This window comes from Arthrobacter sp. PvP103 (assembly GCF_017833075.1).
In the GTDB taxonomy this organism is placed as follows: Bacteria; Actinomycetota; Actinomycetes; order Actinomycetales; family Micrococcaceae; genus Arthrobacter.
This window is the reverse complement of the sequence record NZ_JAFIBQ010000001.1, coordinates 3,142,080-3,256,606: the sequence shown is the minus strand read 5'-3', so window position 1 is coordinate 3,256,606 and position 114,527 is coordinate 3,142,080. Positions and strand designations below refer to the sequence as shown.

Below are 114,527 nucleotides of genomic sequence, written 5' to 3'. Positions count from 1 at the left end.
AACCCGTGCATTGCCGGGCCTCTCCCACGTCCACGCCGATAAATTGGAGCCATTGTGAGCGACAGCAGCATCACTATCCCCGCCAACCTCCTGCCCAAGGACGGACGGTTCGGCGCCGGGCCTTCAAAGATACGCCCCGAGCAGATCGAGGCCCTGTCTGCCGCCTCCGCCACGCTTCTTGGCACCTCGCACCGCCAGGCTCCGGTCAAGAACCTCGTAGGGTCCGTCCGCAACGGCCTGAGCGAGTTCTTCCGCGCGCCGGACGGCTACGAAGTCATCCTCGGAGTGGGCGGCTCCACCGCGTTCTGGGATGTCGCGGCGTTCGGGCTGGTGGACAGCAAGGCCCAGCACCTTTCCTTTGGCGAGTTCGGTTCCAAGTTCGCCTCCGCCACCAACAAGGCTCCGTTCCTGGACGCATCCTCCATCCTCAAGGCCGAGCCTGGTACGCGGCCCGTAGCCCAGGCGGAAGCCGGCATTGACGTTTACGCCTGGCCCCAGAATGAGACGTCCACAGGTGTCGCTGCCCCCGTCACGCGGGTTGCCGGGGCGGATGAAGGATCGCTGGTCCTGATCGATGCCACCTCCGCTGCCGGCGGCTTGGACGTCGATGTGTCGGAGGCTGACGTGTACTACTTCGCACCGCAGAAAAACTTCGCGTCCGACGGCGGCCTGTGGCTGGGCCTCTTCTCCCCCGCCGCCCTGGAGCGCGCTGCACGGATCAAGGCAAGCGGCCGGTGGATCCCCGACTTCCTGGACCTGCAGACTGCCATCGACAACTCCCGGCTCAACCAGACCTACAACACCCCGGCGCTGGCCACCCTGGTCACCCTGGACGCACAGGTGCAGTGGCTGAACGCCAGCGGCGGCCTCGACTTTGCCGCGGCCCGAACCGCCGACTCGGCCGGACGCATCTACTCCTGGGCAGAGACCTCCGAATACGCCACGCCGTTCGTTGCCAAGGCCGAAGACCGTTCAAACGTGATCGCCACGATCGACTTCGACGATTCAATCGACGCTGCGGCCATCGCAAAGGTTCTCCGCTCCAACGGGATTGTGGACACGGAGCCGTACCGCAAGCTGGGACGCAACCAGCTGCGCATCGCCACCTTCGTGGCGATCGACCCGGACGACGTCTCCGCTCTCCTGTCCAGCATCGACTACGTTGTGGGAGAACTGCGCAAGTAAGGAACCAGCCAGCGCAGGCGCGTTAGCGTTCGACGGCGTCGTCCGGGTTTTGCTCCCGGACGGCGCCTTCGTCTTTGCGCACGCTTCTTTCAGCTTCGCCGTCGTGGTCGGGCCCGGCGGACACCAGCCGGAAATAGCGCAGTCCCCGGGCGCGGCGGTTGAATCCGAGCCTCAGCTGCTTGGCCCGGACAATCCACACCATGCCGATCACCGCGGCCAGCAGCCCGGATGCCGCCGCCACGGACATGGACCAGCGGGGGCCGGCAACATTGGCCACCCATCCCACCAGCGGAGCGCCGACGGGTGTGCCGCCCATGAAGATCGCCATGTAGAGGGCCATCACCCGGCCGCGCATCACAGGGTCCGTAGTGGTCTGCACGTAACCATTGGCGCTGGTCATCATGGTTATGGCAAAAAGGCCTACCGGCACCAGGGCCACGCCGAACCAGAAGTAGTTCGGCGCCAGGGCCGCCAGCCCCGACGTGACCCCGAAGGCGCCGGCTGCCCCGAAAATGATCCGGAGCCTGGGCTTGGACCGCCCGGCGGACAACAGTGCCCCCGCCACGGAGCCGATGGCCATGATGGAGTTCATCAATCCGAAGGCACTGGCATCCAGCCCGAATTCCGTGCCCACCATGGCCGCGATGAACAGGACGAAGTTGAGCCCGAGGGTGCCCACGATGAAGACGGCCACAAGCACCACCACGATGTCCGGGCGGAACCGCACATAGCGCAGCCCTTCGCGGATCCGTCCCTTGCCGGGAGCCGCCCGCGGAAGGACTCGCAGAGAGGAAGCGGGTATCTTCCACAGGCTGAACAGGAGTGCCAGGAACGTCACAGTGTTGATCAGGAACACCCAGCCCGGCCCCACTGCCACCGTAAGCACGCCGGCCACCGCGGGTCCAATCATCCTGGCCACGTTGAAGGATGCGCTGTTGAGTGCCACCGCATTGGGCAGGTAGTCGTCCCGCACCAGTTCCGAGACGAACGTCTGCCTGACAGGAGCATCGAGGGCGGACACAAGGCCCAGCAGAAGGGCAAAGGCGTAGACGTGCCACAGCTGGCCGGCGCCCAGGACCACCAGGAGCCCCAGTCCCGTGCTCAGCAGCGCCATGGCGGACTGGGTCGTCACCAGGAGGTGGCGGCGGTTAAAGCGGTCAGCCACCAGCCCGGCCACGGGTGCGAGGAACAGTTGCGGCCCCAGTTGCAGTGCCATGGTGATACCCATGGCCCCGGCGTCGTGGTCTGTCAGGTGGTCAAAGACCAGCCAGTCCTGGGCCGTGCGCTGCATCCAGGTCCCGATGTTGGAAATCAGGGCGCCCACAAACCAAAGGCGGTAGTTGAGGATATGCAGGGACTTGAAGGTGGACATCATCGCCGGCCTCCGAGATCCTCAGTCCCCCACGGTTCCAACTGGCTAGTCGGCCTCGCGGTCGGAGCCGGGCTCTTCCTCCGGTGCCTCGCTGACGTCGCCGTTAGCATCGGCATGCTCGTCGAAGTCCGCATCGTCAACCCCGCCTGCGTCCAAAACGGCCGGGACGGCGTCCACGGTCTCGGCGTCCAGTTCATCGTCCTGGGCGTCCTCCGGGCGCACCCGTTCAGCCCACGGCACCCACTCGGGCGCCAGGACGGAGTCCTCCGAAGGCAGCAGGCCAAGTTCGTTCACCGTGATGACCTTGGACCGGGAATTGCGCGTGATCACGGCGTACCATTGCCACCCCTGATACCCGGCGAGCCGGGACTCGAAGAGATGCGTGACAATACGGTCCCCTTCGCTCTTTGCGCCCAGGTGCTGACCGATCTGCTCGGCCGGGGCGATGCCCTCTACCGCAGCCCGGGCAAAGTCCACAGCCGCAGCGAGCACCGCATCCGGTTTCCCGGTGCGCCACACGGGAACGCCGGCACGGGGCTTTGAAGCCGGCTTGGGGGTGCTCTGGTCAGGTTGGGAAGTCATGGGGAGGCCTAAGCGTCCAGCTCGTCGGCAACCTTACGGAGGGCGGCGGCGATCGCCTTGGCCTTGTTGCCTTCCGGGTACTTTCCGGCGGACAGCGTTCCGGACAGGTTGTCCAGCACGGTCACCAGGTCCTGGACGAGGGGCGCCAGGTCCTTGGCGCTGGGACGCTTGGCCTTGGCAATGGACGGTGTCTTGTCCAGCACGCGAAGGCCGAGGGCCTGGGCTCCCTTGCGGCCGTCAGCCACGCCGAACTCCACGCGGGTGCCGGCCTTGAGTTCCGTTACGCCCTCGGGCAGTGCGGATTTGGGCAGGAATACTTCCTGGCCGTCCTCACCTGCGAGGAATCCGAAGCCTTTTTCCTTGTCATACCACTTGACCTTGCCGGTAGGCACGTAATCAACCTTCTTCGTTCTGGACTTCCTGTGACACGGCCGGCGGCCACCGCATCCGCATTGATATGCGGGTTCAGGGTATGACTGCCTGGACCATGTTGGTCTGTATCTTCAAGGTTATCCTGCCGGAGCCCGGTTTCCCGCTTTGCGGCACGGGCACAGCCGGGCTGTTAGCGTTACTTCCATGACACCCTCCCGCTACCGGCGGCCACTGATGATAGTTGCGGCGGTTTTTGCCATCCTTTCGCTGGCTGCCGTGGGCGCCGTCATGGCCATTGCCTTTGCCGGCAGCGCCGCCCCCGTGTGGGTAACTACATTGGCCCTGTATGGCCTGCCGCTGGCTTTCCTCCTCATGATCGTCCTGGTGATCGACGGCGTTGCCGCCCGCCGCCGGGCAGGAAAGTCCGGCGGGCGGTAACGTTGGACTGATGTCCCTTATTCGCGCGCTCAGCAAGGAACTGGAGGCACGCAGCGACGACTCGTTGCGGGCCTTGTTCTCCGCGCGGCCGGACCTGGTCTCACCGAACGTTCCGGACTTCGCGGCCCTCGCGGCCCGGGCCAGCGCGAGGGTGAGCGTGCAACGGGCCCTGGAGCGGCTGAACCGGCCGCAGATGCAGGTATTGGAGACCCTCCACCTCTGCACGAATACGGACACTGCCCACAGCGCCTCGGCAGCGGGACTCAAGAAAGTCATCCACGGTGCGTCGCTGTCCGCCATCGAACGAATTTTGCAGTCTTTGGAAGAACTGGCCCTTGTGCACCGCGCAGAGCCGCCGCACGGCGCCGCCGTGCCCGCCGGTCCCCGCCAGCGTTTCTACCTTCCGGTGGGAAGCCTCCGTGACGTCGTGGGGATCTACCCGGCAGGACTGGGCAGGAGCTATACGGAACTTGTACGGCTGCAGCCGGCTTTCGCCCAGCGGGTGGTGCAGCTTGTGGCCGAACTGCACCACAGCGGAGCCGCCATCCATCCCGCCACGACCCCCATGGAAGCGGCCCTGTCGCTGCAGCACTGGACGGCCACGCCGGAGGCCCTGCAACAGATCCTCGCCACCGCCCCGGACCGCACCACCGCTCTCCTTGCCCGTTTCGGGAACTGGGCCATGGGGGCCGTACCCCAAGCGCAACGGCGGGCGTCGGTGCTCAACGAAGGGTCCGACGTCGGCCCCGTGGACTGGCTCCTCGCAAGGGGCCTGCTGGTGCCGCTGGACGCCGCCCACGTGGAATTGCCGCACAGCGTGGGGATCGCCCTCCGCGGCGGCGCCGTGATCGAGGACTTCACGCTGACTCCCCCGGCACCCAGGCTTGGACAGACCACCGCGGCGCTGCGGCGCAATGCCGCCTTGGGTGCGATCGCCGAAACCCTCCGCCTGACAGGCGAACTCCTGTACGCCGTGCGCGAGCAGCCCCTCGTGACGTTGCGGAGCGGCGGCGTCGGCGTCCGTGAGATGAAGCGGCTGTCCGACTCGCTCCGGATCGATCTGCACCGCGCCGGACTGCTCGTTGAACTCTGCGCCCTGGCCGGACTGCTCCGGCTGGACGTTGACAGCTCCGCCTGGGTGCAGCCGGAACAACTGGAGTGGCTGACCCTGCCACGGCAGGAACAGTGGCTCTGGCTCGTGAATGCCTGGCTGGCCAGCGAGCGCGCCCCGTCGCTGGTGGGCCAGCCTGCCGCGGGTCCCGGTGCGGGGCCGGCTCCGCACCGGGCAGCAGCCGGCACCACCATCAACGCACTATCCGCCGAAGCCCAGCGGCCGGACGCGCCCGTGGTCCGGAAGCGCATCCTGGAGATCCTGAACGAACTGACGCTTGAAGCCGAGGAAGCGGACGGCAAAGCGCCGGTACTGGACGCCGCGGCGGTACTCCAGCGGGCCGAATGGACCCAGCCCAGGATGGCCAGACGCTTCAGTTCGCTGATCCGGGGCGTCCTGGCCGAGGCGGAAATGCTGGGCCTCATCGGCTCGGGCGCGCTCAGCCAGCTGGGTTCCGCCATTGCCGCGGAACGGCCCGATGAGGCGCTGGACATCCTCGGAGAGCATCTGCCGGCCGCCCTTAACCACGTCCTGCTGCAGGCTGACCTCACCGCTGTGGCGCCGGGCTACCTGGCGCCGGAGTTGAGCGAGAAGCTCCTCGTGATGGCCGATGCCGAAGGCCAGGGCCCTGCCACCATCTACCGGTTCTCCGTGGCATCCATCCGCCGCGCCCTTGACGCCGGCCATGACGCCGCCACCCTGTTGGGTTTCCTGCGCGAACACTCGGCCACTGCCGTACCGCAGCCGCTCGAATACCTGGTGGAGGACACCGCTGCACGGCACGGCAGACTGCGGGTGGGGGTGGCCTCCAGCTTCATCCAGAGCGACGACGAGGATGCCCTGCTGGAACTGGTCAAGGAATCCAGCGCGTCGGGGCTGGGCCTGGTCCGCATCGCCCCCACGGTCCTCATCTCCCACGCGCCCCCGAAGGAAACCGCGCAGGTATTGCGTGCGCTGGGATTGTCACCGGCAGTCGAGGAACCGCAGTCAACGCTGATCCGGCTGCGCCGGACCACAGCCGTTCCAGGCAGCGGACGTCCCGTGTACAGCGCGCCACGTACGGCGCCGGCGGAGGCCGACGTCGACGCCCAGCTGGCGATCCTCCGCAGCCAGCGGACCCCGCCCGGTTCGGACGGCAACGGAAGCCGCCGCCCGCCGTCGGCCGTAACCGGCGAGGAAGCAACCCAGCTCGGGCTCGAAACCCTGCAAAAGGCCATCCGCCTCCGGCAGGCAGTGGTGATGAACGTTGTGGACAGCCAGGGGAATTCCAGCAGGGAAACGGTTGTTCCGGTATCTGTGAGCGGCGGACGGGTCAGGGTCTTCGACCCGGCCCGCGAAACCGAACGCGTGCTCTCCATCCACCGGATCATCGACATTGAGGCTGAAGAGGAATTCCAGCAGTGACCAGCACCCCACAGACCTGCGGCACGATGGCTTGGACGCCGTGACCGACGGGCCCCTGATCGTCCAGAGCGACAAGACAATCCTGCTCGAAGTGGACCATGAGCAGGCAACAGAAGCCAGGCACGCCATCGCTGCTTTCGCGGAACTGGAGCGGGCGCCGGAACACGTGCACAGCTACCGGCTTACTCCGCTGGGCCTCTGGAACGCCCGCGCGGCAGGGCTGGACGCGGAACGCGTTCTGGACACCCTGTTGAAGTATTCGCGCTTTCCCGTGCCGCATTCCCTGCTGATCGATATCGAAGAGACGATGTCCCGGTACGGCAGGCTGCGGCTGGAAAAGGACCCCCAGCATGGGCTGGTGATGCGGACCAGCGACTACCCGGTGCTTGAAGAAGTGTCCCGCGCCAAAAAAATCCAGCCGTTGCTGGGGCCTCGGATCGACGGCGAGACCGTGGTGGTCCATTCCTCGCAGCGGGGACAGCTTAAGCAGCTGCTCCTGAAGATCGGCTGGCCCGCCGAAGACCTGGCCGGCTACGTGGACGGGACGCCGCACCCCATCATGCTCAACGAATCCGGCTGGAAGCTCCGGCCGTACCAGAAACTGGCCACGGAGAACTTCTGGGCAGGCGGCAGCGGCGTCGTCGTACTCCCCTGCGGTGCGGGCAAAACGCTGGTGGGCGCAGCGGCCATGGCCACGAGCTCCACCACGACGCTGATCCTGGTGACCAACACCGTGTCCGCCCGGCAGTGGAAGGACGAACTGGTCAAACGGACCTCGCTGACGGCGGACGAAATCGGCGAGTACTCAGGATCGGTCAAGGAAGTCCGCCCGGTCACCATCGCAACGTACCAGGTCCTGACGACGAAACGCGGCGGGCTCTACCCCCACCTGGAACTGGTGGACGGCCACGACTGGGGCCTGATCATCTACGACGAGGTCCACCTCCTGCCGGCACCCATCTTCCGGATGACGGCGGACCTGCAGGCCCGGCGTCGGCTGGGGCTGACGGCCACGCTGGTGCGCGAGGACGGCCGCGAAGGCGAAGTCTTCAGCCTGATCGGCCCCAAGCGCTATGACGCCCCCTGGAAGGACATCGAGGCCCAGGGCTACATCGCGCCCGCGGACTGCGTGGAAGTGAGGGTGGACCTCCCACACGACGAACGTGTCGCCTACGCGATGGCCGAGGACGCGGACAAATACCGGCTGTGCGCCACCTCCGAGACGAAGACCGCCGTGGTGGAACAGCTCGTGGAGCAACACCGGGGTGAGCAGCTCCTGGTCATCGGCCAGTACATTGACCAACTGGACGAGCTGGGTGAGCGGCTCCAGGCCCCCGTCATCAAAGGTGACACGTCAGTGAAGGAACGCCAGAAGCTGTTCGCGGCATTCCGGATTGGCGAGGTGCAGACCCTGGTGGTTTCAAAGGTGGCCAACTTCTCCATTGACCTTCCGGAGGCTTCGGTGGCCATCCAGGTGTCCGGCTCGTTCGGTTCCCGGCAGGAGGAAGCCCAGCGCCTGGGCCGCCTGCTGCGCCCCAAGCAGGACGGCCGCGCGGCACGGTTCTACTCACTGGTGGCCCGGGACACCCTCGACCAGGACTTCGCGGCAAAGCGCCAGCGGTTCCTGGCAGAGCAGGGTTACGCCTACCGGATCATGGACGCCAAAGACGTGGGACGGAATCCCACGGCCACCTGATCCCCCGGCGGCTCCGCGACGGGCGGTCAGCTAACCCCCCATGAACCGTCCCGTTCCGTGGTTCCGGTCCGCGGATCAAGCTGCGGCGCCTGGTACGCAAGCTCCCCGCCGCTGCGCCCCCCGAAGGGACGCCCGTGGTCAGCGAATTCCTCGCGGAAATATGCCAGGCACCACTGCCCCATCTGTATCCGCGCGCCCGTGCGAAGGACCGACTCACCGGTTGACGAGACGCTGCCTGCGACCTTTCCGTGCGGCACCAGTACGTACTCGTCGTCAGCGTTGTGGACAATTTCCGCGTGGAGGCCGTCCAGCCCGGCAAGCTGGACGTCCGAAGACGCGTCGCTGCCTATCCGCACGATCTCCCTGCTCAGCGTAAATTCGCGCGGCACCTGACCGTTCCAGGTGGCCGAGTCCTGCACAAAAATGAGCCGTGGCCTTCCGCTCCCCCTTGTGTGGTGGGTGGTGGTGACGCGGCGGACGATGCTCCGCCTGACAGTCGGCATCAACGGCAGCGGTGTCTGGGGCGGCAGCAGCGAGAATGCCCGCGCCGAGCGTCGTCCACGCTTCATGAGCGGCGCCAAGGCACCGAGCTTTCCCAGCTTGATATGGGGCGAGCGCGTGATGAGCCGCTGCGATGCCGGGCTGGTGACCGCGCCGAGGCTCACAATGTGTCCGTCCGGACCGTCGACCACCACGGTGAGCCCGCGGTCCGCCAGGGTCTGGGCCAAAGGGCGGACGTCATCGAGCGACGGCATGCCGCTGGAACCGAACGATTCCAGCCCGTCCACGGCGATTCGTACTTCGCTGCCGCTTGCCCCGGCCGTTCCCCGCGTTACCGTTCCGGACTCATCGGTGAACGAGAAGTCCAGATCCATGTCGAGGCGGAATCCGTTCACGTCCCGCTCAGCTCCGGTTCTCGTCTGACCCCGTGGCGTCTTTGTCGCTGGTGGTTACCCGAAGGCTGCCGTTGAGCTTCCAGGTAGCGCGCGGGGCGTCCGGGCCGATGTCACGCGGAACCTCCACGGTCATGTCGATGAAGTTGTAGTTGATCGCAGCGCCCTTCCCCGTCAGGTAGGACCACATCTCCTCAGCCAGGTCTGCCCAGTCGCGGATGCTGCGGTCGGCTGTACGGGTACTCTCAGGCGCGTTTACTTCCGTCATGGTGGAAAATCCCCTTCATTGGGTGCCGCATGAACGTTTCGTGCCGAATCCTGGTGGACTCAGTGGCCTCACTCTAGTACTGGCCGGTAGCAGTGGAAACCCTTGGCAGCACGAACGAATTTGCCGCGAAAAGGGTTCCCGCACCCGCTGCTTACGCATGGCCGCAGGGCTGCCGCAGCCAATGCTGGCAAGGCCCTTGAGCAGAATGGTGAAGTGACGCCGCGCCTCGTAGGGAGATCCACCCACGGGACACTCAACATTCATTCAGAAAACTCCCAGATTCTGGGAGCATCATGGGAGGTATGAAAAAGAACGGTCCCGAAGCCAAGCTGCTCGTCGTAGATGATGAACCAAACATCCGCGAGTTGCTCTCCACCTCCTTGAGGTTCGCGGGCTTCGAGGTTGTCTCGGCCGGCAACGGACGCGACGCCCTCGCCGCCGCCGAGCTCCACGCCCCCGACCTTGCCGTCCTGGACGTCATGCTGCCGGACATGGACGGGTTTACGGTGACCCGCCGGCTGCGTGCCTCCGGCAAGCACTTCCCCGTCCTCTTCCTCACGGCGAAGGATGATACCGAGGACAAAGTCACCGGACTCACCGTAGGCGGCGACGACTATGTCACGAAGCCCTTCAGCCTGGACGAGGTAGTGGCCAGGATCCGCGCCGTACTCCGCCGCACCCAGCCCCTGATTGACGACGACGCCGTGATCCGCGTAGACGACCTCGAGCTCGACGACGACGCCCACGAGGTGCGCCGGGGCGGCACCGTGATCGAGCTTTCGCCGACCGAATTCAAGCTTCTCCGCTACCTGATGCTGAACCCGAACCGGGTGCTGTCCAAGTCCCAGATCCTGGACCATGTCTGGGAATACGACTTCAACGGCGACGCGTCCATCGTGGAGTCCTACATTTCGTACCTGCGTCGCAAGGTGGACATCGACCCCGATGCGCCGGCCCTGATCCAGACCAAGCGCGGGGTGGGCTACGTACTGCGGACAGCCGAGAAGCGCTAACCTTGCTGCACCGTTGGAAGTCGGCTTCACTGCGTTCCCAGCTGGTGGCCATCATGATGGCACTTATGCTGGTGGCGCTCGCCGTGACCGGTTCCGGCACCCTGACACTCCTGCACAGTTACCTGCAGGGACAGGTTGATGACAAGCTCAAGGTCGCCGTCAATTCGGTGAAACAGCAGCAGTCCTTCAGCCAGCTGCTCCAGCAGAATCCGAACATCCCCACGGATTACTCCCTGATGCTCCTGCGCCAGGACCAGGATGCGTTTCCCTTCGGCGGCAGCAAGGACTCGCACCCGGACATCGACAGCCTGTCCCCCGCCGAAGCCAACAGGCTGGATCTGGCCCCCTTCCAGGTCAGGGGTACGGACGGGCGCAACTGGCGCGTCGTGGCGCTGCCGGTCCTGGACGGCAACCAGCGAAATGCGGTCGTCATCATCGGCCTGCCCCTGGCCCCCGTGGACTCGGTCGTGGAGCATGCGTCACTTGTGGTGATCGGCGTGGGCTTCCTGACCCTGGTGCTGGCCTTCTTCATTGCCACCTGGACGGTCTCCAGGTCCTTCCGGCCGCTTGCGCGTGTGGAGAGGACCGCCGCTGCCATTGCCGCGGGTGATCTCTCCCGCCGAGTGGACGTGGAGAATCCTGCCACGGAGGTGGGCCGGCTTGGTGGCTCCCTCAATGCCATGCTGAGCCATATTGAGTCCGCCTTCGCGGCCAGGATGGCGTCGGAAGAGCGCATGCGCCGCTTCGCCGCTGACGCTTCGCATGAACTCCGCACCCCGCTGGTGACAATCCGCGGTTTCTCGGAGCTCTACCGCCAGGGTGCGTTGACGAAGGAAGAGGACGTGGCCACCGCAATGGGTCGGATTGAGAGCGAGGCCAAGCGGATGGGCTCCATGGTGGAGGATCTCCTGCTCCTCGCCAGGCTGGATGAGCAGCGCCCCCTCCAGCAGAAGCCTGTGGATCTGCTGCTCCTCGCTAATGACGCCGTGGTGGACACCCAGGCCAGCGACCGGGACCGGACCATTTCGCTGACAGGTCTCGACGGCGGACCGCCGTCTCCTGCACCGGTACTGGGCGATGAGGCAAAGCTGCGCCAGGTGGTGGGCAACCTGGTGGGCAACGCCCTCCGCTACACCCCGGCCGGGACACCCGTTGAGCTCGCGGTAGGGGTCCGGACTGACGATGCCGGCCGGCGGTCCTCCGTCATCGAGGTGCGCGACCATGGTGCCGGGATCCCGGAGGACGAAGCATCCCGGATCTTTGAGCGTTTCTATCGCGCGGACACCTCGCGGACCCGCGAAACCGGCGGCAGTGGCCTTGGTCTGGCCATCGTTGCTGCCATTGTCGGGTCGCATTCAGGCTCTGTCCAGGTGGTTCCGACCGACGGCGGCGGCGCCACCATGGTGGTGAGCCTCCCGTTCCAGGACGAGGCGGCCGGCTACGCCCACAGTGAGCCCGACGGCGGCGACGGCGGCGAAGTTGTCCACATATAGCCAGCAGCTGTAGCGGGGTTTTCTCTGCGCTTCCTAGGCTCGACGTAGCGGTCCGAACACCCGGCCGCCCGCAAGCTTGAAGAAGGCTTTCGAACAGCGTCGAAGGGCAATACCAATGAGCATCATCTCTGTTGATACCGAACTGCTCCAGCTCAAATCCGCCAACGTCAAAGCTACGGTTGACCGTATCAGCACGGACGTCCAGGCGATGAAGAGGGGTCTGGATGAGCTGCAGGGCACATGGCGCGGATCGGCGGCCACCAACTTCCAAGGACTGATCACCGAGTGGACCATCACGCAGGGGAAAGTGGAGGCCGCCCTCGCGTCCATCAACACGGCCCTCGCCTCGGCGGCCGCCACTTATGCCCAGGCAGAGCAGGGTAATACGCAGCGGTTCAGCTGACCTGGACTACGCTTCCGGTGTTCCCTGGTGGAAGCGCAGGCGCCAGCGTTTTCCGTCGAGGACCCAGAGTGAACTACGGAGCGAGGATCCTTCCCGGCCCTTGCTGCGGTAGGTCAGAAGGACCGCTTCAGCGCCGATCCGCTCGGCGCCGATCATCTCCAGTTCGGCTGCACCGCCAGGGTTCTCCTCGAGCGACATCATCATTGAATCCCGTGTCCACAGCCTGCCGGAACTGCCGATTTCCGTAAACTCCGGGTGAAGCAGCACGCCGGTCCGTCCGATGTCGGCGCGGGTATCCGGGCTAAGCAGCTCCCGTTCCAGTGCTTCAACAACGGCCTCGGGAGTTGCTTCCCGCCCGGTTGGAGCCGCGAACGGATCTGTCTCCAGCTCACTGAAAAGATCCGGCTCGGCAAAGTGATCAGGCCGGTTGCTGCTGCCCGGCGCCGGGGAATCCCGCACCGCCGGCGCGTTGGCGGCGGGGGCTGCAGAGGCGCCGTCGCCGCGGACGAAACCCGGCCCGGACCGCACGGCAATGCCCTGCTGATAGGCGGTCGCAGCAGCCCGCGCACGGTCGTCGGCGGCCTCATTCAGATCGTGTCCGGCGTGGCCACGGACCCACTCGAAGCGGTATTTGCGTCCGCTCAGCGCCTGGTCGATTTCCCGCAGGATCTCCACGTTCAAGACTGGCTTGCCATCGGCCTTGCGCCAGCCCTTGCGTTTCCAGCCGGGCATCCACTTGGTGACCGAGTTGATGACATATTGGCTGTCGCACAGAATATGCAGCTCCTCCCCGGGAAGGTGTGCAGTGCAACGGAAGAGATCCAGCACGGCCATCAGCTCACCCTGGTTATTGGTGCCGTGCGGCCAGCCGCCGGCCCGCCAGCAGTCGTCATTCACGTACCAGGCCCATCCGGCCGGACCGGGATTTCCTAAAGCCGAACCGTCGGCTGCTGCAGTAATCGTCACCGCACTATCCTGCCAGACCGGCCCGACATTGTGGTTTCCAGCCGTCCACCGCCCTCCCGGAAAACGCTTACCATCAATCGTTGACAGGCTCAGATTGTGCGTGCAAGAATCAGAACTCCCCGTTCAGAAAGCGTTTTCTCAATGGCTGTTCGGCATTCAGCGCCCCCCGCGGCGCGGACATCGCAGTTTCAAACAATTCCACGGCTGTACACAGGAAGGCGTATCAATGAAGATCTCGTCCGGAAGCAGGTTTCGACTCAGGATTGGAGCCACCGCCGCTGCCCTCGCGATGCTGGTCACGGGCTGCGGCGCGTCAACAGGTTCCGGCGGCGACAAGGAAGTCACACTGCGCTTTGCCTGGTGGGGCAACGAGTACCTCAACGCCCAGACCCAAAAGGTGATCGACGCGTTCGAGGCCGAACACCCCAACATCAAGATCAAAGCGGCCCCTGGGGAATGGAGCGGATACTGGGACAAGCTGGCCACCACCACCGCCGCCAATGATGCACCGGACGTGATCCAGATGGATCAGAAATACATTGCCGAATACGGTGGCCGCGGAGCCCTCCTTGACCTGGCCAAGCAAGACGGCATCGACCTGTCGAAAATGGACAAGGAACAGCTCGCCTCCGGCCAGTACGACAATGCCCAGTACGGACTCAGCACAGGCAAGAACGCCTACGTGGTCATGGCGAACACCAAGGTGTTCGAGGCGGCCAACGTTCCGCTTCCCGACGACGCCACCTGGACCTGGGATGACTTCAACGAAATCGCCACGAAGCTCACAAAGGCGGGAGGGGGTACAAACTTCGGGGCTGCATACGGCAGCAACGAAGCCGACCTCATCATCTGGCTTCGTCAGCACGGCGAAAACCTGTACTCACCGGACGGCAAGCTGGCCTTCAACGCCGGGACTGCGGCGTCGTTTTGGGAACGCCTGAAAAAGCAACGAGATTCCCAGGCAAGCCCGCCGGCCACCGTCGCTACGGAGGACGCAGGCGCCGGTTTGGAAGAGAGCCTGTTCGGGACCAATAGGATCGGCATGGCGTGGTGGTGGACCAATCAGCTCGGATCCCTGGAGACCACCACGGGAAGCAGCATCAAGATGCTCCGCGCACCGAGCACGGACGGAAAAGCGGCTGACAACGGCATGTACTACAAGCCCTCAATGTTCTGGTCCGCCTCTTCGAGGTCCAAGAACCCGGAGGCAGCGGCAACATTCATCAACTACCTGGCAAACAGCCCGGAGGCTGGATCGATCCTGATGACCGACCGCGGGGTCCCTGCCAACTCTGAAGTTCTGGCGGTCATTACGCCGAAGCTGAAGACGGCGGACTCGACGGTGGTCGGCTTCCTCCAGGACATCAAACCTGAGATGGCTGAGGCGCCCCCTGTACCGCCGGTCGGGTCGGGCAGCGTGCAGAATGTCATCAAGCGGTACACCGACGAAGTCCTCTATGACCGTAAGTCACCTTCAGCGGCCGCTGAGGAGTTCAAGAAGGAAGTCGAGGGGATGCTGGCCTCAGCCCGCAAATGATCCACCACCGGCTCGTCACCTCCCAGTAAAAGCAAAGTGCGGCTCCCTCGAAGCGAGGGAGCCGCACTTTGCTTATGCGTCAGGCGCGTCGGGAGGTTAGAAACCGCCCATGCCGCCCATACCGCCCATGTCGTCGCCGCCACCCATGGCCGGAGCGTTCTTCTCCGGCTTGTCGGCCACGACGGCCTCGGTGGTGAGGAACAGACCCGCGATGGAAGCAGCGTTCTGCAGGGCAGAGCGCGTTACCTTGACGGGGTCGTTGATGCCGGCAGCCAGCAGGTCAACGTACTGTCCGGTTGCGGCGTTCAGGCCATGACCTGCAGGCAGGCCACGGACCTTGTCTACAACAACGCCCGGCTCGAGGCCGGCGTTGAATGCAATCTGCTTCAGCGGCGCGTCAATGGCAACGCGGACGATGTTGGCGCCCGTTGCTTCATCGCCTTCGAGCTGCAGGTTGGCGAATGCCTTGGCGCCGGCCTGGATCAGGGCCACGCCACCACCGGCAACGATGCCTTCTTCAACGGCAGCCTTCGCGTTGCGGACAGCGTCCTCAATGCGGTGCTTGCGTTCCTTGAGCTCAACTTCGGTAGCGGCACCGGCCTTGATGACTGCAACGCCGCCGGCCAGCTTGGCCAGGCGCTCCTGCAGCTTCTCGCGGTCGTAGTCGGAATCGGAGTTCTCGATCTCGGAACGGATCTGGGAAACGCGGCCGGCGATCTGGTCGGCGTCGCCTGCACCCTCGACGATGGTGGTCTCATCCTTGGTGACAACGACCTTGCGTGCCTTGCCCAGGAGTTCGAGGCCGGCGGTCTCAAGCTTGAGGCCGACTTCCTCGGAGATGACCTGGCCACCGGTGAGGATGGCGATGTCGGCGAGCTGAGCCTTGCGGCGGTCGCCGAAGCCCGGAGCCTTGACGGCGACGGACTTGAAGGTGCCACGGATCTTGTTGACGATCAGGGTGGCCAGGGCTTCGCCCTCGATGTCTTCGGCAATGATCAGCAGCGGCTTGTTGGACTGCATGACCTTTTCGAGGACAGCAACCAGTTCCTTGACGTTGGAGATCTTGGAGTTGACGATCAGGATGTACGGGTCTTCGAGGACCGTCTCCTGGCGCTCAGCGTCGGTGACGAAGTAAGCGGAGATGTAGCCCTTGTCGAAGCGCATGCCTTCGGTCAGTTCAAGCTCGAGTCCGAAGGTGTTGGACTCCTCGACGGTGATAACACCTTCCTTGCCGACCTTGTCCAACGCCTCTGCGATCAGCGCGCCGATTTCGTCGTCACCGGCGGAAATCGATGCCGTAGCGGCGATCTCTTCCTTGGTTTCGATTTCCTTGGCGGACGCCAGCAGTTCGGCGGTGACGGCTTCAACAGCCTTCTCGATGCCGCGCTTCAGGGACAGCGGATCAGCACCGGCCGCGACGTTGCGCAGGCCTTCCTTGACCAGGGCCTGTGCGAGCACGGTTGCCGTGGTGGTGCCGTCGCCAGCGACGTCGTCCGTCTTCTTGGCAACTTCCTTGACCAGCTCGGCGCCGATCTTCTCGTAGGGATCGTCCAGCTCGATCTCCTTGGCGATGGAAACACCATCGTTGGTGATCGTGGGGGCGCCCCACTTCTTTTCGAGGACAACGTTGCGTCCACGCGGGCCGAGGGTGACCTTGACGGCGTCGGCGAGGATGTTCAGGCCCCGCTCAAGACCGCGGCGTGCCTCTTCATCAAATGCAATGATCTTGGCCATAACGGCAGTAGTCCTTTCGGGACAGTCGTTAAGAATGAACCTTCACTGCGGTGCCCGCGACGGACGATCCTTCACCGACGGCCTCTGTATGCCGCGCGGATGGGATCTCACCCCAGCAAGGTATTTCTTTCGCTCCTGGTCCTTCCCGCTCTCTCCGCAGCCGGCCGGAACCGGGCGTTGATTTAGCAGTCAGTCCGTGGGAGTGCTAAGTCAATAATTAGCACTCCCCCGGGGAGAGTGCAAGCAGAGATTGCGCTGAAAGGCCCTCCTGCGGCCCGCACTACGCTAGGAGCGATCAGCGGCCGGGCCGGGCGGCAGTTTCGCTTCCACTCATCCGCGGGGTGTTATCCGCGGCGTACGTGAACACCATGTAGTTGGCGGTAGTGACGTCCCCGTTGAAATCAAAGCCGATGGGCCCGGACTCGCCGTCGTAATCCGCCGGCTTACCGGCCTTAATGGCATCCCCGCATTCTTTGTAGCTCCTGCAGGGTTCAACCGCTTCCGCGCCGTGCTGCCCGGAAACCGCGATCAGCTTCGCCGCGATGGATGATCCGGCGTCGTCCTGGGCAGCGGCCGCGGCGATGGCGGCCAGGTTCGCGGCGTCGTAAGTCTCCGCTGCGAACGTCATGTCCTTGAGCCCGGGATCAACTGCTACTAGTTCCCCTTGGAAGTGCGCCGAAGGGAAGACGCCCGGCAGGATCCCGCGCGCACCATCAAGCGCTTTGGACCCGAGGGCGGAGCCGTACTGGTTGATGGCGCCGTCGCTGAGAATCAGCTTGCTGCCTGCCACGCCCGCGTTGTTGAGCTCCGCGATTGCGCCCTGGGCTCCGGCCCGAGCCACGAGAATGACCGAATCCGGACCCGCTGCCTTGACGGCAGCCGCCGTCTTTTGTGCCTGGCCGGCAGTGAAAGCGGCCTCCGCCACCGTTCCAAGGCCGGCGGCTTTCGCTGCCGCGGCAACGGCCACAGAGACGTCCTTGCCGTACATCCCGTCCTCGTGGACGATCGCTATTGTCCGGGCGCCGCTGTCCTTGGCCAGTTTCACCAGCACGGGCGCTTGGGCCGTGTCGGCCGCCGACGTGCGGAAGTAGTATCCGCCGCTCCTGTAATGCGTGAGGCCGTGCGCGGTATTCGCCGGAGAGATGATGGCCACTCTGGCCCGCGACAGGACATCAATTGCCCCGGGGGCGCGGCTCGAGTCAGTGGGACCTATGACGACATCCGCCCCGGCCGCTACCAGGTCCTTGGCCTGCGAGGTGGTGTCCTCGCTGATATTTTCAGGCAGCAGTTGCACCGGCCGCCCTTTGTGGCCCCCGGCGGCGTTGATCTCCTGGACCGCCAGCTTGGCCGCGGCGAGTTGCGAGGCGTTGAGGAAGGACTGCTTTCCCGTGTTGTCCAGCAGCAGGCCTATCCGCAGGATGCCATCGCCACCGGCGTCGACGGCATCAACACGAGCGTTTCCGGTCTGGCCGGAGCAGCCGGCCAGCACGAGCGCCGTTCCCGCTGCAAGAACCGCTGCTGCTGCGAACCGCGGCCGCGCGGGGCCAAACCGGTCGGCGCCGAACCGGGCGGGGCTGTCTGTGCCATGCATTGCCGCGGTGGGTGGCATCAGGCCGTCCGGACGTTCTCTGCCTGGGGACCCTTCTCGCCTTCGCCTACCTCGAACTGCACCCGTTGCCCCTCGTCCAGAGCCCGGTAGCCTTCCCCCTCGATGGCCGACCAGTGGACGAAGACATCGTCTCCGGAGTCGTCAACGGTGATGAAGCCATAGCCTTTTTCGGCGTTGAACCATTTAACGGTTCCCAATGCCATGTTGCCCACACTTTCCGGTTGCTCTGTGTCCGGCCCACGTCACTGTGCGCCGTCGGGACGGTCCGCGTTGAGACGCGGCATCCGGAATCACTTTAGCCATTGCCGTTTGCCGGGGGCAGGACCCGGCCCTGCGAGCCCCTAATAGTTATTCAGGCGTAACCGAAATTCCCTACTGGAAGCCGGGCCCGAGAACCACAACCACCGGCAACTGGAACTCGGCAGAGTCCACCAGCGACGTGATGTTCAGGAGCTCCCCCAGTGCCTCGGCATTGGCTTTCTGCAATGCCCCGCTGTAGTAGATCACGGAGGACTGTTGCGGCATTCCGCCCCAGTTGCCCACCGGTCCCAGCGTCCAGCCGTCACCGGCGACGGTGCTGCTCACGCGGCCGGCAAGTCCCGCGGTGGTGGTCCCGTTGTAGACAGCCACGGCCTGGCTCTTGTCAACAGCCGGTGCATCGGCGGAAGGTACCGCGGAGGGAGAGCTGCTGGCAGCAGGCGTCTCGCTGGCGGAAGGAGCCGCGCCCGGCTCGGAACCGGCCTCAGCGCTCGGAGACGAGGTGCCTTGCGGAACCTCAGCGGAGGGGGAGGCCGAGGGGCTGACCAGTGCGGACCCTGCCGCCATCAGCGGGCTGCCGGCAGGAGCAAATCCCAGCTTGGGAAGGAACAGGAAGGCGACCAGGCCGATGGCCAGCGCCGCCACACCGACGGTCAGGATTGCTCCCAGCCGGCGCCGGGGAGCCTCGGAGGCGACCCTGTGGACACCCTGTCGCGAGGAGGTCTCAGGGACCCTGTCGAATTCATCCCGAGCATATTTGGTCATGATAAAACGATGTCCTCGTTGGTTCTTGCTGATTGCCCGGCCCCGACGTCTAAGCGTCAGAGCCCAATCGGCGCGCCGTGCGTGCCCGTTGGCGTGACGTACGTAGTCTACGCAATCTCTTCACGAGCATGGGGTCCTGGGCCAGGGCGTCCTCGGTGTCAATCAGCGTGTTGAGGATCTGGTAGTAGTGGGTGGCTGAGAGGTCGAACAGCTCACGAATGGCTTGTTCCTTTGCCCCTGCGTACTTCCACCACTGCCGTTCGAGGGCCAGCATCTGCTTGTCCCGCTCGCTCAGCCGTGAGCCCGGCTGCGGAGCCGGCATAGGGTCTGCTCCGGACACGGTTTCGCTGCCGGTGTCCGCAAGTGACAGGTCATCGCGCACTGGTTCGGCCACGGCAAAATCCTCCACTTGATCCGGTCAAAGTCTCCTTTCCATGGTACGGGCGAATAACACGCATGTCATTTACGCCGTATGACGTGACGGCGGGGAGGCGGGTAACGCAAGGTACGCCCGCCACCACAGACTTTTGCCGGCGTCCGGCCGGGCGCCGTGGGCCCGCCAGCGTCTTGGAGTACAACACTGCGAGAATGGACCCGTGTTTGATTCTGAAGCCTTATTCGAGCTGGAGCCTGCCGTTGAGGGTGCTGACTTTGCCGAGATGGCACGAGTGCCGCTGGACCGCCTTATGGCTGCAGACTGGGCTGCGGCGCTGGCTCCCGTGGAGGCGGAGTTGCGGAGCGTCCTGGAGTACCTTGCTGCTGAAGTGGCGGCCGGGCACCAGGTGCTGCCGTCGCCGTCGAACGTTTTGCGCGCATTTCAACAGCCGCTGGCCGGGGTCAAAGTCCTCATCGTCGGCCAGGACCCCTACCCGACCCCGGGCCATCCGATCGGATTGTCCTTCGCGGTGGAAGGGCACACCAGGCCCATTCCGCGCAGCCTCGCGAACATCTACAAGGAACTCGAATCCGACCTCGGCCTTCCGGCCCGCGTCCACGGGGACCTCACGCGCTGGGCGGACCAGGGCGTCCTCCTCCTGAACCGCGTCCTTACGGTCCGGGCCGGGGCAGCTGGATCCCACCGGGGCAAAGGCTGGGAACCGATTACGACGGCGGCAATTGCCGCCGTCGCCGGCCGCCGCGCTGCAGACGGGACGGCAGCGCCCCTCGTGGCGGTGCTGTGGGGCAAGGATGCCGAGGGCGTCCGCCCGTTGCTTGGAGACACTCCGGTCCTCGCCAGCGCCCACCCCAGCCCGTTGTCGGCCGCCCGCGGATTTTTTGGGTCGAGGCCGTTCAGCAGGGCAAACGAACTCCTCCGGGCCCAGGGTTCGGAGCCCGTTGACTGGGAACTTCCCCCGGTTCCTTAGCCTAGGCTTACTTTCATGACTTCCCTTCCTGCTGCTACATCTGCCAGCCGAAAATCGCGCCCCCAGACGAACCTCACGGTCCTCCGGCGCGAGGAACTCTCGCCGCACATGGTGCGGATCGTGGCCGGCGGCGAAGGCTTTGCCAGCTATGTGAACAACGACTACATAGACCGATACGTGAAGATTGCCTTCCCGCAGCCCGGCGTCGAATACCCGCTCCCCCTCGACCTTTGGGCCATCCGGGAAAGCCTCCCACGCGAGCAGTGGCCGTACACCCGGACGTACACCGTCCGCTGGGTGGATGAAGAGGCCCGCGAGCTGGCCATCGATTTCGTGATTCACGGTGACGAGGGCCTGGCGGGCCCATGGGCGGCGAAAGCCCGGGCCGGCGACAGCCTGGTCTTCACAGGCCCGGGCGGCGGCTACAACCCCGATCCCGCGGCCGACTGGCACCTTTTCGCCGGCGATGAGGCCGCCCTGCCTGCCATTGCCGCCGCCATCGAGTCGCTGCCGCCGGAAGCCCGGGGAATTGCGTTCCTGGAGGTGGACAGCGACGCCGAAATCCAGCCCATCCAGGCCCCTGCCGGACTGCAGATCCACTGGCTGCCGCGCAACGGTGCCCCTGCAGGCAGCAGCGATCTCCTGGTCGGCGCCGTACGGAATGCCGAGTGGCCTGGCGGCCGGGTGCAGGTCTTCGCCCACGGTGAGCGCGGCTACATGAAGTCCCTCCGCGAGGTCCTCTACCGTGAGCGCGGCCTGGAGCGCGCGCAGGTGTCGTTGTCCGGCTACTGGGCCAAGGGCCGGGTGGAGGACGACTTCCAGGCCGAAAAGAAGCTCCCCATCGGGCAGATCTAAGAGGTCCGGATCCGGCAGGTCCGCATCCGGCTGCTCGTGGCCTGCTAGCGCCGCCGGGCGCGGCGGCGTTCGTTGCTGGCCAGGCTCCGGGTGAGCGGACGGGCCAGGGTGTCGCCGAGGACGATGCCGGCCGCCACTCCCAACACGATCGCACCGGCATTCAGCATGCCCCCGGCACCCATCAGGATCTCCGACTCTTCAATGGTCAAGACATACATGGAGCGGAATATAGTGAGGCCGGGCAGGAGGATCAGGGCCGCGGGAACAGCCACCACTAGCTGGGGGGCGCCCATCTTCAAGGCAACCACCCTGGCCAGGAGGCCTATGACCACCGCGGCGACGGCCGGGGAAAACCTTGAACCCATGCCGATCAGGTCCGCGCCGAGCAGCACAAGATGTCCTACTACGCCCACCGCCGCGGTGGGAAGGAGGAGCTTCCAGGCGGTCTGTTCCGTGATGCCAATGGCTACTACCGCTACGGCCACCAAAATGATGAGCGCCCACAACGGATACGCCGGCGGGAATGTTTCCGTGACGTCGATTTCCTCCATGCCCATCTTCGAGCCCAGCACGAAAGCGACGGAGATGCCGGACACCAGCGCACCGAAGGTCAGCATGGTGGACAGGAACCGGCCCGCCGCCGTGACGGGGAAGCCGTTGATAGCGTCCTGCACCGACGACACAAGCCGGCCCGTGGGCAGGAGCAGCAGGATGCCGCCCACCACGACGATGGCGGGCGCGATTTGGATGCCCACCGGACTGCCGAACCGCCACAGCAGCAGGGCGATAAACGTCACCAGGAATGCGCATGATGCCGTGGCGAAGAAGTCCGGAACCCGCCAGCGGCTCAACTGCCGGGCTAGCAGGCTCACCAGGATGTTCGAGCCGAATGCGACCGCCGAAGCGCCGGGGCCCCCGCCCAGTACGCCTACGAAAACTGCGGCGAACACCGCGAAGGCCACAGTGACCATCCAGCGCGGAAACGGCTTGGAGCTGCGGATAATTTCGTCCAGCCTGCGGACTGCCTCATCCCGGCCAACGCCGCCGGCCACAATGTCCGTCACCAGCTGGTGCACCTGTGCCAGGCCCGCATAGTTGTTTGTCCAGGACCGCACCACCCTGAGCAGGGAAATGGGGGTCTGGTCCTTGGGTGCGTAGTTGATGGCAACCGACTGGTTGGTGATGTCCACTTCGATGTGCTTCAGGCCCAAGGCCGCCGTGATCGCGATGATGCTGGTTTCCACTTCCAGGGCACCGGCGCCGTATCGGAACATGGACTCGGCGAGGTGGAGCGCAAAGTCGATGGTCTTCCGCGCGGAAGTGTCCACTCCCCCCACTTGGATCATGGGGTTGGCGTAGGGGCTGCCGGCGAGCCGGTCCACAATGCTCATGGGTGCGGTGGGCGGGTTTTCGCCTTGCACCAGCCTGCGAAGCATGCGCTTGGCCGCTGCGTTCTGCCGTACCTGGGATGCGGTGAGAGGTTGGGTCGGGGGCAGCGCCGCCGTGGGCGGCCTGCGGCGACCGTCGGGTGCTTTGGTCATTGCGGCCTCCTCAAGGGCTTCACAAGGGTATCTAGTAGAACTGCTGGCCTGTTCGCCTGGTGTATAGCTGGCGTGCCACACGTTCGCCGGCGGCCATCCAGGCCTTGTATTTCAGCGGGTCGAGCACCTGGTCGTAGCAGCCTACGAAGTCGGTGACCGTCTTGCTGAAGCTGGTCTTGAACAACCCCAGCCCGTGGAACGGGTTGGAAGTGTCCTTGAGTTTGTCGCTCGGAGGGGTGCCGCAGAAGTCATATTCCGTGCAGCCGAGTTCCTTGACCTGGTTGATGGCCGTCCACTGGACCAGGTGGGAGTCGCCGTACTGGGTGCGCTTTTGGAGCGAGCCGCCGTCCTTGTAGGTCCCCTTCCGGCCGTAGTTGATCACGAAGGCACCCACGGACGGAACGCCGTTCTCGTAGACGAACAGGAGCCGGCCCTGCCCGCGCTTGATGAAGTTGGTCCAGAACTGCCGGTAGTACTCGTACTCCCTGACCCTGACCTGCGACTTCGCTTCCACCGTGGTGGTCATGAGCGAATACATGGACCGGAAGTTCTCCTCCGTGGGATCGACGTTGTGGACTTCCACGCCCTCCCGGATGGCCCGGCGGACAGCGTTGCGTCCCCTGGAGTGCAGGTTCCGCAGCAACTGGTTCTCCTCCGGCGCGATGTCCAGCAGCGCAGTGGAGTCATTGGGCTGCAGGTTGTGCGTCTTCACCAGGCCCGCGCCCTCGAGCACCCGCTTTGCGTCCTCGGAAAGGACGATGTCCGGCTCGATCTTGATGGCAAAGACGCCCAGCTTTGCTCGCTTCACGAACTCCGCGTTCGCGGCGGCGATGCCCGGGATATCCTCAACCGCCGCCACGTCCGGCCCCTTGATGAGGTACCACAGCTTGCCCAGCACAGGAAAGGACTTCTGCAGCACCAGGTTGTAGCTCGTGTAGTCCGCGGTTTCGTAGACCAGGTGGAGGGGTTGCCAGCCAAAGTGTTGTTTGACCTCGGCGAACGCCTCGGACTGAAGCAGGTTTCCGCCGTTCGGGTTCGCGATGACATGGTTGTCCCAGTTGGCGACCTCCTCGGCGGAGGCAAAGCGGGCGGTGAATTCTCGCAAGTGCGCGGTGTCCAATCTTTGCGGTCGGTGCTTCGGCTGCATGCCGGGCATGCAAGCCACAAGTCTATCGGCCCTCCCTAGGAGGACGTTGACCCTAGGAGCACGTTATCCGGCTGGCTCCCTCGCGGCGTCCGGGTTCAGAGCCGGATCTGCTCCATGGACTTGAGCCGCACGGCCAGGGGCTCCTTGCCCAGGGCACGCTGGCTCTTGGCCAGCCGGTCCGCGTTTTCCAGCCGGGACAGGCTCAGCCCGGTCAATTCGGCGATCCGGGCCACAGGAACCTGAAAGGTGCGGAAGGGACCCAGCGGCGGCGGTTCATCGGCCAGGAGCCGTTCCCGGATAGCCTTCTTGAGCTCCACCTTCCCCAACAGCGGGGACTGGTCCAGCAGGAATCCGGCAGCAGCGAGTTTTCCGTCCATGGTCCAGGCCGCGATCTTCCAGAACATCCGGGGTATCTGCACTCCCCGGTAGGGCAGGTCGTCGTCCTCCAGGACCGGCCCCGTGAACACACTCAGCTTGGCGTCATTGAGGTCCGCGTGGCTGAGCACATGGTCTTCCAGCCCCACCCACAGTTCTTTGCCCTGGTTGAAGTCGTCTACCTGTGGCGCGGCATTGGTAAACGAGAAGGTGTCCTGGTTGGCTGCCTTGGCCGTCGCCTCATCGCCCCACACCGGATCCAGCCGCCGCACCAGGTGTCCCCGGTCAAAGGCGTTGTTCTTGTAGACTTCCGGACCCGCCTGCTGCTCCTTCGGGACCCGGGCATCGAAGTGCCAGGTTCCCTCACGGGCCAACGGCACCAGTTCGCGTCCGTGAATATTTACGCCGACGACGGCGGCCAGCTTCCGCGCCGTACGCAGCCGGACGGAAAAGTGTGTGTAGTCAAGCAAAACGGTTGCTGCCGCCGGACTGGGCAGCTCAAGGCGTGCCCGCAGAAAGTCCCGGTCATATCCCCCAGTCATAGCTCCATAGTGGCACTCCAGCCTCAGGGTGAACAGAGCATGCGAACAGTGGCTGGCGGGCAGCGATCGCGACCAGCCGTGAAGGACTCATGTGCCAGTGGCCGAGTGCTGGATCGACTTGACTCAACATGCCGTACTCGCGAGGGTTGAACTATGAAGGCACCGCACGAACAGGCCATGGCGGGCCCCGCTGACGGCGCCCGTCCCGGCAGCCGCAGCACGGGTGCGCAACTGCTCGGCCTGGCTGTATTCCTGGGAGCCTCCGCGCTGGTCGCCTGGCTGGGTGCTTTCGCCACGCTGGGCAACGTGGACGGCTGGTACGCCACAGCGGACAAAGCCCCGTGGTCCCCGCCGAACTGGGTCTTCGGTCCGGTCTGGACCATGCTGTACACAGCCATGGCAGTCGCCGCGTGGCTCGTCTGGCGGCACGGCGGACAGCGCACCGTCCCCGCCTTGAGGGCGTACGGGATCCAGTTGGGCTTGAACCTGCTGTGGACGCCGGTGTTCTTCGGCCTTTACCCGGTGATGGGCACGGCGTCGCTCTGGCTGGGGCTTGCGATCATCATTTCCCTGATCATCGCCGTCACCTTCACCGTCCTGCGTTTCGGCCCTATCAGCCGGGCAGCCGGCCTGCTGCTGTTGCCCTACGTTTCTTGGCTGGTTTTCGCCAGCAGCCTGAACTGGTGGGCGGCTTTGCACAACTAGGTCTCGACAGGCCCGCCAACGGGCTAGGGAGTCAGCATTCGACGACGTTGACGGCGAGGCCGCCCATGGCGGTTTCCTTGTACTTGGAGGACATGTCCCTGCCGGTCTCGCGCATGGTCACGATCACCTCGTCCAGGGACACCCGGTGCGTGCCGTCGCCCCAGAGCGCCATCTTCGCGGCATTGATGGCCTTCGCCGCCGCGATCGCGTTCCGCTCGATACAGGGGATCTGCACCAGCCCGCCGATCGGATCACACGTCAGCCCCAGGTTGTGCTCCATCGCGATCTCCGCCGCGTTCTCCACCTGCTGCGGCGTCCCGCCCATCACCTCGGCCAGGCCCGCAGCGGCCATCGACGACGCCGACCCCACCTCACCCTGGCAGCCCACCTCCGCCCCCGAAATGGACGCCTGTTCCTTATAGAGCACCCCGACCGCACCGGCAGCGAGCAGGAACTTCACCACCACATCATCCCGGTCCTCCCGGCTGGCCCGGTCCATGCCCGGCGCGAAATGCAACGCGTAATACAACACCGCCGGGATGATCCCGGCCGCCCCGTTCGTCGGCGCCGTGACCACCCTGCCGCCGGACGCGTTCTCCTCGTTCACCGCCAACGCGATCAGGTTCACCCACTCCTGCCAGTACTTCGGATCCCGGTACTCCGGGTCCTGGCCCCGGTTCTCCTTCAGCAAACGCTCGTGCCAGTCCGGCGCACGACGGCGGACCTTCAGCCCGCCGGGCAGCAGCCCCTCACGCTTCAGGGACACCGCCACGCACTCCTCCATCACCGAGTAAATGTGCAGCAACCCCTCCCGGATCTCCGCCTCGGACCGGGAGGCGCGTTCGTTGACGAACATGATCTCCCCAATGGACAGGCCCTTGGACTGGCACCGGCCCAGCAGCTCCGCCGCAGTCCGGAACGGCAGCGGCAACTCCTTCTTCGACTCCTCCAACTCCTGCTGCGCCGCGTCCTCCTCGCCCTCACGGACAATAAACCCCCCGCCCACCGAGAAGAACGTCGCCGCATGCAGCACCTCCCCGCCAGCATCCGTGACAGTGAAAGTCATCCCGTTCGTGTGCCGCGGCAGGATGGTCAACGGCCGCAACACCATATCCTTCACCCCGTACGGCAGGACCACCCCGGCACCATCAACAGCACCGGCCAGCCGCAGCATCCCGGACTCCGCGATCGCCGCCAGCCGCTCCTCCACCTCGGCCGGGAGGATCTTCTCCGGATGGAACCCCTCCAGCCCCAGCAGGATCGCCGTCATCGTCCCGTGACCGTGCCCCGTCGCGGCGAGCGAACCATACAAATCCACCCGCAGCCCGGCCACCCTCTCCAGGGCACCGGAAGCCTTCAGCTCCCCGGCGAACACCGCCGCAGCCCGCATCGGACCCACCGTATGCGAACTCGAAGGCCCAATCCCGATGGAAAAAAGATCAAAGACACCAACGGCCATGGTCGGTTCCTAACTAGGTGTAGCTGTGGTCCGGCAGATGGTCCTGCCGGATGGCGGTGCAACCGCCGGTGGGCGGTCGCACTGCCGGATGCACGACGACGGGCGGCAGCTTGTGGCGGCCGCCCGCGTCGTGATCTCTACTTCTGTAATACGTGCTCTAGCCGAGGTTGGCAACCGAGGGGTAGAGCGGGTGGGCGGCGGCGAGGGCATCCACCCGGGAGCGCAGGACGGAGAGGTCCGCGCCGGCGTCGGCGATTAGCGCCTCAGCGATGATATCCGCAACCTCGGCGAAGGCGGCTTCGCCGAAACCGCGGGTGGCGAGGGCCGGGGTGCCGATACGCAGACCCGAGGTGACCATCGGCGGCCTCGGGTCGAACGGCACGGCGTTGCGGTTGACGGTGATGTCGATTTCCGCGAGGCGGTCCTCGGCCTGCTGGCCGTCCAACTCACAGTTGCGCAGGTCCACCAGGACCAGGTGGACGTCGGTGCCGCCGGAGATCACGTTGATCCCCTTGGCGGTGACGTCCGGCTGGACCAGGCGGTCCGCCAGGATCCGGGCACCGGCAAGGACGCGTTCCTGGCGTTCCTTGAATTCCGGGGACGCGGCGATCTTGAACGCCACGGCCTTGCCGGCGATGACGTGTTCCAGGGGTCCGCCCTGCTGGCCGGGGAACACTGCCGAGTTGATCTTCTTGGCGATGTCGGCGTCGTTGGAGAGGATGATGCCGCCGCGGGGCCCTGCGAGGGTCTTGTGCGTGGTGGACGTGGTGACGTGCGCGTGCGGAACCGGTGACGGGTGCAGCCCTGCGGCGACCAGCCCGGCGAAGTGCGCCATGTCCACCATCAGGTAGGCGCCAACGGAGTCGGCGATGCGGCGGAACTCGGCGAAGTCCAGCTGGCGGGCGTAGGCGGACCAGCCGGCGACGATCAGCTGCGGCTTGTGCTCCCGGGCCAGGCGCTCCACCTCGGCCATGTCGATCCGGTGGTCCTCTTCGCGGACCTGGTACGGGATCACGTTGTACAGCCGACCGGAGAAGTTGATCCGCATGCCGTGGGTGAGGTGGCCGCCGTGGGCCAGGTTCAGGCCCATGATGGTGTCGCCCGGCTTGATCAGCGCGTGCATCACCGAGGCGTTCGCCTGCGCTCCGGAGTGCGGCTGCACGTTGGCGTATTCGGCTCCGAACAGGGCCTTCACCCGGTCGATGGCCAGCTGCTCGACCACGTCAACGTGCTCGCAACCGCCGTAGTAGCGCTTGCCCGGGTAGCCCTCGGCGTACTTATTGGTCAGCACCGAGCCCTGCGCCTGCATGACGGCCTTGGCGGTGTGGTTCTCCGAGGCGATCATTTCCAGGCCGGTGCGCTGGCGGGCCAGTTCGTCGTCGATCTTCGTCGCGATCTCAGGGTCCAGCGCGGACAGGTCCGCGTCCAGGGACGGGGAGACAACCTGCTCAAACGCGACGGTGCCTGTGCCTGCGGCCGCGGTTGCGCCGCTCACAGTTCGCCGCCGTTCTTTGAAGCGTATTCCTCGGCGGAGAGCAGCGGGCCGTCGGAATCCGCAGCCACCTTGAAGAGCCAGCCGGCACCGTACGGATCGCTGTTGATCAGTGCGGGGTCGTCCACGACGGCGGAGTTGGTTTCCGTGACCTCGCCGGTGACCGGGGAGTACAGGTCCGAAACGGACTTGGTGGACTCGACCTCGCCGCAGGTCTCCCCTGCGGTCACGGTGGAGCCAACCTCGGGCAGGTCAACGTACACGATGTCGCCGAGGGCATCCGTGGCCACGGCGGAGATGCCGATCGACACCAGGTTGCCGGCCTCACGGGCCACCCACTCGTGCTCGTCGGAGTACTGCAGTTCAGCGGCAACTTTTGCCATGTGTTTTTCCTTCAGTTTGGTTTGCGAAAAGTGAGAGAGCGTTGGCCCAAACGCTGCAGGAAGTGAGAGAGCGTTGGGGCTGGGATCCGGCAGCGTGTGTCAAAGCGACAAAGGAGCAGCACGCGTGAAAACGGGGCCAGCCGGTCCCGGAGCCGGGAACTGCTGACAGCCTATGGGCTACTTTTGGCGCTTGTAGAAAGGCAGTGCGACGACTTCGAACGGCTCCGCCTTGCCGCGCAGGTCGATGTCCAGGGCGGTACCCACCTCGGAGAATTCGACGTCGACATAGGCCAGGGCCACGGGGTAGCCCAGCGTGGGGCTCGGCTGGCCGGAGGTCACTTCGCCAACAACTGCGCCGTCCTTGAGCACCGGGTAGTGGCCGCGGCCCGCGCGCCGGCCCAGGCCCTTGAGGCCCACCAGCTTGCGTCCGCTCGTGGCACCGGCGCCGCCGGCCTTGAGGGCTTCAAGCGCCGCGCGGCCCACGAAGTCGCCCTCCTTGGCGAGGGAGACGACCGGGCCGAGGCCCGCTGCGTAGGGGTTGCCTTCGCGGGAGAGCTCGTTGCCGTAGAGCGGCATTCCGGCTTCCAGGCGCAACGAGTCGCGGCATGCAAGGCCGGCGGGGACAAGCTCGCCCTCCTCGGCGACAGCCCCGATGGCCTGCCACAGGGCTGTGGCGTCGTCGTTGTCCACGAAGATCTCGAAGCCGTCCTCACCGGTGTAGCCGGTCCGGGCCAGCAGGAGGTCCTTGGTGGCGCCGGCCACCAGGAAGGGAACTTCGACGGCGGCGTAGTACTTCAGTCCGGTGACCAGCTCGTGCTGTGCCGCCGGAACCAGGCGAAGCAGGATGGCTTCGGCCTTGGGACCCTGGACGGCGATCAGCGAGGTGCGGGCGGAGGCGTCGTCCACCACGACGTCGAACTTTGCTGCCCGTTCGGCGAGGGCGGCCGCGACCACAACGGCGTTTCCGGCGTTGGGCACCACCAGGAATTTGTCCGTGCCGTTTCCTGCGGCGTCTGCCGCTGGGCGGCGGTACGTGATGAGGTCGTCGATGATGCCGCCGTCTTCCTGGCAGATCAGCGAGTACTTGGCCTTGCCCACGGACATGGCGGAAATTTTGCCGACCAGGGCGTAGTCCAGGAAGGCTGCGGCGTCCGGGCCGGTGACCCAGACTTCGCCCATATGGGAGAGGTCGAACAGTCCGGCAGACTTGCGGACGGCGTGGTGCTCGGCCAGCTCGGAGGAGTACTTCAGGGGCATCTGAAAGCCACCGAAATCGGTGAAGGACGCGCCGAGCTTCTTGTGCTCCTCATAGAGCGCCGTGTAGTTCTCAGTCATCGCGGGAATCCTTAGTTTTCGAAGTCTTCGATGGGCGGGCAGGAGCAGATCAGGTTGCGGTCCCCTGCTGCGCCGTCGATGCGGCCCACGGGCGGGAAGTACTTGTCCTGCTTGAGGTGGTGGACGGGGAAGGCGGCCTGCTCACGCGGGTATTCGCGGTTCCAGTCGGAGGAGACGACGGCGGCCGCGGTGTGCGGTGCGTTGCGCAGCGGGGAGTTCTCCACCGTGAAGTCGCCGTTCGCAACCTGGTCGATTTCCTGGCGGATGGTGATCATGGCATCGATGAAGCGGTCAATCTCCACGAGGTCCTCGGACTCAGTGGGCTCCACCATGAGCGTGCCGGCAACCGGGAATGCCAGCGTGGGGGCGTGGAAGCCGAAGTCAATGAGGCGCTTCGCCACGTCTTCCGCGGTGACTCCCGTCTTGGCAGTCAGGGCGCGCAGGTCCAGGATGCACTCGTGCGCCACGAGTCCGCCTTCGCCGGTGTACAGCACCGGGAAGAACTCGTTCAGGCGGGAGGCGATGTAGTTCGCCGCCAGCAGGGCCGACTTGGTGGCTTCGGTCAGGCCGGCGCCGCCCATCAGCTTTACGTAGGCCCAGGAGATCGGCAGCACCCCGGCGGAGCCGAAGCGGGAAGCGGAGATCGCAACGCCGTGCCCGTCCTCGTGGGCTGCCTTGTTGGCATCGCCCGGCATGAACGGCGCAAGGTGGGCCTTGGCCGCAACCGGGCCGACGCCCGGTCCGCCGCCGCCGTGCGGGATGCAGAAGGTCTTGTGGAGGTTCAGGTGGGACACGTCGCCGCCGAACTTGCCCGGCTGCGCCAGGCCCACCAGGGCGTTCAGGTTGGCGCCGTCAACGTAGACCTGCCCGCCTGCTGCGTGCACCGAGTCGCAGATTTCGCGGACGTCGGCGTCGTATACGCCGTGCGTTGACGGGTACGTGATCATGATCGCGGACAGGACGTCTTTGTGGGTTTCGATCTTCGCCTGGAAGTCGGCGTGGTCGATCGTGCCGTCAGCGGCGGTGGCCACGACGACCACCTTCATGCCGGCCAGGACGGCGGACGCGGCGTTGGTACCGTGCGCCGAGGCGGGGATCAGGCAGACGTTGCGCTGGTCATCACCGCGGGACAGGTGGTAGCCGCGGATCGCCAGCAGGCCCGCGAGCTCGCCCTGGGAGCCTGCGTTCGGCTGGATGGAAACCTGGTCGTAGCCTGTGATCTCCGCGAGGTCCGCTTCCAGGCCGTCGATCAGCTCACGCCAGCCTTCGGTCTGGGAGTCCGGGGCGAAGGGGTGGATGGAGGCGAACTCCGGCCAGGAGATGGCTTCCATCTCGGCGGTGGCGTTCAGCTTCATGGTGCATGACCCCAGCGGGATCATGGTGCGGTCCAGGGCGAGGTCGCGGTCCGAGAGCTTGCGGATGTAGCGCAGCAGCTGGGTTTCGGAGCGGTGCGTGTTGAAGACCGGGTGCTGCAGGTAGTCCGAGGAACGTTCGACGGCGGCGTCGAGGGCGAAGCCTGCGTCGTCGGAGGCAACCTCGGCGCCGAAAACGGCGGCAACGGCGGCGACGGTTTCCGGCGTCGTGGTTTCGTCAGCGGAGATGCCGACGGTGTCGGCATCGATGCCGCGCAGGTTGATGCCTTTGGCTTCGGCTGCGGCGACGATGTCAGCTGCTTTGCCCGGGACGCGGACGGTGATGGTATCGAAGAAGCTGCCGTGCAGGATCTCGAGGCCTGCGCCCTGCAGGGATGCCGCCAGGGTGCGGGCGTTCTTGTGGATGGTCTCGGCGATGGACTTCAGTCCGTCAGGGCCGTGGTAGACGGCGTACATCGACGAGACGATGGCCAGCAGTGCCTGTGCGGTGCAGATGTTGGACGTGGCCTTTTCGCGGCGGATGTGCTGCTCGCGGGTCTGCAGGGCAAGGCGGTAGGCCGGGGTGCCGGCGTTGTCCTTGGACACACCCACCAGGCGGCCGGGCATGGAACGCTCAAGGCCCTTCTGGACGGCCATATAGGCGGCGTGCGGACCGCCGAAGAACAGCGGCACACCCAGGCGCTGGGTGGAGCCGACGGCGATGTCCGCACCCTGCTCACCCGGAGGGGTGATCAGGGTCAGTGAGAGCAGGTCAGCCGCCACAGTGACCAGTGCGCCGCGTTCCTTGGCGGCGGCGATGACGGCGGCGTGGTCGAACACCCGGCCGGACACGCCCGGCTGCTGCAGCACGATGCCGTTGATGTCGCCGTCGGGAAGCCCCTTGGAGAGATCCGCCACCTCAACCTCGAAGCCGAGCGCCTCGGCACGGCCCTTGACGATGGCGATGGTCTGCGGCAGGACATCGGCGTCCAGGACCGTCTTGCCGTCATGGGCGGCCTTGTTCTTGTTGGCACGCCGCATCATCAGGACTGCTTCAGCCACGGCGGTGGCTTCGTCCAGGAGGGAGGCGTTGGCGATGGGCAGGCCCACGAGGTCCTGGACCATGGTCTGGAAGTTCAGGAGTGCCTCAAGGCGTCCCTGGGAAATTTCCGGCTGGTAGGGGGTGTAGGCGGTGTACCAGGCCGGGGACTCGAGGATGTTGCGGCGGATCACCGCCGGGGTCACCGTGTCGTAGTAACCCTGGCCGATCATCTGTACGGCCGTCTTGTTCTTGGCAGCCAGCTTGCGCAGCTCGGCCAGTACTTCGACCTCGCTCAGGGCGTCCTGCAAAGTCAGGGCGACTTCCTGGCGGATGTCTTTGGGGACCGCGGTGTCTACCAGCGAGTCCACGGTGTCGTAGCCGACGGACTTGAGCATGGTGTCGATGTCGGCCTGGCGGCGGGCGCCAATATGCCGGTCGACGAAGGTGGTGGAGGCTGAACTAACCGTCACGAAGGAACTCCATTACTAATGGCGGCGCAGGGTACGCCGCAGTGGTCCGGGTTCCTCCCCGCTCTGTATTGGACCTGAGAGTTTCCGCAGGACCGTGCTCTCGCACAGCTCCGCTTGCACCGTCGGTGAGCATGGCGTGTCCTGGTTTGCCCCCCAACTGGGTTGGGACACAAACGGACAGCATGCTGCTTTCCAGAGTTGCCTTGCCGCGGCGGTACATGGGCCTGAGAGATTCCTGGGGAGGGTTTGCTCCTACGGCGCCTGCTTGTACCTACTTGCAGAACTCTCCCGCCGCAGATCAAAGGCATATTTAGTTAGCGGTGACAACAGTCACAGCGTCAATTGTCCTACGCGCAGGTCCAGTCTGCAAACTCCGCAGCCAGTCCGACGGCGCGTTACGGCCCGAATCGCGACGGTCCCGGAAGGCAGACCCACGCCCTCGTGGCGCTGTCAGCCGCGAAGCCGTTCGACGGCTGCCAGCAGGCTGTCGACGTCGCCGCTCATTTCGGGCGGGGCGGCGCCGGGGCCGCTGGCCAGCATGGCATTGAAGTAGAGGCCGTCACCCATGTACAGCACGGCCTTGGCCATGGCCGGACCAACGTCCCCGGCCAGCAGTTCCAGCCAGCTCCCCTGGACGGCCGCGAAGCGGTGCAGCGTCTCCTTGTGCGCCACTTCGGCAAGCCGGGTGGCAGCCACAAAAACCCGGTCCAGCGGAGTGTCCGCCCAGAGGGAGGACTTGATGAAGTAGACCGCGGCGCCTTCCGGAGCTTTGGCCATGGCGTCCAAATCCCCGGCGACCAGCCGGTCCATGCGCTCCAGCAGGGCAGAAATCATGGCTTCCTTATTCGGGAAGTGATACAGGAGACCCCCCTTGGAAACCCCTGCTCGCCGGGCCACGGCATCCAGCGTCGCGGCGCGTTCACCCACCTCGATCAGCAGGGATTCAAAGGCGTCGAGCACAGCCTCGCGGGCAACGGGTTTTCTGGCCATGGTTCCTATCATGCCCGGTGGTCCGGGCTCGTTTCTTAACTATACCGTCCAGACGGTACAGTTATCTTCATGGGAAACTCGCAGTCACCTTCGACGCCGGCCACGCAGCGCCTCACTTCCGCAGCGCCCGCCGCTATCGGCAGCCGCTCCACCGGCCCCAGGCCGGGTCGCGACTGGCTGGCCCTCGCGCTTTTGATGTTCCCGGTTCTGCTGGTCGCCGTGGACAACACCGCACTGACGTTCGCACTGCCCGCCATCGCCAGCAACCTCGACCCCACCGGCGTTCAGCTGCTGTGGATTATCGACGCCTACCCCCTGGTCCTGGCCGGCCTCCTGGTCGCCATGGGCAGTTTCGGCGACAGGATCGGCCGCCGCCGGCTCCTGCTAATCGGCAGCACCGGTTTTGCCGCCGTCTCCGCAGCAACGGCATTCGCCCCCAGCGCGGAATGGCTCATTGCCGGCCGCGCAGCGCTTGGATTTTTCGGTGCGATGCTCATGCCTTCCACCCTGTCCCTGATCCGGAACATCTTTCCGGACCCCAACCGGCGCCGTCTGGCTATCGCAATTTGGGCAGCAGGGTTCTCGGGTGGTGCCGCGCTGGGGCCGATCTTCGGCGGCTGGCTCGTGGAGCACTACTGGTGGGGCGCAATCCTGCTGGTGGCCGTGCCCATCATGCTGCCTATCCTGCTGCTTGGTCCGGCCCTGATTCCCGAATCCAGGGACCCCAGCCCGGGAGCCGTTGATGCCGCCAGCATCGTCCTCTCCCTGGTGACAATGGTTCCCTTGGTCTACGGCATCAAGTCGCTGGCAACGGAGGGCTTCGGCCCGGCGGCGGCGGCGGCCATCGGTTTCGGACTCCTCATGGGCTACGCCTTCATCCGGCGCCAGAAGAGGCTGCCTAGCCCCCTACTGGACATCAGCCTCTTTGGAAACAGGATCTTCAGCACGGCCATCACGGCCAATGTCCTGGCGCTTTTTTCCTTCAACGGCTTCATCCTGTTCCTTGCCCAGCACCTCCAGCTGCTGGAGGGCCAGCAGCCCACGGAGGCCGGAATTGCCATGATCCCGGCGCTGGTTGCCACCGTGGTTGCCGGCCTGGTGGTGGTCCCGCTGGTGCGGACAATAAGGCCAGGCTTTGTGGTGGCCGGAGGTCTTTCCCTAAGCGCCACCGGCTACTTCATGGTGGCCTTCGGGGACCACTCGGGCGGTCCGGCCATCCTGCTGGGCGCACTCCTGGTCCTGGCCCTCGGCGTGGGAGCAGCCGAAACGATTTCCAACGACCTGATACTGGGGTCGGTCCCGCCGGAGAAGTCGGGTGCGGCAGCGGCCATTTCGGAGACCGGTTACGAGATTGGCTCACTGCTCGGAACGGCCGTCCTCGGCTCGATCCTGACGGCGTCCTACCAGCGGAACCTGGTCCTACCGGAGGGCATCGCAGCCGCCGGCCCTGCCGGCGCCGCGCAGGGGGTCACACAGGCCCGGGAAACCCTGGCCGGGGCCATGGAACTCGCCCATTCGCTCCCCGCACCGCTGGCGGACGCCCTGACGTCCGCCGCCCGGGTCGCGTTTGAATCGGGCGTCCACGTGACGGCCTCCATCGGGCTGGTACTGATGGCGGGAGCGGCAACGCTCGTCGCCGTCGTTCTCCGCGGAGTGCCCAAGGCCTCTTAGCGCCGGCGGGCCGCCATCCTCCGCCCGCACCCGCCAAACAGAAAGCCCGGCACCGGAATCATCCGGTGCCGGGCTGACGTAATGCGGTCTTACTTACCGTCGGGGGTGGTCACGCTGGCGGAGGCCTTCATGTTCTCCGCGCCCACCATCCAGGCGTACTGCTCGAGCTTGGCGATGAACTCATGAAGCAGGTCCGCCGTCGTGGGGTCTTCCTCGTCGACTTCATCGTGGACCTTGCGCATGGTGCCGACAGCCGCTTCGAGCGCCGCGACGATGCGGTCTACGGCGTCCTTGGTGCTGATCAGCCCCTGCGGGAACTGCGCAAGGCTCGTGGTCTCGGCGACCGTGGCACTGCGGCCGTCCGGCAGGGCATGGAGTGCACGCATGCGCTCCGCCATGTCATCCGCGAAGTTACGGGCGGCGTCGATGATTTCATCCAGCTGCAGGTGGAGGTCGCGGAAGTTCGTTCCCACGATGTTCCAGTGGGCCTGCTTGCCCTGGATGTGCAGTTCAATCAGGTCCGCGAGCACAGCCTGCAGATTATTCGTCAGCGTCGGTGATGCCTTCATTGATCCTCCTGGTGTCAGCGGTTTCTCGGGTAATCCGAAACTATCCCAGCCGCCACAGCGGCGCCACCGAATCTCGCGGGCGGCTTAACAAAATGACTATTCTTCATTTTCCCTTGCCAAGGGACCCCTCCACGTGAATACTAAATGAACGTCATTCATTTAGTGACGACCGTCTCACTGGAGTATTCACCATGATTGAAATCACTTGCCTTGAACCGCCCGCTTCCCTGGCACGGACGCGGCCCTCTGCCCGCCCCGCCCTGAGGATCGCGGTAGTCCAGCACCGCTGGCACGCCGACGCCGCGGCTCTCAGCGCCGAACTTGATGAGGGCATTGAACGCGCCGCCCGGCTGGGAGCCACCGTCGTCTTCCTGCCGGAACTCACTTTGTCCCGCTACCCGGCGGATACGCTCCCCGACAACGACACATCCCGTTCGTGGGCCGCCCGTCCTCGCCCGTCGGACCTCGCCGAGGACCTGCTGACCGGCCCCACGTTCCGGTTCGCCGCCGGGGCAGCCCGCCGGCACGGTATCACCGTCCACGCCTCCCTGTACCAGCGGGCGGAGAACCCGGACGGTTCGGACGACGGCCTGGGACTGAACACGGCGATCCTGGTGTCCCCCGAGGGTGAGCTGCTGGCCCGCACGCACAAGCTCCACATCCCGGTGACCGCCGGGTACTACGAAGACAAATTCTTCCGCCGGGGCCCGGCCTCGGAGGACGCCTACGAGGTCCACTCCCCCGCGGAACTCGGCGGCGCCAGGCTGGGCATGCCCACCTGCTGGGACGAGTGGTTCCCGGAGCTCGCCCGGCTGTACTCCCTGGGCGGGGCGGAAATCCTGGTCTATCCCACCGCCATCGGTTCCGAACCGGACCACCCGGACTTCGACACCCAGCCGCTCTGGCAGCAGGTCATCGTGGGCAACGGCATCGCGAACGGCCTGTTCATGGTGGCCCCCAACCGCTGGGGAAACGAGGGGACGCTGAACTTCTACGGCTCCTCCTTCATCTCGGACCCCTACGGCCGGATCCTGGTCCAGGCGCCCCGCGACGAATCCGCCGTCCTTGTCGCCGACCTGGACCTGGACCAGCGCAGGGACTGGCTCACGCTGTTCCCGTTCCTGGCCACCCGCCGTCCGGACACCTACGCCCGGCTGACCGACCCCGTACGGCGCGACCAGCCCCTCGGCGGCGAAGCACCGACCTACCACGAGGTGACCGCGTGAGCCCCTGGCGCATGCCCGCCGAGACGGCTCCGCAGGAGCGCATCTGGATGGCGTTCCCTACCGGCGGCTACACCCTCGGCGACACCGCCGAAGAGGCACACGCCGCGCGGACAGTCTGGGCCGCCGTCGCCAATGCCGCCGTCGAATTCGAGCCGGTCACCATGGTGGTCACCCCCGACGACGTCCTGACCGCCGCGCGCTACCTGGATCCCGCCGTCGAGGTGCTCACCGCGGACTTGAACGATGCGTGGATGCGGGACATCGGCCCCACCTTCGTCCTCGACGGCGACGGGCGCCTCGGCGCCGTCGACTGGGTGTTCAACGGCTGGGGCGGGCAGGAATGGGCCCGCTGGGACAAAGACTCGCTGATCGGGGCGGAAGTCGCCGGCCGGTCCGGCGCCCGGCACATAGCCTCCGCGCTCGTTAATGAAGGCGGCGGCATCCAGGTGGACGGCGAGGGAACCGTGCTGGTGACAGAGACGGTGCAGCTGGACCCGGGACGCAACCCCGGACTGTCCAAGGCCGAGGTGGAAGCAGAGCTCGCCCGGACCATCGGCGCCACCCATGTCATCTGGCTTCCGCGCGGCCTGACCCGGGACTCAGAGCGGTTCGGCACCCGGGGCCACGTGGACATCGTGGCCGCCATCCCGTCCCCCGGCACACTGCTGGTGCATTCCCAGCAGGACCCGGAACATCCCGATTTCGAGGTCAGCCGCGAAATCATCAATTTCCTCTCGGCCACGCGGGACGCAGCCGGCCGAGAGTGGAACATCATCGAAGTCCCCGCTCCCGTGGCACTCAGTGACCCGGAGGGCTTCGTGGACTACAGCTACATCAACCACCTCGTGGTCAACGGCGGTGTGATTGCCTGCACCTTCGGCGACCCCAACGACGAAAAGGCCCTCCGGATCCTCGCCGATGCCTACCCCGGCCGCCGCGTCGTGGGCATCGACGCCCGCGAACTGTTCGCCAGGGGCGGCGGCATCCACTGCATCACCCAGCAGCAACCCGCTGCCTCCTAGAACATTCGGACCACCCAGAAAGGGCCTGACATGACCCAAACCATCCGCCCCAGCTCCCCGGCCGGCGCATCCGGCACGGCATTAGCAGGCACTGACGCACCCGGCACCCCGCACGGCATTACCGGAAAGGGACTGAAGGGCGGGCAGCTGGGCCTCCTCGCCGTCGTCGTCCTCGGCATTTCCACCATTGCACCGGCCTACACACTCACCAGCGCCCTTGGACCCACCGTGAACGAGGCCGGGCTGCAGTTGCCCGTCATCTTCCTCATCGGCTTCATCCCCATGATCCTGGTGTCCCTGGCCTACCGGGAACTCAACGCCGATTCGCCGGACAGCGGCACCACTTTCACCTGGGTCACCAAAGCCTTCGGCCCGTGGGTGGGATGGATGGGAGGCTGGGGGCTCCTCGCCGCGAACATCATCGTGCTATCAAACCTGGCCGCGGTGGCGGTGGACTTCTTCTATTTGTTCCTCGCCCAGCTCACGGGCGTGCCGGAGCTCGCAGACCTGGCCGCCGACAAGGTGCTGAACGTCGCGACCTGCGTCGTGTTTGTGGCGCTGGCCGTTTGGGTCAGCTACCGCGGCCTGCATACCACCAAGATCGTCCAGTACGGCCTGGTGGGTTTCCAGCTGCTTGTGCTCGGGCTGTTCGTGGCCATGGCCTTTGCCAACTGGTCTTCCTCGGAAACCTCCATCCCGTTCAGCTGGGAATGGTTTGACGTCACCAAAATCGAGACTTTCGGCCAGATTGCCGCCGGCATTTCGCTGTCCATCTTCGTGTACTGGGGCTGGGACGTCTGCCTCACCGTGAACGAGGAAACGGCCAATGGCAAAAAGACGGCGGGCATCGCCGGCACCCTTACCGCCGTCGTAGTCCTGGGCATCTACCTCCTGGTCAGTATCGCCACCATGATGTTCGCCGGTGTGGGTACGGAGGGCGTCGGACTGAACAACGAAGAAAACCACGCAAACATCTTCACCGCGCTGGCGTCCCCCGTCATGGGCCCTTTCGCCATCCTTATGTCGCTGGCGGTTCTGTCCAGCTCGGCAGCTTCGCTGCAGTCCACGTTTACCTCGCCGTCGCGGAGCCTGCTGGCCATGGCCCACTACGGGGCCCTGCCAAAGCCCTTTAGCCACATGAGCAAGAAGTTTGCGACGCCGGGCTTCGCAACGATCGCAGCGGGTGTCCTCTCCGCAGGGTTCTACGCAGTGATGCATGTGGTCAGCGAAAACGTCCTGAACGACACCATCCTGGCCCTCGGGCTGATGATCTGCTTCTACTACGGGCTGACGGCGTTCGCGTGCGCATGGTACTTCCGCAACACCGTCTTCAGCAGCGTCCGCAACTTCATCCTGCGGCTGCTCTGCCCGCTGCTCGGCGGGCTTGGCCTGCTGGTGGTGTTCCTGCAGACTGCCGCGGACAGCCTGGCGCCGGAGTTCGGCAGTGGATCGGAGATCTTCGGCGTGGGACTGGTCTTCGTCCTCGGCGTGGGAATCCTCGCGCTGGGAGCGGTGTTCATGCTGCTCATGGCCAGGCTGAATCCCGGGTTCTTCCGCGGCGAAACGATCCGCAAGGACACCCCTGCCCTGGTGGTTCCCGAGTAAGGCCGGTCAGGTAGTTCCGGCAGGTCACCAGTAATGGGCCACGTCAATGACCAGACGGGATCCGGACCGGGGTCCGTCCAGGCTGAACACCCGGAAGGGAAGGCGTCCGCGGACGCCGAGGCCGATGGTTGAATATCCTTCAAAGCTCCCGGCCCAGGCCACCTGGCGGAAGGTCTGGTAGCCGCCAACGTTGGACAGTTCATTCCGGTCGGCCGGATTGAAGGTGGAGTTTCCGCCGTCGTCATAGGCGGGAGCATTGACAGTGATCTGCAGGAACGCCCGGCCCCTGAGCGGAACCGGCAAGCCCGAACCGTCCTGCACCACAGTGGGGACATACCTGACCGTGTAGCCCTCCACCGGACCGTTGAGGTCTACCACCAGGCGGTCGAAGCAGTAGTGCTGCCCGGTGCGCACGTTGGTGACCTTCGCGGTGCTCATGGCCGCCTCGGACTTCGCCAGCGAACCCCACACCAGTCCGCAATAGGAGGCGGACGCCGGCGCAGGTGCCACCAGGCCCAGTCCCGTTGCCATCAGGATTGCCGCCAGCCACACTTGAAACTTCTTCATTTCAGCCACCCTTGGAAGTGATGAGATATCTCAAGCGTAGGAGCCCTGACAGGCGAAAACGAGGGCCGAAATGCCTTCGGCGCCCAACCGTTAGCCTCCCCCCGGACAGGTCACGGGACGGCCAACCAGCTGCGCCATTGCCGCCATTCCGGTTCCGTCCGGGTCGCTTTTGGACGCGCTTCCGTGACATCGGATAACGACGGCGGCCCCTCGGCCGGCGCTGGTGAAACAGCGCAGGCGCCGACAGCCCGTGCGGGCTGCCGGCGCCTCGTGATGCCGTGCTTGTGAATTGTGGTGCGCGCCGGGAGTTGCTTAGCCTTCGCAGTCGCGGCAGTACTTCATGCCGTTCTTTTCGCGCGCAACCTGGGACCGGTGGCGGACCAGGAAGCAGGAGGAACAAGTGAATTCGTCGGACTGCTCGGGAACAACAGTTACCGTAAGTTCCTCGCCGGAAAGATCCGCTCCGGGGAGGTCGATGCCCTCGGCCGTATCGTTCTCATCAACATCGATAACGGCTGTCTGGGCTCCGCCGCCGCGGGACGCCTGAAGGGCCTCCAGGGATTCAGCCGGAGACTCTTCTTCTGTCTTGCGTGGGGCGTCGTAATCGGTAGCCATTTGGGGGTTCGCTTTCGTTGCTGCTCAGCGCCATTTCAGGCACCTCAGTGAAGCAGTTTAGGTCATTATGCCGGTAGTTGAAGAAAAGTGTGTTCAACCCGACAAATTACTTGGCCGGACAGCAGCGACCAGGCTTCCGAGCAGCAGGCTGGCGGTTATCCCTTGCTGGCCGCGGCAGCCGTTTCCCGGTGCGCCGTCGCCGCGTGGTCGGCAGCAATCGACACTCCGCTCAGCGCCGGCAGCCAGCCCCATCTGGTGACATCGGCGATGGCGGCGTTGCCTTGTTCCCAGGCACCGCCCGCGGAGGATGCGGCGGCCGGCATGGGACTGGCCTCGAACCACGAGGCGATTCTGGTGAGCAGGCGTGTAGTCATAGGCCCAAAGTAGGCGCCCCATATTGTGGGCAGGTTTCGCCGCAGTCTCCACGGCGTTACTTTTTCGGAGCGATCCGCCTCTGGCGGTCCGCACACCTTGGATCTAGCCTTTACGCACATGGCCACGAAACTGAACAAGAAGGCGCTCGAACACGCGCGCAGCCTCGTGAAAGACGGAAAGGTTGTCCGTGACACCCGGGACGACTGGAGCGAGCACGCACCGTCGACGGACCAGGAAAATGCCTATATCGAAAAGCACGGCTTTCCGGAATTCTCCAATTGGCACCTGGGCCTGGACCCTGACGAGTCGGAAGGAACCAAAGGCAGCGTGAGCTTTCCTTTCGGGGATTTCAAGAAGGTCCACCGCTGCGCGGTCATTTCCCTGGAAACCCGGGCTGCGCAACACGACCACGATGACATCGCCAAAGCCGCCAAGGACCTGCTCGAGACGATCGACGCCGAGGACTAGCCGGCGCACACCTACCGCACGGAACGGACCCTATGCCACAGGCCAAACAACCAGGGTTTTCCAGGTGGCCGGATCGGGCTCCGCGGCGGGGTCGCTCAAGTAGTATTCCCACATTGAGTCGGCCGGGGTGAACCCTTCTTCCTTCATCCGCTCCTGGATGGCATCATACGTTGCACTCAACGTGTCGTACGGTCCGGTGTGTGTGGCTTCGAAGGCCTGGCACGCCGGCAGGATACCGGGCGCCACTCCTTCTGCCCCGGGGAAGGGCGCCGCCACCGGAAAGCCTGCCTCGACATCAACAGTGTCTGTGGGCATGCTCAGGTACCGGCCAAAAGGCGGGCCGGCAATCTGCACGGCCTGGTTCTGGACTGCGGCCATGACAGCGCCGTAAGCACGGCCGAAGAATTCCGGCAGGGCGTTCATGGGCACTTTTTCGCGGACGACGGCGGTGGGCTGCTCGGGGCGCTGAACCAGCCGGATCCCGTTTTTCTCTTGGTTCATACGCCAAGGTTCCGCGGTGTGAACTGAACAGCCAAGGGCCGAACGGCCCGGGGCCTGGAATTCGAAGGCCGGCTCTTCCCGGCACTCCTAAGGGTGGAGCCCCCTGTCGGATTCGAACCGACGACCCCCGCTTTACAAGAGCGGTGCTCTGGCCAACTGAGCTAAGGAGGCGTGCCAGTTTCTGCCTGACGGATCAGGCGCAACGGCGGCACTGGATGCAGTGCTAGATAAGGTTAGCCCAAGGACACCCCCTGGTAAAAACGACAGCGGCCCGGTGCCGGATGGTTCCGGAACCGGGCCACTGGCCTGATGCGTGAGGGGTGGTTGTTAGCCCTTGGCGTCGATTGCGGCCTGGATGAACGGGATCAGGTCGGTTTTGGCTGAGTCGCCCTTGCCCCACTGCTTGCCGTCCACGAAAGCAGTCGGAGTACCGGTCACACCGACTGCCGCAGCCTCCTGGGTGGCCACCTTCACATAGGGCCGGTATTTCTTCTCATCCACACAAGAATCGATGCTCTTGGCGCCGACATCCGTGGCCAGCTTCTTCAGGTCGTTGTCCGACAGGCCCGCACTGCCTTCTGCGGGCTGCTTATCGAAGAGCGCGTTGAGGAAGTCAGAGTACTTTTCCGGGGATTCATTGACCACGCAGGCGGCTGCGTTGGCCGCGCGGGAGGAGTAGTTGGTGGTGGACTGCTGGTCCAGGAAACCGAGCGGACGGTATTCCAGCGAGATCTTGCCTTCGTTGCGGAGGCTGGTCAACTGATCGTTATAGGTGGTTTCGAACCGTTTGCAGACGGGGCAGATGAAGTCGATGTAGACGACCACCTTCACGGGCTTGCCGGCTTCCGCCTCGGCGCCGGGAGCCTTTACTTCCGCCGGAGGCGTTTCCGGCTTGCTCGGAACGTCCTTCACGTTGACAGTGGCGGGATCGGACTTCACTACCTCGGAGTTGGCCAACAGCGTCACACCGCCATGGATGTTGCCATTGGCCGGGGTGGGGCCTTCGTCCGCAACCGGAGCGTTGTTCCTGATGTTGGAACTGACTACCAGGGCAACGATCGCGAGGATGGCCACGACAGCCACCACAATGCCCCAACCGATAAGGAGCTTGTTGCGCTTGTCCTTCTTCAGCTGCGCCTCACGGATCTCACGGGCTTTCTCGCGGGCCTCGGCAGTGCGTTCTGCTTTGGACTTGCGGGGTTCGTTTGCGGCGCTCATCAGTTCCTCGGGTCGATCGGCCAGGTGCGGACCACATCAGTGGCAACTTTGTCAGTTTAGGGGAGAAACCTGAGAGCTTGCGCCTTCAAGTTTCTGTCGCTTTGCCCAACGGATGAATAGCCCGGAAGATTCCAGCCGACTAGGGTTGACTTCGAGCCATTAGCTACCCAAGGGGCACCAATGCAGACTACGCACCGTGAAAAATCCGAAGCAAGCGCCGAAGGAAAACCCGCGCGCGGCGGCAGCCACGCGGCTGACGCGCTCTATGACTTCATGGTGGTGTCCAACCGTCTTCCGGTTGACCGCTGCGCCCCGGAGGACAGGGGGTGCGAGGACGGCTGGCGCCGCTCGCCCGGTGGCCTGGTGACCGCTTTGGCCCCGATGATGACCAAAACCGACGGCGCATGGGTGGGCTGGCACGGCGCCCCGGATGAAACCGTCAAGCCGTTCAGCCACGGCGGCATGGACCTGGTCCCGGTGCAGCTGAGCACGGACGACGTCGAACTTTTCTATGAGGGCTTTTCCAACGCCACTCTTTGGCCGCTCTACCACGACGTCATCGCGCCGCCGGAATTCCACCGGACCTGGTGGGATTCATACCGCAAGGTCAACCGGCGGTTCGCCGACGCCGTCGTGCGCCACGCCGACCACGGAGCCACCGTCTGGGTGCAGGACTACCAGCTGCAGCTGGTTCCCAAGATGCTCCGCGAAGCACGCCCGGACCTCAAAATCGGGTTCTTCAACCACATCCCCTTCCCCCCGCCGGAAATCTTCGCCCAGCTCCCGTGGCGCCGGGCCATCATTGACGGACTCCTCGGCGCCGACCTGGTGGGCTTCCAGCGCCCCAGCGATGCCGGCAACTTCATGCGCTCCGCCCGGCGTTTCCTGGGCGCCAGCGTCAAGCAGCAGCAGGTGCATGTCAAGGGCCCTGACGGACAAACCACCCACATTGCCCGCGCGCAGGCATTCCCCATCTCGATCGACGTCAAGCAGATCAGCGAGCTGGCCCGCAAGCCCGAAATCATCGAACGCGCCCGGCAGATCCGCCGGGACCTGGGCAATCCCAAGACCATCCTCCTGGGCGTCGACCGCCTCGACTACACCAAGGGCATCCGCCACCGGCTCAAGGCCTACGAGGAACTGCTGGCGGACGGAAAGGTCACCGTGGAGGACGCGGCACTGATCCAGGTGGCGAGCCCGAGCCGGGAGCGAGTGGAGCAGTACCGCCTCCTCCGCGAAGAGGTGGAGGGCACCGTGGGCCACATCAACGGCACCTACGACACCATGCAGAACACCGCCGTCCGGTACCTGCACCACAGCTACCCCATCGACGAAATGGTGGCGCTGTACCTTGCGGCCGACGTCATGCTGGTCACGGCACTGCGGGACGGGATGAACCTGGTTGCCAAGGAATACGTGACCGCGCGCACCAACAACGACGGCGCGCTGGTGCTGAGCGAATTCGCCGGCGCCGCCGACCAGCTCAAGCAGGCGCTGCTGATGAACCCGCACGACATCGACGGACTCAAGGACACCATCATGAGGGCCGTCGACATGCAGCCGGCCGAGGCAGCCCGCCGGATGCGGTCCATGCGAAAGCAGATCCTGGACCACGACGTCGACCACTGGTCGGCGGACTTCCTTGCAGCGCTTAAAGAGAAAGTGGTCCGCGATGACACCTGATGCAGCCCCGGGCAAGGCCCCCCTCACGCTTCAGCCGGAACTCCTGGCGGCACTCAAGAAGGTTGCCGCCACGGAGCACCTCCTGGTGGCCATGGATTTTGACGGAACAATCTCGCCGCTTGTTGACCACGCAGCTGACGCCCGCCCGCTCCCCCGGTCCGCCGCAGCCTTCGCCGCCCTCGCCGCGCTACCGCGCACGACGACGGCACTCATCTCGGGCCGGGCACTGAAAAGCCTCCGGGCGGTCGCCTCGCCGCCCCCGGAGACCCTTCTCATCGGCAGCCACGGGGCCGAAGCCTGGCTGGGACCGGGTTCGTCGGAGCTGACGCTTGACCCTGACCAGCTGACCCTCCTGGCAGACGTCCGGCGCATCCTTGAGGAAATCGTGGAGCAGGCGCCGGGCACATTGCTGGAAGACAAACCCGCGGGCGTTGTGCTCCACACCCGCCTGGCTGCCGACGACGTGGCCGAGGACGCCGTCGCTGCTGCACGCGCAGCCCTGCAGGGCCTGCCCGACGTGTACCTGAAGAACGGCAACCGGGTGCTGGAAACGTCCGTGGTGCACGCTTCCAAAGGCGAAGGCATGGCGTTCCTCCGCCAGGCGACCGACGCCACGGCAGTGGTGTTCGCCGGCGACGACACCACCGACGAGGATGCGTTGGGACGGCTGTATCCCGGCGACGTGGGCGTGAAAGTCGGGCTGGACTTCACCCAGGCGCAGTTCCGCGTCGAAGCGCCCGTGCACATCGCCGAACTGCTGGAAACGCTGCTTCGGGAACGGAGCCTCGCTGTCGGTGAAGCCCCGTAAATCCGCCTAAACTCGCGGGCCGGCCGGTCGCCGGTTACAAATCTCACATGTGACGCCCGTAACATTTGCACCCAAATGCATAAAATCTGACATACTCTGTTTGTGATGTGGCGCACAGACACCGTGCGGCGTCACGCGATACTCCTCGGCTTCGGCCGGGGAGTACACGGCTGGAAAACCGTGGACAACTGAATAAACATGAACCATTCACAACGGATCGTCCGGCACGTACCTGCCGGTGAAGGGATTGATAACTGTGGCAACAGTTACTTTTGATAACGCAACACGTCTGTACCCGGGCACTGATAAGCCCGCCGTCGATAAGCTCAACATCGACATCGCCGATGGCGAATTCCTGGTCCTCGTTGGACCCTCCGGCTGCGGCAAATCCACCTCCCTGCGTATGCTCGCGGGCCTTGAGGATGTCAACGCAGGCCGCATCCTCATTGGTGACCGCGACGTCACCGATGTTCCGCCGAAGGACCGCGACATTGCGATGGTCTTCCAGAACTACGCCCTGTACCCGCACATGACCGTTGCGGACAACATGGGCTTCGCGCTGAAGATCGCCGGCGTCAGCAAGGAAGAGCGCGCCGAGCGTGTCCGCGAAGCAGCCAAGCTTCTTGACCTCGAACCGTACCTGGACCGCAAGCCGAAGGCACTCTCCGGCGGTCAGCGCCAGCGTGTTGCCATGGGCCGCGCCATCGTGCGTAACCCGCAGGTCTTCCTCATGGACGAGCCGCTTTCAAACCTTGACGCCAAGCTCCGTGTCCAGACCCGTACGCAGATCGCGTCCCTGACCCGCCGCCTGGGCGTCACCACCGTCTACGTGACCCACGACCAGGTCGAGGCCATGACCATGGGTGACCGTGTGGCTGTGCTGAAGGACGGCCTGCTGATGCAGGTCGACACCCCGCGCAACCTCTACGACAAGCCCAAGAACGTCTTCGTCGCCGGCTTCATCGGCTCCCCGGCCATGAACCTGCTGGAACTCCCCGTCGTCGACGGCGGCGTCCAGTTCGGCGGAACCGTGTACCCGGTTCCCCGCGATGTCCTCGAAGAGGCACACGGCCGCACCGTCACCCTGGGTTCACGCCCGGAGGACCTCGAGCAGGTCGCCGCAGGCGAAGGCCTCCAGGTTGAGGTTGACGTCGTCGAAGAACTCGGCGCCGATGCCTACGTCTACGGCCACACCACGCTGGACGGCAAGAGCCACGACATCGTGGCACGCGTCGACGGCCGCCGCCCCCCGATGAAGGGCGAGTCCATCTACGTTCGCCCGCAGTCCGGACATGTGCACCTGTTCGACACCAAGACCGGCCTGCGCCTCGGCGACTAGTTACCGGTTGCGGAGCTGAGTCAGGTGGTTGCAGCAGCAGCCAACACCTGACCGGCACCTAGCAGCACTGACCGACGGCGGCCCCTCCTCACAGGACGGGCCGCCGTCGTGATTTAAGCGCGGTTTCCTGACTTTGTTTAGGCGGCCTGCCCCTACGTACGGAAGAATTGGCACATGACCGAGGAAAGCAACGCCCAATGGCACGACGAACCCACCGACTACGGCCAGATCGGCAAACTGCCTCGGTTTGAAGCGGCCAGCGCCAACGACGACAAGAATTCCAACGTCTCCAGCAACCTGAGCATCACCGCCGCCTCTGCTGATCCCGGGCTCCTGGACCTGCCATGGCACGTTGCGCTGGAGGACTGGCCCGCTGAATACCTTGCCGCCCTTCCCCGCGGTATTTCCCGGCACATCGTGCGGTTCGCCCACTTGGGCGGTTCCGTGATCGCCATCAAGGAAACGTCCGAACACGTGGCCCGGCACGAGTACCACATGCTCCGCAAGCTGGCGCGCCTGGACGTGCCCTGCGTCGAGCCGGTGGCCGTGATCACCGGGCGCACCACACCGGACGGCAGGCCGCTGAACCCGGTGCTGGTCACGCGGCACCTGAAGTTCTCCATGCCCTACCGGGCGCTCTTCTCCCAGATGCTGCGCAAGGACACCCTGACGCGCCTGATCGATGCGCAGGCGCTGCTGATGGTGCGGCTGCACCTCATCGGTTTCTACTGGGGCGACGTCTCACTCTCCAACACCCTCTTCCGCCGCGACGCCGGCGCTTTCGCCGCCTACCTGGTGGATGCCGAGACCGGCGAGCTGTATCCGGACCTTTCCACCGGCCAGCGCGAGTACGATCTTGAGATTGCCCGGGTCAACATCGCCGGGGAGCTGATGGATCTGCTGGACGGCGGCCTGATCGAGGAGAAGGTGGACCCGGTGGCCACCAGCGAACTCATCATGGACAGCTACCGGCGGCTCTGGACCGAGCTGACGGAGAAGGAGTCCTTCGAGATCGGCGAACGCTGGCGCGTGGCCGCCCGGATCCGGAAACTCAACGAACTGGGGTTCGACGTTGAGGAATACGCGATCAAGACCACCCAGAACGGCTCCACCATCCAGCTCCAGCCCAAGGTGGTGGACGCGGGCCACCACCAGCGCAGGCTGTTGCGGCTCACAGGACTGGACGCCCAGGAGAACCAGGCCCGCCGCCTGCTCAACGACATGGACTCTTTCCGTGCGGACAACAACCCCGCCATGGATGAGGAATACAGCGCCCATCTGTGGGTCAGCCAGATCTTCGAGCCCATCGTCCGTTCGATTCCACGCGACCTCTCCGGCAAACTCGAACCGGCGGAGGCTGTCCACGAAGTGCTGGAACACCGCTGGTACATGTCCGAGAAGCAGGAACGGCACATCCCGCTCGCCGAGGCCGTGCAGTCGTACATCGATTCCATCCTCCGGCACCGCCGCGACGAGGCAGCAATCATGCTCAACCCGGACACCGAACTGCTCAAGATCCTCGAGGTGGAAACCGAGCAGTCCCGGTACGGCGATGAAGACATCGACGAATACCCAGACTCCGACGACTAGCTAGATCGCCTTTCCGGGGTTCAGGATGCCGGCCGGATCAAAGAGGTGCTTGATCCGGCGCTGCAGCTCCCGTACGGGTTCGGGCTGTTCCAGGCCCAGCCACCGCAGTTTGTACTGCCCGATCCCGTGCTCGCCGGTAATGGTCCCACCCATGGCCAGAGCCACGGTGATTGACCTGTCCAGGGCCTCGCCCAGCCGCTGCATGGCATCGGCGTCCACCTGGTTGTCCAGGCGGTCCACCCAGAAGGTGGGATGCAGGTTGCCGTCCCCTGCGTGGGCCACGACCTTGAGCTGCACGCCGTGGGCCACAGCCATGGCTTCAAGTTCGCCGATGTAATCCACCAGCCGCGAGCGCGGCACGGCCACGTCCTCCCCCACCCTGTATTCGTCGTCCACTTCGACGCCGCGGCTGTTGCGCCGCAGCTCCACCAGCTGTTCGGCTTCCGCGCTGGCCTCGGTGGTCACTGTTGCTCCGCCGGCTGCAATGACCTCGCGGACCACCTCAGCCTCCGCGGCCGCCCCGAAGCCGTCCGTCTGGATCAGCAGGAGCGAGGCTCCCCGCGAGCTCAGGTCCGAGCCGTGGATTTCGTCGAGCTGATGCAGCGAACCGCCGTCGAGCAGTTCCATGATGGCGGGCTGGACGCGGGCCTTGCCCACGGCCAGGACGCCCGCCGCGGCGCTGCGGAAGTCCGGGTAGAACGCGGCGATGGTGTGGACTTCGCGGGGCAGGTACTTCAGCCGCACTGTTGCCCCCACCACGATTCCGAGCGTTCCCTCCGATCCGACGAACAGTCCGGTCAGGTCGTAGCCGGCAACCCCCTTGAACGTCTGGTGCCCGGTGTGGATCAGGGAACCGTCCGCCAGCACCACGTCGAGGGCCAGGACCGAATCACGGGTAACACCGTATTTTGCGCAGCGCAGGCCGCCGGCGTTGGTTGCAACATTGCCCCCGATGGTGGACATCCGGAAGCTCGCGGGGTCGGGGGCGTACATCAGCCCGTGGACGGCGGCGGCGTCGTTGAGGTCGGCATTGATAACGCCGGGTTCGACGACGGCGGTCTCGTCGTCCGGGTTCAGGTCCAGGATGCGGTTCATCCGTTCAAGGCTCAGCACGATGCACCCCTGGCTGGCGTGGGCACCGCCGGACACGCCAGTACCGGCGCCACGGGCAACAATGGGCACGCTGTGCTTGGCGCACGCACTGACCACGGCCTGGACATCCGCCACCGTTTCGGCCCTCACCACAGCAAGCGGCAGCTGGTAGTCGAGCACGGGGGCCTGATCCACGGCGTAGGCCGCCAGGGTCAGGTCGTCCATGGCCAGCTTGCCGGGCTCCAGGATGGTTTTGAGCTCGTCAGCAATGTTGCTCATGCGGCCTCCAGGTCCGTCGAATCCGGCCTTCAGTCTAGACGGCCGAACCCGGCGTCCCGGCAGCACTGCCCGCGACTGCTGCGGCTTACGGTGTCCGGGTTCCGGGAAGTATCCACACCGCGGCCGCTGCTTGGCCCGCGCTGATCCGGGTGCCGGCACTCCGGGCCGCCGCATCGGTCCGGACGTCGGCCGTGCAGAATGTGGGATCTGCCGCGAGGGCGGAGAACTGGGCCGGAGACAGTGCGCCGGCCGCGAGGTCGGCCCGGGCGGGTGCGCGGGCCACGAACACCAGGACCGCGGTCTCTGCTGTCTCGCGGATATAGGCGAGCGCGTCGCCGTCGGCATGCAGCCAACGGATTCCGCCTCCGGTGAGCGCCGGCTGCTTCCGCCGCAGGGCTGCCATGGCCGAATAGCTGGCACGGAGGTCCGCCCCAATCCGGGAGGGGTCGTTCCACGGCATCGGCGTCCTGGAGTCTTCGCCGTTGTACCCTTTGAGGCCAAACTCGTCTCCGGCGAAGACCACAGGGACACCGGGAATCGTGAACATCATGACGGCCCCGAGCAGCTGCCCGCCGTCGATCATCACCGTGGCTGCACGTGCGGTGTCGTGGCTGTTCAAGGCGTTCATGTTCTGCAGCCGGAGATCCCAGCTGAAGGCCGATGCCAGGTCCAGGTGGGTGGCGAGGAAGTCCTCGGCTCCCATCCGGTTGGGGCCCGCAAGGGGGGTGCCGAAAAAATTGACGTGCGCGGCGTCCCCTGCCAGCCAGGACCACAGCGGGCGGGTGAAGTTGGCGTAGGTCATGGCCCCGTGCCAGTGTTCGCCGGTGAAGTCCGGCGCGGCATCGTTGGTGGCTTCGGCCAGCAGTGCGGCTTCCGGGTTGATGTCCCTGACCCGGTCCGCGATCAGGCAGGCCACCTCCCGGTTGAGGTCCGTGGCGCCCAGCCGGCCGGTCATGTTGCCGACGTCGATCCGCCAGCCGTCCAGGTTGAACGGGGGCCTGAGCCAGCGCGCCACCGGCGAGTCATCGTCCAGGACGAACCTGTCCCTCAGGCCCCCTGAAGACCAGTTGAGCTTGGGCAGCGAGGCGACGCCGTACCAGGATTCGTAGGCCCTGGCACCCGCTTCGGTGGCGCCTTGTTTCCCGGTCCCCGTGAAGTAGTAGTAGCCGGCCTCGGCGGATGCGGGATCGGCCAGCGCCTGCCGGAACCACTCGTGGGCATCGCCCGAATGGTTGGCCGTGAGGTCGCCCATCACTTTGATCCCGCGGGCATGGGCCGCTTTCACCAGCGTCACGAGGGCATCATCGCCGCCCAGGAGCGGATCCACTGCGTTGAAGGTGGAGGCATCGTAGCGGTGATTGGAGCGTGCCGGGAAGAAGGGTGTCAGGTAGATGACGTCGGCGCCGAGTTGCTGGATATGGTCCAGTTTTTCGGCCACCCCGTTGAGGTCGCCGCCGTAGAACTGGAACGGCGTGGCCGGTCCGGTTCCCTCCACGGGCGTGTGGTCCCATGCGGACGGTATGGCCCAGTCAGGCACCGGACGCGAACCGGCGTCGGCGGAGCGCGCGAAGCGGTCCGGAAACACCTGGTACATCGTTCCCCGGCGCAGCCACTGCGGCGCTGCCGGGAAGGTGGTCAGGCGGAAGTCCGCGTAGTCGGAGACGTCGCGGCGGAACAGGCCCTGGGCGTTGAGGCTCCAGTACCCCGGGGTGCTGCCCCCATGTCCACTACCCGTCTGTCCGCTGCCGGGAGTACCGCCGTCGTGCTCGCTATCCGCGACTTCCAGCAGGAAGCGATACCGGGCCACCGGGTTGGTGACGGTCATTTCCGCTTCCCACCAAACCCAGCCGTCAAGCTCCCCCAGGCTGCGCGCGGCGTCGTACCGGGGTTCACCGTCCTGGACCGACCGCACCCAGACCCGGGCGGCACGGCCCCATGCCGCGGGTATCCGCACGCGGAGCCCGGCATCATCGCCGAGGCCGGCGCGCCGAGGCACATGAAGCGGCGAACCGTCGTGGTGCGGGAGGGGGCAGGACGGGAGGTATGCCGGCATGCTCAGCCCTTCACCGAGCCCTGGGTGAGGCCGCTGACAATGTAGCGCTGAAGGAACAGGAACAGTGCCATCACGGGGACAGCTGCGAGTACGGCGCCGGCGGCGAACACCCCCCAGTTCTCCGAGCGCTGCTGGGCGACGAAGGAGTAGAGTCCGACGGCGAGCGTCTGGCTGTCCGGGTCGGTCAGCACCACGCTGGCTATGACGAATTCGCTGGAGATGCCGATGAAGGCCAGCAGCCCCACCACTGCGAGGATCGGTGTGACCAGGCGCAGGATGATGCCAAAGAAAATCTGCACGTGGCTGGCGCCGTCGATCTTGGCTGCCTCGTCCAGGGACTGCGGGACGGTGTTGAAGAAGCCGTACATGAGGTACGTGTTCACTCCCAGGGCGCCGCCAAGGTACACCATGATCAGGCCGAGCTGGCTGCCCAGGCCAAGGGCCGGAATGACCTCGGAGATCCCGCTGAGCAGCAGGAAGATGGCCACCACGGCCAGCAGCTGCGGGAACATCTGAAGCAGGAGAAGGCTCAGCAACCCGATCCTGCGCCCCTTGAACCGCATGCGGGAAAATGCGTAGGCGGCCATGGCGCCCAGGAACACCGTTGCTGCGGAGGTCACCACGCCCACCACCATGGTGTTGACGAACCAGCGGCCGAAGGGCCGGGACGGGTCGTTGAACAGGGCAGTGAAGTTGCCGAAGTCGAATTTGCTGAAGAGTGCGTTCGAGCCCACGAGAGTGCCCGTGGAGTTGAACGCGGCGGACAGCACATAGAGAAGCGGGAAGATCGCGAAGATGGTCACTGCGATTCCCACGACGTGCCGCCAGCCCTTGTCTTTGAACCAGACACCGAACGCGCGCCGCCGGTGCAGCTGCTTCAGCTGCTCGACGGTAGCGCCTGCTGCGGTGCCCGCTTCGGTGACTGCGGAGCCTGTGGCGGGTTCCGCCGTCGTACCGGTGCGTGCCGTTGACCCGTTCATGAGTTCACGTCCTCGAGTGCTTTGGTCTGCTTGAAGCTGATGGCCGAAACGGTTGCCACGATGATGAAAATGATGATGGCCAGGGCGCTGGCCAGGCCGTAGTCGCGGCCGGTCCCCTGCCCGAACGCCACCTTGTACACCAGCGTGATCAGGATGTCCGTGGCTCCAATGTCGCGGTCGGTGTCCGCGAAGCGCGGTCCGCCGCCGGTGAGCATGTAGATCACATTGAAGTTGTTGAAGTTGAAGGCGAAGGAGGAGATCAGCAGCGGGGCAATCGAGACCAGCAGAAGGGGAAGCTTGATGGACCGGAAGACACGCCATGGGCCGGCGCCGTCCATCCGGGCAGCCTCGTCGAGCTCCGTCGGCAGCGACTGCAGGGCGCCGGTGCAGACCAGGAACATGTACGGGAAGCCCAGCCACAGGTTGACCACCAGGACGCTGATCTTGGCCAGGACCGGGTCCGTGAGCCAGCCGATAGTCGCGCCGCCCAGCAGCGTTTGGTTGAGCCAGCCGAATTGCGGGTTGAGGATACCGGACCAGACCAGTCCGGACAGGAACGCCGGGAAGGCATAGGGCAGGATCATCAGGATCCGGTAGACCTTCTTGCCACGCAGGTCCTCGCGGTTGAACGTGATGGCCAGGAACAGGCCAAGCGCGAAGGTCAGCGCAACAGACGCGACGGCAAAAGTGAAGGTCCAGAGGATGACACCGAGCAGCGGACCGCGCAGGCTCGGATCGGTGAAGGCGCGGGCAAAGTTATCCATACCGACGTCGATCTTCCAGCCCGTGGTGAGGGTCTGGCCGTTGCCGTCCGCGAAGGCGCCCTTGCCGTTGTCGCGGAAAACGGCGCCGGTATCGGTGTCGGTGAAGGTGTCGGCCGCCGCGTCATAGGTCAGCGCCGGCTTGAACTCGTAGGCGCTGCTGCCGTCCGCCGTGCGCAGGGTGCCGTCAGCGGGGTCGTCCGAGACAGGCACCGTGATGGCCAGGATCTCCTGCTGGTTTGCCACGATTTCCTGGAAGTTCAGCGTCCGGTAGCCGTCAACGGAGTTGGCCTTGCCGGTGGAGTCCGTGCCGGCGTCGGGCACTTCATTCAGGGGCGTACCGGTGCTGCCGATGGAAGCCTTGCCGTCGGGATCGGTGAACAGCAGGTAGAAGTCGCTGCCTTTGGTGAGGACCGCCGCCTTGTAGGCCGGCGAGTCCGGGACACGCTTTTGGGCCGTGAGCTGGATGGCCGCGATTGCGTCGTCCTTGGTGCTGTTGTGCCCGTCGCCGTAGTTGGTGAAGGCGATGTAGCCGCTGAAGAGGACCACAAAGACCTGGAACACCAGCAGGAACAGCACGCCCGGCGCCAGGTATTTTGCGGGCAGTCCCCCCTTGCGGAGGTAGATCCAGTTAATGGCCAGTACGACGGCGGACGAGACCGCGAGGGCACCCCAGGACTGGCTCAGGAAGAGCATCATCAGGACATAGACGGCCAGTGCGTCAACGAGGCCCAGGAGCACGATCTTGGCCACGGTCCCCTTGATGGAATCCTGGCGGGAGCTGCGTTTCGGCAACCCCGGCCGGCGGCCCGAGGTGCGGCCGCCCGGTGATGGCGCCACTGCCGATGTTGGCGCGGCTCCCGGCGAGGGGGGCGGCGGGGAATCCTGGAAGAGATCTGTTTTGGGCATGGCTGTCTATGGTCCTTGGGAGAAGCGGGGCCGTGGAAGGTGCGGGGCGCTGCAATGAGGGGCGCTGCAGCAACGGGCCGGGCAGCGGCAAGGCTGCCCGGCCCGTGCCGGCCGGGGTGAACCGGCGGGCGGCGTCAGCCGGCGGGCGGCGGGCGGCGGGCGGCGTTAGCCGGCGATCTTCGCCTTGATGCTGGCAGCCATCTTGGCCCACTCGGCAGCGGGATCGCCCTGGCCCTTGATCAGCGCGAGTTCAGTGGCTCCCCAGTCGGCCCAGACCGCGCTCATTTCCGGAATGGCAGGCATGGGCACGCCGGTGGCGCCGATCTTGCCGAATGCTTCCACCACGGGGTCGCTGGCTGCCTTCTCGAAGGAGGCCTTCAGCGCCGGCGGACGGCCGCCGGCCTTGTACATGGAATCCTGCGCCGCTTCGGAGGTGAGGTAGTTGGTTACGAATTCATTGGTGGCAAGGGCGTTAGCGCTCTTGGCGCTGATGAAGAAGCCGTTGACGCCGATAAACGGCTGGGCGGGCTTGTCGCCGGCGGTCGGCAGGGCGTCCACGGCAAACTTGATGCCCTTCTTCTGGACATCCGGAACGTTCCAGGGGCCCGTCAGGAAGTAAGGGGATTCGCCTGCCAGGAACTTCTCCTTGGCGATGTCTCCGGTGATGTTGGAATTGATGATCTTTTCACCTGCGTCGCCCCAGGCCACGAGCTTCTTGGCGAACTCAACACCGGCGGCGTCACCGATGAGGAGCTGTTTGGGATCGTAGCCACCGTCGGCAGCCTGGCCGAAGACCTGCGAACCCATGGAGGCCTGCAGCGGGTAGAGGTGGTAGGGGTCACCCTGCTTGGGGTCCATGCCCACCAGGAACGGGAACTTGGCCTTGCCGTCCGCCACTGCCTTCTTGCCGTTGGCCACTACCTCGTCCAGCGTTGCCGCGCTCTCGGCCACCAGGTCGGTGTTGCGCAGCAACGCGATATTTTCGATGGCGTACGGGACACCATAGACGGAACCGTTGAAGGTCATGGCTTTGATGGACGAATCCTGGAAGGCCGACGACTTGTCCCCGAGTTCGATCGGAGCAATGACGCCGTTCTGGACGAACTTGCCGACCCAGTCATGCGGTCCGACGATCAGGTCCGGGCCCTTGCCTGTGGGTACCTGGGTGATGAAGTCATCGCGGACGGCCGCGAAGTCCTTGACGACGAGTTTGACCTCGATGCCGGTGTCAGCCTGGAACTTGGCGGTGATGTCCTTCAGGGCCGGTGACCGTTCGGCGTCGACCCACATGGTGATGGTGCCTGCACCGGCAGACTTCAGGTCCGGCTTGGCGGTAGCCGTTGCCGGCGCGGTGGCCGATGCGCCGCCGCAGGCGCTGAGCGCCAAGGCTGCGACGACGGAGAGCGCGCCCGCCGTGAAGACGCGGCGGCTGGTCCCGCTCGTGAGGGTGTTCTGCACCTTCATTGGTGTCCCTTTCATAAAAAATCCTGCATCCACGCGTCGGCCCCGTGGGCCCTGTGGCATCGTCGGTGATGTGGCTCACAGCTGCAAGCGCTTCCAAAGTACACGGGATGGCCCATGATGAAAAGTCACCCTACTCGGCAGTAGCCTGGCGCGCAAAGCGGGACGCCGACCCCGCCCGGCGGGATGATGATGCCTAGGAGCCTGCAATCCAAGGGCCAGGTAGTGGGCCGCCCGCAAGCAATGAGTTCTACGTCACAATTGGAAGCGTTTTCAATTTTAGGATGTTCCGTTCTACGATTACCGGCATGTCCGTTGACTCAATGCTCAAAGCCCCCGCCGTCGCGGCAGGGCCGCTGACCCTGGTCCACACTGCTGATGAAGCTTCCGGCTGGTGGCGGTCCGCCGTCATCTACCAGGTCTATCCGCGCTCCTTTCGGGACCTGAACGGAGACGGCATCGGCGATCTTGCCGGCATAACAGCGGAGCTGCCCCAGTTGGCCCGGCTCGATGTGGATGCCGTCTGGCTGTCGCCGTTCTACCGCTCACCGCAAAAGGACGCCGGCTATGACGTCAGCGACTACTGTGACGTCGATCCGCTGTTCGGCACCCTGGCTGACTTCGACGCCATGATGGTGGAGGCAACCCGCCTGAAGCTGCGGGTGATCGTGGACCTCGTTCCCAATCACTGCTCGGACCAGCACGCCGCTTTCCAGGCTGCCCTCGCCGCCCCCGCTGGCAGTGCGGAACGTGACATGTTTATCTTCCGGGACGGCCTGGGAACCTATGGTGAAGAGCCTCCCAACAACTGGCAGTCGCACTTTGGCGGACCCGCCTGGACACGAATCACGGAGCCGGACGGCCGGCCCGGGCAGTGGTACCTCCACCTCTTCGACACCTCCCAGCCCGACTTCAACTGGGACAACCAGGCAGTCCACGATGAGTTCGAGCGGGTGCTGCGTTTCTGGCTGGGCCGGGGCGTGTCCGGATTCCGCGTGGATGTGGCCCACGCACTGGTGAAGGCTCCCGGCCTGCCGGAGTGGGGCGGCCGGGCCGACGGCAACAGCTGCGACGGCTACCCCGGCCATGACGCACCCATGTTCGGCCAGCCGGCCCTGCATGACATCTACCGGGCCTGGCGCCGTATCCTGGCCGAGTACGGTCCGGACCGCATCCTGTGTGCCGAAGCCAATGTGGACCCGCTGCCCCGTTTGGCCGACTGGGTCCGCCCGGACGAAATGCACCAGGCGTTCAATTTCCCGTATCTCCATGCGGGCCTGGACGTCCACCGCCTGCGCGGTGTCATCACTGACTCCCTGGTGGCGCTGGACGCCGTCGGCGCGCCAAGCACATGGGTACTGTCCAACCACGACGTCGTCCGCCACGCCACCCGTTTCGGCTACGACGGCCCTGCCCCGCGCGACGGCGACGGGATCGGCACCTTTGACCGGCAGCCCGACCTGGCCCTGGGCAGGACCCGGGCTGCCGCCGCCTCCATGTTCATGCTGGGGCTTCCCGGCGGGGCGTACCTCTACCAGGGTGAAGAACTGGGCCTTCCGGACGGAATCGATATCCCGGACAGCCAGCGCCAGGACCCCACGTTCGCGCGCACCGGCGGAGAGCGGTTGGGCCGCGACGGCTGCCGGGTGCCCCTTCCCTGGCGTGCCGCTGAACTGCACGCCGGCTTCGGCTCGGGACAGGATCCGTGGCTGCCGCAGCCTGCGAGCTTCAGCGAACTGGCGCGCGACGCGCAGGCCGAAGAGCCGACGTCGCATTTGAACCTCTACCGTCGGATGCTGTCCATGCGGAGGGAGCTGGACCTGGGCAGAGGCTCGCTGGCTTGGCTGGAAAGCTGGTGCAGCGATTCGTCCCTGGCCTACGTCAACGGCACCACCCTTGTGGTCATGAACACGGGACGTGAACCGTTGGAACTCCCGGCCGGCCGGGTGCTGCTGCGCAGCTCCGCGGAGTCAGCTGCGACGAACTCGGGCGGTCATCAGCTAGGCTCGGGTGAGACGGCCTGGTTGACCCTTGAGGTTGGGTGACCCGGCAGTCGTTTGGAATTGGCGGTTGAGGACACGGAGAACTGAATATGCCCGGCATCAAGGACGTAGCTGAGCGTGCGGGCCTATCCATCGCCACCGTGTCTCGGGCGCTCAGCGGCAAAGGCAATGTGTCCGCCCGCAGCCGCGAACGCGCGCAGGCGGCAGCAGCCGAGCTCGGTTTCGTCCTGTCGTACCACGCCTCCAGCCTGGCCTCAGGCCGGAACCACAACGTAGGTGTGGTTGTCCCGTCCGTCCACCGCTGGTTCTTCTCCTCGGTGGTGGAAGGGGTTTCGGCCACCTTGCTCGACGCCGGATACGATCTGACCCTGTACAACGTCAGCGAAGGGCCCGACCGCCGGCACAGCGTTTTGAACGATTTCCTGCTGCGGAAACGCGTGGATGCGGTTATCGCGGTGTCACTCGAACTCAGTGAAGCCGAAATACAGCAGCTGCTCGCCATCCACCGCCCGATCGTGGGCATCGGCGGCCCCTTGCCCGGCGCCTCAACGATCAGGATCAACGATCCGGGAATCGCCGAAGCAGCAACCAGCCACCTCATCAGACTGGGACACACCCGGATCGCCCACATGACCGGCGACGCCGCCTACCAGCAGGATTTCCGGCTCCCCGGAACGCGCCAAGGCGGCTTCGAGAAAGCCATGGCGGCCGCTGGGATTGCCGTCCGTCCGGAATGGCAGGTCTCCGCCGACTTCACCATCCAAGGCGCCTACGCGAGTGCCAGGCAACTGCTCGGCGGCGTTGCCGAACGCCCCACGGCGGTGTTCGCGGCGTCGGACGAGATGGCCATCGGAACGATCCTGGCTGCACGGGACTTCGGCCTGCGGATCCCCTATGACCTGTCCGTCATCGGAATCGACGGCCATGAACTTGGTGAAGTATTCGGTCTCACCACCTTCGACCAGGATGCCCGTGGACAGGGCGCACTGGCGGTCCGGCTCCTACTGGCAGGCCTTGAGGACGCAGCCGACGGCAGCGCAACCGATACGGAGTTCCCCACGAACTTCGTGGTCAGGTCCAGCACCTCCGTACCGCCGTCAGACACTATGCAGCGCTGACTTCTCCGGGAGCGGGTCTGGCTAGGCGGCCGGCGCGCGCGAGTGCAGCTCCCGCTCCATGATGATCTCCTTCTTGCCTGCATCGAGCGCGTAGGCTTCCCGCCGCCCGGTGTCACGGAAGCCGTGGCGCGCGTAGAAAGCCAAGGCGCGGGTATTGTCTTCGTGGACGCCAAGCTGAAGCAGGCCGCACTCCAGTTCACCTGCAGCGGCCTCGACCGACCGGCCGAGCAGCTCGTCCGCCAGGCCGCTTCCCCGGTACGGCCCGGCCACATAAACGCTAATGAGCATGGCCTGGCGCGGCCGGTCGGGCTCCTGGGGATGCTTCACGACCACACGCATCAGGGCACAGAATGCGTTGGGCCTTGAACTGTCCTCGGCAACGAACGTCACACTTCCGGGAGCGGTCATCGCAGCGGCACGGCTCCGCCATTGGCCCTCGGTCTGCGCCTGGGCGGACGTCAGGGATTCAACGTAGGCCGTTGGGGTATCGGAGAGCATTTCCAGCCTCACAGCCCGCAAGGACGCCCACTCCCCCTCAGCCATGCGCCGGACCCTAGCCAACTACACCGCCCATAAACCGGACAAAGCGGGCCAGCACGCCCGGCCAGCCGGCATCGTATTCAGCACGGGTCACGGCAGGGTTTTCGGCGCCCTCCCAGCCGTCATGGACGAGGCGCAGCTCTGTACCGCCTTCCACTGCCCTAAAAGCCACGCGGAGCTCGGTAGACCACAACGCAGTGGTCCCCGGGTGCCAGCTGGCGTGGAAAGACAGTGGCGGGTGCCAGTCGTCGATCGTTCCCCACACAGCGGTCCGGCCATCGTCCGCGGTTTCCAAAACCAGGTTCTCTTCGAACTCCACGTACGAACCCGTACCGAAGACGCTGTGGTCCTCGAGCGGCCACCAGAGGTGGGTGTGTTCCGTGAACCCAATGAAGGCCTTGGAGACCGGACCGGGCACCACCACAGTGTGCACCACGGCGTCGAGGCCATCAACGGGATCGGGTGCTTCGTCCGCAGGGAACGCGTGGCTGAAGAGGTTATCCATGCTGACCAACTTTACCCGCCGCGGACGCTCTGCCGGTTGTGGCGGGTTGTTGGCGGACGCTCTGCCGGTTCCCGGGGTTTTGGTGGTTAACGTGGGAGAGCCCCGACCAGTTGCCTGGTTGGGGCTCTCGACCTGAATGATGTTCCGGCGGTGACCTACTCTCCCACACCCTCCCGGGTGCAGTACCATCGGCGCTGTGGGTCTTAGCTTCCGGGTTCGGAATGGGACCGGGCGTTTCCCCCACGCTATGACCGCCGTAACCCTTTTACCCGGACCCCCTTGCGGGGGTTGGGAAAATTAGTGGTTACAACATGCTCCTGCCGCTCAGGGCAGGTGTGGTGTTGTTATGTTGTTGTGTTTGTTCCTCAAGCAACGGGTTTGTTGTTTGGGAACCACATAGTGGACGCAAGCAGTCTTGTTTTTCTTTGTACCCTTTCCATGGTGTGAACGTCTTTTGAATCCGTTCACGAAAAGGGTGTGTGGTGTAAGTTATCGGCCTATTAGTACCGGTCAGCTTCACGAGTCGTTAGTCCTCGCTTCCACATCCGGCCTATCAACCCAGTGGTCTGGCTGGGGGCCTCTCACACACAAGGTGTATGGAAATCTCATCTCGAAGCGAGCTTCCCGCTTAGATGCTTTCAGCGGTTATCCCATCCGAACGTAGCTAATCAGCGGTGCACTTGGCAGTACAACTGACACACCAGAGGTTCGTCCGTCCCGGTCCTCTCGTACTAAGGACAGCCCTTCTCAAATTTCCTGCGCGCGCAGCGGATAGGGACCGAACTGTCTCACGACGTTCTAAACCCAGCTCGCGTACCGCTTTAATGGGCGAACAGCCCAACCCTTGGGACCTACTCCAGCCCCAGGATGCGACGAGCCGACATCGAGGTGCCAAACCATGCCGTCGATATGGACTCTTGGGCAAGATCAGCCTGTTATCCCCGAGGTACCTTTTATCCGTTGAGCGACGGCCATTCCACAATGTACCGCCGGATCACTAGTCCCGACTTTCGTCCCTGCTCGAGATGTCTCTCTCACAGTCAAGCTCCCTTGTGCACTTACACTCGACACCTGATTGCCAACCAGGCTGAGGGAACCTTTGGGCGCCTCCGTTACTTTTTAGGAGGCAACCGCCCCAGTTAAACTACCCATCAGGCACTGTCCCTGACCCGGATTACGGGCCGAAGTTAGATGTCCAAAGTGACCAGAGTGGTATTTCAACGATGACTCCACCCGAACTGGCGTCCGGGCTTCAACGTCTCCCACCTATCCTACACAAGCCACTCCGAACACCAATACCAAACTATAGTAAAGGTCTCGGGGTCTTTCCGTCCTGCTGCGCGTAACGAGCATCTTTACTCGTACTGCAATTTCGCCGAGTTTATGGTTGAGACAGCGGGGAAGTCGTTACTCCATTCGTGCAGGTCGGAACTTACCCGACAAGGAATTTCGCTACCTTAGGATGGTTATAGTTACCACCGCCGTTTACTGGGGCTTAAATTCTCAGCTTCGCCTTGCGGCTAACCGGTCCTCTTAACCTTCCAGCACCGGGCAGGAGTCAGTCCGTATACATCGTCTTGCGACTTCGCACGGACCTGTGTTTTTAGTAAACAGTCGCTTCCCCCTGGTCTCTGCGGCCCCGATCCCCTCCGGACAGCAAGTGTCCATCAAGGTTGGGGCCCCCCTTCTCCCGAAGTTACGGGGGCATTTTGCCGAGTTCCTTAACCATAATTCTCTCGATCGCCTTAGTATTCTCTACCTGATCACCTGTGTCGGTTTGGGGTACGGGCGGCTAAAACCTCGCGTCGATGCTTTTCTAGGCAGCATAGGATCACCGAATCCCCCCCTAAAGGGGTCCCGTCAGGTCTCAGGCATCATGAACGGCGGATTTGCCTACCGTTCGCCCTACATCCTTGGACCGGGACAACCATCGCCCGGCTCGGCTACCTTCCTGCGTCACACCTGTTAATACGCTTACCTCCCAGGATCAGGTCCCGCGCTCCACCAAAACCCTCACACCACAAGGGTGATCGGGCAGGTCTCGGGCGGTTAGTATCCCCTGTTCAGCATGGGCGGTTTTTCGCCGGTACGGGAATATCAACCCGTTGTCCATCGACTACGCCTGTCGGCCTCGCCTTAGGTCCCGACTTACCCAGGGCAGATTAGCTTGACCCTGGAACCCTTGATCATTCGGCGGACGGGTTTCTCACCCGTCTTTCGCTACTCATGCCTGCATTCTCACTCGTGTAGGCTCCACCCCTGGTTTACACCGCGACTTCACTGCCCACACGACGCTCCCCTACCCATCCACACTCCTGAACCAACCCCACAAGGGAGCGGCTTGGATAAAATGTGAATGCCACAACTTCGGCGGTGTACTTGAGCCCCGCTACATTGTCGGCGCGGAATCACTTGACCAGTGAGCTATTACGCACTCTTTTAAGGATGGCTGCTTCTAAGCCAACCTCCTGGTTGTCTTCGCAACTCCACATCCTTTCCCACTTAGCACACGCTTAGGGGCCTTAGTTGGTGGTCTGGGCTGTTTCCCTCTCGACTATGAAGCTTATCCCCCACAGTCTCACTGCTGCGCTCTCACTTACCGGCATTCGGAGTTTGGCTGACGTCAGTAACCTTGTAGGGCCCATTAGCCATCCAGTAGCTCTACCTCCGGTAAGAAACACGCAACGCTGCACCTAAATGCATTTCGGGGAGAACCAGCTATCACGAAGTTTGATTGGCCTTTCACCCCTACCCACAGCTCATCCCCTCCATTTTCAACTGAAGTGGGTTCGGTCCTCCACGACGTCTTACCGTCGCTTCAACCTGGCCATGGGTAGATCACTTCGCTTCGGGTCTAGATCACGCCACTGCAACGCCCTATTCAGACTCGCTTTCGCTACGGCTTCCCCACACGGGTTAACCTCGCGACGTAACACTAACTCGCAGGCTCATTCTTCAAAAGGCACGCCGTCACCAGAATCAGACTGGCTCCGACGGATTGTAAGCACACGGTTTCAGGTACTGTTTCACTCCCCTCCCGGGGTACTTTTCACCTTTCCCTCACGGTACTGGTCCGCTATCGGTCATTAGGGAGTATTTAGGCTTATCAGGTGGTCCTGACAGATTCACACGGGATTTCTCGGGCCCCGTGCTACTTGGGATACTCTCCAGGCGGTACACAACATTACGGTTACGGGGCTCACACCCTCTCTGGCCGGCCTTTCAAGACCGTTCACCTATGCCTGCACATCACACCTCACCAGTCCGGCAGAACTGATACGGAAAGTCCCACAACCCCGACCATGCAACGCCCGCCGGCTATCACACATGGAACGGTTTAGCCTGATCCGCGTTCGCTCGCCACTACTAACGGAATCACTATTGTTTTCTCTTCCTGCGGGTACTGAGATGTTTCACTTCCCCGCGTTCCCTCCACGCACCCTATGTGTTCAGATGCGGGTCACCAGGCAACTCGCGTCCCTGGCGGGGTTTCCCCATTCGGACACCCTGGGATCACAGTCCGGTTATCGACTCCCCCAGGCTTATCGCAGATTCCTACGTCCTTCTTCGGCTCCTAATGCCAAGGCATCCACCGTGTGCTCTTAAAAACTTGACCACAAAAGATCAAAAACGCTAATTTTCGAGAGAACCACAGAAACCACCGCTCCATCCCGAAAGACAGAACAACAGATCCAGGTTCATATTCTTGGAAATTGCTTCTTATAAAAGATGCTCGCGTCCACTATGTAGTTCTCAAACAACAACCCCGTACCACACACCCCACACACACAAACATGCATGATCGGTGCAGCCAGGAAACCAGAAACAAACAAACCCACACCACAACCGCATCCCCCGCAAAGGAAACCCGGCCACGCCATGGCCCTGTTGCCTCAGGACCCAACAGTGTGCCAAACACTAAACCGGAACCCCTCCCCCCGAACCCTTCCAGGACACCCTCCACACGTGAAGAACATCCGTACTAAGTCAGGAAAAAGAACCACCGGCCGCTATTTGCTGATATTCCACCCGTGAGCACCCGCCGCAGAACTTACGTCTGCGCAACGGGCGTACTCCTGACAACACCACCACACCCGCATACACGGGGCAGGGTTGTTGTAGGTGCTCCTTAGAAAGGAGGTGATCCAGCCGCACCTTCCGGTACGGCTACCTTGTTACGACTTAGTCCCAATCGCCAGTCCCACCTTCGACAGCTCCCTCCCACAAGGGGTTAGGCCACCGGCTTCGGGTGTTACCAACTTTCGTGACTTGACGGGCGGTGTGTACAAGGCCCGGGAACGTATTCACCGCAGCGTTGCTGATCTGCGATTACTAGCGACTCCGACTTCATGGGGTCGAGTTGCAGACCCCAATCCGAACTGAGACCGGCTTTTTGGGATTAGCTCCACCTCACAGTATCGCAACCCTTTGTACCGGCCATTGTAGCATGCGTGAAGCCCAAGACATAAGGGGCATGATGATTTGACGTCGTCCCCACCTTCCTCCGAGTTGACCCCGGCAGTCTCCCATGAGTCCCCGCCATTACGCGCTGGCAACATGGAACGAGGGTTGCGCTCGTTGCGGGACTTAACCCAACATCTCACGACACGAGCTGACGACAACCATGCACCACCTGTGAACCGGCCCCAAAGGGGAAGGACTGTTTCCAGCCCGGTCCGGCCCATGTCAAGCCTTGGTAAGGTTCTTCGCGTTGCATCGAATTAATCCGCATGCTCCGCCGCTTGTGCGGGCCCCCGTCAATTCCTTTGAGTTTTAGCCTTGCGGCCGTACTCCCCAGGCGGGGCACTTAATGCGTTAGCTACGGCGCGGAAAACGTGGAATGTCCCCCACACCTAGTGCCCAACGTTTACGGCATGGACTACCAGGGTATCTAATCCTGTTCGCTCCCCATGCTTTCGCTCCTCAGCGTCAGTTAATGCCCAGAGACCTGCCTTCGCCATCGGTGTTCCTCCTGATATCTGCGCATTTCACCGCTACACCAGGAATTCCAGTCTCCCCTACATCACTCTAGTCTGCCCGTACCCACCGCAGATCCGGAGTTGAGCCCCGGACTTTCACGGCAGACGCGACAAACCGCCTACGAGCTCTTTACGCCCAATAATTCCGGATAACGCTTGCGCCCTACGTATTACCGCGGCTGCTGGCACGTAGTTAGCCGGCGCTTCTTCTGCAGGTACCGTCACTTTCGCTTCTTCCCTACTGAAAGAGGTTTACAACCCGAAGGCCGTCATCCCTCACGCGGCGTCGCTGCATCAGGCTTTCGCCCATTGTGCAATATTCCCCACTGCTGCCTCCCGTAGGAGTCTGGGCCGTGTCTCAGTCCCAGTGTGGCCGGTCACCCTCTCAGGCCGGCTACCCGTCGTCGCCTTGGTGAGCCATTACCTCACCAACAAGCTGATAGGCCGCGAGTCCATCCAAAACCACAAAAAGCTTTCCACCCCCCACCATGCGATGAGGAGTCATATCCGGTATTAGACCCAGTTTCCCAGGCTTATCCCAGAGTTAAGGGCAGGTTACTCACGTGTTACTCACCCGTTCGCCACTAATCCCCCAGCAAGCTGGGATCATCGTTCGACTTGCATGTGTTAAGCACGCCGCCAGCGTTCATCCTGAGCCAGGATCAAACTCTCCGTTGAAGTAAAACAAAAACAGACACAACCACCACCCCCGGGAAAACGGAAGAAAGCGGCTGCACAAAATTTGAAACCAGCTGTAAAAACCAGACCACACCACGGGGTGGCATAATCCAGTCAATTCAACCAATCCATAAAATAAATTGGTATCAACAAACTTGGCACACTATTGAGTTCTCAAACAACAGACACACCCGGCACCACCACAACCACACGGTCAAGGATCGCTCCGGAGCAACTTTTCTAAGTTACTCGCTTGCTTCACCCGAGTCAAATCGGCCATTCCGACTCACTTTGCCTGCGGCAATCTGTGTTGTCTTCACTGGCCAACTCCGGGGAGCAGCGCGGAAATAAACTCTACCACCACTTGGGCGAGGATACAAAGCCGCCCCGGACGGGGCCCACAAAAGCCCGGGATCCCAAGGATCCCGGGCTTTTGAAGTGTTTCCCACCCCGCCCTGCTTAGCGGCGGATGGTGCGGTCAGAGCTGGCCGGTCAGCCGGCCGTCTTGAAGAACGCGGCACCGAGCGGAGGCAGCGTAACGGTCAGCGTCGCCGGCTGTCCGTCCTGTCCCTCGGTGGTGGCAGTGAGTGCGCCTTGGTTCAGCACACCCGAACCGCCGTAGCTGGAGTGGTCCGTGTTGAGGACCTCCTGCCAAGCTCCGGCCGCAGGCACGCCCAGGGTGTAGCCCTGGTGCGGGCTGCCGGAAAAGTTGATCGCGCACACCAGCGGATTGCCATCGGTGTCCCACCGGATAAACGACAGGACGTTGCGGTCAGCGTCTCCACCGTTGATCCACTGGAAACCACCCGGTTCGTTGTCCCGTTCGTAAAGTGCCGGAGTCGATGAGTACAGCTCGTTCAGGTCCTTGGTGAGCAGCTGGATGCCGCGGTGCGCGGGGATGTCCGCCAGATACCAGTCGAGGCCGTGCTGTTCGGACCATTCCGCTTCCTGGCCGAATTCAGTGCCCATGAAGATCAGCTGCTTACCGGGATGGGCCCACTGGTACGCCAGGAACGCACGGAGGTTGGCCAGCTGCTGCCAGCGGTCGCCGGGCATTTTCCGGAGCATGGAGCCTTTGCCGTGCACAACTTCGTCGTGGCTGATGGGCAGCAGGAAGTTTTCCGTGAAAGCGTAAACCAGCGAGAAGGTCACCGTTCCGTGGTGCCACTTGCGGTTGATCGGATCTTCGGATGCGTACTTGAGCGAGTCGTGCATCCAGCCCATGTTCCATTTGAGCCCGAAGCCCAGGCCGCCGACGCTGGTCGGGGCGGTCACGCCGGGGAATGCCGTGGACTCCTCCGCAATCATCACAGCGCCCGGGTGGGTCTTGTAGACCGTTGCGTTCGCTTCCTGCAAGAAGGAGATGGCCTCAAGGTTCTCGCGGCCGCCGTACCTGTTGGGCTGCCACTGGCCTTCCTCGCGCGAGTAGTCGAGGTACAGCATCGATGCCACGGCATCCACCCGGAGGCCGTCGATGTGGAACTCGTCCAGCCAGTAAAGCGCGTTGGACACCAGGAAGTTGCGGACTTCCGTCCGGCCGAAGTCGAAAATCAGCGTGCCCCAGTCCGGGTGCTCGCCAAGGTTGGGGTCGGCGTGCTCGTATAGCGGCTCGCCGTCGAACTGGGCCAGGGCCCAGGCGTCCTTGGGGAAGTGGGCCGGCACCCAGTCGAGAAGGACGCCGATTCCTTCCTGGTGCAGGGCATCCACGAGGAACCTGAATTCGTCGGGGTGGCCGAACCTGGACGTGGGCGCGAAGTACGATGTCACCTGGTAGCCCCACGAGCCGCCGAAGGGGTGCTCCGCCACCGGCATGAACTCCACATGGGTGAATCCGAGCCACTTGACGTACTCCACCAGTTCCTTGGCCAGCTCCCGGTACCCCAGCCCAAGTCGCCAGGATCCGAGGTGGACCTCGTACACGCTCATGGGCGAATTGTGCGGGTCCCGCTCAGCGCGGGCCGCCATCCATTCCTCGTCTTTGAAGGCGTATGCGGACTCAACGACGCGCGACGCCGTAAGCGGCGGGACCTCGGTTCCGAACGCCAGGGGGTCGGCCTTTTCCACCCAATGGCCGGCTTTGGTCTTGATTTCAAACTTGTAGCACGCCCCTGCTAAAACGCCCGGGATGAAGAGTTCCCAGACGCCGGATGAGCCCAGGGAGCGCATCGAGTTTTCCCGGCCGTCCCAGGCGTTGAAGTCACCTTTGACCCTGACAGCCTGTGCATTCGGCGCCCACACCGCGAACGAGACACCGTCCACGTCGCCTAGCGAAGACTTGTAGTGCTGGACGTGCGCGCCCAGGACTTCCCACAGTTTCTCGTGGCGGCCCTCACCGATAAGGTGCAGGTCCACTTCGCCGACCGTGGGCAGGTAATGGTAAGGATCGTCCGTAGCCTGCGGAGGCACGCCCTCGTAGGTTACTTCCAGCCGGTAGTCGGGGACGTGGCCCGGCTGGAGGGGTTCGAGCACGGCAGCCCAGACACCGTCGGCCTCGTGCGTCATGGGTACCGAACCGGCGGCGGTCACCACGGACACGGCGGCTGCAAGGTGCTTCACGGTGCGGACGGTGACATGACCGTGGTCGTCAAGGTGCGCGCCCAGCACGGAGTGCGGGGCGTGGTATTCGCCTGACGCCACCTTTGCAAGCGTGTCCGGGTCCACCTGGAGGGGCGCACCGGGCCGGTCTGTACGTGCTGAGCCTGTCATTTTGTTACCTTCCGCTGCGGCTACGGCTGAAGCGCCGGAACCTGTACTGCTGAGGAGACGTCGTGAGGCATTCACCGGAATGTCCAGCCATCCGGGCCTGTTCCGCAACTCATAAACAACTTCATACAACGCCTTGTCCAGCCACAATGCCACAAACAGGGGCGAGCCGCGGTCAATGGTCCCGGGCGTAATTTCGCCGTACCCCGCCAGGAACGCCTCGGCGCAGGCGTCCACCCACGAACCGGGTACCTGCACGCCTTCCCGCTCGCGTTCGGCGGCACCGGCGGCGTAGTCGAAGGACCGCAACATGCCGACGACGTCGCGCAGCGGCACGTCCGGAAAGTTGCGTTCCGCGATGGGCCTCAGCGGCTCGCCTTCGAAGTCCAGGATGGCCCAGCGTTCCGGCTCCCCCGGATGCCCCGGCACCTGCAGGATCTGCCCCAGGTGGAGGTCGCCGTGGATCCGCTGCAGCGCCCCGGCGTTGCTGCCTTCCAGCTGGGTGAGCAGGCCGGCAAGTGCATCGTCGTAATGCCCGACGGCGGGACCGGCTTCCGCCCACGACTGGCGTACGCGCTGGGCTACTCCGGGAGCTATGTCCTTTCCCGGCGCGGATTCCGCGGCCAGGCCCAGCGCCTCGGCCAGGCGTCGGTGCACTGTTGCGGTTGCTACGCCCAGGGCATGGGCTTCGGACGTGAAGTCAGTGCCGGAACTTGCAGCATCAACGGCAAGCCGCCAGGCGTCCCGGCCGCCGGCCAGGAACTCATGGGCGACGGCAAGTTCGCCTTTGACGGTCCGCGGCGTGTCCCCGGCGGCGTCCAGCGGAGCTTGCCACTCCCCCGTGACCCAGCCGAGCGTGGCAGGCACTTCCGATGTCCTGGCCTGCGTGAGGGCAGCACCGATTTCCACTTCCGGGTTCCGTCCTTCGGACAGCACACGGAAGAATTTGACGATTGCCGCGGAGCCGCCGTCGTCCACTATCACCGAACTGTTTGACTGCTCACCGGAGAGGACCTTCACGGTCCCGGTGGCGGTGGGCAGCCGGTAGTCGGAGGGCACGAGGTGGCCAACGGCCTTTCCTTCCGGCGAGGTGCCGCCGCTTCGCATCAGTTCCAGCCACGCCGAGACAAACACGGGGTCGTGGACGGCATCGTAAATCCAGCGCCGTTCATGGCTGGCGTCACCGCCCTCGCCGACCAGCGCCGCCTCCTTGCCTTTCAGGGGCTCAACGCGATAGCTGAGCGGGACCTGCACAACATCGGTGCGGCTGCCGCCGTCGGCCGTGGAGTAGGTGACCGCCGCGAGGAACACTTCAAGGCCCACCTCGCCGCTGCCGTCGTCCAGGCGCACCCCGCCGACGGGTGACAACGTGAAGTCACCCGTCTTGACGGGGAACCAGCGCTGGCGCGGTAGCCAGCCGCGGAGCAGTTCGGCGAGCGAGGGATCGAGTGTGGATTGGGTCATTTCAGCCTTCGATGGACAGGACCGGCATGGCCTGGGTGAACGGCGAGGCCGGGTTGGAAGCAGCGGAACGGATCCGCAGCCAGAAGAAATCATGGCTGCCGAGCGTCAGCGTCAGACGCCCGTCGTCGCCGATGGCGGGGAACGGCTGGCCGCCGAAGACGTCCCGGAGGCCGCGGCCGGCGTACTGCGGAATCCGCAGCGTGGTGGCCACGGGATGCTGCGAGAGGTTGAACGCGCACAGGATCGATTCGGCGTCTTCACCCGCCGCATTGTCCGGGGCCAGTTCCCGCAGGTAAGCAAGCACGACGTCGTGATCTGCCTCGACGTGCTTGAACGTGCCAAGCCCGAAGACGGGGTGGTTCTTACGGACGCTGAGGATCTGCCGGGTCCAACGGAGCAGCGATCCGGAGTGCGCGGCCTCGGCCTCCACATTGGCCATGCCGTAGTTGTACACCAGCGACTGGATGACCGGCAGGTAGAGCTTGCCCGGATCCGCGTGCGAGAAGCCCGCGTTCCGGTCAGGGTTCCACTGCATGGGAGTGCGGACGGCGTCGCGGTCCTCAAGCCAGATGTTGTCGCCCATGCCGATTTCATCCCCGTAGTACAGGAACGGGCTCCCCGGCAGAGAAAGCAGCAGGGCATTGATGAGCTCAATCTCGGACCTGGAATTATCCAGCAGCGGCGCCAGCCTTCGGCGGATGCCGATGTTGGCGCGCATGCGGGGGTCCGGTGCGTACCAGCCGAGCATGGCCGCGCGTTCGTCGGCGGTGACCATTTCCAGGGTGAGTTCGTCGTGGTTCCGCAGGAAGGTACCCCACTGGGCGCCTTCGGGAATGTCCGGGGTGTCCTTCATCGTCTCGATGATGGGCGCCGCTTTCTGGTCCCTCAGCGCGTAGTAGAGGCGCGGCATGATGGGGAAGTGGAAGGCCATGTGGCACTCGGGTTCTTCCTCGGTGCCGAAGTACTCCACCACCTCGACCGGAGGCTGGTTGGCCTCGGCAATGATGACCCTGCCCGGGTAGTTCTCATCCACCATTTTCCGCAGCTTGCGCAGGAAATCGTGCGTGGCGGGGAGGTTCTCGCAGTTGGTGCCCTCTTCCTCGTACAGGTACGGGATGGCGTCCGCGCGAAAACCGTCGATCCCCTGGTCCAGCCAGAACCGGACGACGTCGAAAAGGGCGTCGATAACCTTCGGGTTCTCAAAGTTCAGGTCGGGCTGGTGGCTGAAGAACCGGTGCCAGAAGAACTGCCGCCGGATGGGGTCGAAGGTCCAGTTGGATTCCTCGGTGTCCACGAAGATGATGCGGGCATCCTGGTACTTCTCGTCGGTATCGCTCCAGACGTAGAAGTCGCCGAACGGTCCGTCCGGGTCCTTGCGGGACTCCTGGAACCACGGGTGCTGGTCCGAGGTGTGGTTCAGCGGCAGGTCGATGATCACGCGGACGCCGCGGGCATGGGCCTCGGCCACGAGCCGCTTGAAGTCGCTGATGGTGCCGAACTCGTCCAGGACGGAGTTGTAGTCCGAGATGTCGTAGCCGCCGTCACGGAGCGGCGACTGGAAGAACGGCGGCAGCCAGAGGCAGTCGACGCCCAGCCACTGCAGGTAGTCCAGTTTGTCGATGAGCCCGTGGAAGTCGCCGGATCCGTCGCCGTTTCCGTCCGCAAAGCCGCGAACCAGGACTTCGTAGAACACTGCTTTGCGGTACCAGACGGGATCGTGTTGCAGGCCGGGGGCGTTGAGCTCAAACGTGCCCTTGGGGGTGAAATGCTGGCTCGGGTTTTGCGGACTAAAACTCACGTATGCTACCTCCGGATGTTCAGGATGTGTGCAGGCTCCACGTGGGCGTCGAGCCGCACGTAGTTGTATTCGCCCCATTCCCAGCTCTCGCCGGTCAGCAAATCATCCACCCTGAAGCCGCCGTTGTGCGTGAGGTCGGCCGGGTCGAGGTCAAGTGCGGCCAGATCCAGGGACACGGTGCTCTCCCGGGTGCCGTGCGGGTCGACGTTCACCACGATGATCAGGGTGTCCTTGGTGCCGTCGGGAAGCGTCTTGTGCTTCGAGTACACGATCGTGGCGTCATCGGTGCTGTGGTGCAGCGTCAGGTTCTGCAGATCGCCCAGCGCCGGGTGGGTGTGGCGGATTTCGTTGAGCCGGGTCAGGTACGGAGCCAACGTCCGGCCGGATTCCGCCGCGGCGTCCCAGTCGCGTGCCTTGTATTCGAACTTCTCGTTGTCGATGTATTCCTCGGCGCCGGGCCGGGCCACGTGCTCATAGAGTTCGTAGCCGGCGTAGACGCCCCAGAGCGGGCTGGCCGTTGCTGCCAAGGCGGCACGGATCTTGAACGCCGCCGGACCGCCGTACTGCAGGTACTCGGTCAGGATGTCCGGCGTGTTCACGAAGAAGTTCGGACGGAAATATGCCGGGGACTTCTGGCTGACTTCGGTGAAGTACTCTTCAAGCTCCGTCTTGGTGTTCCGCCAAGTGAAGTACGTGTACGACTGCTGGAATCCGGCACGTCCCAGCGCGTGCATCATGGCCGGCCGGGTGAAGGCCTCCGCAAGGAAGACAACCTCGGGGTGCTTCTTGTTGACCTTGGCGATCAGCCACTCCCAGAACCACACCGGCTTGGTGTGGGGGTTGTCCACCCGGAAGATCTTGACGCCGTGGCTCACCCAGAGCAGCACGATCCGAAGAATCTCCTTGGACAGGCCCTCCGGATCGTTGTCGAAGTTCAGCGGGAAGATGTCCTGGTACTTCTTCGGCGGATTCTCGGCGTAGGCGATGCTGCCGTCAACGCGGGTGGTGAACCATTCCGGGTGCGACTCCACCCACGGGTGGTCCGGGGCCGCCTGCAGGGCAAGGTCCAGGGCGACCTCGAGGCCGAGTTCCCGGGCGCGGGCCACGAATGCGTCAAAGTCCTCGAAAGTGCCGAGGTCCGGGTGGATGGCGTCGTGGCCGCCTTCCTTCGCACCGATGGCCCAGGGCGATCCGGGATCGTGCGGTCCGGCAATCAGCGTGTTGTTGGGTCCCTTGCGGTGCTGGATGCCGATCGGGTGGATGGGCGGCATGTAGATGACGTCGAAACCCATTTCCGCGACGGCGTCGAGCCGTTTCGCGGCGGTCTGGAATGTGCCTGACTGCCACTCGCCGGTTGCGTGGTTGCGGACGGCACCCTCTGACCGGGGGAAGAACTCGTACCAAGCGCCGCGACCGGCCAGATCGCGTTCCACGAGAAGGGGGAAGCGTTCAGAGACTGTGACGAGTTCGCGGATGGGCTGGCGTTCGACGACGTCAGTCACCTCCGATCCGAATCCGGCAGCGAGCCGCTCCTCCGGGGACAGCGACGTGTTCGACAGGACCACGACGGCGGTTCGAAGGGTCCGCCTGTCGGCGGACGGACGGGCGGGGTCTTCGGCTGCCTGGGAAAGCAGCGCGGCGCCCTCGGCCAGCATCAGTTCGACGTCAATGCCCGCCTCGACCTTGACCTCCGCGTTGTGGTGCCAGGTCCCGTACCGGTCATGCCAGGCCTCGATGGCGAACGACCAGTTGCCCGTGCCGGTAGGCGTGATGATGCCTTCCCACCGGTCGGTGCCCTTGCCCCGGTCGCCGCGGGGCGGCGCCAGCCGTACGCGCTGGCGTTCCTTGCCCTTGGGATCAAACAGCACCGCGCTGACTCCGAGCTGATCGTGCCCTTCGCGGAATGCCGTCGCGCCGACTACGAGCCCTTCACCGGGCAGCGCCTTCGCTGGAAACCTACCTCCGTCCACCACGGGCTGCACGGCGGTGATCGGGAACCTGCCAAACTGCAGGCCTTCCGTGATCAGGGCCTTAGGCTTTTTGCTGGATCCGGCACTGGTTCGCGTATTAGTCGTCACGAACTCGACGTTATCGAGAAATCCCCCATTTTGCTAAGGGAACTTCCGTTTTTCCCCAAGCAATCCGTCATTTACCTAAAAGAAACCTAAACCTGTTCCGGCGGCCCATCTTGTCCGTTAGTGTGACGCAGGTGAAGGCTATCCGCAGATTTACCGTCCGAACCGTTCTTCCGGAATCTATCCGGCCGCTGGCCCGATTGGCCACCAACCTGCGGTGGTCATGGCACCGGCCCACCCGGGAGCTTTTTGAAGGCCTGAACCCCGCAATTTGGGACGAGAGCGCACACGACCCCGTCAGTTTCCTGGGCCTTGTGAGCCGCGAGGAACTGCAGCGGCTGGCCGCGGACCAGGACGTTGTCCGCCGCGTGCATGCCGCCGCCGAAGACCTGGACCGATACCTGGAGCAGCCCCGCTGGTACCAGAGCCTCGGCGACGACGCTCCTTCCTGTATCGCGTACTTCTCACCGGAATTCGGAATCACCGAAGTTTTGCCGCAGTATTCCGGCGGCCTGGGAATTCTGGCCGGCGACCACCTTAAGGCGGCATCGGACCTCGGCGTTCCGCTCATCGGCGTCGGCCTGCTTTACCAGGCCGGTTATTTCAAGCAGTCCCTGTCCAGGGATGCCTGGCAGCAGGAAACGTACCCTGTCCTTGACCCGGACGGGCTCCCGTTGACCCTCCTGCGCGAGGAGACACCCGACGGCAACGGCAAGCCGATCCAGATCTCGCTGCCGCTCCCCCACGGACGCCGGCTGCTGGCACATATCTGGCGTGCCGACGTCGGGCGTGTTCCCTTGCTGTTGCTCGATTCAAATGTGCCGGGCAACGACGACGCCGCCCGCGGCATTACGGATCGCTTGTACGGCGGCGGCGGCGACCATCGCCTCCAGCAGGAGCTGCTGCTTGGAATGGGCGGCGTGAAGGCCCTGCGCGTTTACCAGCGACTTACGGGTTGCGCAGCGCCGGAGGTTTTCCACACCAACGAGGGCCACGCCGGTTTCCTGGGTGTTGAGCGCATCCAGGAGCTCATGTCGTCGGACAATCCGCTGAGCTGGGAGGAAGCCCTCGCGGCAGGCCGTGCCTCCACCGTCTTCACCACGCACACGCCGGTACCCGCGGGCATCGACCGTTTCGAGGTCTCCCAGATCCAGCACTTCTTCGAGGGCGGGCTGGCTCCTGACGTTCCGGTGTCCCGGATCCTGGACCTGGGCCGCGAAAATTTTGCGGACGGCAATCCCTCGGTGTTCAACATGGCCGTGATGGGGTTGCGCCTGGCGCAGCGCGCCAACGGTGTGGCCAAGCTCCACGGCGTGGTGTCCCGCGGGATGTTCTCGGCCCTTTGGCCGGGATTCGACCACTCTGAGGTTCCCATCACCTCCGTGACCAACGGAGTCCACGTCCCCACGTGGGTGGACAGCCGCGTCTCCAAGCTGGCCCGCGAGCAGTTCGGGGCCGAGGCGGAAGCCATGGGCCGGTGGGACCTTGCCTACAACGTCAGCGACGAGGACGTTTGGGCCCTCCGCCGCGAAATGCGCGTCTCGCTCGTGGAGGACGTCCGCAAGCGGCTGCGCGCGGCCTGGAAGAAGCGCGGAGCGGCAGACGCGGAGCTCGGCTGGACCGACTCCGTGCTGGACCCGGACGTCCTCACTATCGGTTTCGCGCGGCGCGTGCCCACGTATAAGCGGCTCACCCTGATGCTCCGGGAGCCGGCCCGGCTCAAGGCCCTGCTGCTGCACGAGACACACCCCATCCAGCTGGTGATCGCGGGTAAGTCCCACCCGGCGGATGATGCCGGCAAGAAGATGATCCAGGACCTCGTCCGGTTCACCGACGATCCCGAAGTGCGCCACCGGATCGCCTTCCTGCCCAACTACGACATCGCGATGGCGCGCACTCTCTTCCCCGGCTGCGACGTATGGCTGAACAACCCGCTGCGCCCGCTCGAAGCCTGCGGTACATCCGGAATGAAGGCAGCCATCAACGGTTCACTGAACCTTTCGGTGCTGGACGGCTGGTGGGATGAGATGTACGACGGCGAAAACGGCTGGGCCATCCCCACGGCCAACAACAACGCCTCGCCCGAGGAACGGGACGACATCGAAGCAGCGGCGTTGTACGAGCTCCTCGAGACGCAGGTGGCGCCCCGCTTCTACGGCCTCACCGTGTCCGACGGCGCCGGAGCCGCCGGACCGTCCGAGCCCGGACGGCAGAAGGTGCCCACGCACTGGGTATCGATGATCAAGCACACCATGGCGCACCTGGGTCCGGCCGTGTCCGCTGAACGGATGCTGCAGGACTACGTGAATATCCTCTACCGCCCCGCTGCGATCGCCGGACGGCGTGCCGTCGCGGACAACTTCGCCCAGTCGAAGTCACTGGCGGCCTGGACGTCACAGATCCGGGCTGCGTGGCCGCAGATCCAGGTGGAGCATGTCGACTCGGTTGGCGTGTCCGAGGACCCGCAGATCGGCGACACCCTCCAGGTGAACGCCTACATCGCGCTGCACGACCTCGACCCGGACGACGTCGCTGTGGAAGTGGCGTTCGGCCGCGCCGAGGAAAGCGACGAACTGGCCGACGTCACGGTGGCGGACCTGGTGCCGAAGGAGGACCTCGGCAAGGGACGCTACCTCTTCAGCGGCTCGCTGCTGATCGATCGTTCCGGGTCCTTCGGCTACACGGTGCGTGTCCTGCCCAAACATTCGGCCCTCGCCTCGCGGGCTGAACTCGGGCTTATCGTCAACGCCTGATCCGCCGGAAAACGAAACGCTCCCTCGCTGAGGGAGCGTTTCGTTTTTAACGGCAAAAGCTGAGGGAGCGTTTGGTTTTGGGCGGCAGGAAGTGAGAGAGCGTTTGGCTAGAGGCAGACGGTGATCACCGACAGGCCCTTGCCCGCATAGCTCTCCGCGTCCTGCAGGATCTCGCAGATGATCCCGAAGGACCGGTCCGAACGGAAGGCGGCCGGTACCTGCCAGATGAACGTCAGAGGTTCCTTGCCGTGATCCGTTACCGTGTCCGCGAAGTCGTGCAGCGAGTCGTTGAGCGCATCGAGGTTCACGCCGTAGTGTTCCGGGAAGTCCAGCACTTCCCCGAAAGTCTGGAGTACTGCCCTTTTCGTATCGGCGGCGGGAATCACCAGCACCCGGCGCCCGGCGTCAGCCGCCTGCTCGCGGAGCTCCTCGACGGTCCAGGTATCAGCGGAGTAAATCTTCATGCGGGCCTCTATTTGCCTTCCAGAATAAGCAGAAACGATTCATAGTGATCGGGCGTGTAATACTTTTCGCCGGACACTCCGACGACGATCCGGCGGGCGCCCCGGTCCGGTTCGCCGGGGGTCCTGACCGTGAATTCCTTGTAGTAGCCCGCGGGCTTCCGGGGCAGCAGCCGCTCGAAATTGCTGAAGACCGCGCCGTCTCGCGGGTACGGATACGGCCCGCCGCGGGCAATCAGGGCCAGCGTCGAGCGTGCCTCCGGCGGAAGGGCCGACGCGGCGACGGTCTCCAGGCCCGAGGTGTTTTGCACGTCGGGACCGGCAGGGGCGGTACCCTGGACGGCCGGGGCGGGCGCCGCCGTCGAACCCGACGAAGCATCCGGGCTGACCGGGCTCCCCGGTGTGTTGGACAGCACCAGGCCCAGGACGGCCACGAGCACCAGGGCCCCGGCCAGGGCAAGGAGCCTCGCGATCCCCCTCATGCATTCCCCATGTGCCGGGCCTACGTACGGTAGATGCTGATGGTGTTGGACTGCACCACGTCACGCTCGCCGGCGGCAACCCTGACTCCTTGACGGCGGTCGTGGAGTTCCGACGTGGTCAACCGGAGTTCGAAGAGCCGCTTGCCCGTGCCGTCGTCGTTGCTGATGTCCGGCAGCGTGACCTTGATATCGTGGGCGCTGCCGTTCACCACCACGAGTCCGTCCACCTGGCCGTCGTCCGAGCCCAGCAACAACTGGACCACCCGGTGCTGGGGATCATTCCAGCGGTCCATGGACATGGGCTTGCCGTGCTCGTCGAACCAGTGCAGGTAGGCCTGTTTGTCCCGTGAGGGGTAGTGATGCGGCTGCCCGGCCAGGAACTCCTTCCGGAGCCGGATGACACGCTTGGTGCTCCGAAGCATGGCGTGGGATTCGGGCGTGCTGGTCCAGTCGAGCCACGTGATGTGGTTGTCCTGGCAGTAGGCGTTGTTGTTGCCCTGCTGGGTGCGGCCGATTTCGTCACCGGCGGTGATCATGGGGATGCCCATGGACACCATCAGGGTGGCCATCAGGTTGCGGCTGGTCTGCGCCCGAAGCGCCAGGATCTCTTCGTCTTCGGTCGGTCCCTCGAAGCCATGGTTATAGCTGCGGTTGTCCCCGTGGCCGTCACGGTTCTGCTCGCCGTTGGCTTCATTGTGCTTGCGGTCGTAGGACACGAGGTCGGCCAGCGTGAAGCCGTCGTGGGCGGTGACGAGGTTGACGGAGGCCATCCGGGAACGTCCCGATTCCGCGAAAAGGCCTGCCGAGCCGGAGATCGAGTCGGCCAGGCGGGCCACGGAACCGCCCTGGCCGCCGGCGTCGATCGCGGCCCGGTCGGCGAGCCAGAACGAGCGCAGGGCATCACGGTAGTGGTCGTTCCAGTCCACCCACCCGGGCGGAAAGCGTCCGGTCTGCCAGCCGCCGTAGCCCACGTCCCACGGCTCGGCGATCAGCTTGACGGAAGACAGCACCGGATCCGCGGCAACAGCCACAAGGAAGGGATGGTGAGGGTCGAAGTCATTTGCGGCGTTGCGGCACAACGTCACCGCGAGATCGAAACGGAAGCCGTCGATGTGGAACTCGTCCACCCAGTACCTCAGAGAGTCAAGGACCAGCTGGACCACGCGCGGGTGGCCGAAGTTCAGGCTGTTGCCGCACCCGGTGGTATCCACATATCTGCCGTGGCCGTCGTTGCGGTAATACTGCATCTCCCCCAGCCCGCGGAAGCTAAGCGTCTGCCCGTCACGACCGCCCTCGGCCGTGTGGTTGTACACGACGTCCAGGATCACTTCCAGGCCCGCCGCATGCAGGAGCTTGACCATGCCTTTGAATTCGTCCTGCACGGCCTGCGGTCCTTCCGCCTGGGCGGCTTGCGTGGCGTAGTCCGGATGGGGCGCAAAGAACGCCGCCGTGTTGTATCCCCAGTAATTGGTCATGCCCAGGTTCTGGAGGTGCGGCTCGTCCAGGTGGAAATGGACCGGCAACAGCTGGACCGAGGTGATGCCCAGGCCGGTGAGATGCTCAATCATTGCCGGGTGCGCCATGCCGGCGTAGGTGCCCCGGAGGTCCTCGGGGATGTCCGGATGGAGCATGCTCTGGCCGCGGACGTGGGCTTCGTAAATGATGGTGTTGCGCCACGAGACGTGCGGATTGCGGTCGCCGCCCCAGTCGAATTCGCCGGACATGCGCACATTCGTGAGGAACCCGTCGCGCTGATCCACGGCCCGGCCGTAAGGGTCCAGCAGTAGCGGCTGCTGGCCGTCGTCGTCGAACGCCACGGTTGGCACCGGCACCGGCAGGGCATCATCCTCCGGCGAGGAGCGGAAGCCGTACCGCGATCCAACGGGAAAACCTTCGACAATGCCGTGGTGGACGTCGTTGGTGATGTTCGGCAGTGTCTTCAGCTGCCATGTTCCGCCGGGCGCGCAGTAGGCGATTTCCAGCGTGTCCACGCCGGGGGCGTAGACCGCGACGTTGGCGCACGCACTCTGAGGATCGTCCGTTGCCGGTGACCCCGTGCGCGGAACGCTGATACCCAGTGGAAACGGCCGGGAGGCGTCCACGGTGGAGGCTGTGTCTAGGAGTGGCATGACCATTGCTTAAATATTAGCTGTGCCACACAAATGTCCGATATTCGGCGCTATGTGTCGGGAAATGGGCTGGCCTTGTTCAGCGTTGCCATACTGAAAGGACACGCCAAGCTGGAGGTAATTGTGCGAGTTGCACTTGCTCAGATAGTTACGGGCCGCGATATTTCCAGGAATCTGGACATCGTGGAAAAATATGCCCGCAAAGCGAAAAAAGGCGGCGCCCAATTGGTTGTCTTCCCGGAAGCCACCATGCGGGCATTCGGCAATTCGCTCCTTGACATCGCCGAACCGCTGGACGGGCCGTGGGCGACCCGGGTGCGCCATATAGCCCGGGAAGCGGACATCGTGATCGTGGCGGGAATGTTCACTCCCGGTGGTGGCAGAAAAGTACGCAACACCCTCCTGGTCACGGGTCCCGGCGTCGAGGCGAGCTACGACAAAATCCATCTCTTCGACGCTTTCGGTTTTGCAGAATCAGACACCGTGGATGCCGGCACGCGGGCGTCCACCTTCGAGCTCGGCGGCATCAAATTCGGGCTGGCCACCTGCTACGACATCCGGTTCCCGGCACTGTTCACAGCCAACGCCGACCTGGGCGCCGAGGTCAACATCGTGTGTGCCTCCTGGGGATCCGGCCCGGGGAAGGTCGATCAGTGGCGCCTGCTGGCGCGCGCCCGCGCCGTGGATACCACCACTTATGTGCTGGCGTGCGGACAGGCCGATCCCGCCACCGAAGGCATCGAAACCAAGGGATCCGCGCCCACCGGTGTGGGGCACTCCGCCGTCGTCTCGCCGCTCGGCGAGGTCCTGGAAGAGCTCGACGCCGGGACCGGGCTGATGTTCGCCGACCTGGACCCCGCCGTCGTCAAGGAAGCCCGGGCGAAACTCCCGGTCCTGGCCAACCGCCACCAGTTCTGAAAAAACGGAAACGCTCTCCCACCGAAGGTGAGAGAGCGTTTCGCGAAAGTCCGCCAAAAGTGAGAGGGCGTCCCCTGTGAGCCCAGCCGCTACTTGGCTGCGCGCTGCCTGGAAATCTCGTACAGGGAGATGCCGACAGCCATGGAGGCATTGAGCGATTCCATGGCTGAGTCGATCGGGATCGAGACGATCTGGTCGCAGTTTTCGCGGACCAGTCGGCTCAGGCCCTTGCCCTCGGAACCAACCACGATGCATACGGGCTCCTTGGCCAGGCTGAGGTCCGGCAGCGAAACGTCGCCGTCGCCGTCGAGGCCCAGCACGTAGATGCCCATGTTCTTGAAGGCCTTAAGGGTGTTGTTCAGGTTGGCGGCACGTGCCACCGGAACCCGGACTGCCGCACCGGCGCTGGTCTTCCAGGCCGAGGCAGTCACGCCGACGGAGCGCCGCTCCGGGACGATGACGCCGTGGCCGCTGAAGGCCGAGACCGAACGGATGATCGCGCCGAGGTTGCGCGGGTCCGTGATCCCGTCCAAGGCGACGAAGAGCGGTGCGTTGGCAACGTGGCCCTTCTTCCAGCTCTCCACGGTTTCCTCGGCGAGCTCGTACGCGTCCTGGTATTCGTAGGGCGGAATCTGCAGCACGAGCCCCTGGTGGATGGCGTCGTCCGTCATCCGGTCCAGTTCCGGCTTGCCGGTTTCCAGCAGCGGAATGCCGCGTTCGGCCGCGAGCTTGAGGGACTCCTTGACGCGGTCATCCATTTCAATGCGGATGGCGACATGGAGCGCCTTGGCCGGGATTCCGGCGCGGAGCGCTTCGACGACGGAGTTGCGGCCGGTGACGACTTCCTCCGTGGCACGGCCCTTCGGGCCGGAGCGGGCGCCGGCACCGCGGGCTGCGCCCGGACGCTTGGCGGCGGAGCGCTCGGCAAGCTGTTTGTTCTTGTGCGCCTTGTGGTAGGGGCGGTCCTCCGCCTTGGGAGTGGGGCCCTTGCCTTCGAGGGCCTTGCGGCCATGGCCACCCGTTCCAATGGTGGGGCCCTTCTTTGCTTTGACCGACCGGCGACCGTTGTTGGCCATGAGTTTCACCCTTGCTTTGTTGAGTAAGTCTGACCTCCAGTCTACTTACTCAGGGTAAATCGCCGGCCCAGGGCCCCGCCTCGCCTTGGGACTGCAGCAGCTCAGCCGCGCTTGAGGCTCCAGCTGGCACCGTCCGGACCATCCTCGACGACGACGCCTGCCGCCGCCAGGGTATCCCGGATGGCATCCGAAGCGGCCCAGTCCTTGGTGGCCCGTGCCTGTGCCCGCGCACCCAGCTGGGCTTCGACAAGGACGCCCAGGGCCGTATCGGCCTGCTCATCCCGGGCGGGTGCCGCGACGTCGTTCAGGCCCAGCACGCGCAGCATGTCAGTGACGGAGTGCAGCGCTGTCCGGGCCGCGGAGTTATCGCCGGCAGTGAGCGCGGTGTTGCCGGCCCGCACGGTGTCGTGCAGGGCAGCCAGCGCCTGCGGAACATTGAGGTCGTCATCCATGGCGGCAGCGAAGGCGTCCGGCACGGTGCCGTGGGAGCTGAACAGCAGTTCGGCCGCCCCGGATACAACACTGCCGGACAGAGTCCGCACGGCTCGGGCGATGAACCCGTCAATCCGCTCCACCGCAGCGGCCGCTTCCTGCAGCGATGTGGGCTGGTAGTCCAGCACTGAGCGGTACTGCGCCTGGCCGAGGTAGTACCGCACCACGCGCGGTGAAGCGAGTTCCAGCATTTCCGCAGGGCTGACGGTATTACCAATGGACTTGGACATCTTTTCGCCCTGGTACGTCACCATGCCGTTGTGCATCCAGAAGTTGGCGAAGGCGTGGCCGGCCGCCTGCGACTGGGCCATTTCGTTTTCATGGTGCGGGAACCGGAGGTCCAGGCCGCCGCCATGGATGTCGAACTCGGTGCCGAGGTATTTGGTGACCATGGCCGAGCACTCCAGGTGCCAGCCCGGACGGCCGGTGCCCCAGGGCGAAACCCAGCTGGCCGTCGTCGGCTCCCCCTCCTTGTGCCCCTTCCACAGCGCAAAGTCCCTCGGATCCTTCTTTCCCCGGGGGTCGGCGTCGGGTGCTCCCTGCATGTCATCGATCTTCTGACGGGTGAGCGAGCCGTAGCGGTTCCAGGAACGGACGTCGAAGTACACATCGCCGGAGTCGTCGAGGGCGGGGTAGGCGTGGCCCCGGTCGATCAGGCCCTGGATCAGCGCGTGCATTTCCGGGATGTGGCCGGTGGCGCGCGGCTCATAGGTGGGCCGGGAAACGCCGAGCGTGTCGTAGGCCTTGAGGAACGCCTGTTCGTAGCGGTAGGCCAGCGCCCACCACTCCTCTTCGCGGACGTCGTCCGGGCCTTCCTCGAAGCCCGGTTCAAACGAAAGGGCGGATTTGGCCAGGATCTTGTCGTCGATGTCGGTGACGTTGCGGACCACCGTCACGCGGAATCCGCGGTACTCGAGCCAGCGGGTGAGCTGGTCGAAGGCAATGGCCGACCGGATGTGTCCCACGTGCGGTAGGCCCTGCACCGTTGCGCCACAGTAATACAGGCTCACCTTGCCCGGTATCAGAGGGACGAAGTCGCGGACTTCGGCGGATGCTGTGTCGTAAAAGCGCAAGGTCACCGCTCCAGATTAGCCGATGGCCTTCACGGCGGCGCCCAACGGCTGCGGCAGTGGCCGTCAGCGCTATTTGCAGACTTCGCCGATCTTGTTGTTCTGCTCACTCAGCTGCGCCGTCTGTTCGGAGCTCTTGGTGCCGAGCGAAGTTTCGGCGACCTTCTTCATGATGTCCGCCATCTTCTGGATTGGCCCGGCAACCTCAGGAGCTACCTTGTCCGCCACTTCCTGGTAATGCTTGGCGATCTGGTCAGCCTGCTGCTGCTGGTTTCCGGTGGGGACAAAGGTGTCCCCGTTGAGGAACCGGCAGCTTTCCTCAACGCTCATTTTCGGGGTGCCGCAGCCGCTCAGCAGCATCCCGGCAACGAGTACGACGGCGGCAAGCGGCTTCTTCACGAGGGGTCTCCTGGAATGTTGGGCAGAGGAAAGGATCCCTTAAGACTAGGCGAAACGCCGGACCCGCTTCAGCCCGCCCGGTACACCAGTGCAGTGGCGAGGGCGGAAATGCCTTCCCCGCGGCCGGTGAAGCCAAGGCCGTCGCTGGTGGTGGCGCTGACGCTGACGGGTGCACCCGCCGCCGCGCTCAGGACCGCCTGGGACTCCTCCCGGCGCGGGCCGAATTTGGGCCTGTTGCCGACGAACTGCACCGCAATGTTGCCGATCTCGAATCCTTCCGTCCGGACGATGCGGGCGGCCTCGGCAAGGAGGGTGACGCCTGAGGCACCTGCGAACTCCGGGCGGTCCGTGCCGAAATGCGTGCCCAGATCGCCGATTCCCGCTGCCGAAAACAGTGCATCTGCGGCCGCGTGGGCCACGGGATCCCCGTCGGAGTGTCCGGCCAGGCCCTGCTCGCCTTCCCACAGGAGCCCACCGAGCCAGAGGGTCCGCGGGTTGTCGGGCGAGGCAAAAGCATGAACGTCGATGCCGATGCCGGTCCTGGGAATGATGGGAGGAGGTGCCACGTTCAGCCCTCCACCCATCGTGCGCCCAGCGGACCTTCCAGCAGGCCCTCGGCAATGATGAGGTCCAAGGGAGTGGTGATCTTCAGCGACTGGCTGGCGCCGCGGACAGCATGGACAGGGACACCCAGGCGTTCCACCAGCATGGCGTCATCCGTTATGGCGGCGGCCTGGGATGCGTCGAAACCCGCTGCGTCCCGGTGCGCCTTCATCAACGTGCCAAGGTCGAATCCCTGCGGGGTCTGCACTGCACGCAGTTTCTCCCGCGGTGCCGTGCCCACCACCACCTCCGGCGCAATGCGGGCGTCCTCGTCACGCGTTGCTTCAACGGTCTTGACGGTGTCCACGACGGGGATCACGGGAATGACTGCCAGCGCGCCGGCCGCCAGGGAGTCGACCACACGGTGGAAGACGGACTCCGGCGTCAGGGCCCGGGCGGCGTCGTGGACCAGCACCGCCTGGGTACCTTCTTCCAGCGCCGCCAAGGCCGAACGGACGGATTCGGTGCGCGTCGCACCGCCGTCCACGATCGTCAGCAGCGGGCCGCCGTCGGCAAGCTCGCCCTTGAAGTCCTCGCACATCTGCCGGAGAGCGCCGTCGCCCGGCGGCAACGCAATGCAGACCTGCTGCGCGACGCCGGAGGTGACAATCCCGCGCAGGGCATGCATCAGGATGGGCTCCCCGCCGAGGGGGACCCTCGCCTTGGGCATGCCGTAGCCCAGCCGCTGCCCCGATCCGGCCGCGACCAGCACGACTGCTACGACGGGGCGGGGGCCGTGGTCCCCGGATTCCGGCCCGGACACGTCGGAAGATTCTCGTGCACTCATGGGCACAACACTACGTGGCCGAACCCTACCGGGGCGGGGGAAAATTCCGGGATTCGCCTAAAAAAGGGCAAAAAGAAACCCCGGCGGCTGGTTAGCCACCGGGGTTCAATTCTTAGGAAGCCAAGACTTCGTCGAGAACGCTTGCAGCCTTCTCTTCATCCGTCTTTTCAGCCAGCGCCAGTTCTGAAATCAGAATCTGGCGGGCCTTGGCCAGCATACGCTTCTCACCTGCGGAAAGGCCGCGGTCGTGATCACGGCGCCACAGGTCGCGAACGACCTCTGCCACCTTGATGACGTCCCCGGAAGCAAGCTTCTCCAGATTTGCCTTGTAACGACGCGACCAGTTGGTAGGCTCTTCAGTGAACTCGGCCCGCAGCACGTCAAAGACGTGCTCCAAACCTTCTTTGCCCACTACGTCACGAACACCAACAAGGTCAACGTTCTCTGCTGGAACTTCAATGGTCAGATCACCCTGGGCCACCTTGAGCTTGAGATACATTTTCTCTTCGCCCTTGATGGTGCGCATCTTGATTTCTTCAATTTTTGCTGCACCGTGGTGAGGGTAAACTACTGTCTCGCCGACCTCAAAAACCATGTGGACTTTCCCCTTTCCCGCAGACCAGTTTATCACGATTCAGGCATACAACTGGCACGGATCGGGGCCTCGAACCCAGTAAATACAAGGAAAATGGGGCCAATCAACCCCCTCCACCCCCTTGACGGATGCAGATATTAGTGCATCAAAGGCAGTCTGCCCAGGGCAGGGGGAGGCAGCCGACGGCCAGCGTGGCGGCGCAGTCGACGGGGTCCGGAGCGGTCAGGCGGGAGGGGTTTCCGGTCGCTAATGTGTACGGCCCGAATCCTTGTTTGAGACGGTTTGAGGATAGGCTATGGCTGAATAATGTTTCAAGACTCTCAAGGAGTGCGTGACGTGCGTTTCACTGCGATGAACCGGGGCCAGCGCGGCAAGCTGGCAATGGCAACGGCAGCACTTGCCATCGGCCTGCTGACCGTGACCGGCTGCGGCTACATCAACCCGCAGCAAACTTCTGAGCAGTACTCGGCGTCGGACGGCACCAGGGAAGACCTGGGGCCCCTCCAGCTCCGTAACTTCATGATCGTTTCCACCGGCGAGGACAAGCCGGGCCGCGTGGTCGGTGCCGTTTACAACTCCTCGTCCAGCGACGTCAAGCTGACCATCAACGGTGCGCGCGGTGCACAGACGCAGGTGTCTGTGAAGCAGAACTCCTACACCCTGCTCAACGAATCCACGGATCCGGCGATCCTCAGCACCACTGGGGCCATCCCGGGCTCCCTGTCCGAGGTCACGATCTCCGAAGACGGCACCAACCAGACCGCCAAGGTCAAGGTGCCCGTCCTGGACGCCACGCTGCCCGAGTACAAGGAGTACCTGCCGGAAGGCAGCGAGCCCACCCCGTCCGGGACCGCTACGCCGACTCCCACGAGCAGCGAAAGCCACTAGCTCGCAGCACCACAAAGGAGGGCCCCCGCCGCGCGGGGGCCCTCCTTTTTGCTGTCCGGCCTTTGTACTGTCCGGTTGTGTTGTGCCGGTTCCGCCCCCAGGGCGACACCTGGGGGGAAGTGCCTACGGCTCGAACTTGTAGCCGAGGCCGCGGACCGTCACGAGATACCTCGGGGCGGACGGATCCGGCTCGATCTTGCTGCGCAGCCTTTTGACGTGGACGTCCAGGGTCTTGGTGTCGCCGACATAGTCGGACCCCCACACCCTGTCAATGAGCTGGCCGCGGGTCAACACACGTCCTGAGTTGCGCAGCAGCATCTCCAGCAGTTCGAATTCCTTCAGCGGCAGCGATACCTGCTCGCCGTCCACGCTCACCACGTGGCGTTCGACGTCCATCCTCACGGGGCCTGCCTGGACCGTGTTGGTGATGAGCTCCTCCGGCTCGCCCTGCCGCCGAAGGACCGCCCTGACGCGGGCAACTAGTTCGCGGGATGAATACGGCTTGGTGACGTAGTCGTCAGCGCCGAGTTCCAGCCCCACGACTTTGTCGATTTCAGCGTCCTTGGCGGTCAGCATGATGACAGGGACCGAAGAGCGCTGGCGCAGCTGCCGGCACACTTCCGTGCCGGACTGGCCAGGCAGCTGGAGATCCAGGAGCACCAAGTCAGCGCCGTTGCGGTCGAACTCCGTGATGGCGTCCAGGCCGTTGTCCACGACCTCCACCTCGAATCCTTCCTTGCCCAGAAGGTAGGACAGCGGGTCGCTGAACGACTCCTCGTCCTCGACTATGAGAATCCTGCTCAAGCGCTGGCTCCTTGCTCATGGACGCCGGAGGCGTCGTTACTGTGGGGTGGGGTGCTGCGGGCGGCCGCTGCCGGCGCCGCCGAGGCGTCGCCGTCGTCCTGCCCCTCCATCTCTGGAAGCCTGATGGTGAAAGTGGACCCCTGGCCGGGCTGCGACCACAGTGTCACTTCGCCGCCGTGGTTGGAAATAACGTGCTTCACGATGCTCAGGCCCAGGCCGGTGCCGCCGGTCTGCCGCGACCTTGCGGCGTCCACGCGGTAGAAGCGTTCAAAGACCCGTTCCTGGTCCTCCGGGCTCAGGCCGTCACCCTGGTCGGTGACGGAGATGGAGATCAGGCCTTCCTTGGCGCGCACGCCGATCCCCACCCGTGTGTTCTCCGGCGAATAGCGGATAGCGTTGTCGATCAGGTTTCGCAGCGCCGTGACCAGCAGGTCCTGGTCTCCATAAACCTTGGCGTCCACGTGGCCGCCCACCACGATGGAAATGTTCTTGCTCTCGGCCGGCAGCTGCGAACGATCCACAGCCTCGGTGATGACGGAATTGATGTCCACGGGATGCCCCTGCTGTGCCACATTGGCGCCCTGCAGCCGGGAGAGTTCAATGATGTCCTGCACCAGCGCCGCAAGCCGTGTCGATTCCTTCTGCATGCGCTTGGCAAAGCGGCGGACGGCCTCTTCGTCGTCCGCTGAGGACTCGAGGGCCTCGGCCAGCAGGGAAATGGCACCGACCGGAGTCTTGAGCTCGTGGGAAACGTTGGCCACGAAGTCGTTGCGGATCTCCTCGGTGCGGGTGATCTCGGTCCGGTCGTCCGCCAGCAGCAGGATGTATTCCTCACCGAGCATGGCTGCCCGGACCTGGACGATGATGGTCCCCTGCCCCAGCGGACCGCGTGGCAGTTCGAACTGCTTCTCGAGGATCACACCGTCGCGCCGCACCCTCGCCGTCATATCGAGGAGCTGCTTGTGGACCACCGTGTGTCCCCGGACGAGGCCAAAGGCGTACGCCGCCGGGCTTGCCCGCACCACACCGTCGATCGCGTCCACCACCACGAAGGCACGGCCGACGACGGCGAGCACCTCCGCGGCGCCGGGCGGCAGCGCCGGTTCGTCGAATTCAACATCCACCAGCTTGCGCTGCTGTTCGCTGACCCGGAAGGCGAGCACGCCAAAGATGCCGAATGACAGGCCGATGAGGCCTGCGATGACACCGATGAGCATAGGATCCACGGCTCCAGCTTATGCTCTACCCCGGGCGCCGGAAGCGAATCTGATGGGTTTCACCGCCGGGTTCAGCTAACGTTCACCTATAGGTGCGTAACAGTTCACCGGACGCTGGCAGAGTTATTAGTTGGACTGCAGAGCGGTGACACGAAATCCGGCTGCCGCTGCGGTGGGGGCACGGATTTCCAAGGAAAGGACGCGTAGTGCGCAAGGTTTTTCAGGAGGAGCTCACACAGGTGGGCGAGCAGCTCGTCGAGATTTCAAAGCTGGTCAGTGAGGCAATCGCCAAAGCAACGACCGCCTTCGAGGGGGCTGACGTCGACCTCGCCCAGGATGTCATCGCCGCTGATGCCAGGATCGACTTCCTGCAGAACAGCCTGGACGAGCGGGCCATCGACATCCTGGCCCTCCAGGGACCGGTTGCCAGCGACCTTCGGATGATCGTGGGTTCACTGCGGATGAGCGCTTCGCTGGAGCGCATGGGAGACCTCGCCCGGCACATCGCCCAGCTGGCGCGGCTCCGCTACCCGGCCAACGTGATTCCGCCGCAGCTCGCCGATACCTTCAAGAGCTTCGCCGAGCAGGACCAGCTGATCGCGGACAAGCTCACCGAACTCCTGGAAACACGCGACCTCGAAGTTGCCCGCGACATCCTCAAGGCGAACGCGACCGTCAACGACCTCCACCTGAGCGTCTTCAAGGCCATCGCCCGCAGCGACTGGAACGAGTCGCCGGCCACCACTGTGGACGTTGCCCTTGCCAGCCGCTACTTTGAACGTTTCGCGGACCACGGTGTTTCCGTCGCCCAGAAAGTCACCTACCTGGTCACGGGCGCGTGGCACCCGCACAGCACCGAAATCAGCTGACTTTTTGCCGGGTTGTGACCCGGGTTAACGACGGCGGGCCGGTCACCTCAGGTGACCAGCCCGCCGTCGTTCGTTAAGGCGTTGCCTTATTTCTTACCCTGGTTTACTTCTTACCCTGGTTCGCTACTGCCTTGATGGACTCGGCAGCGGCCTCGGGGTCGAGGTAGGTGCCGCCCGGGTTGAGCGGCTTGAAGTCCTCGTCGAGGTCGTAGACCAGCGGAATACCGGTGGGGATGTTCAGGCCGGCGATGGCTTCGTCACTGATGCCGTCGAGGTGCTTGACGAGCGCCCGCAGGGAGTTGCCGTGCGCGGTGACCAGGACGGTCTTGCCCGCCTTGAGGTCTTCCTTGATGTCTGATTCCCAGTAGGGCATCAGACGGATGAGGACGTCCTTCAGGCACTCGGTGCGCGGGAGCGCGTCGCCCAGGTCGGCGTAGCGGGGGTCGTGCGCCTGGGAGAACTCGCTGTCGTCGTCAAGGGGCGGCGGCGGGGTGTCGTAGGAACGGCGCCACTCCATGAACTGCTCTTCACCGTATTCGGCCAGCGTCTGGGCCTTGTCCTTGCCCTGCAGGGCGCCGTAGTGGCGTTCGTTCAGGCGCCAGTCGCGCTTGACCGGAATCCAGCCGCGGTCGGCCTTGTCCAGGGCGATGTTTGCCGTGTTGATGGCCCGCTTCAGGAGGGAGGTGTAGAGGACGTCCGGGAGAACATTGTTCTCGACCAGGAGCTCACCACCGCGAGCCGCTTCCTCGCGGCCCTGGTCGTTGAGGTCAACATCCACCCAGCCGGTGAACAGGTTCTTGGCGTTCCATTCGCTGTGGCCGTGGCGCAGCAGAATCAGCTTGTAAGTCATGGTTTTCATCCTAGCCGAGCAGACTGCGGCACCGCCGAGCGTTACATCACACTGCGGCTCCCACTAACCCGACCGTTACGACAGGACCGTTAGGCTAGTCCGGTGGTGCAAAAAGCTGAACGGGTGGCCCCCGCCCGGACACGGAGCGCAGCCAAGGGCGGCAGGCCCGTGGGAAACGTAACCCGCGGCACCACCAACCCCAACCGCATGCGGCGCCTGGACCGGTGGCTCACGGGGACGCAGGCCTGGCGGCTGCGGCGGGCAGCCGACCCGCTGGTCGTCGACCTCGGGTACGGCGCCTCGCCGGCCACCGCCGTCGAACTGTTCGAGCGATTGTCCGCCGTGCGGACGGATGTCCGTTTGGCCGGGATAGAAATCGAGCCGGAGCGCGTCCGCGCAGCCAAAGCATTGGAACGGGCCGGGCTGAGCTTCCATGTGGGCGGATTCGAGATTCCCGTGCCCGGGCAGCCGGTGATAGTCCGGGCCTTCAACGTCCTGCGGCAGTACGAGGAAGCGGACGTTGAGGCCATCTGGGCACTGGTCCGGGGCCGGCTCGGCCCCGGAGGGCTGTTCATCGACGGCACGTGTGACGAGATCGGACGGCGCGTGACGTGGGTGGCGCTGGACGCCGGCGGCCCGCTGAGCCTGGGCATCTCCATGCGCTTCGGCGGCTTCGCACTGCCTTCGGAAATTGCCGAGCGGCTGCCGAAGGCCCTGATCCACCGGAATGTGCCCGGGGAAAGAATCCACGGCTTCCTGCAGGCACTGGACAAGGCGTGGCTGGACGCGGCACCGCTGGCCGCCTTCGGGAACAGGCAACGGTGGACCGCCATGTGCCGTTCAATGCTCGACGGCGGCTGGCCGGTCCAGGATGGACCGTCCCGCTGGCGGCTGGGCGAGTTAACGGTGGGCTGGGACGCTGTGGCGCCCGCCTGAGGTGTTGTCCGGTTACCAGGGCCCGTAGGGGCCCATGTTGCGGCTGCCGCCGCGGCCGGCGTCTTTCACGGCAGGTCGCACGTCGGCAAGGTACACAGACGCAGCGGTGACGGCCGCGAGGCCGAACAGGCCGAGGGTGCCGAAACCGCCGCCGCCGCCTCCGTAGAGGGACAGGCCGCCGATGGCCACAGCGCCGCCGGTCAACGCCAGCCAGAACGTTTTGGTCCGCTTGGAAACAGCCTCAAAGGCGTTCGCCTTGTGGCGCAGGCAGTCAAAAAATGCCCATGCTTCAAGACCAAAAGCCACGAGCGCAAGGATGAAATAGACCCAGGTCTCGACGAAGATAATCAACTGTTTTCCGTCCACGTCCCCAGCCTAGCCGCCCAGAGCGTCCAAGGCCTGCTCCAAATCGGCCCAGAGGTCTTCAACGTTTTCAATCCCGACGCTCAGCCGGACCAGGTTGTCCGGTACGCTGACCGGTTCGGCCGCATGGCGGCGTCGCCGTTCAATCAGCGATTCAACACCGCCCAGCGAGGTGGCGGGAAGCCACAGCTGCAGCGCGCGGACCAGCTTGTCCGCGGCATCTGCCCCGTTGAGGCCGCCGGCCGGGGCGATCTGCACGCACAGGATGGAACCGAAGCCCTTCATCTGTGACTTGGCGCGTTCGTGGCCGGGATCCGTTTCCAGTCCCGGGAACCGGATGCTCTCAATCCGGGGGTGATTGCTCAGCCGCCCGGCGAGGACGGCCGCTGACGCCTGCGAACGCTCGATGCGCAGCGCCAGGGTCCGCAGCCCGCGCAGTGCAAGCCAGGCTTCGAACGGTCCTGCGATACCGCCGTGGATGATGCGGTGGTGCAGCAGCTTGGCGCGGATCGCAGCGTCGGAGGTCACCAGCGCGCCCAGGACGACGTCGGAATGCCCGGCCAAATATTTGGTCACGGAATGGAGGGCGACGTCGGACCCCAGGCTCAGCGGTTGCTGGACGAGTGGCGTGGAAAACGTGTTGTCGGTGACAACGATCGCGCCTGCCTCGTGGGCGGCAGCGGTCAGGGCACGGATGTCCGCGATGCCGAGCATCGGGTTAGTGGGGCTTTCCAGCCACAGCATGCTGGCGGGCTTGCCCTCCGCCGGAGCGAGCAGGGCCTTCACGGCATCGGTGTCCGCAATGTCCACGGTGCGAAGTTCGAACAGGCCCTTCTCCGCGAGTTCTGTTGCCATCACCAATGAACCGGCATAGCTGTGCGACGGCATCACCAGCACTCCCCCGGCCGGGATGAGGGAGAGTGCCGAACTGACGGCGGCCAGCCCGGAAGCGTACAGCAGCCCTGGAAGCGACGCCCCCTCCAGCTGGCCCAGGGCTTCTTCGAATGGATCCCACGTGGGATTGGAGTAGCGTCCGTAGCCGCGGTCGCCGTCCGCGAGCGGTCCCGTCCCGAAATAGGTGGAGGACAGGACGATGGGCGGGTTGACGGGCGCATCGCGTTTGCGGGGCGGGCGGCCGGCGGCCACAACCACCGTTTCAGCCGACAGCGCGGCCGCTTGCTGTTCGGAAAGACTCATGGTGAAAGAGTACGTGGGAGGCCAACAGCGCAGGAAAGGCGTTACGGCCCGGCACCTACGGTGTCAGTGATTATCGGTAGGCTGGTCATGTGACTACCCAGAACCCCGGACTGTTCATCGCCTTCGAAGGCGGCGACGGCGCAGGCAAGTCCACGCAGGCCGCAGCACTGGCCGGGGCCCTTGATTCGCGCGGCCTCACGGTGCTGCGCACGCGGGAGCCGGGCGGCACGCCTATCGGTGAAAAGCTGCGGTCCCTGGTACTGGACCACGGCCACGGCCACATCGACGCCCGCACCGAAGCCCTGATCTTTGCCGCGTCCCGTGCCGCCCACGCGGACCAGGTCATCCTGCCCGCCCTGGAACGCGGCGACATCGTTCTCACTGACCGTTACATCGATTCCTCGGTGGCCTACCAGGGCGCCGGACGGGAGCTCGGTACCGCGGCAGTCCGGGACCTGAACGAATGGGCCACCTCGGGCCTGCAGCCGGACCTGACCGTGCTGCTCGACGTCGACCCCGCCGTCGGCCGCCTCCGCCGGACCGCGGGCGACGCCGCCGAAGACCGGATGGAATCCGAAGCCGACGAATTCCACGCCAAGATCCGCAGCGCTTTCCTGGACCTCGCCGCCGACCGTCCCGAGCGCTACCTGGTGCTGCCGGCCCACCTGCCCGTCGCCGAGCTTGCCGGGCTCATCCTGGCACGGGTGGACTCCCTGATAGGGTCCCGGCAGCTTTCCAGGCAGGTCAGCACCGAAGGCGTGGCCCAGTGACCGTCTGGGATGACCTGCAGGGCCAGCCCGCCGTCGTCGCCCAGCTCCGCCAGGCCGCGCAGGGCGAAGGCCTGACCCACGCCTGGCTGTTCACCGGTCCGCCCGGATCCGGCCGGTCGAACGCCGCCAAGGCCTTTGCCGCCGCCCTCAACTGCGACCAGGAGGACGTGACCAGGCGCGGCTGCGGCGAATGCGCGGCCTGCCTGACCATCCTGGGGGAGACACATTCCGATGTGGCGTTCGTCCGCACCGAAAAAGTCACCATCACCATTGATGAAGCCCGGGAACTGGTATCGACCGCCGGGAACCGGCCCTCATCCGGGAGATGGCGGATCATTGTGGTGGAAGACGCGGACCGCATGGCGGAACGGACCACGAATGTGCTGCTCAAGGCCATCGAAGAGCCCACTCCCCGCACTGTATGGATGCTGTGCGCGCCGTCGCCGGCGGACGTCCTGGTCACCATCCGGTCCCGCTGCCGGCCGGTGGCGCTGCGGCTCCCCCCGGCCGCCGACGTCGCGGCCCTGCTCGTGAGGCGCGACGGCGTGGACCCGGCTCTCGCCGAACGCGCGGCCCGCGCGGCGCAAAGCCATGTCGGCATTGCCCGCCGCCTCGCCCGGGATGCCGACGCCCGCGAACGGCGTATGGAAACCGTCCGTTTCCCGTTGGGACTGCGGGGCATCACCGCAGCGGTCCTGATGGCCGAAAAGCTGGTGAAGATCGCCACTGAGGAAGCCAACAGCTCCAACGACGTGCGCGACGCCGAAGAAAAAGCAGCGCTCCTTGCCACGCTCGGCGCTCCGGAAAGCGGCACCCTGCCGCCCGCCATGAGAAGCCAGGTCAAGCAACTGGAAGATGACCAGAAGCGGCGCGCCAAACGCTCCATCACCGATTCACTTGACCGGACACTCACGGACCTGCTCTCGTTCTACCGGGACGTGCTGATCATCCAGATGGGGAACGCCGTGGAACTGGTGAACGTTGAACTCAGGAGCGAGCTGGCCGAGTTTGCCGCCCGTTCAGGTCCGGAGGCAACACTGGCCCGGATGGATGCCATCAACAAGGCCCGCCAGCGAATCACCACCACCAACGTTGCGCCCCTGCTGGCCATCGAATCCATGGCCGCGAGCCTGATCTAGTGCCGCCGCATGTCCCCCGAGCCCACGCCAAGTCCATCAAGGAGCCCTGCATGAAGCCTGCCCGACGTCTGCCCCTACGGTCCCGGTCCGGATCGACCGCGGCCAAGGCAGCTGCTGGCGCCCTGGCCGTGTTGCTCGCGTTGACGGGCTGCACCCTGTCGGGGCAGTCCGACGGCGGATCGGCCGGCGGGGACCCAGGCAAGGCCGACCCCTCCATCGCCGAGGCGGCTCCCGAAGAGCTCCGGAGCTTCTACTCCCAGGAGGTCTCCTGGGCGTCCTGCGAAGACAAGCTTGAGTGCGCCAAAGTCAAGGTGCCCGTGGACTACAGCAAGCCCAAGGGTGACAGCATCGAGATCGCGGCCCTCAAAATGAAGGCAACGGGCAAAAAGACCGGCAGCCTGCTGGTCAACCCCGGCGGCCCGGGCGGCTCCGGCTACGACTTCGTCAAGGATGCCGGCGCGACAAACATTTCCAGTGAAGTGCGCGCCAAGTACGACCTGGTGGGCTTCGACCCCCGCGGCGTAAAACGGTCATCCCCCGTCACCTGTCTGACTGACCAGGAACGCGACGAGTCCCGTGCAAAGAACTACGACCTCAGCTCGGACGCCGGCCTGGCGGCCGCCCTCGCCGACAACAAGGCAACTGCCGCCAAGTGCGCCGAAAAGACCGGCCCGGTGCTGGCGCACGTGGACACCGTCAGCGCCGCTAAGGACCTGGACATCCTGCGGGCCGTGGTCAACGACACCAAACTGAACTACCTGGGCTACTCCTACGGCACTTTCCTGGGCTCCACCTACGCTTCCTTGTTCCCGGACAACGTGGGCCGGATGGTGCTTGACGGAGCGCTGGACCCTTCGCTCAGCAACGAGGAGCTCACCAGCGGCCAGGCCCGCGCCTTTGAGAAGGCCATCCGTGCCTACGTGCAGAAGTGCCTCGGGGACAAGGACTGCCCCCTGAGCGGCACCGTGGACAGCGGCGTCCAGCAGATACGCGACGTCGTGCAGGCCGTGGACGCCAACCCGCAGCGCGCCCAGGACGGCAGGCTGGTCACCGGGTCGGCCTTCGTCAGCGGCCTCATCCTCCCGCTCTACAACGACGACAACTGGCCCCTGCTCACCCAGGCGCTGGACGCCGCCCTCAAGGGCGATCCGTCACCGATGCTGCGGCTCGCCGACTTCGGCGCCGACCGCGATCCGAGCGGCAAGTACACGTCCAACAGCGCCTTCGCCTTCAACGCAATCAACTGCCTTGACTACCCCATGGTGACGGACCCCGCCGCCATGCGGGCCGAAGAGCAGAAGCTGCGGCAGGAATCCCCCACCCTGGGCTACTTCTTTGCCTACGGCGGCACCAACTGCCAGGACTGGCCCTACAAGAGCATCCGCACGCCGGCACCCGTGGAGTACCCGGGTTCGGCCCCCATTGTGGTGGTGGGCACCACGGGAGATCCCGCGACTCCGGTGGAATGGGCGGGCGCCCTGCGCAAGCAGCTGGGCAACGCTTCCCTGGTGACCTGGAAGGGCGAAGGGCACACGGCTTACGGACGCTCGAACAGCTGCGTCACCGATGCCGTGGACGGCTATTTCCTGACCGGTGAGGCCCCCGCGGACAACACGCAGTGCTAGGAAGGCGGCCCGTCGCTGTCGCCTGACGGCCTACGCGGACCGGGGTTCCAGCAGCAGCGGCAGCTCACGGATGGACGGCACGACGGCGGTGGCCCCCGCCGCCCGCAGCGCCGGCTCCCCGTGTGCACCAGTGAGGACCCCGGCCACCGTGGTGGCACCGGCCCGCAGTCCCGATTCGATGTCCGCGCAGCTGTCACCCACGACGGCAACCCTCCGGACGTCGTCCAGGTCCAGCGCCAGGACGGCCGTCAGGATCATGTCCGGATAGGGCCTGCCCCTCCCTGCATCGGCCGGGCAGAGGCTCAGGTCTGCCAGTCCCATCCAGCCAAGGCTCTCCAGCACCATGTTCTGCGTGTGGCGGCCGAATCCGGTGGCAAGGCAGACCATGACGCCTGCTTCGCGCAGCCAGCCAATGGCGTCCTCGGCGCCGGGAACCGCCCGAATGATGCCGTCCGATATCAGGTCATCGCAGCTGCGCTCGAAGAAAGTGTTCGCTGCCGCGGCCCTCGACCGCTCCTCGAAAAGGTGGTTGAAGACGGCAAGTTTTGACATCCCGGCGGTGTCCCTGGCGTACCGAAGCATGCGCTCAAACTCCGCAGAGCCTTCCGCCACGCCCTGGTCGGCCAGGGTGCGGGTCATGGCACGCTCCAGCAGGCCGCCGTCGAACACTGTGGTTCCCACCATCGCCAGCACGGCCAGCCGGATGCCGTGGGCGGCACCCGGCAGCGTGGGATCCAGCACGGAGGCTGCTTGCCGTTCGGATGTGTCTGCTGTGTCCGGAGTCATGGCCCAAAGCCCCTTCGCTGAGAAGCGGACGCCGACGCGGCCGCGTTTGGTCGTTCCACAGTGCAAGCGCTCCCGGACACCCGGCTGAACCCGCCCCGACTGCCGGGTGAACATCCAGACAACGTCCGAGACGGCGATCCTGCGGGCGGATGAATGCCTCATTTTGACCCGGGCAAGGGACTCTATTACAGTTGTCTCTTGCATGATCCGCCCGGTTCTTCCGGGAATTTCATGCGGTGCTTCCTTAGCTCAGTCGGTAGAGCGTTTCACTCGTAATGAAAAGGTCATCAGTTCGATTCTGATAGGAAGCTCGGGAAGAACCCCGTATTGTCGCTGGTTCGGCGATGATGCGGGGTTTTTTACTGGCTAATATCTGGTCGCCGTCTGAGGTCGAGGCGACCTTAAGGCACGCAAAGAGCCCAGGGAACTGCCCGCGTGATGCGCGACCAGACGTCGGCCGGCCACGTGAAGGATCCAGCCGGGCAAGGAAATGACGATCACCCGGCAGCGATCTCCTGGTCGACGACAGTTCCGTTGGTGAACACGCTTGGTCTGCCGGTCTGCTGCCATACGCGCGTCAGGCGCCCCGTCACCGGCGTCTGAACGTGACCCCTCCGATGAGCCCTGCCAGGGCTGCCGGCAGGGCGAACAGGCCAAAGACCTGCGGCATCAACGACGGCGGCGTGGTGATCATCGTGGCCAGGCCCACGAGTGCCACCGGCGCCGCAACGCAAAGCGTGACCCAGAGCGGATACTGCCGGATCTGTGACCAGACGGCGGCGGCAATGGACGCTGCCGACCCCGCGAGCATGAACAGCCTGCCGACTCGCAGCCGCTCCACAAACTCGGGCACCGGCTCGTAGGCGAACAGCATTGTCCGCTCCAGAGAAATGCCCGTCATGATGATGGAGAATCCGACCAACGCTGCCCACGGCAACGCACGCCCCCTCCACCACCGGCGGACAACGTAGCGTTCGCCACTCGGTGAGTTCGTCACCCTGTGATCTTATCCGTTGGCCGGTCCACGGCGACTGGCAAAAACCGGAGCTATTGTATTCCCGCGGGCCGTCCGAAACCCTTGAGCTGTGAAACCGCATCGTTCTGGCCATGCTGCTCCAGACAGCCCGCCGCTGCCGGGTTCACCATGGAGAATGGTGCTTGGATTCGGGCTGGTCAGCCTGGCCGTCGACGCCGTGTCCGACGGCGCACGTCCCCTCGCCGGCCCCCTGCTGGCCCAACTGGGTGCCTCCGCTTTGGTGGTCGGGCTGGTCACCGGCGCCGCCGAGGCCGCAGCCCAGGGGCTCCGGCTGCTCTTCGGCCCATGGGCGGACCGTACTGGTAAGTACTGGACTTTCACGATTGCCGGCTATGCACTGACCGTCCTGTGTGTTCCCTTACTCGCTGTTACCCCTGTTGTGGGTGCCGCGGGGCTGGTGCTGGCGTCCGCCCTGATCATTGGCGACCGCGTTGGCAAGGCCGTACGCAGCCCTGCGAAGACTGTCCTGCTCGCCTCCGTTGCCGGGCCGGTCGGGCGGGGACGCGGTTTCGCCGTCCACAAGTCACTGGACCTTGCCGGCGCATTTGCGGGGCCCCTGATCGCCTCCGCGGTCATCGCGGCCACCGGGTCACTGTGGCCGGCCTTTGCAGTGCTGGCCATTCCGGGGGCCCTTGCCATGGCCCTCCTGTTCCGGATGCGGGGCCGCGTACCGGAACCCCAGCGAACGGCAGAGCAGCTGGTGACGCCGGTATTGCCGGATGCGCCGGACACCCCGGGCGGCCTGAAACCTGCTGACACGCCGGCGGGACGCCTTCCCGGGGTGTTCCTCCTCTTCGCCCTCTCCGCCTTCTTCTGGAGTGCGGGCCTGGTGGCCTTCGGTGTCATCGCATTCCATCTGACGGCCGCGGTTGATGTCCCTGTGTCCGCAGTCCCGCTGGTTTACGCGGCTGCCATGGCTGCGGCAGCGCTGGGAGCCCTCGCCAGCGGATACGGCTACGACCGCGCCGGCGGTGCCGTGCTCCTGGTCCTGCCGGTCCTGGTCGCTGTGATCCCGGTACTGGCGTTCTCCGTGAGTACCGGACCGGTGCTGGCCGGGGTCCTCGTGTGGGGAGCCGCCACGGGCATTCAGGACTCAACCGTGAAGGCGCTGGTTGCCGATCTGGTGGTGCCTGCCAGGCAGGGCACAGCCTATGGAATCTTTGCCGCCTTCGAAGGAGGCGGCGCACTCGCCGGCGGAGCCTTGTACGGCGCGCTCTACGGCACCCGTCCGGCGCTCATTGCCGCCGTGGCGGTCCTTCAGGCAGTGGCGATGGTTCTGGTGGTAGCCACTGTGGTCCGGTCACGCCGCCGCCCCGGTGCGGAGACGGGCCCCGGCGCGGAACCGGGCCCGGAGCCTGAATGACAGCTTCCGGAGTTCACCAAAAGCAAGCACCGCGGACGCCAGCAGAACGCACATTCCCCAGTGGCGGGCATCCATGGACTCCGTCCCGAAGGCCCCCTGCAGAAACGGCACCTCAACCACGGCGACCTGGAGAACAACGGCCACTGCGACCGCGCCCCACAGCCACTTGTTGACGAAAAGTCGGTGAAAGGCGCTGGAGGTCTCGGAACGGGAGTTGAACGCGTTGAACAGCTGGGCGAACACCAGGGTGGTGAACCCGGCGGTACGCGCCACCTGCAGGGAATCATCGCCGTCCACCAGCCCGCCCGGCAGGAAAATGTCGATGCTGAGCAGGGACGCAAGCCCCATGACAAGGCCCACCGACAGGATTCCGGACCACATCCGCCGCCCGATGATGCGATCCGTGGCCTGACGGGGTTTTCGGGCCATGACGTCGTCGATTTCCGGGTCCACGCCCATGGCGAGCGCCGGCCCGGAGTCCGTCACCAGGTTGATCCAGAGGATCTGGGTGGCGAGCAGGGGCAGCGCAACGGCTTCACCGGGGGCGCCGGCCAGTCCCAGCGCCCCGGCAAAAACGACGCCGAGGAACACTGTGAACACCTCGCCCATGTTGGAGGACAGGAGGTAGCGAAGGAATTTTTCGATGTTCTCGAAGATGATCCGGCCCTGGCGGACGGCCGCGACAATGGTGGCGAAGTTGTCATCGGCCAGGATCATCTTGGACGCTTCCTTAGTCACCTCGGTCCCGGCGATGCCCATCGCAATGCCAATATCCGCAGACTTCAGCGCCGGCGCATCGTTGACTCCGTCCCCCGTCATGGCCACCACGTTGCCCTGCGCCTGGAGCGCATCAATGATCTGCAGTTTGTTCTGCGGGGCCACCCGCGCATAAACCGATGCGGAAGCGGTGACGGCACGCAGCCCTTCCTCATCCAGCGCATCAAGCTCCGCCCCGGTGACAGCATGCTCCCCCGCTTGCGCTATCCCCAGGTCGCCGGCAATCCGTGCCGCACTGAGCGGGTGGTCTCCGGTGATCATCAGCACCCGTATCCCCGCGTGCTGGGCGGCGGCCACCGCGGCGGCAGCCTCAGCCCGGGGAGGGTCGATGATGCCCACGACTCCGAGGTACACGAGCGTGCTTTCATCAGCTTCGTCCAGCACCTCGAGTTCGTGCCTGTCCTCGTCCCCGTACCGGCGATAGGCCACGCCGAGCGTCCGGAAGGCCTGCGCGGACAAGGCATCCACCGCCGCGAGCGCCTGTTCCCGGCGCCTGTCGTCCAGCGGGATAATGCGCTCCCCTACCTGCAGCCCGGTGCAGCGTCCGAGCAGCACGTCAGGGGCACCTTTGGTGATAAGGGACAAAGTACCCAGCTCCTTATGGTGGGCCACCGCGGACATCAGCTTGCGCTCCGAGGTGAACGGCACCTCGCCGTGGCGTTCGTACTCGCCGACGCGCTCGGTAACCCCTTCGAGCTTGCGGGCCGCGACGAGGAAGGCAGCTTCGGTGGGGTCCCCCTGGATCTCCCACTCGCCGTCGTGCTCCCTCAGCTGTGCGTTGTTGGCGAAGGTGCCGCCGGCAAGGACCAGCCCGGCTTCAAGGAGCACAGCCGGATCAATATCGTCGCGGCCGTCCTGGCGGGCGCAGCCTTCGGGGCGGTAGCCGACCCCCGTCAGTTCCACCTCGCCCGAGGCCGTGACGATCCGGCCCACCGTCATCTCGTTCCTGGTCAGTGTGCCCGTCTTGTCCGAGGCGATCACCGTGGCGGAGCCGAGAGTCTCTACCGAGTGCAGTTGCTTGACGACGGCGTTATGGCGGGCCATGCGCTGGACACCCAACGCCAGCACTACGGAGAGGATGGCGGGCAATCCCTCCGGGACGGCCGCAACGGCCAGCGATACGCCGAGGAGCAGGACGGTCACCAGGTCGCCCAGTGAGGCAACTCCGTTCACCGCAATTACGGTGACCATTACGACGACGGCGATGACAATCACCGTGATGCCCAGCAGCCGGCTCACTCCCGCAATTTCCTTTTGGAGCGGCGTGGGCTCGGCGACCGTCCGTTCGAGCATGCCGGCGATGGCGCCGACCTCCGAATCCATGCCCGTTCCGGTCACTACTGCGCGGCCCACGCCCTGGGCGACGGCCGTGCCTTTGAACACCATGTTTACCCGCTCCCCCAGCGGGACGCTGCCGGCCAAGGTTCGAGGGTCCTTGAAGACGGGTTCGCTTTCTCCCGTCAGCGAGGCTTCGCTGACACGTAGCGATGTGGCGGTGAGCAGGCGGGCATCGGCGCCTACGGCGTCGCCTTCGCCCAGCGCGAGGATGTCTCCGCGGACGAGTCCGGCTGAGGGCACCGCCTTCAGCTCACCGTCGCGCAGCACCATGGAGTTGGCCGCAGTCATGACCTTCAGGGCAGCCACGGCGGTCTGGGCTTTGTTCTCCTGGACGAAGCCCAGTACCGCATTGAACAGGACCACGGCACTGATCACGAGGGCATCGACCGGAACGCCGTGGGCGCCTTCCACAGACCAGGCCACGACTGAAATTGCTATGGCTGCCAGCAAAAGGTAGATCAGCGGATCCTGGAACTGGGACAGGACCCGCCGCCACCACGGTTGCGGCGGTGCAGACTCGAGTTCGTTGGGACCATCGCGCGCCAGCCGGCGGGCAGCTTCGTCCGAGGCCAGGCCGGTACCAGGGTCAACGCCATAGGCGGCCACCGCCTCTTCGGCATCACGGAGGTGCCAGGGGCCGGCATCGTGGGATACCGCCTGGCGGGGAGCATCCGTCATGCCGCTGTCACCCGCATGCCCCCCACACTCACTCACCTGCCGGTGCGGCGCAAGGGGCCAAGGGCCCGACCCGGATTCGACTTAGCGGCCCGCCCACACCGACGCGGCGCCGGAGTGGCCGGTGATGATGCTCTGGTAGATCAACACCGCTCCCGCAACCGCTCCGGCGGCCAGCAGGGCAACCCGCACTGCTCGATTGCTCCGCAGGCGCCCCATGTAGCCCCGGGCACCCAGGAGGTCCAGCCGTCGGGCAAAAGGTTCGTAGGTGACCGCCAGCATCATCGCGACAACCACAAAGAAGGCCACGGCAAGATACTTCAGGAGGTCGCCCTGTTCAACGTGCTCATGGAGGAGGCGCGAGGCCGGCCTCGTCTTTTCCAACTGCTCGCCTGCCTGGGCGGTGACCAGTGTTAGCGGGACCAGCCCCAGGGACAGCACACCCAGCGGCCACGCCAGGGACTGTCGCGCGGACCGCCACACGCCGTACACGATGGACGCCAGCCCTGCGAGCGGAGCCAGGACCACGACGCCGTGGATGAGCAGGATATGGGCGGGCAGCCCGGCAATTTCGATCATTCGGTTTCCTCCACAACGACGTTGATACCCGGCGGTTTGTTGGGCTGACACGCTGACGCCTCCACCGGACCCCTATGATGCTCGCATGGGAGAGCAACAATTGGTGGAAATTGCCTCCGCACTCTACCGGCTTCCCCTCGAGGGATTCGTGGCGGCCCGGACAGTGGCGGCAAAGGCTGCCGCTGCGGACGGCGGGCGTGACCTTGCTGAGGCCGTCCGTGCACTGCCCAAGCCGTCCGCGGCCGCCTGGGCGGTGAACATGCTCGCTGTGTACCGCCCGGACTCGCTGCGGGAGCTCGCAGAGCTGGGAGCCGCCATGCGCAGGGCCCAGGAAGACCTCGACGCCGGTGCCCTCCGCACGCTCTCGCAGGAGCGTCGCCAGCTCCTCAGCCGCGTGATGGGAATTCTGCGTGAGGTGGCGGAACAGCGGGGGCGCAAACTGAGCGCCGCCGTCGCAGCGGAGGTCGAAGCGACCTTGCGGGCTGCCACCGTTGACGAGGGTGCGGAGGGAGCCGTGCGGAGCGGCCGGCTGCTCCGGGTGCTGTCGGCGGACGGAGTGGACCGGGTGGATCTCCGGGATGCCATGGCGGTCCCCGGCGGCCCCGCGCTGCCCTCAGAGCCGCCGTCGGACGCCGGCCCTTCCGAGGACGCCGCTCCGCCGGACAGGATCCCGACGGTTGCCTCCATTGAAAAACCGCGGTTGAAAGCGGTGGGGACGAAGCGCCCGGCTCCCACGCCGTCGGCCGTCGAACGCGCCGCGGCGCGCCTGGCCGAAGCTGAAGAGGCTGCCCGGTCGGCGGCAGAGGAAGCCCGGGCCCGCACAGCGGAATTCGAGGAAGCCGCCCAGGCCATGACACGGCTCGGCGAAGAAGCCCGCAGTCTTCGCGAGCGCCTCAAGAAGGTGGACGAGGAATTCGACCTGGCAAGGAAACAGAAGGCGGCCGCTGCCGCCCGGATGCAGTTGGCAGTCCGGGCCGCGGAAAAGGAACAGCGGGCGGAGGTTCTCGTCCGGGAGAGAATGCTCCGGCTTCGCAACACGCCGGACTGAGTGGCCCTTTACTGTCAGAGGCCGGTTGCACACTGGATTCATGGACAAGAACCTCAGCACCAGCCAGGCAACCACTCCGGGGCACCTCGGCGGCGACGCCGCGGGGCACCGGGAATTCCACGTCACCTACTTTGATGCCGACTGCGGCTTGATCCGCACGGAAATGTTCGACACCCTGCCGGAAGCAGAGCGGTTTGCCAGCCGGAACGCCTCCGACGAGGACGGCTGGGCTGTAATCGATGCTGTTCCGGCGGAGCAGGGACGGCTGGCAGCCTGAGTCAACGCAGGAGGCCCCGCACTGTGTGAGTGCGGGGCCTCCTGGCAGGGAACCCTTGAAGCTTGTGCCCGCGCCCTAAGCCCGGGCCCTGCAGCTCCTTAGGCGAAGTGCAGCCGCTTAGGCGAAGTCGGAAACGGCCGGGTCCGGGCCGATGCGGCCGGCGCCTTCAGCAGTCCGGTCCAGCCCGTTGACGGCCTGGATGTCTGCCTCGTCCAGAGTAACGTCCAGGGCAGCGTAGTTTTCGCGGATCCGGGACTCCGTGACGGACTTCGGAATCACCACGTTGCCGATGGCCAGGTGCCAGGCAATGACCACCTGGGCCGGCGTGGCATTGTGCTTGGCCGCGATCTCCGCGATGGCCGGGTGCTCCAGGAGCTCGCCGCCCTGGCCCAGCGGCGACCATGCCTGGGTGAGGATGCCCTTGGACGCGTTGAATTCCCGCAGTTCGGCCTGGTTGAAGAACGGGTGCAGTTCAACCTGGTTGATGGCCGGGACAACACCGGTTTCATCGATGATCCGCTGGAGTCCCTCGGTGGTGAAGTTGGAGACACCGATGGACTTGACGCGGCCGCGCTTCTGGAGCTCGATGAGAGCCTTCCAGGTGTCCACGTACTTGTCCTGCTGCGGCTGCTGCCAGTGGATGAGGTAAAGGTCCAGGGTTTCGAGGCCGAGGCGTTCCATGGACGCTTCAAAGGCCGCGAGGGTGGATTCGTACCCCTGGTCGGCATTCCACAGCTTGGTGGTGATGAAGATGTCCTCCGGCTTCAATCCGGAGCGCTCGATGGCGCGGCCCACGCCTGCTTCGTTGCCGTAGATCTTGGCGGTGTCGATGTGGCGGAAGCCGGCTTCGAAAGCCTGGACCACTACCTTTTCCGCTACGTCGTCCTCGACCTGCCACACTCCGTAGCCAAGCTGGGGAATGGTGTTGCCGTCGTTGAAAGTCAGTTCAGGAGAAAAAGTCATTACTTCATACTGCCAACCGCAGCACCGTCCGGCCAGCAAAAACGGCTGGCTAAGCTAGGCGCTTAACCGGGAATAGCCAGCCTGTCTGCCAGCTCGCGGGATTGGTTCTCCTGTCCCCTACGATTCCGGCGGCTGCTCGGAAAGGCGACGCTCGGCGTCGGCGATCTGTTCAAAGACCGAATCCGCCCGGCGGCGGACCGAGGCTGCACCTACCGGGACAGGACCGACGGCGAGTCGGAGCATCGCCGCGGCCTCAGCCGTGGTGGCGAGCGAGTTGCCTGCTTTGGACAGCGACCGGTGCACGCCCGCCAATGCTCCCGGGATGTCCAGCCCCTCGCTGGGTGAACGCCGCTGGGCTTCGACGCAGACCTGCCGGACCCGCACCGAGAGCGCGGAAAGGTCGTTCGCGATCTCCACCAGCTCGGCATACAGCCGGTCATCCTCGACGCCTTCCAGGACCTGATGGAACCGGTCGAGGCCGCGAAGGAAACGGTCATGGGCGCGGCGCCACAGCCCTTTGCCGAGCTCGGCGTCGTCCTTGCGCCCCTGGCGGGCGGCTGCGAAAAATGCCACGCGGAACCTAGAGGTACTGGCCGGGACCGTGGTCCGGGTCCTCCGGCGCTCCTGCCCGTTCCCCGGCGGGGTGAGGTGCCCGGGCACGCTGCGGCTCGCCGTCCTCGCCGATCACGACGCCGGGCGCGATCACGGTGCCCGGCGGCAGCTGGCGCAGCTGCCGCTGCGCCACGGCGTGATCGCGGGCGGCGTGCTGCGCGGCAATGGCGGTCTGGATGCCGTGGAACAGCCCTTCCAACCAGCCCACCAGCTGGGCCTGGGCAATGCGCAGTTCCGCATCAGACGGCGTGGCCTGTTCCGGAAACGGCAGGCTGATCCGTTCCAGCTCTGCGACGAGTTCCGGCGCCAGACCGTCCTCGAGTTCCTTGATGGAGCGTTCGTGGATCGCTGCGAGGCGGCCGCGCGCGGCTTCATCCAAGGGCGCGGACTTCACTTCATCCAGCAGCTGCTTGATCATGGTGCCGATCCGCATCACCTTGGCGGGCTCGTCCACCAGGTCCTGGAGGTTGCTCCCCTTGGGCCGGGGCCCGACTTCCGCGTTCGCCGCCGGACCGGACGGGGCCGCGTCGTCGATAGTGGTGCCCTCTACAGGGTCTTCAACAGCAGGCTGAGTGTCGTTCGGATCGCTCATGGGTTCATACTCTCACGAGCCGCCAGCGCCAGCGCCAGTCAATTAGCCCAGTTGACCCGAACGCAACCGGCAGTGCCCCGGAAAGGCCAGGGGCGCCGTCGGACTTTAACTGTCCGGCGGCGCCCCTGGCGCAAGTGTGCTTAGCAGCCCTTCAACAGCAGCGGCCTTGGGGATTGCTGTCCTGGCGGTCCGTGTGGTCCCGCCAGAACTCCCGCTCGGTCATGGGCGCGTCCTCATGTCCCGAGGCCGCGTGGTGCTCCAGGTACTTCGCATAGGCGTCCGCACCCATCACTCCGCCGAAGTACCGGGCGAAGCCACGGAAACCTTCGAGGATCGCGTTCATGACCGGCTTCCCATCAGTGGTGTGCTGGCTTTTCGAGACGCAGCTCGGCGGGAAGTTTGTTCCATTCGCCCACGAGCTCCCGTTCGGCCGCCGTGGGTATGAATCCCGCTGGAGCATACGTCCGGGAAGGCACGGCCGGGTCCTCGTGGTCCGTGTGGGCGATGCCGTCGCGTGCGTTGCGGAACGCCTTTGCGGTTGCCACGATCGCCGTCATGATGACAATGATGCTCAGCACCACGAAGATCACCGACAGCCAGCCCTGGATCATGGTGTTGCGCACCACGGCTTCCATGGCCGCGACGGTCTTGGCCGTGCCGAATTCCTTCTTGCCGTCAGCCAGCGCCTTGGCGAACGCCGCGTTGTTGGCGAAGTAACCTACCGCCGGAACAGGAGAGAAAATCTTCTGGAAGCTGGCGGTGATGGTGACGACTGCTGCAAAAGCCAGCGGAAGCGCGACAATCCAGAGGTACTTGAACGAGGCCCGCCTGGCGGCGATGGCCATGCAGACAGACAGCGCGATAGCCGCGAGCAGCTGGTTGGCTATGCCGAACAGCGGGAACAGCGTGTTGATACCGCCCAGCGGGTCGGTGACGCCCATCAGCAGCACCGCACCCCAGGCGCCCACCATGATGGCCGTGCAGAGCCAGGCTCCCGGCCGCCACGAGTGTTCCTTGAACTTGGGAATGAAGTTGCCGATGGAATCCTGCAGCATAAAGCGGGCCACGCGGGTGCCGGCATCCACGGCGGTCAGGATGAACAGCGCCTCGAACATGATGGCGAAGTGGTACCAGAACGCCATCATCGCCGTGCCGCCGATGAACTGCTGCATGATGTGGGCCAGGCCCACAGCAAGGGTGGGTGCACCGCCCGTGCGCGACACGATGCTTTCCTCGCCGACATTCCTGGCGGTCTCAGCCAGGAGGTCCGGAGTGAGGTTCACACCGGCAAGGCCCAGGCTGTTGACCCAGGTGGCAGCGGTTTGCACCGTGCCACCGGTCAGGGCGGCCGGGGAGTTCATGGCGAAGTACAGCCCGCGGTCGATGGAGATGGCTGCGACGAGGGCCATGATGGCCACGAAGGATTCCATCAGCATGCCGCCGTAGCCGATCAGGCGCGCTTGGCGTTCCTTTTCGATCAGCTTCGGGGTGGTGCCGGAGGCAATCAGTGCGTGGAAGCCGGACAGCGCGCCGCAGGCAATCGTGACGAATAGGAACGGGAAGAGCGCCCCGGGGAACACGGGCCCGTTCTCCCGGCTCGCGAATTCGCTGAACGCCGGAACGCTGATTTCGGGCCGGACCACGATGATGGCCAGCGCCAGCATGACGATCACGCCGATCTTCATGAACGTGGAGAGGTAATCCCTGGGAGCCAGCAGGAGCCACACCGGCAGGATGGCGGCGATGAAGCCGTAGACAACCAGGCCCCATGCGATGGTGACCTTGTCCAGAGTGAAGAACGCTGCGCCCCACTCCGTTCCGGCCACGGCGCCGCCGCCGATGATGGCAGCCATCAGCAGCACGAAGCCGATCAGCGACACTTCCAGGACCTTGCCGGGCCTAAGAACGCGGAGGTACACGCCCATAAAGAGGGCGATGGGGATTGTCATGCCGACGGAGAAAACGCCCCAGGGGCTTTCGGCCAGTGCGTTCACGACGACGAGGGCCAGGATGGCCACGATGATCACCATGATCAGCAGAGTGGCGATGAGGGCTGCGGTGCCCCCGATCACGCCAAGTTCCTCACGGGCCATCTGGCCCAGCGAGCGGCCTCCGCGGCGCATGGAGAAGAACAGCACGAGGTAGTCCTGCACCGCTCCGGCCAGCACGACGCCGATGATGATCCAGATGGTGCCGGGCAGGTAGCCCATCTGGGCCGCAAGGACAGGGCCGACAAGCGGCCCGGCGCCGGCGATGGCCGCAAAGTGGTGGCCGAAGAGGACGTTGCGGTCCGTGCGGACGTAGTCCTTGCCGTCAGCTTTGTACTCCGCGGGTGTGGCCCGACGGTCATTGGGCTTGGTGATGTAGCGTTCGATCACCTTGGAGTAAAAGCGGTATCCGATCAGGTACGTGCAGACAGACGCGAAGACAAACCAGATTGCGTTGACTGTCTCGCCGCGGATGATCGCCAGCATGAACCAGGCAACGCCGCCAAGCAGGGCGATGGCCGCCCAGATGGCGATCTTCGCGGGTGTCCACTTGCGCTCTTCCGCCTCGAGGACCGTCTCGTCCACCGATGTTGGCGGAAGCTTTGGATCAGGCACCAGCGCGTCCTCCGATAATGCTGTCCGCGCCTTGCCATCCGGCATTTTGCCCATGTCTCCTCCTCGAGAACCCCAGCTGAATAGATCTCCCCTTCGCACCATACCAATGCCGGGGACGCACGGATACTGCTTTGGGACGGAGTGCCCTGCGCGCCTCGCCGAACGGTCGGAAGGCAGCGTTGAGTGGCAGGAAAAGGCGGTCCGGCTACGGGTTGGCCGGGGAATTCAGCTGCGCCATCCGCGCTTCGCAAAGGTCCAGCCACCGGACTTCGGCTTCGGTCTGGAAGATCAGCGAATCCAGCACGAGCAGCCAGGCGGTGTCCGCCCGGCGCTGGCTGGCTGAAGCGTCCCGACGGGACTTGGTGTAGTCCTGCAGGGCCTTCATTGACTCGCCGCGCTGGGCCTGGATAACAGCTGCGACGTCCACGCCGGGAATGGTCACGGCAAGGGCGAGCTTAATGGCGAGTTCGTTCCTGGGAGGGTTGCCGCGGCCAACGGGGGCTTGGAACCAGCTCGTGACTTCGCCCCGGCCTGCGTCCGTGATGCTGTAGATGACATGGCCCTCGCCGTCGCCGCCGTCGTTCCTGACCAGCCCGTCCCGTTCCAGACGGTCCAGCGTGGTGTAGACCTGCCCGATGTTCAGCGGCCAGGCGGAGCCGGTGCGATCCTCAAACTCAACCCTCAACTGGTACCCGTAACGGGGTTTGTCCTGGAGCAGGGCGAGGAGACTGTGGCGAATGGACATGCTGCCCCCTGATGTCGCAAAGACGACGGCATACACGCGCCCCCAAGACGCGTGCATACCGCGTATGGAATTACATTAGCGTCATTCAGCCGCCAAGGCAATACCGGGTATCCATCCACCGGCCGGAAGGTCCGGCTACATGACCAGCAGGACCTTCCCCACATGGTCGCCGGAGTCGAAGTATTCGTGGGCCGCGCGCACCTGGTCCAGCGGGAAGGTCCTGGCAACCAGAGGCCGGATGCGCCCGTCGGCAAGGAGCGGCCACACGGCTTCCCGGACGGCATTCATGATCACGCCCTTCTCCGCCACCGGACGCGGACGCAGGGCAGTGCCGATGATGGCGGCACGCTTACTCAGAAGCTTCCCAAGGTCCAGTTCCGCTTTGGTGCCACCCTGGAGCCCGATCACGATCAGCCGGCCATAGTCCGCCAGCGCGTCAACGTTCTGCCGGAGATACTTGGCTCCCACCACGTCCAGGATGACGTCGGCACCGTGTCCGCCGTTTTGTGCGCGGAGGGCTTCAGGAAAGTCCTCTTCGGTGTAATTGATGGCGATGTCCGCCCCGAGGAAGGCCTTGGCGGTACCAACCTTCTCCGCAGTTCCGGCCGTGGTGGCCACTATGGCGCCGAAGGCTTTGGCGAGCTGGATGGCCATGGTGCCGATGCCTCCGGTGGCGCCGTGGATCAGCACTGTCTCACCCGGCTGCAGCTGCGCCGTCATAATCAAATTCGAATAGACGGTGGCCGCCACTTCGGGGAGGGAGGCAGCGGTGACCAGATCCACGCCGTCGGGAATTCTCAGTACCTGTTCGGCAGGGACTGCCACCTGCTGCGCGTAGCCGCCGCCCGCCAGGAGTGCCACCACCCTGTCCCCAACGGAGAACGGCTTGGACACGTCGGGGCCAAAGCCCGCTATCCGGCCGGACACTTCCAGGCCAAGGATCTCCGACGCCCCGGGCGGCGGCGGGTAGAAACCCCGGCGCTGCTGGACATCGGCGCGGTTGAGGCCTGCGGCGACGACGTCGATCAGCACTTCGCCGGGGCCGGGAACCGGTGCCGGGACCTCGCGCACTTCGAGCACCTCTGGCCCGCCGGCCTCGCTAACGTAGACGGCCTTCATGGTGAACTCCCGATTCCTAGCTGCTTCCTGCCACAAAAATAGTGTGTGCAGCGGCGGCGCCTGCCCGCAAACACTCCGGACGGTTTTTGTCGCAGCCAACTGCCTATGAAACACTACTCGGTAAGGAAGGTTGTCCGAGCGGCCGAAGGAGCTGGTCTTGAAAACCAGTGTGCGGTAACCCCGTACCAAGAGTTCGAATCTCTTACCTTCCGCGAAGAATGCCCCGGGTCCTGAACCATCAGGATCCGGGGCATTTTCCGTTAAGGGAAAGTTTGGGCCGGGAGCATTGAAAGTGTCGGCGCTGCGGAATAGTGTCTGGTTTGTCTTCACTGACCAAGCCTTCTCCGCGGCCACGTCTGCCGCGGAAACCGACAGGAGCCACTATGCCCCGCCCTGACATCACTCCCGGCGCGCCCTGCTGGATCGACCTGATGACGTCTGACACCGACGGTGCCCGGCAGTTCTACGGCGGACTGTTCGGCTGGGACTTCCAGGCGGGCGACCAGGAAAAGTACGGCGGTTACATCACCGCCACAAAGAACGGCAAGTCGGTGGCCGGCATCATGCAGAAGGACGAAAGCCAGGCCGGGATGCCTGACGCCTGGTCCACCTACCTGCGTTCCGACGACGCCGCCGCCACGGCTGCCGCCGTCACCGAGCACGGCGGCCAGGTCTTCATGCCCCCGATGGACGTGCCGGAACAGGGGGTCATGGCAATCTTCGGCGATGCCACCGGCGCGGCCATCGGCGTCTGGCAGCCGCGCGAAATGACGGGCTACCAGCTCGTGGCCGAGCCCGGCACACCGGCATGGCACGAGCTTCACGCCAAGGACTATCCAGCCGCCGTCAAGTTCTACGAGGACGTCTTCGGGTGGGACACCGACGTCATGAGCGACACTCCCGAGTTCCGTTACACCACCCTTGGGGCGGGAGAAGCGGCGAAGGCGGGCATCATGGACGCCTCCGCGTACCTGCCGGCCGAAGTTCCGTCCAACTGGCAGGTCTACTTCGCCGTGGAGGACGCCGACGCCTCGATCGAAAAAGCCGTCAGCCTCGGCGCACAGTTGATCGACGGGCCGGACGACACCCCGTTCGGCCGGCTGGCAACCCTTGCCGACCCCACCGGGGCGATGTTCAAGATCGTGGCTGACACCGGGCAGGGAGCCGGCGATCCGGCCGAATCAGGAGATACCACCGGGGCCTGAAAAGTCCCCGGGATTTCATTTAAGTAAATTGATATAAAGAATACCGGCCAGCGGCTTCCATCGGAGCTACTGGCCGGTATTCTTTTGGCATGTCCGGCACATGGGGTGGGCCGGCATACGCACAAAACCAAAAACACTGTTGCCGGAACCGGGCCCATGCCGCCCCGTGGCCGGCAGCGAACGTTTCGCTGGGGGACGTCTCGCAGAATGCACGCTGAATCAACCGCACGTTCATTCGACCCTGTTTTGCTGTGCCGGAAACTACTTGACCAGGAGTAAAGTCCGGGCCCTTCGTCCGCGCCACAAAGCCGGACACATTCCACCGAGCCCATACCCGGGGCACCCTAATGAGAGTTAGAGCGGATGAAACGCACACCATGGAAAATTGCGCTGGGCACGGCGTTGTCAGCGGGGCTCATCGCAGCTCCCCTGGCTTCCGTCCCGGCGTTTGCAGTGGAGGTCTCACCGGCCGCTGCAGGCACCTCCCCCGTCGTCATCAACGAGGCTTACCTCAGCGGCGGAAGCGCGGGAGCAGCCTACAAGAACAAGTTCGTAGAGCTGTACAACACGTCTGACACGCCGGTAACCCTGGACGGCTGGTCCCTGCAGTACCGCGCCTCCGGGGGCACCACCGCACCGTCCGCCACGGCTCCCCTCGCCGGCACCATCCCGGCCAAGGGGTACTACCTGCTCAAGGGCGGCAGCAACGGCACCGTCGGACTGGATCTGCCCGCCGCCGATGTGACTGCCACAGGCTTCAACCCGGCAGGCGCGGGCGGCACGATCGTCCTGGCCAAGCAGTCCACAACCCTGAACCCGCTGGCCACCGGCTCGGTAATCGAGCCTGCCAACGTTGCGGACCTGCTGGGCTACGGGACCTCCAACACATTCGAGACCAAGGCCGCTGCGGCCCCGGGAAGCAACACCGACGTCAAGAGCCTGAACCGCAGCGGCGGCCTGGACAGCAACAACAACTCCGCCGATTTCACGCTTAACGCCGCCATTACCCCGACCCCCGCCGGTGGCAGCGCGGATCCGGTGGATCCCGATCCCGTGGATCCCCCGACGGCACCCGCCACCAGGACAATCGCCGAAATCCAGGGATCCGGCACGGCCAGCCAGTTCGTCGGCACCTCCGTCACCACCCGAGGCAAGGTCACCGCGGCGTACCCCACCGGCGGCTTCGCCGGCTTCTACCTCCAGACCCCCGGAACCGGCGGCGACCTGACGCCGGCCAACCACACGGCGTCGGACGCCATCTTCGTCTACTCGCCCGCAACGGTAGGCTCCGTCGCGATCGGTGACTACGTCGAAATCACCGGGACCGTTGCCGAGTTCTACGGGATGACCCAGGTGAACGTGGCGGATGCTGCCGGCCTGAAGAAGCTCAACGAGGCGGTCCCGGAAGTGAAGTCCACCGGCTTCGCCCTCCCGGCGGACGAAGCCTTCCGCGAGTCCCTCGAAGGCATGCTGCTGACACCGCAGGGACCTGTGACGGTCACCGACAACTACTCCCTGAACCAGTACGGCGAAATCGGCCTTGCCGGCGGGACGACCCCGCTCGAGCAGCCCACCGCCGT

General features: G+C 64.8%; 96 protein-coding genes, 3 tRNA genes, 3 rRNA genes and 1 riboswitch (1 of these 103 only partly in view). Of the genes, 37 read left to right on the top strand and 65 right to left on the bottom strand.

Annotation, left to right across the window (positions count from 1 at the left end):
- Positions 1 to 54 precede the first annotated feature (54 nt).
- Entirely contained in the window at positions 55 to 1,185 is a 1,131-nt protein-coding gene (gene serC, locus JOE41_RS15055; protein ID WP_011690658.1) for a phosphoserine transaminase, read from the top strand.
- Positions 1,186 to 1,207: 22 nt separating this feature from the next.
- On the opposite strand, the gene JOE41_RS15050 is transcribed toward serC, so the two are convergent.
- The 3 genes from JOE41_RS15050 to JOE41_RS15040 are packed head-to-tail and all read right to left on the bottom strand — an operon-like array spanning position 1,208 to position 3,531.
- On the bottom strand, positions 1,208 to 2,557 hold the full coding sequence (locus JOE41_RS15050; RefSeq protein WP_245200725.1) for an MFS transporter: 1,350 nt from the start codon (positions 2,555 to 2,557) through the stop codon (positions 1,208 to 1,210).
- A 45-nt stretch (positions 2,558 to 2,602) separates the two neighbouring features.
- Positions 2,603 to 3,139: a DUF3027 domain-containing protein gene (locus JOE41_RS15045; RefSeq protein ID WP_209752802.1), complete on the bottom strand. Its 537-nt coding sequence runs from the start codon at positions 3,137 to 3,139 to the stop codon at positions 2,603 to 2,605.
- Positions 3,140 to 3,147: 8 nt separating this feature from the next.
- Complete coding sequence (locus tag JOE41_RS15040) at positions 3,148 to 3,531, bottom strand: cold-shock protein (protein WP_011690655.1); 384 nt, start codon at positions 3,529 to 3,531, stop codon at positions 3,148 to 3,150.
- A gap of 184 nt (positions 3,532 to 3,715) precedes the next feature.
- Here JOE41_RS15040 and JOE41_RS15035 point away from each other — a divergent pair, with 184 nt between their 5' ends.
- From JOE41_RS15035 to JOE41_RS15025, 3 genes are read left to right on the top strand one after another with little or no spacing between them, the layout of a single operon-like run.
- Positions 3,716 to 3,949 carry a hypothetical protein gene (locus JOE41_RS15035; RefSeq protein ID WP_011690654.1) on the top strand — a complete coding sequence of 78 codons (234 nt, stop codon included), beginning with the start codon at positions 3,716 to 3,718 and terminating at the stop codon, positions 3,947 to 3,949.
- Between the two features lie 10 nt (positions 3,950 to 3,959).
- Positions 3,960 to 6,464 (top strand): helicase-associated domain-containing protein, encoded by a 2,505-nt coding sequence (locus JOE41_RS15030; protein WP_209752801.1) that lies wholly within the window; start codon positions 3,960 to 3,962, stop codon positions 6,462 to 6,464.
- A gap of 40 nt (positions 6,465 to 6,504) precedes the next feature.
- On the top strand, positions 6,505 to 8,160 hold the full coding sequence (locus JOE41_RS15025) for a DNA repair helicase XPB (protein ID WP_209752800.1): 1,656 nt from the start codon (positions 6,505 to 6,507) through the stop codon (positions 8,158 to 8,160).
- A 26-nt stretch (positions 8,161 to 8,186) separates the two neighbouring features.
- On the opposite strand, the gene JOE41_RS15020 is transcribed toward JOE41_RS15025, so the two are convergent.
- Both JOE41_RS15020 and JOE41_RS15015 read right to left on the bottom strand, forming a co-directional pair.
- Positions 8,187 to 9,056, bottom strand: coding sequence for an FHA domain-containing protein (locus JOE41_RS15020; protein ID WP_011690651.1), 870 nt, complete (start codon positions 9,054 to 9,056; stop codon positions 8,187 to 8,189).
- Between the two features lie 7 nt (positions 9,057 to 9,063).
- Positions 9,064 to 9,321 carry a hypothetical protein gene (locus JOE41_RS15015; protein WP_011690650.1) on the bottom strand — a complete coding sequence of 86 codons (258 nt, stop codon included), beginning with the start codon at positions 9,319 to 9,321 and terminating at the stop codon, positions 9,064 to 9,066.
- A gap of 302 nt (positions 9,322 to 9,623) precedes the next feature.
- Between JOE41_RS15015 and JOE41_RS15010 the strand changes: the two genes are divergently transcribed.
- The 3 genes from JOE41_RS15010 to JOE41_RS15000 all read left to right on the top strand — a co-directional run bounded on the left by JOE41_RS15010 (position 9,624) and on the right by JOE41_RS15000 (position 12,230).
- The gene (locus JOE41_RS15010; RefSeq protein WP_043429399.1) at positions 9,624 to 10,334 is read left to right on the top strand and encodes a response regulator transcription factor; all 711 of its coding nucleotides are present in this window, start codon (positions 9,624 to 9,626) and stop codon (positions 10,332 to 10,334) included.
- A 2-nt stretch (positions 10,335 to 10,336) separates the two neighbouring features.
- The gene (locus tag JOE41_RS15005; RefSeq protein WP_043429396.1) at positions 10,337 to 11,827 is read left to right on the top strand and encodes a cell wall metabolism sensor histidine kinase WalK; all 1,491 of its coding nucleotides are present in this window, start codon (positions 10,337 to 10,339) and stop codon (positions 11,825 to 11,827) included.
- Positions 11,828 to 11,942: 115 nt separating this feature from the next.
- Positions 11,943 to 12,230, top strand: coding sequence for a WXG100 family type VII secretion target (locus JOE41_RS15000; protein ID WP_011690647.1), 288 nt, complete (start codon positions 11,943 to 11,945; stop codon positions 12,228 to 12,230).
- A 6-nt stretch (positions 12,231 to 12,236) separates the two neighbouring features.
- On the opposite strand, the gene JOE41_RS14995 is transcribed toward JOE41_RS15000, so the two are convergent.
- Positions 12,237 to 13,196 carry a ribonuclease HI family protein gene (locus JOE41_RS14995; protein ID WP_209752799.1) on the bottom strand — a complete coding sequence of 320 codons (960 nt, stop codon included), beginning with the start codon at positions 13,194 to 13,196 and terminating at the stop codon, positions 12,237 to 12,239.
- A 226-nt stretch (positions 13,197 to 13,422) separates the two neighbouring features.
- Between JOE41_RS14995 and JOE41_RS14990 the strand changes: the two genes are divergently transcribed.
- The gene (locus JOE41_RS14990) at positions 13,423 to 14,733 is read left to right on the top strand and encodes an ABC transporter substrate-binding protein (protein ID WP_209752798.1); all 1,311 of its coding nucleotides are present in this window, start codon (positions 13,423 to 13,425) and stop codon (positions 14,731 to 14,733) included.
- 96 nt (positions 14,734 to 14,829) lie between these two features.
- Here the strand turns inward: JOE41_RS14990 and groL are convergent, their stop codons facing one another.
- From groL to JOE41_RS14965, 5 genes are all read right to left on the bottom strand, one after another.
- Positions 14,830 to 16,467 (bottom strand): chaperonin GroEL, encoded by a 1,638-nt coding sequence (gene groL, locus JOE41_RS14985; RefSeq protein WP_011690644.1) that lies wholly within the window; start codon positions 16,465 to 16,467, stop codon positions 14,830 to 14,832.
- Positions 16,468 to 16,762: 295 nt separating this feature from the next.
- Positions 16,763 to 18,076 (bottom strand): ABC transporter substrate-binding protein, encoded by a 1,314-nt coding sequence (locus tag JOE41_RS14980; protein ID WP_209752797.1) that lies wholly within the window; start codon positions 18,074 to 18,076, stop codon positions 16,763 to 16,765.
- The gene (locus JOE41_RS14975; RefSeq protein WP_209747217.1) at positions 18,076 to 18,279 is read right to left on the bottom strand and encodes a cold-shock protein; all 204 of its coding nucleotides are present in this window, start codon (positions 18,277 to 18,279) and stop codon (positions 18,076 to 18,078) included. The genes JOE41_RS14980 and JOE41_RS14975 overlap by 1 nt, the downstream gene beginning before the upstream one ends.
- 169 nt (positions 18,280 to 18,448) lie before the next feature.
- Positions 18,449 to 19,099, bottom strand: a complete 651-nt coding sequence (locus JOE41_RS14970) for a LytR C-terminal domain-containing protein (protein WP_209752796.1) — start codon at positions 19,097 to 19,099, stop codon at positions 18,449 to 18,451.
- A 49-nt stretch (positions 19,100 to 19,148) separates the two neighbouring features.
- Complete coding sequence (locus JOE41_RS14965) at positions 19,149 to 19,421, bottom strand: DUF3263 domain-containing protein (protein ID WP_011690640.1); 273 nt, start codon at positions 19,419 to 19,421, stop codon at positions 19,149 to 19,151.
- Positions 19,422 to 19,695: 274 nt separating this feature from the next.
- On the opposite strand from JOE41_RS14965, the gene JOE41_RS14960 reads away from it, so the two are divergent.
- A complete protein-coding gene (locus JOE41_RS14960; protein WP_209752795.1) occupies positions 19,696 to 20,463 on the top strand; it encodes a uracil-DNA glycosylase in 768 nt (255 codons plus the stop codon).
- A gap of 15 nt (positions 20,464 to 20,478) precedes the next feature.
- Positions 20,479 to 21,318, top strand: a complete 840-nt coding sequence (locus tag JOE41_RS14955) for a siderophore-interacting protein (RefSeq protein ID WP_209752794.1) — start codon at positions 20,479 to 20,481, stop codon at positions 21,316 to 21,318.
- Positions 21,319 to 21,362: 44 nt separating this feature from the next.
- On the opposite strand, the gene JOE41_RS14950 is transcribed toward JOE41_RS14955, so the two are convergent.
- From JOE41_RS14950 to JOE41_RS14940, 3 genes are all read right to left on the bottom strand, one after another.
- A complete protein-coding gene (locus JOE41_RS14950) occupies positions 21,363 to 22,859 on the bottom strand; it encodes a threonine/serine exporter ThrE family protein (protein ID WP_011690637.1) in 1,497 nt (498 codons plus the stop codon).
- A 31-nt stretch (positions 22,860 to 22,890) separates the two neighbouring features.
- Positions 22,891 to 24,015 carry a peptidoglycan bridge formation glycyltransferase FemA/FemB family protein gene (locus JOE41_RS14945; RefSeq protein WP_245200724.1) on the bottom strand — a complete coding sequence of 375 codons (1,125 nt, stop codon included), beginning with the start codon at positions 24,013 to 24,015 and terminating at the stop codon, positions 22,891 to 22,893.
- Positions 24,016 to 24,101: 86 nt separating this feature from the next.
- Positions 24,102 to 24,923: a DNA/RNA non-specific endonuclease gene (locus JOE41_RS14940; protein ID WP_011690635.1), complete on the bottom strand. Its 822-nt coding sequence runs from the start codon at positions 24,921 to 24,923 to the stop codon at positions 24,102 to 24,104.
- 153 nt (positions 24,924 to 25,076) lie between these two features.
- Between JOE41_RS14940 and JOE41_RS14935 the strand changes: the two genes are divergently transcribed.
- Complete coding sequence (locus JOE41_RS14935) at positions 25,077 to 25,628, top strand: TspO/MBR family protein (protein WP_209752793.1); 552 nt, start codon at positions 25,077 to 25,079, stop codon at positions 25,626 to 25,628.
- 31 nt (positions 25,629 to 25,659) lie between these two features.
- On the opposite strand, the gene JOE41_RS14930 is transcribed toward JOE41_RS14935, so the two are convergent.
- The 6 genes from JOE41_RS14930 to JOE41_RS14905 all read right to left on the bottom strand — a co-directional run bounded on the left by JOE41_RS14930 (position 25,660) and on the right by JOE41_RS14905 (position 34,151).
- Positions 25,660 to 27,087, bottom strand: coding sequence for an L-serine ammonia-lyase (locus JOE41_RS14930; RefSeq protein WP_209752416.1), 1,428 nt, complete (start codon positions 27,085 to 27,087; stop codon positions 25,660 to 25,662).
- A 157-nt stretch (positions 27,088 to 27,244) separates the two neighbouring features.
- Positions 27,245 to 28,582: a serine hydroxymethyltransferase gene (gene glyA, locus JOE41_RS14925; protein WP_307800707.1), complete on the bottom strand. Its 1,338-nt coding sequence runs from the start codon at positions 28,580 to 28,582 to the stop codon at positions 27,245 to 27,247.
- Positions 28,579 to 28,962, bottom strand: coding sequence for a glycine cleavage system protein GcvH (gcvH, locus tag JOE41_RS14920; RefSeq protein ID WP_011690632.1), 384 nt, complete (start codon positions 28,960 to 28,962; stop codon positions 28,579 to 28,581). The genes glyA and gcvH overlap by 4 nt, the downstream gene beginning before the upstream one ends.
- Before the next feature lie 177 nt (positions 28,963 to 29,139).
- The gene (gcvT, locus tag JOE41_RS14915; protein ID WP_209752792.1) at positions 29,140 to 30,297 is read right to left on the bottom strand and encodes a glycine cleavage system aminomethyltransferase GcvT; all 1,158 of its coding nucleotides are present in this window, start codon (positions 30,295 to 30,297) and stop codon (positions 29,140 to 29,142) included.
- 11 nt (positions 30,298 to 30,308) lie between these two features.
- Entirely contained in the window at positions 30,309 to 33,161 is a 2,853-nt protein-coding gene (gene gcvP, locus JOE41_RS14910) for an aminomethyl-transferring glycine dehydrogenase (RefSeq protein ID WP_011690630.1), read from the bottom strand.
- A 202-nt stretch (positions 33,162 to 33,363) separates the two neighbouring features.
- Positions 33,364 to 33,462: riboswitch (glycine riboswitch) on the bottom strand.
- Between the two features lie 149 nt (positions 33,463 to 33,611).
- Positions 33,612 to 34,151 (bottom strand): TetR/AcrR family transcriptional regulator, encoded by a 540-nt coding sequence (locus tag JOE41_RS14905; RefSeq protein ID WP_043429386.1) that lies wholly within the window; start codon positions 34,149 to 34,151, stop codon positions 33,612 to 33,614.
- 69 nt (positions 34,152 to 34,220) lie between these two features.
- Between JOE41_RS14905 and JOE41_RS14900 the strand changes: the two genes are divergently transcribed.
- Positions 34,221 to 35,822: an MFS transporter gene (locus JOE41_RS14900; RefSeq protein ID WP_209752791.1), complete on the top strand. Its 1,602-nt coding sequence runs from the start codon at positions 34,221 to 34,223 to the stop codon at positions 35,820 to 35,822.
- Between the two features lie 89 nt (positions 35,823 to 35,911).
- Here JOE41_RS14900 and JOE41_RS14895 read toward each other — a convergent pair whose 3' ends face one another.
- Positions 35,912 to 36,391, bottom strand: a complete 480-nt coding sequence (locus JOE41_RS14895) for a Dps family protein (RefSeq protein WP_209752790.1) — start codon at positions 36,389 to 36,391, stop codon at positions 35,912 to 35,914.
- A gap of 191 nt (positions 36,392 to 36,582) precedes the next feature.
- Between JOE41_RS14895 and JOE41_RS14890 the strand changes: the two genes are divergently transcribed.
- The 3 genes from JOE41_RS14890 to JOE41_RS14880 are packed head-to-tail and all read left to right on the top strand — an operon-like array spanning position 36,583 to position 40,244.
- Positions 36,583 to 37,617 (top strand): nitrilase-related carbon-nitrogen hydrolase, encoded by a 1,035-nt coding sequence (locus tag JOE41_RS14890; protein WP_209752789.1) that lies wholly within the window; start codon positions 36,583 to 36,585, stop codon positions 37,615 to 37,617.
- Positions 37,614 to 38,639, top strand: coding sequence for an agmatine/peptidylarginine deiminase (locus tag JOE41_RS14885; protein WP_043429384.1), 1,026 nt, complete (start codon positions 37,614 to 37,616; stop codon positions 38,637 to 38,639). The genes JOE41_RS14890 and JOE41_RS14885 overlap by 4 nt, the downstream gene beginning before the upstream one ends.
- 30 nt (positions 38,640 to 38,669) lie before the next feature.
- Entirely contained in the window at positions 38,670 to 40,244 is a 1,575-nt protein-coding gene (locus JOE41_RS14880) for an APC family permease (RefSeq protein ID WP_209752788.1), read from the top strand.
- Positions 40,245 to 40,268: 24 nt separating this feature from the next.
- Here the strand turns inward: JOE41_RS14880 and JOE41_RS14875 are convergent, their stop codons facing one another.
- The 3 genes from JOE41_RS14875 to JOE41_RS14865 form a co-directional block, all read right to left on the bottom strand.
- Complete coding sequence (locus JOE41_RS14875; protein ID WP_209752787.1) at positions 40,269 to 40,811, bottom strand: hypothetical protein; 543 nt, start codon at positions 40,809 to 40,811, stop codon at positions 40,269 to 40,271.
- A gap of 312 nt (positions 40,812 to 41,123) precedes the next feature.
- Positions 41,124 to 41,426 carry a DUF4193 domain-containing protein gene (locus tag JOE41_RS14870; RefSeq protein ID WP_011690622.1) on the bottom strand — a complete coding sequence of 101 codons (303 nt, stop codon included), beginning with the start codon at positions 41,424 to 41,426 and terminating at the stop codon, positions 41,124 to 41,126.
- Between the two features lie 155 nt (positions 41,427 to 41,581).
- The gene (locus JOE41_RS14865) at positions 41,582 to 41,800 is read right to left on the bottom strand and encodes a hypothetical protein (protein ID WP_043429383.1); all 219 of its coding nucleotides are present in this window, start codon (positions 41,798 to 41,800) and stop codon (positions 41,582 to 41,584) included.
- Positions 41,801 to 41,918: 118 nt separating this feature from the next.
- Here JOE41_RS14865 and JOE41_RS14860 point away from each other — a divergent pair, with 118 nt between their 5' ends.
- A complete protein-coding gene (locus JOE41_RS14860) occupies positions 41,919 to 42,269 on the top strand; it encodes a hypothetical protein (RefSeq protein ID WP_209752786.1) in 351 nt (116 codons plus the stop codon).
- 30 nt (positions 42,270 to 42,299) lie between these two features.
- Here JOE41_RS14860 and JOE41_RS14855 read toward each other — a convergent pair whose 3' ends face one another.
- The 3 genes from JOE41_RS14855 to JOE41_RS14845 all read right to left on the bottom strand — a co-directional run bounded on the left by JOE41_RS14855 (position 42,300) and on the right by JOE41_RS14845 (position 43,988).
- On the bottom strand, positions 42,300 to 42,770 hold the full coding sequence (locus tag JOE41_RS14855) for a GyrI-like domain-containing protein (RefSeq protein ID WP_011690620.1): 471 nt from the start codon (positions 42,768 to 42,770) through the stop codon (positions 42,300 to 42,302).
- Positions 42,771 to 42,864: 94 nt separating this feature from the next.
- Positions 42,865 to 42,941, bottom strand: a tRNA-Thr gene (locus JOE41_RS14850).
- Between the two features lie 156 nt (positions 42,942 to 43,097).
- Entirely contained in the window at positions 43,098 to 43,988 is an 891-nt protein-coding gene (locus tag JOE41_RS14845; RefSeq protein WP_209752785.1) for a DsbA family protein, read from the bottom strand.
- Positions 43,989 to 44,168: 180 nt separating this feature from the next.
- Here JOE41_RS14845 and JOE41_RS14840 point away from each other — a divergent pair, with 180 nt between their 5' ends.
- From JOE41_RS14840 to JOE41_RS14825, 4 genes are all read left to right on the top strand, one after another.
- Entirely contained in the window at positions 44,169 to 45,671 is a 1,503-nt protein-coding gene (locus JOE41_RS14840; RefSeq protein ID WP_011690618.1) for a trehalose-6-phosphate synthase, read from the top strand.
- Entirely contained in the window at positions 45,661 to 46,479 is an 819-nt protein-coding gene (otsB, locus tag JOE41_RS14835) for a trehalose-phosphatase (protein ID WP_011690617.1), read from the top strand. Before JOE41_RS14840 ends, otsB begins: the two co-directional genes overlap by 11 nt.
- Before the next feature lie 256 nt (positions 46,480 to 46,735).
- Positions 46,736 to 47,818: an ABC transporter ATP-binding protein gene (locus JOE41_RS14830; RefSeq protein ID WP_043429380.1), complete on the top strand. Its 1,083-nt coding sequence runs from the start codon at positions 46,736 to 46,738 to the stop codon at positions 47,816 to 47,818.
- Between the two features lie 174 nt (positions 47,819 to 47,992).
- The gene (locus JOE41_RS14825; RefSeq protein WP_011690615.1) at positions 47,993 to 49,408 is read left to right on the top strand and encodes a DUF4032 domain-containing protein; all 1,416 of its coding nucleotides are present in this window, start codon (positions 47,993 to 47,995) and stop codon (positions 49,406 to 49,408) included.
- On the opposite strand, the gene JOE41_RS14820 is transcribed toward JOE41_RS14825, so the two are convergent.
- The 5 genes from JOE41_RS14820 to JOE41_RS14800 all read right to left on the bottom strand — a co-directional run bounded on the left by JOE41_RS14820 (position 49,409) and on the right by JOE41_RS14800 (position 56,946).
- Positions 49,409 to 50,779, bottom strand: coding sequence for an FAD-binding oxidoreductase (locus tag JOE41_RS14820; protein WP_209752784.1), 1,371 nt, complete (start codon positions 50,777 to 50,779; stop codon positions 49,409 to 49,411).
- 85 nt (positions 50,780 to 50,864) lie between these two features.
- Positions 50,865 to 52,832, bottom strand: a complete 1,968-nt coding sequence (locus JOE41_RS14815) for a glycoside hydrolase family 13 protein (RefSeq protein WP_209752783.1) — start codon at positions 52,830 to 52,832, stop codon at positions 50,865 to 50,867.
- Between the two features lie 2 nt (positions 52,833 to 52,834).
- Positions 52,835 to 53,812, bottom strand: coding sequence for a sugar ABC transporter permease (locus tag JOE41_RS14810; protein WP_011690612.1), 978 nt, complete (start codon positions 53,810 to 53,812; stop codon positions 52,835 to 52,837).
- A complete protein-coding gene (locus JOE41_RS14805; protein ID WP_011690611.1) occupies positions 53,809 to 55,482 on the bottom strand; it encodes an ABC transporter permease subunit in 1,674 nt (557 codons plus the stop codon). Before JOE41_RS14805 ends, JOE41_RS14810 begins: the two co-directional genes overlap by 4 nt.
- Before the next feature lie 165 nt (positions 55,483 to 55,647).
- Complete coding sequence (locus tag JOE41_RS14800) at positions 55,648 to 56,946, bottom strand: maltose ABC transporter substrate-binding protein (protein ID WP_011690610.1); 1,299 nt, start codon at positions 56,944 to 56,946, stop codon at positions 55,648 to 55,650.
- 305 nt (positions 56,947 to 57,251) lie between these two features.
- On the opposite strand from JOE41_RS14800, the gene JOE41_RS14795 reads away from it, so the two are divergent.
- Together JOE41_RS14795 and JOE41_RS14790 are read left to right on the top strand one after the other, a co-directional pair.
- On the top strand, positions 57,252 to 58,988 hold the full coding sequence (locus tag JOE41_RS14795; RefSeq protein ID WP_245200723.1) for a glycoside hydrolase family 13 protein: 1,737 nt from the start codon (positions 57,252 to 57,254) through the stop codon (positions 58,986 to 58,988).
- A gap of 47 nt (positions 58,989 to 59,035) precedes the next feature.
- Positions 59,036 to 60,064, top strand: coding sequence for a LacI family DNA-binding transcriptional regulator (locus tag JOE41_RS14790; RefSeq protein WP_209752782.1), 1,029 nt, complete (start codon positions 59,036 to 59,038; stop codon positions 60,062 to 60,064).
- A gap of 21 nt (positions 60,065 to 60,085) precedes the next feature.
- Here the strand turns inward: JOE41_RS14790 and JOE41_RS14785 are convergent, their stop codons facing one another.
- From JOE41_RS14785 to JOE41_RS14750, 8 genes are all read right to left on the bottom strand, one after another.
- Entirely contained in the window at positions 60,086 to 60,607 is a 522-nt protein-coding gene (locus JOE41_RS14785) for a GNAT family N-acetyltransferase (RefSeq protein ID WP_011690607.1), read from the bottom strand.
- 10 nt (positions 60,608 to 60,617) lie between these two features.
- Positions 60,618 to 61,109: an SRPBCC domain-containing protein gene (locus tag JOE41_RS14780; RefSeq protein WP_209752781.1), complete on the bottom strand. Its 492-nt coding sequence runs from the start codon at positions 61,107 to 61,109 to the stop codon at positions 60,618 to 60,620.
- Between the two features lie 142 nt (positions 61,110 to 61,251).
- Positions 61,252 to 61,368 (bottom strand): 5S ribosomal RNA (gene rrf / locus JOE41_RS14775).
- Between the two features lie 220 nt (positions 61,369 to 61,588).
- A 23S ribosomal RNA gene (locus tag JOE41_RS14770) occupies positions 61,589 to 64,725 on the bottom strand.
- A 517-nt stretch (positions 64,726 to 65,242) separates the two neighbouring features.
- Positions 65,243 to 66,766: ribosomal RNA gene (locus JOE41_RS14765) — 16S ribosomal RNA — on the bottom strand.
- The 16S, 23S and 5S rRNA genes sit together here, the layout of an rRNA operon.
- Positions 66,767 to 67,258: 492 nt before the next feature.
- Positions 67,259 to 70,933 (bottom strand): 1,4-alpha-glucan branching enzyme, encoded by a 3,675-nt coding sequence (locus tag JOE41_RS14760; protein ID WP_209752780.1) that lies wholly within the window; start codon positions 70,931 to 70,933, stop codon positions 67,259 to 67,261.
- Between the two features lies 1 nt (position 70,934).
- Positions 70,935 to 72,731 (bottom strand): maltose alpha-D-glucosyltransferase, encoded by a 1,797-nt coding sequence (treS, locus tag JOE41_RS14755; RefSeq protein WP_011690604.1) that lies wholly within the window; start codon positions 72,729 to 72,731, stop codon positions 70,935 to 70,937.
- A 5-nt stretch (positions 72,732 to 72,736) separates the two neighbouring features.
- Positions 72,737 to 74,809, bottom strand: coding sequence for an alpha-1,4-glucan--maltose-1-phosphate maltosyltransferase (locus JOE41_RS14750; protein ID WP_011690603.1), 2,073 nt, complete (start codon positions 74,807 to 74,809; stop codon positions 72,737 to 72,739).
- A 131-nt stretch (positions 74,810 to 74,940) separates the two neighbouring features.
- Here JOE41_RS14750 and glgP point away from each other — a divergent pair, with 131 nt between their 5' ends.
- Positions 74,941 to 77,559, top strand: a complete 2,619-nt coding sequence (gene glgP / locus JOE41_RS14745; protein WP_011690602.1) for an alpha-glucan family phosphorylase — start codon at positions 74,941 to 74,943, stop codon at positions 77,557 to 77,559.
- 107 nt (positions 77,560 to 77,666) lie between these two features.
- Here glgP and JOE41_RS14740 read toward each other — a convergent pair whose 3' ends face one another.
- From JOE41_RS14740 to glgX, 3 genes are read right to left on the bottom strand one after another with little or no spacing between them, the layout of a single operon-like run.
- Positions 77,667 to 78,023, bottom strand: a complete 357-nt coding sequence (locus tag JOE41_RS14740; RefSeq protein WP_209752779.1) for a barstar family protein — start codon at positions 78,021 to 78,023, stop codon at positions 77,667 to 77,669.
- 8 nt (positions 78,024 to 78,031) lie between these two features.
- Positions 78,032 to 78,502: a ribonuclease domain-containing protein gene (locus JOE41_RS14735; RefSeq protein ID WP_209752778.1), complete on the bottom strand. Its 471-nt coding sequence runs from the start codon at positions 78,500 to 78,502 to the stop codon at positions 78,032 to 78,034.
- A gap of 20 nt (positions 78,503 to 78,522) precedes the next feature.
- A complete protein-coding gene (gene glgX, locus JOE41_RS14730) occupies positions 78,523 to 80,637 on the bottom strand; it encodes a glycogen debranching protein GlgX (protein WP_011690599.1) in 2,115 nt (704 codons plus the stop codon).
- Between the two features lie 117 nt (positions 80,638 to 80,754).
- Between glgX and JOE41_RS14725 the strand changes: the two genes are divergently transcribed.
- Positions 80,755 to 81,549, top strand: coding sequence for a carbon-nitrogen hydrolase family protein (locus tag JOE41_RS14725; protein WP_209752777.1), 795 nt, complete (start codon positions 80,755 to 80,757; stop codon positions 81,547 to 81,549).
- An 89-nt stretch (positions 81,550 to 81,638) separates the two neighbouring features.
- Here JOE41_RS14725 and rlmB read toward each other — a convergent pair whose 3' ends face one another.
- The 6 genes from rlmB to JOE41_RS14695 all read right to left on the bottom strand — a co-directional run bounded on the left by rlmB (position 81,639) and on the right by JOE41_RS14695 (position 86,571).
- Entirely contained in the window at positions 81,639 to 82,625 is a 987-nt protein-coding gene (rlmB, locus tag JOE41_RS14720; protein ID WP_011690597.1) for a 23S rRNA (guanosine(2251)-2'-O)-methyltransferase RlmB, read from the bottom strand.
- A 101-nt stretch (positions 82,626 to 82,726) separates the two neighbouring features.
- Positions 82,727 to 84,196, bottom strand: a complete 1,470-nt coding sequence (gene cysS / locus JOE41_RS14715) for a cysteine--tRNA ligase (RefSeq protein ID WP_209752776.1) — start codon at positions 84,194 to 84,196, stop codon at positions 82,727 to 82,729.
- A gap of 63 nt (positions 84,197 to 84,259) precedes the next feature.
- On the bottom strand, positions 84,260 to 84,586 hold the full coding sequence (locus tag JOE41_RS14710) for a hypothetical protein (RefSeq protein WP_011690595.1): 327 nt from the start codon (positions 84,584 to 84,586) through the stop codon (positions 84,260 to 84,262).
- Between the two features lie 68 nt (positions 84,587 to 84,654).
- On the bottom strand, positions 84,655 to 85,170 hold the full coding sequence (ispF, locus tag JOE41_RS14705) for a 2-C-methyl-D-erythritol 2,4-cyclodiphosphate synthase (protein WP_043429372.1): 516 nt from the start codon (positions 85,168 to 85,170) through the stop codon (positions 84,655 to 84,657).
- Positions 85,155 to 85,976, bottom strand: coding sequence for a 2-C-methyl-D-erythritol 4-phosphate cytidylyltransferase (gene ispD / locus JOE41_RS14700; RefSeq protein WP_245200721.1), 822 nt, complete (start codon positions 85,974 to 85,976; stop codon positions 85,155 to 85,157). Before ispD ends, ispF begins: the two co-directional genes overlap by 16 nt.
- A gap of 112 nt (positions 85,977 to 86,088) precedes the next feature.
- On the bottom strand, positions 86,089 to 86,571 hold the full coding sequence (locus JOE41_RS14695) for a CarD family transcriptional regulator (RefSeq protein WP_011690592.1): 483 nt from the start codon (positions 86,569 to 86,571) through the stop codon (positions 86,089 to 86,091).
- A 351-nt stretch (positions 86,572 to 86,922) separates the two neighbouring features.
- Between JOE41_RS14695 and JOE41_RS14690 the strand changes: the two genes are divergently transcribed.
- Complete coding sequence (locus JOE41_RS14690; RefSeq protein WP_043429368.1) at positions 86,923 to 87,459, top strand: hypothetical protein; 537 nt, start codon at positions 86,923 to 86,925, stop codon at positions 87,457 to 87,459.
- 123 nt (positions 87,460 to 87,582) lie between these two features.
- Here the strand turns inward: JOE41_RS14690 and JOE41_RS14685 are convergent, their stop codons facing one another.
- Together JOE41_RS14685 and JOE41_RS14680 are read right to left on the bottom strand one after the other, a co-directional pair.
- Positions 87,583 to 88,263: a response regulator transcription factor gene (locus tag JOE41_RS14685; RefSeq protein WP_011690590.1), complete on the bottom strand. Its 681-nt coding sequence runs from the start codon at positions 88,261 to 88,263 to the stop codon at positions 87,583 to 87,585.
- Positions 88,260 to 89,480: a cell wall metabolism sensor histidine kinase WalK gene (locus JOE41_RS14680; protein WP_011690589.1), complete on the bottom strand. Its 1,221-nt coding sequence runs from the start codon at positions 89,478 to 89,480 to the stop codon at positions 88,260 to 88,262. The genes JOE41_RS14685 and JOE41_RS14680 overlap by 4 nt, the downstream gene beginning before the upstream one ends.
- A gap of 206 nt (positions 89,481 to 89,686) precedes the next feature.
- On the opposite strand from JOE41_RS14680, the gene phoU reads away from it, so the two are divergent.
- Positions 89,687 to 90,349: a phosphate signaling complex protein PhoU gene (gene phoU / locus JOE41_RS14675; RefSeq protein WP_011690588.1), complete on the top strand. Its 663-nt coding sequence runs from the start codon at positions 89,687 to 89,689 to the stop codon at positions 90,347 to 90,349.
- Positions 90,350 to 90,452: 103 nt separating this feature from the next.
- On the opposite strand, the gene JOE41_RS14670 is transcribed toward phoU, so the two are convergent.
- Positions 90,453 to 91,199 carry a phosphoglyceromutase gene (locus JOE41_RS14670; protein ID WP_209752775.1) on the bottom strand — a complete coding sequence of 249 codons (747 nt, stop codon included), beginning with the start codon at positions 91,197 to 91,199 and terminating at the stop codon, positions 90,453 to 90,455.
- Between the two features lie 102 nt (positions 91,200 to 91,301).
- Between JOE41_RS14670 and JOE41_RS14665 the strand changes: the two genes are divergently transcribed.
- Positions 91,302 to 92,135 (top strand): class I SAM-dependent methyltransferase, encoded by an 834-nt coding sequence (locus JOE41_RS14665; RefSeq protein WP_209752774.1) that lies wholly within the window; start codon positions 91,302 to 91,304, stop codon positions 92,133 to 92,135.
- Positions 92,136 to 92,147: 12 nt separating this feature from the next.
- On the opposite strand, the gene JOE41_RS14660 is transcribed toward JOE41_RS14665, so the two are convergent.
- Positions 92,148 to 92,501, bottom strand: coding sequence for a DUF2516 family protein (locus JOE41_RS14660; protein WP_011690585.1), 354 nt, complete (start codon positions 92,499 to 92,501; stop codon positions 92,148 to 92,150).
- Positions 92,502 to 92,510: 9 nt separating this feature from the next.
- Positions 92,511 to 93,695, bottom strand: a complete 1,185-nt coding sequence (locus tag JOE41_RS14655) for a PLP-dependent aspartate aminotransferase family protein (RefSeq protein WP_209752773.1) — start codon at positions 93,693 to 93,695, stop codon at positions 92,511 to 92,513.
- 89 nt (positions 93,696 to 93,784) lie between these two features.
- On the opposite strand from JOE41_RS14655, the gene tmk reads away from it, so the two are divergent.
- Genes tmk through JOE41_RS14640 form a run of 3 tightly spaced genes read left to right on the top strand, consistent with a single transcriptional unit; the run spans position 93,785 to position 97,229 of the window.
- Positions 93,785 to 94,465, top strand: a complete 681-nt coding sequence (gene tmk, locus JOE41_RS14650; protein ID WP_209752772.1) for a dTMP kinase — start codon at positions 93,785 to 93,787, stop codon at positions 94,463 to 94,465.
- Positions 94,462 to 95,604, top strand: coding sequence for a DNA polymerase III subunit delta' (locus tag JOE41_RS14645; RefSeq protein WP_209752771.1), 1,143 nt, complete (start codon positions 94,462 to 94,464; stop codon positions 95,602 to 95,604). The genes tmk and JOE41_RS14645 overlap by 4 nt, the downstream gene beginning before the upstream one ends.
- A gap of 50 nt (positions 95,605 to 95,654) precedes the next feature.
- Positions 95,655 to 97,229, top strand: a complete 1,575-nt coding sequence (locus JOE41_RS14640; protein WP_209752770.1) for an alpha/beta hydrolase — start codon at positions 95,655 to 95,657, stop codon at positions 97,227 to 97,229.
- Positions 97,230 to 97,259: 30 nt separating this feature from the next.
- Here JOE41_RS14640 and JOE41_RS14635 read toward each other — a convergent pair whose 3' ends face one another.
- On the bottom strand, positions 97,260 to 98,015 hold the full coding sequence (locus tag JOE41_RS14635; RefSeq protein WP_209752769.1) for an HAD family hydrolase: 756 nt from the start codon (positions 98,013 to 98,015) through the stop codon (positions 97,260 to 97,262).
- Positions 98,016 to 98,253: 238 nt separating this feature from the next.
- On the opposite strand from JOE41_RS14635, the gene JOE41_RS14630 reads away from it, so the two are divergent.
- A tRNA-Thr gene (locus JOE41_RS14630) sits at positions 98,254 to 98,326 on the top strand.
- Between the two features lie 278 nt (positions 98,327 to 98,604).
- Here the strand turns inward: JOE41_RS14630 and JOE41_RS14625 are convergent.
- The gene (locus tag JOE41_RS14625) at positions 98,605 to 98,916 is read right to left on the bottom strand and encodes a hypothetical protein (RefSeq protein WP_043430305.1); all 312 of its coding nucleotides are present in this window, start codon (positions 98,914 to 98,916) and stop codon (positions 98,605 to 98,607) included.
- Between the two features lie 250 nt (positions 98,917 to 99,166).
- On the opposite strand from JOE41_RS14625, the gene JOE41_RS14620 reads away from it, so the two are divergent.
- A complete protein-coding gene (locus JOE41_RS14620; RefSeq protein ID WP_209752768.1) occupies positions 99,167 to 100,414 on the top strand; it encodes an MFS transporter in 1,248 nt (415 codons plus the stop codon).
- Here JOE41_RS14620 and JOE41_RS14615 read toward each other — a convergent pair.
- Entirely contained in the window at positions 100,352 to 103,207 is a 2,856-nt protein-coding gene (locus JOE41_RS14615) for a cation-translocating P-type ATPase (protein ID WP_209752767.1), read from the bottom strand. The two genes, JOE41_RS14620 and JOE41_RS14615, sit on opposite strands and share 63 nt — an antisense overlap.
- Before the next feature lie 81 nt (positions 103,208 to 103,288).
- Complete coding sequence (locus JOE41_RS14610; protein ID WP_209752766.1) at positions 103,289 to 103,783, bottom strand: hypothetical protein; 495 nt, start codon at positions 103,781 to 103,783, stop codon at positions 103,289 to 103,291.
- Positions 103,784 to 103,868: 85 nt separating this feature from the next.
- Here JOE41_RS14610 and JOE41_RS14605 point away from each other — a divergent pair, with 85 nt between their 5' ends.
- Both JOE41_RS14605 and JOE41_RS14600 read left to right on the top strand, forming a co-directional pair.
- Positions 103,869 to 104,831, top strand: a complete 963-nt coding sequence (locus JOE41_RS14605; protein WP_209752765.1) for a hypothetical protein — start codon at positions 103,869 to 103,871, stop codon at positions 104,829 to 104,831.
- Between the two features lie 40 nt (positions 104,832 to 104,871).
- Complete coding sequence (locus JOE41_RS14600) at positions 104,872 to 105,108, top strand: hypothetical protein (protein WP_043429357.1); 237 nt, start codon at positions 104,872 to 104,874, stop codon at positions 105,106 to 105,108.
- Positions 105,109 to 105,225: 117 nt separating this feature from the next.
- Here the strand turns inward: JOE41_RS14600 and JOE41_RS14595 are convergent, their stop codons facing one another.
- The 7 genes from JOE41_RS14595 to JOE41_RS14565 all read right to left on the bottom strand — a co-directional run bounded on the left by JOE41_RS14595 (position 105,226) and on the right by JOE41_RS14565 (position 111,742).
- Positions 105,226 to 106,071 (bottom strand): aldo/keto reductase, encoded by an 846-nt coding sequence (locus tag JOE41_RS14595; RefSeq protein WP_011690552.1) that lies wholly within the window; start codon positions 106,069 to 106,071, stop codon positions 105,226 to 105,228.
- A gap of 117 nt (positions 106,072 to 106,188) precedes the next feature.
- On the bottom strand, positions 106,189 to 106,644 hold the full coding sequence (locus JOE41_RS14590) for a hypothetical protein (RefSeq protein WP_209752764.1): 456 nt from the start codon (positions 106,642 to 106,644) through the stop codon (positions 106,189 to 106,191).
- A 7-nt stretch (positions 106,645 to 106,651) separates the two neighbouring features.
- A complete protein-coding gene (locus JOE41_RS14585) occupies positions 106,652 to 107,275 on the bottom strand; it encodes a bacterial proteasome activator family protein (RefSeq protein WP_011690550.1) in 624 nt (207 codons plus the stop codon).
- A 151-nt stretch (positions 107,276 to 107,426) separates the two neighbouring features.
- Positions 107,427 to 107,618: a YbdD/YjiX family protein gene (locus tag JOE41_RS14580; RefSeq protein ID WP_011690549.1), complete on the bottom strand. Its 192-nt coding sequence runs from the start codon at positions 107,616 to 107,618 to the stop codon at positions 107,427 to 107,429.
- 13 nt (positions 107,619 to 107,631) lie between these two features.
- Positions 107,632 to 109,932: a carbon starvation CstA family protein gene (locus tag JOE41_RS14575; RefSeq protein WP_011690548.1), complete on the bottom strand. Its 2,301-nt coding sequence runs from the start codon at positions 109,930 to 109,932 to the stop codon at positions 107,632 to 107,634.
- 151 nt (positions 109,933 to 110,083) lie between these two features.
- Complete coding sequence (locus JOE41_RS14570) at positions 110,084 to 110,623, bottom strand: PadR family transcriptional regulator (protein WP_011690547.1); 540 nt, start codon at positions 110,621 to 110,623, stop codon at positions 110,084 to 110,086.
- 135 nt (positions 110,624 to 110,758) lie between these two features.
- Entirely contained in the window at positions 110,759 to 111,742 is a 984-nt protein-coding gene (locus JOE41_RS14565; RefSeq protein WP_011690546.1) for an NAD(P)H-quinone oxidoreductase, read from the bottom strand.
- A 124-nt stretch (positions 111,743 to 111,866) separates the two neighbouring features.
- Between JOE41_RS14565 and JOE41_RS14560 the strand changes: the two genes are divergently transcribed.
- The 3 genes from JOE41_RS14560 to JOE41_RS14550 all read left to right on the top strand — a co-directional run.
- Positions 111,867 to 111,954 (top strand) — tRNA-Ser (locus JOE41_RS14560).
- Positions 111,955 to 112,125: 171 nt separating this feature from the next.
- Positions 112,126 to 112,947: a VOC family protein gene (locus tag JOE41_RS14555; protein WP_209752763.1), complete on the top strand. Its 822-nt coding sequence runs from the start codon at positions 112,126 to 112,128 to the stop codon at positions 112,945 to 112,947.
- A 363-nt stretch (positions 112,948 to 113,310) separates the two neighbouring features.
- On the top strand, positions 113,311 to 114,527 hold the 5' end (the start) of the coding sequence (locus tag JOE41_RS14550) for an ExeM/NucH family extracellular endonuclease (protein WP_209752762.1). 3,361 nt of this gene lie beyond the right edge of the window; 1,217 of the gene's 4,578 nt are visible here — the first part of the coding sequence; it begins with the start codon at positions 113,311 to 113,313; its stop codon lies beyond the right edge, outside the window.

Coding starts and splice junctions, on each gene's coding strand:
- JOE41_RS15050 (WP_245200725.1), bottom strand. CDS start 2,557: ATGTCCACCTTCAAGTCCCTGCATATCCTCAACTACCGCCTTTGGTTT.
- JOE41_RS15045 (WP_209752802.1), bottom strand. CDS start 3,139: ATGACTTCCCAACCTGACCAGAGCACCCCCAAGCCGGCTTCAAAGCCC.
- JOE41_RS15035 (WP_011690654.1), top strand. CDS start 3,716: ATGACACCCTCCCGCTACCGGCGGCCACTGATGATAGTTGCGGCGGTT.
- JOE41_RS15030 (WP_209752801.1), top strand. CDS start 3,960: ATGTCCCTTATTCGCGCGCTCAGCAAGGAACTGGAGGCACGCAGCGAC.
- JOE41_RS15015 (WP_011690650.1), bottom strand. CDS start 9,321: ATGACGGAAGTAAACGCGCCTGAGAGTACCCGTACAGCCGACCGCAGC.
- JOE41_RS15010 (WP_043429399.1), top strand. CDS start 9,624: ATGAAAAAGAACGGTCCCGAAGCCAAGCTGCTCGTCGTAGATGATGAA.
- JOE41_RS15000 (WP_011690647.1), top strand. CDS start 11,943: ATGAGCATCATCTCTGTTGATACCGAACTGCTCCAGCTCAAATCCGCC.
- JOE41_RS14990 (WP_209752798.1), top strand. CDS start 13,423: ATGAAGATCTCGTCCGGAAGCAGGTTTCGACTCAGGATTGGAGCCACC.
- groL (WP_011690644.1), bottom strand. CDS start 16,467: ATGGCCAAGATCATTGCATTTGATGAAGAGGCACGCCGCGGTCTTGAG.
- JOE41_RS14980 (WP_209752797.1), bottom strand. CDS start 18,076: ATGCCACCCACCGCGGCAATGCATGGCACAGACAGCCCCGCCCGGTTC.
- JOE41_RS14975 (WP_209747217.1), bottom strand. CDS start 18,279: ATGGCATTGGGAACCGTTAAATGGTTCAACGCCGAAAAAGGCTATGGC.
- JOE41_RS14970 (WP_209752796.1), bottom strand. CDS start 19,099: ATGACCAAATATGCTCGGGATGAATTCGACAGGGTCCCTGAGACCTCC.
- JOE41_RS14965 (WP_011690640.1), bottom strand. CDS start 19,421: ATGCCGGCTCCGCAGCCGGGCTCACGGCTGAGCGAGCGGGACAAGCAG.
- JOE41_RS14955 (WP_209752794.1), top strand. CDS start 20,479: ATGACTTCCCTTCCTGCTGCTACATCTGCCAGCCGAAAATCGCGCCCC.
- JOE41_RS14950 (WP_011690637.1), bottom strand. CDS start 22,859: ATGACCAAAGCACCCGACGGTCGCCGCAGGCCGCCCACGGCGGCGCTG.
- JOE41_RS14945 (WP_245200724.1), bottom strand. CDS start 24,015: ATGCCCGGCATGCAGCCGAAGCACCGACCGCAAAGATTGGACACCGCG.
- JOE41_RS14940 (WP_011690635.1), bottom strand. CDS start 24,923: ATGACTGGGGGATATGACCGGGACTTTCTGCGGGCACGCCTTGAGCTG.
- JOE41_RS14935 (WP_209752793.1), top strand. CDS start 25,077: ATGAAGGCACCGCACGAACAGGCCATGGCGGGCCCCGCTGACGGCGCC.
- JOE41_RS14930 (WP_209752416.1), bottom strand. CDS start 27,087: ATGGCCGTTGGTGTCTTTGATCTTTTTTCCATCGGGATTGGGCCTTCG.
- gcvH (WP_011690632.1), bottom strand. CDS start 28,962: ATGGCAAAAGTTGCCGCTGAACTGCAGTACTCCGACGAGCACGAGTGG.
- gcvT (WP_209752792.1), bottom strand. CDS start 30,297: ATGACTGAGAACTACACGGCGCTCTATGAGGAGCACAAGAAGCTCGGC.
- JOE41_RS14905 (WP_043429386.1), bottom strand. CDS start 34,151: ATGGCCAGAAAACCCGTTGCCCGCGAGGCTGTGCTCGACGCCTTTGAA.
- JOE41_RS14900 (WP_209752791.1), top strand. CDS start 34,221: ATGGGAAACTCGCAGTCACCTTCGACGCCGGCCACGCAGCGCCTCACT.
- JOE41_RS14895 (WP_209752790.1), bottom strand. CDS start 36,391: ATGAAGGCATCACCGACGCTGACGAATAATCTGCAGGCTGTGCTCGCG.
- JOE41_RS14890 (WP_209752789.1), top strand. CDS start 36,583: ATGATTGAAATCACTTGCCTTGAACCGCCCGCTTCCCTGGCACGGACG.
- JOE41_RS14880 (WP_209752788.1), top strand. CDS start 38,670: ATGACCCAAACCATCCGCCCCAGCTCCCCGGCCGGCGCATCCGGCACG.
- JOE41_RS14875 (WP_209752787.1), bottom strand. CDS start 40,811: ATGAAGAAGTTTCAAGTGTGGCTGGCGGCAATCCTGATGGCAACGGGA.
- JOE41_RS14870 (WP_011690622.1), bottom strand. CDS start 41,426: ATGGCTACCGATTACGACGCCCCACGCAAGACAGAAGAAGAGTCTCCG.
- JOE41_RS14865 (WP_043429383.1), bottom strand. CDS start 41,800: ATGACTACACGCCTGCTCACCAGAATCGCCTCGTGGTTCGAGGCCAGT.
- JOE41_RS14860 (WP_209752786.1), top strand. CDS start 41,919: ATGGCCACGAAACTGAACAAGAAGGCGCTCGAACACGCGCGCAGCCTC.
- JOE41_RS14855 (WP_011690620.1), bottom strand. CDS start 42,770: ATGAACCAAGAGAAAAACGGGATCCGGCTGGTTCAGCGCCCCGAGCAG.
- JOE41_RS14845 (WP_209752785.1), bottom strand. CDS start 43,988: ATGAGCGCCGCAAACGAACCCCGCAAGTCCAAAGCAGAACGCACTGCC.
- JOE41_RS14840 (WP_011690618.1), top strand. CDS start 44,169: ATGCAGACTACGCACCGTGAAAAATCCGAAGCAAGCGCCGAAGGAAAA.
- otsB (WP_011690617.1), top strand. CDS start 45,661: ATGACACCTGATGCAGCCCCGGGCAAGGCCCCCCTCACGCTTCAGCCG.
- JOE41_RS14825 (WP_011690615.1), top strand. CDS start 47,993: ATGACCGAGGAAAGCAACGCCCAATGGCACGACGAACCCACCGACTAC.
- JOE41_RS14820 (WP_209752784.1), bottom strand. CDS start 50,779: ATGAGCAACATTGCTGACGAGCTCAAAACCATCCTGGAGCCCGGCAAG.
- JOE41_RS14815 (WP_209752783.1), bottom strand. CDS start 52,832: ATGCCGGCATACCTCCCGTCCTGCCCCCTCCCGCACCACGACGGTTCG.
- JOE41_RS14810 (WP_011690612.1), bottom strand. CDS start 53,812: ATGAACGGGTCAACGGCACGCACCGGTACGACGGCGGAACCCGCCACA.
- JOE41_RS14805 (WP_011690611.1), bottom strand. CDS start 55,482: ATGCCCAAAACAGATCTCTTCCAGGATTCCCCGCCGCCCCCCTCGCCG.
- JOE41_RS14800 (WP_011690610.1), bottom strand. CDS start 56,946: ATGAAGGTGCAGAACACCCTCACGAGCGGGACCAGCCGCCGCGTCTTC.
- JOE41_RS14795 (WP_245200723.1), top strand. CDS start 57,252: ATGTCCGTTGACTCAATGCTCAAAGCCCCCGCCGTCGCGGCAGGGCCG.
- JOE41_RS14790 (WP_209752782.1), top strand. CDS start 59,036: ATGCCCGGCATCAAGGACGTAGCTGAGCGTGCGGGCCTATCCATCGCC.
- JOE41_RS14785 (WP_011690607.1), bottom strand. CDS start 60,607: ATGGCTGAGGGGGAGTGGGCGTCCTTGCGGGCTGTGAGGCTGGAAATG.
- JOE41_RS14780 (WP_209752781.1), bottom strand. CDS start 61,109: ATGGATAACCTCTTCAGCCACGCGTTCCCTGCGGACGAAGCACCCGAT.
- JOE41_RS14760 (WP_209752780.1), bottom strand. CDS start 70,933: ATGACCCAATCCACACTCGATCCCTCGCTCGCCGAACTGCTCCGCGGC.
- JOE41_RS14740 (WP_209752779.1), bottom strand. CDS start 78,023: ATGAAGATTTACTCCGCTGATACCTGGACCGTCGAGGAGCTCCGCGAG.
- JOE41_RS14735 (WP_209752778.1), bottom strand. CDS start 78,502: ATGAGGGGGATCGCGAGGCTCCTTGCCCTGGCCGGGGCCCTGGTGCTC.
- glgX (WP_011690599.1), bottom strand. CDS start 80,637: ATGGTCATGCCACTCCTAGACACAGCCTCCACCGTGGACGCCTCCCGG.
- rlmB (WP_011690597.1), bottom strand. CDS start 82,625: ATGGCCAACAACGGTCGCCGGTCGGTCAAAGCAAAGAAGGGCCCCACC.
- ispF (WP_043429372.1), bottom strand. CDS start 85,170: ATGGGTGGAGGGCTGAACGTGGCACCTCCTCCCATCATTCCCAGGACC.
- ispD (WP_245200721.1), bottom strand. CDS start 85,976: ATGAGTGCACGAGAATCTTCCGACGTGTCCGGGCCGGAATCCGGGGAC.
- JOE41_RS14695 (WP_011690592.1), bottom strand. CDS start 86,571: ATGGTTTTTGAGGTCGGCGAGACAGTAGTTTACCCTCACCACGGTGCA.
- JOE41_RS14690 (WP_043429368.1), top strand. CDS start 86,923: ATGAACCGGGGCCAGCGCGGCAAGCTGGCAATGGCAACGGCAGCACTT.
- JOE41_RS14680 (WP_011690589.1), bottom strand. CDS start 89,480: ATGCTCATCGGTGTCATCGCAGGCCTCATCGGCCTGTCATTCGGCATC.
- JOE41_RS14670 (WP_209752775.1), bottom strand. CDS start 91,199: ATGACTTACAAGCTGATTCTGCTGCGCCACGGCCACAGCGAATGGAAC.
- JOE41_RS14655 (WP_209752773.1), bottom strand. CDS start 93,695: ATGAGTCTTTCCGAACAGCAAGCGGCCGCGCTGTCGGCTGAAACGGTG.
- JOE41_RS14640 (WP_209752770.1), top strand. CDS start 95,655: ATGAAGCCTGCCCGACGTCTGCCCCTACGGTCCCGGTCCGGATCGACC.
- JOE41_RS14635 (WP_209752769.1), bottom strand. CDS start 98,015: ATGACTCCGGACACAGCAGACACATCCGAACGGCAAGCAGCCTCCGTG.
- JOE41_RS14625 (WP_043430305.1), bottom strand. CDS start 98,916: ATGACGGGCATTTCTCTGGAGCGGACAATGCTGTTCGCCTACGAGCCG.
- JOE41_RS14620 (WP_209752768.1), top strand. CDS start 99,167: ATGGTGCTTGGATTCGGGCTGGTCAGCCTGGCCGTCGACGCCGTGTCC.
- JOE41_RS14615 (WP_209752767.1), bottom strand. CDS start 103,207: ATGACGGATGCTCCCCGCCAGGCGGTATCCCACGATGCCGGCCCCTGG.
- JOE41_RS14610 (WP_209752766.1), bottom strand. CDS start 103,783: ATGATCGAAATTGCCGGGCTGCCCGCCCATATCCTGCTCATCCACGGC.
- JOE41_RS14605 (WP_209752765.1), top strand. CDS start 103,869: ATGGGAGAGCAACAATTGGTGGAAATTGCCTCCGCACTCTACCGGCTT.
- JOE41_RS14600 (WP_043429357.1), top strand. CDS start 104,872: ATGGACAAGAACCTCAGCACCAGCCAGGCAACCACTCCGGGGCACCTC.
- JOE41_RS14595 (WP_011690552.1), bottom strand. CDS start 106,071: ATGACTTTTTCTCCTGAACTGACTTTCAACGACGGCAACACCATTCCC.
- JOE41_RS14585 (WP_011690550.1), bottom strand. CDS start 107,275: ATGAGCGATCCGAACGACACTCAGCCTGCTGTTGAAGACCCTGTAGAG.
- JOE41_RS14580 (WP_011690549.1), bottom strand. CDS start 107,618: ATGAACGCGATCCTCGAAGGTTTCCGTGGCTTCGCCCGGTACTTCGGC.
- JOE41_RS14575 (WP_011690548.1), bottom strand. CDS start 109,932: ATGGGCAAAATGCCGGATGGCAAGGCGCGGACAGCATTATCGGAGGAC.
- JOE41_RS14570 (WP_011690547.1), bottom strand. CDS start 110,623: ATGTCCATTCGCCACAGTCTCCTCGCCCTGCTCCAGGACAAACCCCGT.
- JOE41_RS14565 (WP_011690546.1), bottom strand. CDS start 111,742: ATGAAGGCCGTCTACGTTAGCGAGGCCGGCGGGCCAGAGGTGCTCGAA.
- JOE41_RS14555 (WP_209752763.1), top strand. CDS start 112,126: ATGCCCCGCCCTGACATCACTCCCGGCGCGCCCTGCTGGATCGACCTG.